The 113,555-nt window shown below is 66.3% G+C and carries 115 protein-coding genes and 2 pseudogenes (2 of these 117 cut by a window edge); 45 read left to right on the top strand and 72 right to left on the bottom strand.

What is annotated here, in order from left to right:
• The 3 genes in view from bphC to ACFULV_RS08330 are tightly spaced (at most 37 nt apart) and all read right to left on the bottom strand, a layout consistent with a single transcriptional unit that may run on beyond the window.
• Nucleotides 1-193, bottom strand: the 5' end (the start) of a protein-coding gene (gene bphC / locus ACFULV_RS08340; RefSeq protein ID WP_378627733.1) for a biphenyl-2,3-diol 1,2-dioxygenase. The gene continues 713 nt to the left of window position 1, outside the view; only the first 193 of its 906 coding nucleotides appear in the window; its start codon is at nt 191-193; its stop codon lies beyond the left edge, outside the window.
• 26 nt (nt 194-219) lie between these two features.
• A complete protein-coding gene (locus ACFULV_RS08335; RefSeq protein WP_056809617.1) occupies nt 220-1,398 on the bottom strand; it encodes an acyl-CoA dehydrogenase family protein in 1,179 nt (392 codons plus the stop codon).
• A 37-nt stretch (nt 1,399-1,435) separates the two neighbouring features.
• Nucleotides 1,436-2,611, bottom strand: a complete 1,176-nt coding sequence (locus tag ACFULV_RS08330; protein WP_378627736.1) for a Rieske 2Fe-2S domain-containing protein — start codon at nt 2,609-2,611, stop codon at nt 1,436-1,438.
• A 203-nt stretch (nt 2,612-2,814) separates the two neighbouring features.
• Here ACFULV_RS08330 and ACFULV_RS08325 point away from each other — a divergent pair, with 203 nt between their 5' ends.
• Complete coding sequence (locus tag ACFULV_RS08325; protein ID WP_378627738.1) at nt 2,815-3,420, top strand: hypothetical protein; 606 nt, start codon at nt 2,815-2,817, stop codon at nt 3,418-3,420.
• 137 nt (nt 3,421-3,557) lie between these two features.
• On the top strand, nt 3,558-4,415 hold the full coding sequence (locus ACFULV_RS08320) for a DNA/RNA non-specific endonuclease (RefSeq protein WP_378654549.1): 858 nt from the start codon (nt 3,558-3,560) through the stop codon (nt 4,413-4,415).
• A 23-nt stretch (nt 4,416-4,438) separates the two neighbouring features.
• Here the strand turns inward: ACFULV_RS08320 and ACFULV_RS08315 are convergent, their stop codons facing one another.
• Together ACFULV_RS08315 and ACFULV_RS08310 are read right to left on the bottom strand one after the other, a co-directional pair.
• Nucleotides 4,439-4,972 carry a VOC family protein gene (locus ACFULV_RS08315; protein WP_378654546.1) on the bottom strand — a complete coding sequence of 178 codons (534 nt, stop codon included), beginning with the start codon at nt 4,970-4,972 and terminating at the stop codon, nt 4,439-4,441.
• A gap of 111 nt (nt 4,973-5,083) precedes the next feature.
• Entirely contained in the window at nt 5,084-5,743 is a 660-nt protein-coding gene (locus ACFULV_RS08310) for a TetR/AcrR family transcriptional regulator (protein WP_378654543.1), read from the bottom strand.
• A 142-nt stretch (nt 5,744-5,885) separates the two neighbouring features.
• Here ACFULV_RS08310 and ACFULV_RS08305 point away from each other — a divergent pair, with 142 nt between their 5' ends.
• Nucleotides 5,886-6,848 (top strand): oxygenase MpaB family protein, encoded by a 963-nt coding sequence (locus ACFULV_RS08305; protein WP_378654540.1) that lies wholly within the window; start codon nt 5,886-5,888, stop codon nt 6,846-6,848.
• Here ACFULV_RS08305 and ACFULV_RS08300 read toward each other — a convergent pair.
• Nucleotides 6,845-7,471 (bottom strand): TetR/AcrR family transcriptional regulator, encoded by a 627-nt coding sequence (locus tag ACFULV_RS08300; RefSeq protein ID WP_378654538.1) that lies wholly within the window; start codon nt 7,469-7,471, stop codon nt 6,845-6,847. The two genes, ACFULV_RS08305 and ACFULV_RS08300, sit on opposite strands and share 4 nt — an antisense overlap.
• A gap of 71 nt (nt 7,472-7,542) precedes the next feature.
• Here ACFULV_RS08300 and ACFULV_RS08295 point away from each other — a divergent pair, with 71 nt between their 5' ends.
• Entirely contained in the window at nt 7,543-8,304 is a 762-nt protein-coding gene (locus ACFULV_RS08295) for a 3-hydroxyacyl-CoA dehydrogenase (protein WP_378654536.1), read from the top strand.
• Nucleotides 8,305-8,446: 142 nt separating this feature from the next.
• Nucleotides 8,447-9,826: a wax ester/triacylglycerol synthase family O-acyltransferase gene (locus ACFULV_RS08290; protein ID WP_378654534.1), complete on the top strand. Its 1,380-nt coding sequence runs from the start codon at nt 8,447-8,449 to the stop codon at nt 9,824-9,826.
• Nucleotides 9,827-9,881: 55 nt separating this feature from the next.
• Here ACFULV_RS08290 and ACFULV_RS08285 read toward each other — a convergent pair whose 3' ends face one another.
• The 14 genes from ACFULV_RS08285 to ACFULV_RS08220 all read right to left on the bottom strand — a co-directional run bounded on the left by ACFULV_RS08285 (nt 9,882) and on the right by ACFULV_RS08220 (nt 23,228).
• A complete protein-coding gene (locus ACFULV_RS08285; protein WP_378654532.1) occupies nt 9,882-10,766 on the bottom strand; it encodes an alpha/beta fold hydrolase in 885 nt (294 codons plus the stop codon).
• Nucleotides 10,767-10,829: 63 nt separating this feature from the next.
• On the bottom strand, nt 10,830-11,558 hold the full coding sequence (locus ACFULV_RS08280; protein ID WP_378654530.1) for an alpha/beta fold hydrolase: 729 nt from the start codon (nt 11,556-11,558) through the stop codon (nt 10,830-10,832).
• Between the two features lie 9 nt (nt 11,559-11,567).
• Nucleotides 11,568-11,846 carry an alpha/beta fold hydrolase gene (locus tag ACFULV_RS08275; RefSeq protein ID WP_378654528.1) on the bottom strand — a complete coding sequence of 93 codons (279 nt, stop codon included), beginning with the start codon at nt 11,844-11,846 and terminating at the stop codon, nt 11,568-11,570.
• 22 nt (nt 11,847-11,868) lie between these two features.
• Complete coding sequence (locus tag ACFULV_RS08270) at nt 11,869-12,369, bottom strand: DinB family protein (protein WP_378654525.1); 501 nt, start codon at nt 12,367-12,369, stop codon at nt 11,869-11,871.
• A 119-nt stretch (nt 12,370-12,488) separates the two neighbouring features.
• Nucleotides 12,489-13,505 carry an ABC transporter substrate-binding protein gene (locus tag ACFULV_RS08265; RefSeq protein WP_378654523.1) on the bottom strand — a complete coding sequence of 339 codons (1,017 nt, stop codon included), beginning with the start codon at nt 13,503-13,505 and terminating at the stop codon, nt 12,489-12,491.
• Between the two features lie 81 nt (nt 13,506-13,586).
• Nucleotides 13,587-14,513, bottom strand: coding sequence for a TAXI family TRAP transporter solute-binding subunit (locus ACFULV_RS08260; RefSeq protein WP_378654520.1), 927 nt, complete (start codon nt 14,511-14,513; stop codon nt 13,587-13,589).
• Nucleotides 14,510-15,958 (bottom strand): sensor histidine kinase, encoded by a 1,449-nt coding sequence (locus ACFULV_RS08255; protein WP_378654518.1) that lies wholly within the window; start codon nt 15,956-15,958, stop codon nt 14,510-14,512. Before ACFULV_RS08255 ends, ACFULV_RS08260 begins: the two co-directional genes overlap by 4 nt.
• Before the next feature lie 16 nt (nt 15,959-15,974).
• On the bottom strand, nt 15,975-16,634 hold the full coding sequence (locus tag ACFULV_RS08250; protein WP_378654516.1) for a response regulator transcription factor: 660 nt from the start codon (nt 16,632-16,634) through the stop codon (nt 15,975-15,977).
• Between the two features lie 46 nt (nt 16,635-16,680).
• Nucleotides 16,681-18,051, bottom strand: a complete 1,371-nt coding sequence (locus ACFULV_RS08245) for an MFS transporter (protein ID WP_378654514.1) — start codon at nt 18,049-18,051, stop codon at nt 16,681-16,683.
• Nucleotides 18,052-18,264: 213 nt separating this feature from the next.
• Complete coding sequence (locus tag ACFULV_RS08240) at nt 18,265-18,453, bottom strand: hypothetical protein (RefSeq protein WP_378654512.1); 189 nt, start codon at nt 18,451-18,453, stop codon at nt 18,265-18,267.
• A gap of 99 nt (nt 18,454-18,552) precedes the next feature.
• On the bottom strand, nt 18,553-19,011 hold the full coding sequence (locus tag ACFULV_RS08235; protein WP_378654509.1) for a DUF1905 domain-containing protein: 459 nt from the start codon (nt 19,009-19,011) through the stop codon (nt 18,553-18,555).
• A 134-nt stretch (nt 19,012-19,145) separates the two neighbouring features.
• Entirely contained in the window at nt 19,146-20,183 is a 1,038-nt protein-coding gene (locus ACFULV_RS08230) for a lipase family protein (RefSeq protein ID WP_378654507.1), read from the bottom strand.
• Nucleotides 20,184-20,280: 97 nt separating this feature from the next.
• Nucleotides 20,281-21,765, bottom strand: coding sequence for a flavin-containing monooxygenase (locus ACFULV_RS08225; RefSeq protein WP_378654504.1), 1,485 nt, complete (start codon nt 21,763-21,765; stop codon nt 20,281-20,283).
• Nucleotides 21,762-23,228 (bottom strand): flavin-containing monooxygenase, encoded by a 1,467-nt coding sequence (locus ACFULV_RS08220; protein ID WP_378654501.1) that lies wholly within the window; start codon nt 23,226-23,228, stop codon nt 21,762-21,764. Before ACFULV_RS08220 ends, ACFULV_RS08225 begins: the two co-directional genes overlap by 4 nt.
• A 152-nt stretch (nt 23,229-23,380) precedes the next feature.
• Here ACFULV_RS08220 and ACFULV_RS08215 point away from each other — a divergent pair, with 152 nt between their 5' ends.
• Nucleotides 23,381-24,001, top strand: a complete 621-nt coding sequence (locus tag ACFULV_RS08215) for a TetR/AcrR family transcriptional regulator (protein ID WP_378654498.1) — start codon at nt 23,381-23,383, stop codon at nt 23,999-24,001.
• 28 nt (nt 24,002-24,029) lie between these two features.
• On the opposite strand, the gene ACFULV_RS08210 is transcribed toward ACFULV_RS08215, so the two are convergent.
• The 3 genes from ACFULV_RS08210 to ACFULV_RS08200 all read right to left on the bottom strand — a co-directional run bounded on the left by ACFULV_RS08210 (nt 24,030) and on the right by ACFULV_RS08200 (nt 27,324).
• Nucleotides 24,030-25,301 (bottom strand): diguanylate cyclase domain-containing protein, encoded by a 1,272-nt coding sequence (locus ACFULV_RS08210; RefSeq protein ID WP_378654494.1) that lies wholly within the window; start codon nt 25,299-25,301, stop codon nt 24,030-24,032.
• A gap of 133 nt (nt 25,302-25,434) precedes the next feature.
• A complete protein-coding gene (locus ACFULV_RS08205; RefSeq protein WP_378654492.1) occupies nt 25,435-26,724 on the bottom strand; it encodes a serine hydrolase domain-containing protein in 1,290 nt (429 codons plus the stop codon).
• A gap of 171 nt (nt 26,725-26,895) precedes the next feature.
• Nucleotides 26,896-27,324: a cupin domain-containing protein gene (locus tag ACFULV_RS08200; RefSeq protein WP_378628349.1), complete on the bottom strand. Its 429-nt coding sequence runs from the start codon at nt 27,322-27,324 to the stop codon at nt 26,896-26,898.
• A 567-nt stretch (nt 27,325-27,891) separates the two neighbouring features.
• Here ACFULV_RS08200 and ACFULV_RS08195 point away from each other — a divergent pair.
• Nucleotides 27,892-29,313 carry a hypothetical protein gene (locus tag ACFULV_RS08195; RefSeq protein WP_378654903.1) on the top strand — a complete coding sequence of 474 codons (1,422 nt, stop codon included), beginning with the start codon at nt 27,892-27,894 and terminating at the stop codon, nt 29,311-29,313.
• A 10-nt stretch (nt 29,314-29,323) separates the two neighbouring features.
• Here the strand turns inward: ACFULV_RS08195 and ACFULV_RS08190 are convergent, their stop codons facing one another.
• Both ACFULV_RS08190 and ACFULV_RS08185 read right to left on the bottom strand, forming a co-directional pair.
• Entirely contained in the window at nt 29,324-30,403 is a 1,080-nt protein-coding gene (locus tag ACFULV_RS08190; protein WP_378654490.1) for an alkaline phosphatase family protein, read from the bottom strand.
• A gap of 84 nt (nt 30,404-30,487) precedes the next feature.
• Complete coding sequence (locus ACFULV_RS08185) at nt 30,488-30,865, bottom strand: DoxX family protein (protein ID WP_378654488.1); 378 nt, start codon at nt 30,863-30,865, stop codon at nt 30,488-30,490.
• Between the two features lie 197 nt (nt 30,866-31,062).
• On the opposite strand from ACFULV_RS08185, the pseudogene ACFULV_RS08180 reads away from it, so the two are divergent.
• Nucleotides 31,063-32,014 (top strand): annotated as a pseudogene (locus ACFULV_RS08180) (TIGR03560 family F420-dependent LLM class oxidoreductase).
• Nucleotides 32,015-32,092: 78 nt separating this feature from the next.
• Here the strand turns inward: ACFULV_RS08180 and ACFULV_RS08175 are convergent.
• Nucleotides 32,093-32,338 carry a hypothetical protein gene (locus ACFULV_RS08175; protein WP_378654486.1) on the bottom strand — a complete coding sequence of 82 codons (246 nt, stop codon included), beginning with the start codon at nt 32,336-32,338 and terminating at the stop codon, nt 32,093-32,095.
• Nucleotides 32,338-33,084: an MspA family porin gene (locus ACFULV_RS08170; protein WP_378654484.1), complete on the bottom strand. Its 747-nt coding sequence runs from the start codon at nt 33,082-33,084 to the stop codon at nt 32,338-32,340. Before ACFULV_RS08170 ends, ACFULV_RS08175 begins: the two co-directional genes overlap by 1 nt.
• Nucleotides 33,085-33,439: 355 nt before the next feature.
• On the opposite strand from ACFULV_RS08170, the gene ACFULV_RS08165 reads away from it, so the two are divergent.
• The gene (locus ACFULV_RS08165) at nt 33,440-34,747 is read left to right on the top strand and encodes a DUF1254 domain-containing protein (RefSeq protein WP_378654482.1); all 1,308 of its coding nucleotides are present in this window, start codon (nt 33,440-33,442) and stop codon (nt 34,745-34,747) included.
• Between the two features lie 33 nt (nt 34,748-34,780).
• Here ACFULV_RS08165 and ACFULV_RS08160 read toward each other — a convergent pair whose 3' ends face one another.
• The 7 genes from ACFULV_RS08160 to ACFULV_RS08130 form a co-directional block, all read right to left on the bottom strand.
• Entirely contained in the window at nt 34,781-34,972 is a 192-nt protein-coding gene (locus ACFULV_RS08160) for a hypothetical protein (RefSeq protein WP_378654480.1), read from the bottom strand.
• A gap of 17 nt (nt 34,973-34,989) precedes the next feature.
• A complete protein-coding gene (locus ACFULV_RS08155; RefSeq protein WP_378654477.1) occupies nt 34,990-35,451 on the bottom strand; it encodes an NUDIX hydrolase in 462 nt (153 codons plus the stop codon).
• 72 nt (nt 35,452-35,523) lie between these two features.
• Complete coding sequence (locus ACFULV_RS08150) at nt 35,524-35,955, bottom strand: hypothetical protein (protein ID WP_378654475.1); 432 nt, start codon at nt 35,953-35,955, stop codon at nt 35,524-35,526.
• A gap of 180 nt (nt 35,956-36,135) precedes the next feature.
• Nucleotides 36,136-36,600, bottom strand: coding sequence for a pyridoxamine 5'-phosphate oxidase family protein (locus tag ACFULV_RS08145; RefSeq protein WP_378654473.1), 465 nt, complete (start codon nt 36,598-36,600; stop codon nt 36,136-36,138).
• A 137-nt stretch (nt 36,601-36,737) separates the two neighbouring features.
• Entirely contained in the window at nt 36,738-37,691 is a 954-nt protein-coding gene (locus ACFULV_RS08140; protein WP_378654471.1) for a hypothetical protein, read from the bottom strand.
• Between the two features lie 903 nt (nt 37,692-38,594).
• The gene (locus tag ACFULV_RS08135; protein WP_378654468.1) at nt 38,595-39,713 is read right to left on the bottom strand and encodes a PucR family transcriptional regulator; all 1,119 of its coding nucleotides are present in this window, start codon (nt 39,711-39,713) and stop codon (nt 38,595-38,597) included.
• A 7-nt stretch (nt 39,714-39,720) separates the two neighbouring features.
• Complete coding sequence (locus ACFULV_RS08130) at nt 39,721-39,981, bottom strand: hypothetical protein (RefSeq protein ID WP_378654465.1); 261 nt, start codon at nt 39,979-39,981, stop codon at nt 39,721-39,723.
• A gap of 379 nt (nt 39,982-40,360) precedes the next feature.
• On the opposite strand from ACFULV_RS08130, the gene ACFULV_RS08125 reads away from it, so the two are divergent.
• Genes ACFULV_RS08125 through ACFULV_RS08100 form a run of 6 tightly spaced genes read left to right on the top strand, consistent with a single transcriptional unit; the run spans nt 40,361 to nt 45,351 of the window.
• Nucleotides 40,361-42,133: an AMP-binding protein gene (locus ACFULV_RS08125; protein ID WP_378654463.1), complete on the top strand. Its 1,773-nt coding sequence runs from the start codon at nt 40,361-40,363 to the stop codon at nt 42,131-42,133.
• Nucleotides 42,028-42,813: a ferritin-like domain-containing protein gene (locus ACFULV_RS08120; RefSeq protein WP_378654460.1), complete on the top strand. Its 786-nt coding sequence runs from the start codon at nt 42,028-42,030 to the stop codon at nt 42,811-42,813. The genes ACFULV_RS08125 and ACFULV_RS08120 overlap by 106 nt, the downstream gene beginning before the upstream one ends.
• A 5-nt stretch (nt 42,814-42,818) precedes the next feature.
• Nucleotides 42,819-43,361, top strand: coding sequence for a PaaI family thioesterase (locus ACFULV_RS08115; protein ID WP_378654457.1), 543 nt, complete (start codon nt 42,819-42,821; stop codon nt 43,359-43,361).
• Complete coding sequence (locus ACFULV_RS08110; RefSeq protein ID WP_378654454.1) at nt 43,358-43,621, top strand: acyl carrier protein; 264 nt, start codon at nt 43,358-43,360, stop codon at nt 43,619-43,621. Before ACFULV_RS08115 ends, ACFULV_RS08110 begins: the two co-directional genes overlap by 4 nt.
• Entirely contained in the window at nt 43,618-44,451 is an 834-nt protein-coding gene (locus ACFULV_RS08105; protein ID WP_378654451.1) for an SAM-dependent methyltransferase, read from the top strand. Before ACFULV_RS08110 ends, ACFULV_RS08105 begins: the two co-directional genes overlap by 4 nt.
• A gap of 15 nt (nt 44,452-44,466) precedes the next feature.
• Nucleotides 44,467-45,351 (top strand): acyl-ACP desaturase, encoded by an 885-nt coding sequence (locus ACFULV_RS08100; RefSeq protein WP_378654448.1) that lies wholly within the window; start codon nt 44,467-44,469, stop codon nt 45,349-45,351.
• On the opposite strand, the gene ACFULV_RS08095 is transcribed toward ACFULV_RS08100, so the two are convergent.
• The 3 genes from ACFULV_RS08095 to ACFULV_RS08085 are packed head-to-tail and all read right to left on the bottom strand — an operon-like array spanning nt 45,323 to nt 49,031.
• Entirely contained in the window at nt 45,323-46,654 is a 1,332-nt protein-coding gene (locus ACFULV_RS08095) for a cytochrome P450 (protein ID WP_378654445.1), read from the bottom strand. The genes ACFULV_RS08100 and ACFULV_RS08095 overlap by 29 nt on opposite strands.
• A 2-nt stretch (nt 46,655-46,656) precedes the next feature.
• Nucleotides 46,657-47,892 carry an aminotransferase class I/II-fold pyridoxal phosphate-dependent enzyme gene (locus tag ACFULV_RS08090; protein WP_378654442.1) on the bottom strand — a complete coding sequence of 412 codons (1,236 nt, stop codon included), beginning with the start codon at nt 47,890-47,892 and terminating at the stop codon, nt 46,657-46,659.
• An 11-nt stretch (nt 47,893-47,903) separates the two neighbouring features.
• Nucleotides 47,904-49,031 carry a sulfotransferase family protein gene (locus ACFULV_RS08085; RefSeq protein WP_378654439.1) on the bottom strand — a complete coding sequence of 376 codons (1,128 nt, stop codon included), beginning with the start codon at nt 49,029-49,031 and terminating at the stop codon, nt 47,904-47,906.
• Between the two features lie 206 nt (nt 49,032-49,237).
• On the opposite strand from ACFULV_RS08085, the gene car reads away from it, so the two are divergent.
• The 3 genes from car (at nt 49,238) to ACFULV_RS08070 (ending at nt 54,094) form a co-directional block, all read left to right on the top strand.
• The gene (gene car, locus ACFULV_RS08080; RefSeq protein ID WP_378654436.1) at nt 49,238-52,726 is read left to right on the top strand and encodes a carboxylic acid reductase; all 3,489 of its coding nucleotides are present in this window, start codon (nt 49,238-49,240) and stop codon (nt 52,724-52,726) included.
• A gap of 294 nt (nt 52,727-53,020) precedes the next feature.
• On the top strand, nt 53,021-53,194 hold the full coding sequence (locus ACFULV_RS08075) for a CsbD family protein (RefSeq protein ID WP_378627806.1): 174 nt from the start codon (nt 53,021-53,023) through the stop codon (nt 53,192-53,194).
• Between the two features lie 273 nt (nt 53,195-53,467).
• The gene (locus tag ACFULV_RS08070) at nt 53,468-54,094 is read left to right on the top strand and encodes a DUF998 domain-containing protein (RefSeq protein WP_378654433.1); all 627 of its coding nucleotides are present in this window, start codon (nt 53,468-53,470) and stop codon (nt 54,092-54,094) included.
• Nucleotides 54,095-54,121: 27 nt separating this feature from the next.
• On the opposite strand, the gene ACFULV_RS08065 is transcribed toward ACFULV_RS08070, so the two are convergent.
• Together ACFULV_RS08065 and ACFULV_RS08060 are read right to left on the bottom strand one after the other, a co-directional pair.
• Nucleotides 54,122-54,412, bottom strand: a complete 291-nt coding sequence (locus tag ACFULV_RS08065; protein ID WP_378654431.1) for a hypothetical protein — start codon at nt 54,410-54,412, stop codon at nt 54,122-54,124.
• A gap of 172 nt (nt 54,413-54,584) precedes the next feature.
• A complete protein-coding gene (locus tag ACFULV_RS08060; RefSeq protein WP_378628350.1) occupies nt 54,585-56,468 on the bottom strand; it encodes a potassium transporter Kup in 1,884 nt (627 codons plus the stop codon).
• Nucleotides 56,469-56,669: 201 nt separating this feature from the next.
• Here ACFULV_RS08060 and ACFULV_RS08055 point away from each other — a divergent pair, with 201 nt between their 5' ends.
• From ACFULV_RS08055 to ACFULV_RS08040, 4 genes are all read left to right on the top strand, one after another.
• Nucleotides 56,670-57,581: a DUF2268 domain-containing protein gene (locus ACFULV_RS08055; RefSeq protein ID WP_378654428.1), complete on the top strand. Its 912-nt coding sequence runs from the start codon at nt 56,670-56,672 to the stop codon at nt 57,579-57,581.
• 29 nt (nt 57,582-57,610) lie between these two features.
• Nucleotides 57,611-58,378, top strand: coding sequence for a MerR family transcriptional regulator (locus ACFULV_RS08050; RefSeq protein WP_378654425.1), 768 nt, complete (start codon nt 57,611-57,613; stop codon nt 58,376-58,378).
• A 370-nt stretch (nt 58,379-58,748) separates the two neighbouring features.
• Nucleotides 58,749-60,014 carry a lipase family protein gene (locus tag ACFULV_RS08045; protein WP_378654423.1) on the top strand — a complete coding sequence of 422 codons (1,266 nt, stop codon included), beginning with the start codon at nt 58,749-58,751 and terminating at the stop codon, nt 60,012-60,014.
• Nucleotides 60,015-60,039: 25 nt separating this feature from the next.
• The gene (locus tag ACFULV_RS08040; RefSeq protein ID WP_378654421.1) at nt 60,040-61,227 is read left to right on the top strand and encodes an alkane 1-monooxygenase; all 1,188 of its coding nucleotides are present in this window, start codon (nt 60,040-60,042) and stop codon (nt 61,225-61,227) included.
• A 77-nt stretch (nt 61,228-61,304) separates the two neighbouring features.
• On the opposite strand, the gene ACFULV_RS08035 is transcribed toward ACFULV_RS08040, so the two are convergent.
• Complete coding sequence (locus ACFULV_RS08035) at nt 61,305-61,760, bottom strand: SgcJ/EcaC family oxidoreductase (RefSeq protein ID WP_378627817.1); 456 nt, start codon at nt 61,758-61,760, stop codon at nt 61,305-61,307.
• 90 nt (nt 61,761-61,850) lie between these two features.
• Between ACFULV_RS08035 and ACFULV_RS08030 the strand changes: the two genes are divergently transcribed.
• From ACFULV_RS08030 to ACFULV_RS08010, 5 genes are all read left to right on the top strand, one after another.
• Nucleotides 61,851-62,312, top strand: a complete 462-nt coding sequence (locus tag ACFULV_RS08030; RefSeq protein WP_378627819.1) for a MarR family winged helix-turn-helix transcriptional regulator — start codon at nt 61,851-61,853, stop codon at nt 62,310-62,312.
• Between the two features lie 289 nt (nt 62,313-62,601).
• Entirely contained in the window at nt 62,602-63,297 is a 696-nt protein-coding gene (locus ACFULV_RS08025; protein WP_378654418.1) for a glycosyltransferase, read from the top strand.
• 62 nt (nt 63,298-63,359) lie between these two features.
• On the top strand, nt 63,360-64,367 hold the full coding sequence (locus tag ACFULV_RS08020; RefSeq protein WP_378654901.1) for an acyl-CoA dehydrogenase: 1,008 nt from the start codon (nt 63,360-63,362) through the stop codon (nt 64,365-64,367).
• Nucleotides 64,349-65,101, top strand: coding sequence for a PIG-L deacetylase family protein (locus tag ACFULV_RS08015; RefSeq protein WP_378654415.1), 753 nt, complete (start codon nt 64,349-64,351; stop codon nt 65,099-65,101). The genes ACFULV_RS08020 and ACFULV_RS08015 overlap by 19 nt, the downstream gene beginning before the upstream one ends.
• Before the next feature lie 11 nt (nt 65,102-65,112).
• A complete protein-coding gene (locus ACFULV_RS08010; protein WP_378654412.1) occupies nt 65,113-65,721 on the top strand; it encodes a class I SAM-dependent DNA methyltransferase in 609 nt (202 codons plus the stop codon).
• A 161-nt stretch (nt 65,722-65,882) separates the two neighbouring features.
• Here the strand turns inward: ACFULV_RS08010 and ACFULV_RS08005 are convergent, their stop codons facing one another.
• The 4 genes from ACFULV_RS08005 to ACFULV_RS07990 all read right to left on the bottom strand — a co-directional run bounded on the left by ACFULV_RS08005 (nt 65,883) and on the right by ACFULV_RS07990 (nt 69,097).
• Nucleotides 65,883-66,215 carry a hypothetical protein gene (locus ACFULV_RS08005; RefSeq protein WP_378627828.1) on the bottom strand — a complete coding sequence of 111 codons (333 nt, stop codon included), beginning with the start codon at nt 66,213-66,215 and terminating at the stop codon, nt 65,883-65,885.
• Between the two features lie 53 nt (nt 66,216-66,268).
• On the bottom strand, nt 66,269-68,065 hold the full coding sequence (locus ACFULV_RS08000) for a thiamine pyrophosphate-requiring protein (RefSeq protein ID WP_378654410.1): 1,797 nt from the start codon (nt 68,063-68,065) through the stop codon (nt 66,269-66,271).
• 120 nt (nt 68,066-68,185) lie between these two features.
• On the bottom strand, nt 68,186-68,365 hold the full coding sequence (locus ACFULV_RS07995) for a hypothetical protein (protein WP_378654407.1): 180 nt from the start codon (nt 68,363-68,365) through the stop codon (nt 68,186-68,188).
• Nucleotides 68,366-68,821: 456 nt separating this feature from the next.
• The gene (locus tag ACFULV_RS07990) at nt 68,822-69,097 is read right to left on the bottom strand and encodes a GlsB/YeaQ/YmgE family stress response membrane protein (RefSeq protein ID WP_378654405.1); all 276 of its coding nucleotides are present in this window, start codon (nt 69,095-69,097) and stop codon (nt 68,822-68,824) included.
• A gap of 205 nt (nt 69,098-69,302) precedes the next feature.
• On the opposite strand from ACFULV_RS07990, the gene ACFULV_RS07985 reads away from it, so the two are divergent.
• Nucleotides 69,303-70,142 carry a glucose 1-dehydrogenase gene (locus ACFULV_RS07985; RefSeq protein ID WP_378654402.1) on the top strand — a complete coding sequence of 280 codons (840 nt, stop codon included), beginning with the start codon at nt 69,303-69,305 and terminating at the stop codon, nt 70,140-70,142.
• A 451-nt stretch (nt 70,143-70,593) separates the two neighbouring features.
• Here the strand turns inward: ACFULV_RS07985 and ACFULV_RS07980 are convergent, their stop codons facing one another.
• Both ACFULV_RS07980 and ACFULV_RS07975 read right to left on the bottom strand, forming a co-directional pair.
• Complete coding sequence (locus ACFULV_RS07980) at nt 70,594-71,394, bottom strand: SigB/SigF/SigG family RNA polymerase sigma factor (RefSeq protein WP_378654399.1); 801 nt, start codon at nt 71,392-71,394, stop codon at nt 70,594-70,596.
• 28 nt (nt 71,395-71,422) lie between these two features.
• Complete coding sequence (locus tag ACFULV_RS07975; protein ID WP_378627841.1) at nt 71,423-71,641, bottom strand: hypothetical protein; 219 nt, start codon at nt 71,639-71,641, stop codon at nt 71,423-71,425.
• Nucleotides 71,642-71,842: 201 nt separating this feature from the next.
• Between ACFULV_RS07975 and ACFULV_RS07970 the strand changes: the two genes are divergently transcribed.
• Genes ACFULV_RS07970 through ACFULV_RS07960 form a run of 3 tightly spaced genes read left to right on the top strand, consistent with a single transcriptional unit; the run spans nt 71,843 to nt 74,342 of the window.
• Entirely contained in the window at nt 71,843-72,682 is an 840-nt protein-coding gene (locus ACFULV_RS07970) for a hypothetical protein (RefSeq protein WP_378654396.1), read from the top strand.
• Nucleotides 72,679-73,758: a hypothetical protein gene (locus ACFULV_RS07965; RefSeq protein WP_378654393.1), complete on the top strand. Its 1,080-nt coding sequence runs from the start codon at nt 72,679-72,681 to the stop codon at nt 73,756-73,758. The genes ACFULV_RS07970 and ACFULV_RS07965 overlap by 4 nt, the downstream gene beginning before the upstream one ends.
• A complete protein-coding gene (locus tag ACFULV_RS07960) occupies nt 73,755-74,342 on the top strand; it encodes a phosphatase PAP2 family protein (protein ID WP_378654390.1) in 588 nt (195 codons plus the stop codon). Before ACFULV_RS07965 ends, ACFULV_RS07960 begins: the two co-directional genes overlap by 4 nt.
• 1 nt (nt 74,343) lies before the next feature.
• On the opposite strand, the gene ACFULV_RS07955 is transcribed toward ACFULV_RS07960, so the two are convergent.
• The gene (locus ACFULV_RS07955; protein ID WP_378654388.1) at nt 74,344-74,886 is read right to left on the bottom strand and encodes a helix-turn-helix domain-containing protein; all 543 of its coding nucleotides are present in this window, start codon (nt 74,884-74,886) and stop codon (nt 74,344-74,346) included.
• A 476-nt stretch (nt 74,887-75,362) separates the two neighbouring features.
• On the opposite strand from ACFULV_RS07955, the gene ACFULV_RS07950 reads away from it, so the two are divergent.
• Nucleotides 75,363-76,133, top strand: a complete 771-nt coding sequence (locus tag ACFULV_RS07950) for an SDR family oxidoreductase (protein WP_378627866.1) — start codon at nt 75,363-75,365, stop codon at nt 76,131-76,133.
• Nucleotides 76,134-76,158: 25 nt separating this feature from the next.
• Here the strand turns inward: ACFULV_RS07950 and ACFULV_RS07945 are convergent, their stop codons facing one another.
• The 8 genes from ACFULV_RS07945 to ACFULV_RS07910 form a co-directional block, all read right to left on the bottom strand.
• Complete coding sequence (locus tag ACFULV_RS07945) at nt 76,159-76,587, bottom strand: HIT family protein (RefSeq protein ID WP_378654386.1); 429 nt, start codon at nt 76,585-76,587, stop codon at nt 76,159-76,161.
• A 129-nt stretch (nt 76,588-76,716) separates the two neighbouring features.
• Complete coding sequence (locus ACFULV_RS07940) at nt 76,717-77,940, bottom strand: MFS transporter (protein ID WP_378654383.1); 1,224 nt, start codon at nt 77,938-77,940, stop codon at nt 76,717-76,719.
• Nucleotides 77,941-77,952: 12 nt separating this feature from the next.
• Nucleotides 77,953-79,470, bottom strand: a complete 1,518-nt coding sequence (locus ACFULV_RS07935; RefSeq protein WP_378654381.1) for an FAD-dependent monooxygenase — start codon at nt 79,468-79,470, stop codon at nt 77,953-77,955.
• On the bottom strand, nt 79,467-80,165 hold the full coding sequence (locus ACFULV_RS07930; RefSeq protein WP_378654378.1) for a hypothetical protein: 699 nt from the start codon (nt 80,163-80,165) through the stop codon (nt 79,467-79,469). Before ACFULV_RS07930 ends, ACFULV_RS07935 begins: the two co-directional genes overlap by 4 nt.
• A 78-nt stretch (nt 80,166-80,243) precedes the next feature.
• Nucleotides 80,244-81,170, bottom strand: a complete 927-nt coding sequence (locus ACFULV_RS07925) for a VOC family protein (RefSeq protein WP_378627874.1) — start codon at nt 81,168-81,170, stop codon at nt 80,244-80,246.
• 8 nt (nt 81,171-81,178) lie between these two features.
• On the bottom strand, nt 81,179-82,051 hold the full coding sequence (locus ACFULV_RS07920; protein WP_378654376.1) for a fumarylacetoacetate hydrolase family protein: 873 nt from the start codon (nt 82,049-82,051) through the stop codon (nt 81,179-81,181).
• A gap of 31 nt (nt 82,052-82,082) precedes the next feature.
• On the bottom strand, nt 82,083-83,654 hold the full coding sequence (locus ACFULV_RS07915) for a bifunctional 3-(3-hydroxy-phenyl)propionate/3-hydroxycinnamic acid hydroxylase (protein WP_378654373.1): 1,572 nt from the start codon (nt 83,652-83,654) through the stop codon (nt 82,083-82,085).
• A 128-nt stretch (nt 83,655-83,782) separates the two neighbouring features.
• Nucleotides 83,783-84,571 carry an IclR family transcriptional regulator gene (locus ACFULV_RS07910; RefSeq protein ID WP_378627880.1) on the bottom strand — a complete coding sequence of 263 codons (789 nt, stop codon included), beginning with the start codon at nt 84,569-84,571 and terminating at the stop codon, nt 83,783-83,785.
• 113 nt (nt 84,572-84,684) lie between these two features.
• On the opposite strand from ACFULV_RS07910, the gene ACFULV_RS07905 reads away from it, so the two are divergent.
• The 9 genes from ACFULV_RS07905 (at nt 84,685) to ACFULV_RS07865 (ending at nt 93,750) form a co-directional block, all read left to right on the top strand.
• Nucleotides 84,685-86,313 carry an FAD-dependent monooxygenase gene (locus ACFULV_RS07905; protein WP_378627883.1) on the top strand — a complete coding sequence of 543 codons (1,629 nt, stop codon included), beginning with the start codon at nt 84,685-84,687 and terminating at the stop codon, nt 86,311-86,313.
• Nucleotides 86,306-87,235 (top strand): VOC family protein, encoded by a 930-nt coding sequence (locus ACFULV_RS07900; RefSeq protein ID WP_378654370.1) that lies wholly within the window; start codon nt 86,306-86,308, stop codon nt 87,233-87,235. Before ACFULV_RS07905 ends, ACFULV_RS07900 begins: the two co-directional genes overlap by 8 nt.
• A 3-nt stretch (nt 87,236-87,238) precedes the next feature.
• Nucleotides 87,239-88,090: a fumarylacetoacetate hydrolase family protein gene (locus ACFULV_RS07895; RefSeq protein ID WP_378654367.1), complete on the top strand. Its 852-nt coding sequence runs from the start codon at nt 87,239-87,241 to the stop codon at nt 88,088-88,090.
• The gene (locus ACFULV_RS07890; RefSeq protein ID WP_378654364.1) at nt 88,087-89,049 is read left to right on the top strand and encodes a TAXI family TRAP transporter solute-binding subunit; all 963 of its coding nucleotides are present in this window, start codon (nt 88,087-88,089) and stop codon (nt 89,047-89,049) included. Before ACFULV_RS07895 ends, ACFULV_RS07890 begins: the two co-directional genes overlap by 4 nt.
• A 37-nt stretch (nt 89,050-89,086) precedes the next feature.
• Nucleotides 89,087-90,073 carry a hypothetical protein gene (locus ACFULV_RS07885; protein WP_378654361.1) on the top strand — a complete coding sequence of 329 codons (987 nt, stop codon included), beginning with the start codon at nt 89,087-89,089 and terminating at the stop codon, nt 90,071-90,073.
• Nucleotides 90,070-91,170 carry an alcohol dehydrogenase catalytic domain-containing protein gene (locus ACFULV_RS07880; RefSeq protein WP_378654358.1) on the top strand — a complete coding sequence of 367 codons (1,101 nt, stop codon included), beginning with the start codon at nt 90,070-90,072 and terminating at the stop codon, nt 91,168-91,170. The genes ACFULV_RS07885 and ACFULV_RS07880 overlap by 4 nt, the downstream gene beginning before the upstream one ends.
• Nucleotides 91,171-91,190: 20 nt before the next feature.
• Entirely contained in the window at nt 91,191-91,841 is a 651-nt protein-coding gene (locus ACFULV_RS07875; protein ID WP_378654355.1) for an MBL fold metallo-hydrolase, read from the top strand.
• Between the two features lie 17 nt (nt 91,842-91,858).
• Nucleotides 91,859-92,566: a class II aldolase/adducin family protein gene (locus ACFULV_RS07870; protein WP_378627897.1), complete on the top strand. Its 708-nt coding sequence runs from the start codon at nt 91,859-91,861 to the stop codon at nt 92,564-92,566.
• Between the two features lie 83 nt (nt 92,567-92,649).
• Nucleotides 92,650-93,750: a methyltransferase gene (locus ACFULV_RS07865; RefSeq protein WP_378654352.1), complete on the top strand. Its 1,101-nt coding sequence runs from the start codon at nt 92,650-92,652 to the stop codon at nt 93,748-93,750.
• A 58-nt stretch (nt 93,751-93,808) separates the two neighbouring features.
• Here the strand turns inward: ACFULV_RS07865 and ACFULV_RS07860 are convergent, their stop codons facing one another.
• The 4 genes and pseudogenes from ACFULV_RS07860 to ACFULV_RS07845 all read right to left on the bottom strand — a co-directional run bounded on the left by ACFULV_RS07860 (nt 93,809) and on the right by ACFULV_RS07845 (nt 97,714).
• Nucleotides 93,809-94,630 (bottom strand): YceI family protein, encoded by an 822-nt coding sequence (locus ACFULV_RS07860; RefSeq protein WP_378654349.1) that lies wholly within the window; start codon nt 94,628-94,630, stop codon nt 93,809-93,811.
• Nucleotides 94,630-95,619, bottom strand: a complete 990-nt coding sequence (locus tag ACFULV_RS07855; RefSeq protein ID WP_378654898.1) for a collagen binding domain-containing protein — start codon at nt 95,617-95,619, stop codon at nt 94,630-94,632. The genes ACFULV_RS07860 and ACFULV_RS07855 overlap by 1 nt, the downstream gene beginning before the upstream one ends.
• Before the next feature lie 48 nt (nt 95,620-95,667).
• Nucleotides 95,668-97,179, bottom strand: a pseudogene (locus ACFULV_RS07850) (MDR family MFS transporter); the annotation flags it as partial.
• 37 nt (nt 97,180-97,216) lie between these two features.
• Entirely contained in the window at nt 97,217-97,714 is a 498-nt protein-coding gene (locus tag ACFULV_RS07845; RefSeq protein ID WP_378654346.1) for a MarR family winged helix-turn-helix transcriptional regulator, read from the bottom strand.
• Between the two features lie 438 nt (nt 97,715-98,152).
• Between ACFULV_RS07845 and ACFULV_RS07840 the strand changes: the two genes are divergently transcribed.
• Both ACFULV_RS07840 and ACFULV_RS07835 read left to right on the top strand, forming a co-directional pair.
• The gene (locus ACFULV_RS07840; RefSeq protein WP_378627907.1) at nt 98,153-99,793 is read left to right on the top strand and encodes a CocE/NonD family hydrolase; all 1,641 of its coding nucleotides are present in this window, start codon (nt 98,153-98,155) and stop codon (nt 99,791-99,793) included.
• 430 nt (nt 99,794-100,223) lie between these two features.
• A complete protein-coding gene (locus ACFULV_RS07835) occupies nt 100,224-100,583 on the top strand; it encodes a nuclear transport factor 2 family protein (protein ID WP_378654343.1) in 360 nt (119 codons plus the stop codon).
• A 15-nt stretch (nt 100,584-100,598) separates the two neighbouring features.
• Here the strand turns inward: ACFULV_RS07835 and ACFULV_RS07830 are convergent, their stop codons facing one another.
• Nucleotides 100,599-101,879, bottom strand: a complete 1,281-nt coding sequence (locus ACFULV_RS07830; RefSeq protein ID WP_378654340.1) for a cytochrome P450 — start codon at nt 101,877-101,879, stop codon at nt 100,599-100,601.
• 95 nt (nt 101,880-101,974) lie between these two features.
• Here ACFULV_RS07830 and ACFULV_RS07825 point away from each other — a divergent pair, with 95 nt between their 5' ends.
• Both ACFULV_RS07825 and ACFULV_RS07820 read left to right on the top strand, forming a co-directional pair.
• Nucleotides 101,975-102,217 (top strand): BTAD domain-containing putative transcriptional regulator, encoded by a 243-nt coding sequence (locus ACFULV_RS07825; protein ID WP_378654895.1) that lies wholly within the window; start codon nt 101,975-101,977, stop codon nt 102,215-102,217.
• A gap of 109 nt (nt 102,218-102,326) precedes the next feature.
• Nucleotides 102,327-103,055, top strand: a complete 729-nt coding sequence (locus ACFULV_RS07820; protein ID WP_378654338.1) for a TetR/AcrR family transcriptional regulator — start codon at nt 102,327-102,329, stop codon at nt 103,053-103,055.
• A gap of 47 nt (nt 103,056-103,102) precedes the next feature.
• Here ACFULV_RS07820 and ACFULV_RS07815 read toward each other — a convergent pair whose 3' ends face one another.
• The 12 genes from ACFULV_RS07815 to ACFULV_RS07760 form a co-directional block, all read right to left on the bottom strand.
• Nucleotides 103,103-103,303 carry a hypothetical protein gene (locus ACFULV_RS07815; RefSeq protein WP_378654335.1) on the bottom strand — a complete coding sequence of 67 codons (201 nt, stop codon included), beginning with the start codon at nt 103,301-103,303 and terminating at the stop codon, nt 103,103-103,105.
• 33 nt (nt 103,304-103,336) lie between these two features.
• Entirely contained in the window at nt 103,337-104,410 is a 1,074-nt protein-coding gene (locus ACFULV_RS07810; RefSeq protein WP_378654332.1) for an oxygenase MpaB family protein, read from the bottom strand.
• 194 nt (nt 104,411-104,604) lie between these two features.
• On the bottom strand, nt 104,605-104,955 hold the full coding sequence (locus tag ACFULV_RS07805; RefSeq protein ID WP_378654330.1) for a hypothetical protein: 351 nt from the start codon (nt 104,953-104,955) through the stop codon (nt 104,605-104,607).
• A 15-nt stretch (nt 104,956-104,970) separates the two neighbouring features.
• A complete protein-coding gene (locus ACFULV_RS07800; protein WP_378654327.1) occupies nt 104,971-105,549 on the bottom strand; it encodes a hypothetical protein in 579 nt (192 codons plus the stop codon).
• A 24-nt stretch (nt 105,550-105,573) separates the two neighbouring features.
• The gene (locus ACFULV_RS07795) at nt 105,574-106,770 is read right to left on the bottom strand and encodes an MCE family protein (RefSeq protein WP_378654324.1); all 1,197 of its coding nucleotides are present in this window, start codon (nt 106,768-106,770) and stop codon (nt 105,574-105,576) included.
• On the bottom strand, nt 106,767-107,846 hold the full coding sequence (locus ACFULV_RS07790; RefSeq protein WP_378654321.1) for an MCE family protein: 1,080 nt from the start codon (nt 107,844-107,846) through the stop codon (nt 106,767-106,769). Before ACFULV_RS07790 ends, ACFULV_RS07795 begins: the two co-directional genes overlap by 4 nt.
• Entirely contained in the window at nt 107,843-108,919 is a 1,077-nt protein-coding gene (locus tag ACFULV_RS07785) for an MCE family protein (protein WP_378654318.1), read from the bottom strand. The genes ACFULV_RS07790 and ACFULV_RS07785 overlap by 4 nt, the downstream gene beginning before the upstream one ends.
• Entirely contained in the window at nt 108,916-109,947 is a 1,032-nt protein-coding gene (locus ACFULV_RS07780) for an MlaD family protein (protein WP_378654315.1), read from the bottom strand. Before ACFULV_RS07780 ends, ACFULV_RS07785 begins: the two co-directional genes overlap by 4 nt.
• Nucleotides 109,944-110,966: an MlaD family protein gene (locus ACFULV_RS07775; protein WP_378654313.1), complete on the bottom strand. Its 1,023-nt coding sequence runs from the start codon at nt 110,964-110,966 to the stop codon at nt 109,944-109,946. Before ACFULV_RS07775 ends, ACFULV_RS07780 begins: the two co-directional genes overlap by 4 nt.
• Before the next feature lies 1 nt (nt 110,967).
• The gene (locus ACFULV_RS07770) at nt 110,968-112,386 is read right to left on the bottom strand and encodes an MCE family protein (protein WP_378654310.1); all 1,419 of its coding nucleotides are present in this window, start codon (nt 112,384-112,386) and stop codon (nt 110,968-110,970) included.
• Between the two features lie 10 nt (nt 112,387-112,396).
• Nucleotides 112,397-113,257: an ABC transporter permease gene (locus ACFULV_RS07765; RefSeq protein ID WP_378654307.1), complete on the bottom strand. Its 861-nt coding sequence runs from the start codon at nt 113,255-113,257 to the stop codon at nt 112,397-112,399.
• Between the two features lies 1 nt (nt 113,258).
• A protein-coding gene (locus tag ACFULV_RS07760) for an MlaE family ABC transporter permease (protein ID WP_378654304.1) crosses the window boundary here: on the bottom strand, nt 113,259-113,555 show its end. Its footprint extends 561 nt past the window's final position; the window shows 297 of its 858 coding nt (coding positions 562-858); the start codon falls outside the window, past its right edge — the gene reads right to left on this strand; it ends in the stop codon at nt 113,259-113,261.

The following is a 113,555-nucleotide window of genomic DNA, read 5'->3' as shown; positions in this document are numbered from 1 at the left end:
TGGTGACGATGGCGTCGCTGTCGCCCGGCACGATCGTGATCCGCGCCGCGCGCTCGTCCATCCGCAGGTACAGCGCGTCCTCGTCGGGCCCGCTGCCCTGGGCGAAGCCGAGCACCTCGAACGCGAACTTGCGCCACCGGTCCATGTCGGCGGTCTGGATCTTGACGTAGCCGAGGCCTTTGATGTCTGTCATTTCCGTTGTCCTTCGTGGTATTCGGGTCAGATCATCGAGCGCAGGTTGTCCGCGGGCTCGAGACCGAGAGAGCTGACGGCCGAGGCGTGGTACACCGTGCTCGGCACGTGGATGGCGTGGGCGAGGCCGACGTGGGCGTCGCGCCAGTAGCGCTGCAGCGGCTTGTCGATCCGCATGGCGTTGCCGCCGGAGCGGGCGAAGATCTGGTCCACGGCGGTGACCGCGCGCCAGGCCGCGCGGACCTGGGTGCGCCGGACCGCGGCCCGTTCGGCGAAGCCGATCTCCTTGCCCGCGTCGACGGCGTCGAAGATCTTGTCGGCGTTGGCGAGGAGTTCCTGGCGGGCGGCGTTGATGTCGGCGGCGGCCTCGCCGATGGCGAACAGCACGTACGGATCGTCCTTGACCGCGGTGCCCTGGGCGCCGACCCGGTCGCGCTGGTAGTCCAGGTGCGCGGCCAGCGCGCCCTCGGCGATGCCGACCACGGCGGAGCTGATGCCCAGCGGGAACATCGTCGACCACGGCATCTTGTACAGCGTCTCGGTGACCCCGTACTCCTTCTGCGCGGTGCCGTCGATGACGTGGTCGCCGTTCATCACTCGGTAGTCGGGCACGAACGCGTCCTTGACGATGATGTCCTTGGACCCGGTGCCCTTGAGGCCCACCACATTCCACGAGTCCTCGACGATCTGATAATCCTGGCGCGGCAGGATCATGTGCAGCATCGTCGGCGGCATGGCCATCTTGCCCTCGGCGTCACCGAGCATGGCGCCCAGGAAGATCCAGTCACAGTGGTCGGTGCCGGAACTGAACTGCCAGCGGCCGTTGAAGATGTAGCCGCCGTCGACCGGACGGGCGATGCCGGTCGGCGCGTAGGGCGAGGCCATCCAGGTGTCGTGGTCGTCGGCCCACACCTCGTCCTGCACCTTCGGATCGGCGAAGGCCAGCTGCCACGGGTGCACCCCGACGATGCCGGCGATCCAGCCGCTGGCCGGGTCGAGTGCGGCGGTGGCCATCACCGTCTCGGCGAACTCGCGCGGGTGCGCCTCGTAGCCGCTGTACTTCTTGGGCTGCAGCAGGCGGATCGGGCCCGCCGTCTTCAGCAGCTGGGCCGTGGCATCGGGCAGCTGCCCGAGACGCTCCGCCTCCGGTGCCTGCTCGCGCAGCTGGTCCGCGATGGCGGCGATATTGTCGAGAACTCTGGTCATCTCCGGTGATGCTTTCTGTTCGTGGTGGGGTGGGGGATCAGGACATGGTGTCGATGACGGCGCCGCGGGCGATGTTGTCGGCCACCTCGGCCTCCCAGCTCGTCACCGCGCGATCGGTATCGATCTCGAACTCGAACCGCTTGGTCATGTCCTCGGTGACGTCGTCGACGTCGACGTAGAACTGCTTGTACCAACGGCGTAGCTGGTACACCGGGCCGTCCTCCTCCGAGAGCAGCGGATTGTCGATGGGCGCCTTGTTCTTCCAGATCTCGACGTCCTGCTCGAAGCCGTACTCCACGCCCTGCGCGAACTGCGCCGCCATCGCGTTGGCGTCCTCGTCGGACATGCCCTCGGGCTTCTTGACCATCGCGCCGTACTGCAGCACGAACGAGTTCTCGTCGACCGGGTAGTGGCAGTTGACGAGCACCGTCTCGATTGTCATCCCGTTCGATTCGCTCCACAGCCAATCGAGCATGTACGACGGACCGAAATACGAGGCGTCCGAACGCAATGCGGAATCCGGGTCGTCGTAGCTGGTGCCGACAGTGACGTCGTGGCGCGGGGTCGAGCGCATGTACTGGGTGGCGACGTGGCCCTCGAAGACGTTCTTGAAGTAGCGCGGGAACGAGTAGTGCACGTAGAAGAAGTGCGCCATGTCGACGACGTTGTCGACGATCTCGCGACAGTGCGAGCCCTCGATCAGAATCGAATTCCAGGTCAGGTCGGTCCACTCCGGCGTGCCGTACCCCTCGATCTCGGGGATGGTCACGTCATCGGTGGGCTTGCTGCCCTGCGGGTCGTGCCAGACGTAGAGCTGGCCGTTGCGCTCCAGCGTCGGCCAGGTGCGGGTCTTGGCCAGCGGCGGTACCCGGCGCGCGTACGGAATGGCCGTGCACTTGCCGTTACCGCCCCAGCGCCAGTCGTGGAACGGGCAGGCGATCGAGTCGCCCTTGATGGTGCCGCGCGCGAGGTTGCCGCCCATGTGGCGGCAGTAGCCGTCGAGCACATGCAACGCGCCGTCGGATTCGGACTGGAACACCACGAGCATGGTGCCGAAGGCCTTCACCTCGTGCGGGTTGCCGTCGCGGAACGACGAGAGCAGGCCGAGGCAGTGCCAGCCGCGGGCGAACCGAGTCGGCGCCGCGGCGGCCTCGATCTGCCGGTAGTCGGCGGTGGTGTCCTGCGATCGGCCGTTCGGCGAGTTCTCCGGCATCGAAACCTCCATGTTCGGACGGAGTGGGGATGAGCTGCGCCGATGGTCGCGCCGCGCGGGGGTCGGCGGGTCGTGGTGTTCCCGGTCAGCGGACATGTTTTCGTCCCGGGCGGCCGCTGTCCCGATGACCGGGAGAGGAACCGATCACAGCGTGCGGACCGCCCTACCGTGACGGCATCGGTTTCGACGAGCAGGAGTGAATCATGGGTAACGTAGCGGTGGTACTGGACACCGATGCCATCCGGCTGTTCGCGCGAGCGGCGCGTTCGGACAACCCGGCCTACCGGCTCGCCGATCGGCCCGTGGTGCCGCCGACCTTCCTGCCCGCCGACGGATCCATCGCAGGGGAGCGGGTCGAGACCGATCACCGGTTCTTCGGTCCGCCGCCGCGCGCGGGTGACCAGCTGACCGCGATCCGCGCGGGTGCCCCCGGCCAACCCGCCGTCGGCGCCGCCGAGTCGCTCACCCGATACTTCGACCGCACGGGTGGTCTGGTCGCCGAGTCGTGGGCGGCGGCAGAATCCTTCGCGGGCGAGCAGGTGTCACCGCAGGCGGCGGCGCTGCTGGCGACCTACGCCACCGACTGGCTCGGGGCCGAGGCGATCCGCCGCTTCCGCACCAGGTCGGTGCGACCACTGCCGCCCGGCGATGTCATGTCGTGTTCGGGGCGGGTGACCCAGAGCTACGTGCAGGACGGCGAATCCCGGGTCGATGTGAGCCTGTGCGGCGCCGACGCCGCGGGCACTGTGGTAGTACGTGCGTGGGCCACCTTCGCCGTGACCGGCGACGGGACACCGGACCCGCGATAGGGGAGCGGACCTCACCTCGGCCCGCGGGCGCGGACAACGGGTAGTCGACTACTCGTGAGGATGTCCGCGGTGGCGACGACGATCGTGTGTACGCAACTGCCGACACACCTTGTCTACCCTTCGGGAAGGGGCCTGCGATGACCGTCCACGTGGATTCTCCGTCGACAACCGGTATCGAGAGCGACGTGCCGCGGACCGGGTACGACCCGGACTTTCTCGGGTCGAGGGTCGAGGTTCCGGAACTGGATGCGGCCGTGCGCGGCGACGCGGTTCGGCTCGACGGCTCCGATGTCATCAGCTACACCCACTTCTCGTTGGCGCTGAGCCGGCCACGGCGGTTCGCGTTCTGGGTGGCCTGGAACATCGACGGCGCCGCGATGCGCAAACTCTCCCGCACCGGCATCGACTTCGTCAAAGACCCACGCCTGCCCGCCGAAGCGCAGGTGGGAAACGAACTCTACCGGCGGAATCGGCTCGATCGCGGGCACCTGGCACGGCGCGCGGATCTGCTGTGGGGCAGTGAAGCCGAAGCCGAGCAGGCCAATGTCGACTCGTTCTTCTACACCAACATCACCCCGCAGATGGACGACTTCAACCAGAGCAGCCGCGCCGGGGTGTGGGGTCAGCTCGAAGACGCGGTCTTCGCCGACGTCGAGGTCGACAACCTGAAGGTGAGCGTGCTCGGCGGGCCCGCCTTCCGCGCGGACGACCAGGTGCATCGTGGCGTGGCCCTGCCTCGGGAGTACTGGAAGGTGATCTGCTTCGTCGAGGGAAATCGACTGCGGTGCAAGGCGTTTCTGCTGACCCAGAACCTCGACGAACTCGAAGCGCTCGCCCTCGACGAGTTCCGTGTGTTCCAGGTCGCCGTGGCCGAGATCGAACAGCGAGTGCACTGCCGGTTCCCGGCCGCGCTCCACATCGCCGACACTTTCGTGACCCAGGAGTCGGTGGCCCAGCGCAGCCCGCTCGAGTCGACGGCCGACATCAGCTGGTAACCGCTAGCCGACACCGGCGCGGGTCACGACGTCGCCGCCCGACGTGCCGCCACGCGCGCCCATACCTGAGGATCGGTGCGTGGGCCGCCCTCGGTGGTCGCGCCGTACCGCCGGATCTGGGCGTCGATGTCGAGTGGCGCGGTCAGTGAGGTGCCGGGAGCGAGCGCGTCCTCCACCTGCTCATCGGGCACCAGCCAGCACACCTCGAACTCGATGCCGTCGGGGTCGCGGGCGTAGAGCGCCTTGGTCGACCCGTGATCGCCGGCACCGGTCAGTGCGCGCGCCGCCGTCAAGCGGTCTCGGACCGCGACGAGCTCGGACAACGTGTTCACTTCCCAGGCGACGTGATAGAGCCCGACCGAGCCGGCCGGGCCCGGCGCGGATGTCCTGGCCTGGAAGAGCCCGAGGTCGTGATCGTTGGCCGAGCCGGGGTAGCGCAGAAACGCGCCGCCGGGGAATCCTTCGGCGAGCCGCTCGAAACCGAGCACGTCCTCGTAGAACGCGATGCTGCGCGGCAGATCCGCGACGAACAGAACGATGTGGTTGATTCCCCGCATCTGGCGGCCTCCTCGATCGGCAGTTCTCGATCTCCGAGCGTCCCACGCCGACCTCCGGCGAGACCACCGGACGACCGGGGAGTGGGAGACTTCGTGCCCGGGCGGCTCGCGCTATTGCGCCGACTTCGTCGTGGTGACGTGCTGCGTGCTGTCGGAGCTGAGCAGCAGCTGGGCGATGAGGTCGGTGAGATGCTCCCGGGTGGTGTCGAATTCGCCGCGCATCCAGGCCGCGACCAACTCCAGTGCGCCGCTGACCACGCTGTAGGCGGTCATATCGGCGTCGAGCGGATCGGCGGGTTCGGCGAGGATCTCGCGACCCACCGCCGACATCGCGCGGGCGATCGCGTGCTGGGTGCTCAGTCGCGCTGCCTGCAGTGCCTCGGTGCTCTGCGCGTTCAGCAGCAAGGCCGATCGGCGGGGGTCGGCGAGCAGGAAGCCCAGCGCGGCATCCGCCGCCGCGCGCACCTGGCTGTGGACGTCGGGGTCGGCGTCGTGGGTGGCGGTGACCACCGCGGCGATGCCGAGGCCGGTGTGCTCCTCGACCAGGGCGGTGAGCAGGGCGTCGCGGTCGGCGAACTGCTCGTAGAAGTAGCGATCGTTGAGGCGGGCTCTCACACAGACGGCCCGTTTGGTGACCGCCGGAGCTCCGCCCTCGGCGAGCAGGTCGAGCGCGGCGTCGAACAGCGCGCCGCGACGGCGGGATCGGCGTTCGTCCGCGGCTACACCGCCGTAGACGCGTGATGTCGCCGCGTCGTCGGTGTCGTTGCGCATGGCCGCCTTTCCTCTTCCCCGGGCGCCAGAATAGTCCACCCGGAACTCTTGACCCTCCCGCAATTGTGGTGCACTCTGACACCAGACTAGTTTGTGGTGTCGTCCAGCACCAGAACTGTCGGCGGAACAAAGGAGTTCACCGATGACCTGTCCTGTGCCACATCAGGAAACCCGCTCGGCCGACGTCGCCCCGGCGTCCTCGCGCGAATCCCGCAGCGCCGTCGCACGATTCGAACGTGTCGGCGGATCGGTTCTGTTCGGCTTGTTCGGGGTCGGCCTGTTCGACCAGCCGATGCTGCCGCCCGTGTCGGCCGCGCTCGAGGCCACCGGGCGGTCGCGATACCAGCCGTGGGGGCGCGCAGTGCGCACCGCGGCGGCCGACCAGCTGATCTATCACGGCGAAGACGCCGACCGGGACGCCGAGTCGCAGCGGCTGATGCTCCTGCATCGCGACGTCAAAGGCGTGGGCCCGGACGGTGAACGCTATTCGGCGCTCAACCCGCACGCCTGGAACTGGATCCTCTACTCGACCTTCTTCGTCCAGCGCGGCGCCTACCTCGCATTGACCGGTGACACCCCGTCACCGGCCGCCGACCAGGCCATCTGGGACCACTACCGCACCAAGACGCGCGGTCTGCACCTGCCGGGCAACTCGCAGCCGATCGCGAACTACGCCGACCTGGCCGTCCACTACGACCATATGATCACCGAACTGCGCGCGACCCCGGCACTGGAAGCGGCCACCACGACGGTTCGCCGTGCACCGCGCCCTGACTTCCTGCCCGCCGTCACCGCCCCGCTGTGGTGGGTGGGCGCGCCCGCGTTCGGCTATATCGCGATGGTTCTGGGCTGCGGCATCATGCACCCCGAGGTGCGAGCCAAGATGCCGATCACCTGGACCGCTCGCCACGACCGGCACTTCCGAGTCCTCACGACCGCCCTGCGCGTCGCCTACACCCGGCTCCCGGCCGCGGTCACCGACTCCCCGATGGCCCGTAATCGGCGCAAGTACGAACAACTGGTCGAGCGATACCGTGAGGTCGGCCTCACCTCGTTCGCACCGGAGACCGGCAAGGCCCGATCGCGGCGGCGCGTGCGAGCCTAGCCACGGTCGAGTGGAGCTCGGTCCGGCGCGGAGCCAGGCAGGTGCGGATCCATCCAGCGCAGCATCCGGTCGACCGAATCCGCGCAGTCGCCCTGCGCGCCGGACTCGGCCCATTCGATCAGCGCGGCGAAGGTGGCGGACTGGTACGCGGTGGCGATGGCCCGGCAGATGGGAGCGGGGGAGCCGGGCAGTCGACCGGCGAGGTAGCCCGACAACGTATCGATCCACGGGCGGTAGACCCGGGGAGCGGTCGCGGCCAGCTCGGGTTCGGAGGAGATCAGCCGCAGCCAGTCCGGCGCCAGCTCCTGGATCTGCGGATCGCGCGATACCGACTCGACGATCGCGGACCGCACGACCACCGCGGGCGGCTCCTCGGGTGCGGCGCCGGCGAGCGCGTCTCGGAGCCGCTCCGTCGCGGGCGCGACGCCGATCCAGGCGATCTCGGATCGGGACGAGAAGTGTCGCAGCAGGGTTCGCGTGCTGATTCCGGTGGCCTCGGCGAGATCGCTCCAGCTGGTGGTGGCGAAACCGCGGTCGGTCCACAAGCGCAGCGCGCCGGCCGACACAGCCCTGGTGTCCAGCACGGAGGGGCGGCCGGGACGGCGGGGAGCTGGCTGGGTCACCGCGAAAGCCAAACAGTTTTGGCGAAGTATGTCAATATTCAGTGAGACCTCACCGAAAACAGGAGAACAGTATGGATTTCGTCAACTCGTCCGCGATCGTCACCGGCGGTGCGTCGGGTCTCGGCTTGGCGACCGTGCAGGAACTGCACGCCAAGGGCGCCAAGGTCGTCATCGTCGACCTCCCCTCGTCCAACGGCGCTGCCATCGCCAAGGAGCTGGGTGAGGGCGCGGCGTTCGCGGCCGCGGACGTGACCGACGAATCGGCGGTGGCCGCGGCACTCGACGCCGCCGAATCGCTGGCGCCGCTGCGGATCGCGGTGAACTGCGCCGGCATCGGCAACGCGATCAAGACGGTTGGCAAGAAGGGCGCGTTCCCGCTCGCCGACTTCACCAAGGTGATCAACGTCAACCTCGTCGGCACGTTCAACGTGATCCGGCTGGCCGCCGAGCGCATGTCGGGCACCGACCCGGTCGGTGAGGAGCGCGGCGTCATCATCAACACCGCCTCCGTCGCCGCTTACGACGGCCAGATCGGCCAGGCCGCCTACGCCGCGTCCAAGGGTGGCATCGTCGGCCTGACCCTGCCGATCGCGCGTGACCTGGCGAGCTTCAAGATCCGCGTCGTCACGATCGCGCCCGGCCTGTTCCGCACGCCGCTGTTCGAGACGCTGCCCGAGGAGGCGCTGCAGTCCCTCGGCGCGCAGGTGCCGCACCCCTCGCGCCTGGGGCAGCCCACCGAGTTCGCCGCGTTGGCCCGCCACATCGTGGAGAACCCGATGCTCAACGGCGAGACCATTCGTCTCGACGGCGCCATCCGGATGGCGCCGCGCTGAGTTGATCTGTGCGAGACCACCTCCGGCCGGGCCGGCTGCCCGGCCGGAGGTGTTTGTCGGCACCGGCGTACCACTTGTGATCGTCGTCAAAGTTCGGCACGGGTGGCAGCAAAACTAGAACGTGTTCTAGTAGGCTTTTGCTATGGAACAACTCACCGGATTGGATGCCAGTTTCCTCTATCTGGAGACCGACACCCAGCATCTCCACGTCTGCGCACTGCTGATCCTCGACCCGGGCGACGGTCACTACTCCTTCGGCAACCTCCGCGACGAGCTCCGCAAGCGGTTGCCCCTCATCCCGCATATGCGCCGCCGAATCCACCCGGTGCCGTTCAACCTCGACCATCCGCTGTGGGTAGACGACGCCGACTTCGACATCGACAACCACATCCGGCGGGTGGAATTGCCGGAGACGGGTGGTCTGGCCGCGCTGATCGGCGCCATCGCAAGTCTCCCGATGGACCGGAATCGGCCGCTGTGGGAGATGTCGGTGGTGGAAGGTCTCGACGACGGCAAGGTAGCCGTCGTCTGTAAGTACCATCACTCGGCCGTCGACGGCATCACCGGCACGAACATGATGATGCACCTGTGCGATCTGGAGCCGGGGACCAGTCGCCCGGAACCCGAGCCGTGGCAACCGGAACCGGTGCCCGGCGATCTGGAACTGGCCGTGCGGGCCGCGGTCCGCCTGCCCGCCAGGGCAGGCATGCTCGGCATGGTCCCCAAGACCCTCGGGATGGTCGCGGGCTTCGCGCGGCGGCGCCGCAACAATCAAGCGGGGATGGAGCTTCCGTTCTCCGCGCCACGTACGCCGTTCAACCAGGCCGTCACCGCGGCGCGGTCGGTCTCGTTCACCAAGACCGACCTCGGCGCGATCAAGGAGATCAAGGCCGCGTTCGGGGTGACGGTCAACGATGTGGTGCTGGCCGTCGTCGGCGGGGTGCTGCGCCGCTACCTGGACGAACGAGGCGAGCTGCCCGACCGCTCCCTGATCGCCTCGGTGCCGGTCTCGGTGCACGAATCCACCCGGCACACCGAGGGGATCAACAAGGTCTCGACGCTGTTCTGCCGTCTCGGCACCGATGTCGCCGATCCGGTCGAGCGGCTGCGGGTGCTGGCCGTCGCGAACCGCGAAGCCAAGGCCGAACACGACATGATCGGCGCCGACTTCCTGCAGGACTGGTCGAAGTACGCCCCGCCCAACACCTTTCGGCTGGCCTCGCGCGTGTACTCGTCGCTGAAGCTGGCCGAACGGCACCCGGTGGTGCACAACCTGGTGGTCTCGAATGTGCCGGGCCCGCCGATGCCGCTGTACTTCCTCGGCGTCCGGGTGGACGGGATGTTTCCGTTCGGTCCGGTCTTCCACGGCGCCGGGCTCACCGTCACCGTGCTGTCGAACTGCGGCGATCTGGATTTCGGCTTCATCGCCTGCCGCGACCTGGTTCCCGATGTCGAAGCGCTGGCCGAGGCGGTGCCCGCCGTGGTCGATGACCTGCTCGCCGCGGCGCGGGCCGAGGGCTGACCACCTGCTCGGGCCGATCGCCCTGTTCGCCACCGGCGTCGAACAGGGTCGTCACCTACAGCCGAGCCGCCACTGCCCGGCACGCGTCGGTCAACGCCGGCACGAACCGGTCCGGCGCGACGGCGCACGCCGCGTGACCCGCCGCGACCGGATGAATACTCGACCCCGGGACCGCAGCCGCGAGTTCGATCTGGCGGTACACCGGGATCGCCCGGTCTCTGGTCGTGATGACCACCGCGGTCGGCATCCGCAGCTCCGATAGCCAGTCGGTGGCATCGAATGTCCCGATCTCGGCCAGCACGGGTGCCAGCGCCCATCCACTGGTACTGCGGAATTCGCCCACCGCCCAGCGGCGCAGCTGTCCCGGCACCAGGGCGGGCGGCAGATCCGGCAGGGTCCGCGTCAACCGCCGGGCGCGGCGATAGGGATATTCTCCCAGGGCTTCGGCGACGGAAGCGAAACCGCGATGGAACGCCCGCTCGCGCCATTTCTCCTGGAAGCGATACGGAGTCGCGCACAACACCAGCCCCGCGACCCGGTCCGGGTGCCGGCGGGCCGTGAGCAGCGACACGATACCGCCGAGCGAATAGCCTACGCAGACAAAGCGGTCCACGTTCAGCGCATCGGCGACCGCGACCACGTCGTCGGCGCAGTCGTCGAGCCGGAACCGCGCCGACTGGATCCCGCGCCCGTGCCAGCGTTGATCGAACAGCACCACGCGATACCGGGCGCTCAGCGACTCCAGCGCGGGAAACCAGTTCAGTGCCGCCGTGCACGCGGTGCCGTGCAGCAGGATCAGCACGGGTGCGCCGGGTGGTCCGGGGAGGTCGACGACATAGGTCCGGCCACGTCCGGGAAGGTCGAGCATCCGCCCACCGGGAATCTCGTCCACGGCGGGCACGACGAACGGCCCTGTCCGCACCGATCGCGCAGCACCCACGGGGCCTCCTCGGGCATTTCTAGAACTCGTTACAGTTCATGATGGCATATCGGCGCGGCAGCGTCAGGCGAGGAAGCGCTGGAGTTCCTCGGTGACGAATCGAGGGTTCTCCTCGACGAGCCAATGTCCGGCGCGCGGCACGTCGACCGCCCGCACGATGTTGCTCAGCCGCGGGGAAACGGTGGCGCGGATCGCCTCGAGCTGCCCCTCGGCGGTCATGAGTAGAGTCGGGACAGGTGTCGGCGCGGTCGCCACAGTGTCGCGGACGTCCTGGTCGAGGGCGCGGTAGAGCTCGAAGCCGCCCGCGAGGGCCTCGGGCTTGCGGTAGGTGCGGGCGAACTCGTCGACCTCGGCGTCGGTGAACGGGGACCGATCCGAGGTGCCGCCGAAGGCCGTGCCGCCGAAGGAGACCTGCGGGTAGAACAGCGCCAAATACTCGCGAACGTCGTCGCCGACAACAGCTTCGGGGACTCGCCGCTGGGAGTGCAACGCGATGTGCCAGCTCAGGGTGCGGTAGATCGCTGCGTCGATCGCGGGCCCGGGCAGCGGGAGATCGAGGTAGCCGAGGCGGTCGGTATCGGCGGGGAACTGGGCGGCGTACGCGAAGGCGACGGCGGCGCCGAAGTCGTGTCCGACCACGCGCGCATCCCGCACGCCGAGCCGGTCGGCGATGAGGGTGTGCACGTACCGCGCCAGCGTGGCCTTGTCGTAGGCGGTCGGTGAACCGGTGCTGTCACCGAGTCCGGGCAGGTCGACGGCGTAGACGGTGTGGTTCTCGGCGAGGGCGGGCATGATCGGCCACTAGCCGTACCAGGTCTGTGGCCAACCGTGGATCAGCACCACCGGTGTGCCGCTGCCGCCGGTCACATAGTGCATCCGGACACCGTCGATGTCGGCGAACTCGTGCCGGAATGTCTTGTCGAACACGGGGTCACCCGCCGTCGCGGCGGCGTGGGGTGCGATGCCGGAGGTGGCCGGGGAACAGGCTGCGGCACACATCGTGAGCAGGAAGGCGAGTACGAAGGCCGCTGCCGCGCGGGCGGATCGACCGGCGCTGTGCGGTCGGGAGGTGGAGATCATCTGTTCCTCGTCCGGGGTGAGATCAGCGGCCGGTGGCGCCGTCGATCAGTTCGCGGAGGATGTCGGCGTGGCCTGCGTGGCGGCCGGTTTCCTCGATCATGTGGGTGAGTGCCCAGCGCACACTGGGAGCGCGGCGGCCCGGTCGCGGTCTAGGCAGCGGCGCACCGAGATCGGTGCAGCTGTCGAGTATCTCGTTCGCTTGCTCGACCGCGGCCCGGTAGCGGGCGACGACGTCGGCCACGGTGGCAGACGCCGGGGCGTGGAATGTCGCTTGCCAGTCGGTCACGGTGTCCCCGAGGAACATCGAGCGTTCGACGAAGGTCAGGTGCTCGAGCAGGCCGAGCAAGTTGGTGCCCGAAGCCACCGCGGCCGTGCGTACTCGAGGTTCGGGCGCGCCGTCCACCTTCGCGACGATCGAAGTCCGCAGATAGTCGAGGAAGCCGCGCAGGACGTCGATCTCCTCGCTTCCCGTCCGCGGGGGCGGGGTGTCTCGGCGGCGGGCGTGACGCGTTGTGCTGGGCACGGTGGTCACCTTCCTTCGTCGCGAACGTCAGGCGCTGCGGTGGATGAGCAGGCGCGCCCAGTTTCGCTGAGGCCACCACGATCTGGCACGCGAAATTGCGGGTTCGGCAAAAAGGTCGGTCAGCGGACTCGCTTCGCGTCCCGGATCGTGGTCGCCAGGCGTTCCAGCAGGGGAGCGGTGGCGGCATGGGAGAAGCGGAAGATCGGCGACCAGGGCGCGACCTGGCCGGCTACCACCGCGGGCAGGCTGCGCCAGACCGGCCGGTCGGCGAGCGCGGGCGGCTGCAGGCCCGAGGACCGGTCGTCGAGCAGGATCAGGTCGGCCGGGTACCGGTCTGCTGTCTCCCAGCTCAGCGATTGGAAGTAGCCGCCGGGGTCCACCTGGTCGGGGACGACGAATTCGACGCCGAGTTCGGTGAAGTAGCTCAGATCGGCCGAGGCGCGCGGGTCGGAGGCGTAGAAGAGTTCCGGGGTCGCCGAGGCGGCGAGCACGCGCAGGCCGGGGCGCGCCGCCACGGCGTCTCGCACCGCCTGGGACGCGGCGGCGAAGCGCTGCTCCGCGGCCGCGACCGCCGGGGTGGCGGTCTCGGCGCCGAGCGCCGCGGCCAGGGCGCGATAGCGCGCGATGATGTCGGGGAGCCGCTGACCGGCGATCCGCACGGCGACCACATTCGGGTTCGCCGACTCGATCTTGGACAGATTGTCGTCGGGGACATACCAGAGTCGACCCGGCACATAGGAATCGGTGACGAGCAGATCGGGCTCGAGCGTCGCGTACTTCTCGATGTCGAACTGCCCCCAGGCGTCACCGACGACGGTCACCGAGTCCGGATCGAGGTCGCCCAACATATCTCGGTCATGCGCTTCGCCGAAAATGCCCACGATGGGCTCGCGCACCCCGTAATCGACCAGCGCGCCCGCCGAACCCGTGAACGCGACCACCCGGCGTGGCGTCCCCTCCGTCCGCACGGTGCCGCCACGACCATCGGGAAACTGCCAGCTCCCGGTGTTGTCTCCTCCGTTGTCGGCGTCGGCCCCGCAGGCTGCAAGACTCGCACTCACCCCGACCGTCCCCGCTACCGCGAAGAATCGGCGCCGGGTGAGGGCGCGGTCCTGTCGGTCCTGGTTCGCGATCACGATTCTCCTCCGCACGTGGCTATCGGTTCGCGATCACTAGACCATATTCACTAAGGCAAGGCAAACCTAACTGGGTCGGATTCAGCCGTGCCAGCGGCGGTACACCTCGGCGGCGCCGGGGTGCAGCGGGACGGTCCCGGTGCCGATCAGGAAGCGGCCGTCGAGGAACTGTGTGCCCGCGGCCTCGGCGGGGACGAGCGCGTCCGCGTGGCGGACCAGCAGGTCGACGATGGCGGCCGCTGTCTCGTCGGGCAGGGTCGCGGCGGCGAGGAGAAGGTTGGCGACGCCGATCGTGTGTACCGCCGGGCTGCCCGGATAGGCATCGGCGGGAATAGCGACCCGGTCGTAGACAGGGCCGTATCGTTCTCGCAGGGGAGCGGCGAGGGCGCCGAGGTCGATCAGTCGCAGGGGATCGGGCACGGCGAGTGCGGCGGTGGGCACGCCACCGGCCCACAGCAACGCGTCGATGGCGCCGTCGGTCAACCGTTGCGCGGCCTCGCGCAGCGGTCGATGCTCGACCACGACGTCGACGCTCGGATCCAGCCCGGCCGTTGTCAGCAGTCGCTGACCGGTGACCGCGGCGCCCGAGCCCGCGGCGCCGAGATTGACCCGGCGTCCACGCAGGTCGGCGACCTCGTTGATCGGATCGCCGGTACGGACCGCCAGCTGGAGATAGTTCTCGTAGACGCGACCGAGCGCCAGCACACGGCCGCCGAAATCGCTCGCCGAATCCGCCAGCGCCAGTGCGGTGTCGACGTCGCCGTCGGCGACCATCCGCAGATTCTGTTGCGACCCAGCGGTTTCCACCGGTTCGATGCGGAGGGTGTCGGTGTCGTCAGCGGCCGCGGCGGCCAGCAGTCGCGCGAACGCGTAGTAGAAGCCCCCGTCCTCGCCCGAGGCCAGCCGCACCGTTGTCCGGTCGTTCGTGCCGCACCCGGCCACGCCCGCCGACACGAGTGCGGCCAAGGCCAGCATCCGGCGACGTGACATCGGCGGTCCACCACTCATCGCGCCACCGCGGGTATCCGAACCGTCACGGCGAGCCCGTGCGGGCGCACCGCCTCGACCGTCAAGCTCGCGCCCCACGCCGTGGCCAGTGCCTGCGCGATCGACAGGCCCAGCCCCGTTCCGCCCGCGGCCGCGGCGGAACCGCGGAAGAATCGCGCCGTGAGTTTGTCGAGTTCGTCCGGCGCGACGCCCGGCCCGTCGTCGGCGACCTGGACCCTCACCCAGCCCGGGTCGTCGCTCACCCCGACGACCGTGTGCGCGCCGGATCCCGCGTACCGGCACGAATTGCTCAGTGCCACATCGAGAATCTGGGCCAGCGCCGCCGAGCTGATCGCCGCCGCGCTGTGGCTGCCGGAATCCTCACCGCCGTCCGGCGGCGCAGCGCTGACCGATCCGCCGGGTCGGCGTGCCGTGGTCAACCGCATCCCCGCGTCGTCGAACGCCGACCCCCATGCGTCGATTCGGTCGGCCACGACCTGGGCCGGATCGCACCGCTCGTCGGTGGATGCCGCGGTGCCGAAGGACGCGGGTGCTTGCGCCACGGCCAGCTCCAGCAGATCGTCGAGAAGCGCGGTCAGCCGTTCCACTTCCGCGGTCGCACCGCGGAAAGTCGCCGACACCTGGCCGGGGACCGCGTACTCCAGCGAGTCGAGACGAATCATCAACGCGGCGAGTGGGTTTCGCATGGCATGCGCGGTATCGGCGACGAGCTGGTGTTGCGCGTCGGCGGAATCGGCGACGGCGGTGGCCATGGCGTCGACGGATTCGGCGAGGTCACGGACCTCCGGTGGGCCACCGTAATTTCTGGTGATCGGGGCGCGGCCGCGTGGTTTCGGCAGTGTCGCGGTGAGTTCGGCGACCGCGTCCGACATCGCGGCCAGCGGGCGCAGCACCCATCGGCTCAGGACCAGTGCCAACAGCACGAAGACCACCATCGCGCCGAGCGCGCCCACCGCGATCACCGCCCACACCCGGGCGATCGTCGCACGCGCCGCGGCGGTCGACGCCTCGATCACGACGGCACCGTTGACCTGCACGCCGGTGCCGACGGGCCGGGCGATGAGCATGACCGGAGCGCTCCACGGCGTCAGCCGATCCACCTGCTGCGGTCGCTGGTTGCGGCGAGCCGCGGCCACCGCGGCCCGGATCCGCGGATCTCTCACCTCGACCCCGGCGTTGACGATCGGTGCCCCGCGAGCATCCACGACCAGCACGTTCTCCCCGTACAGCTCGTGATAGCGGCCGACCTCGTCGGCGAGTGCCCGCACCCCGCCGGCCGACCCCGCCTCGTCGGCGAGGGTCGCGAAGCGGTCGGCGTCACCGGACCGGCCGAGCACCAGCTCCTGGGTTCGGCTGGTGGCGGCGGTCAGCGACAGCGGAATCGCGAAGGCCAGCACCGCGAGCGCCGCGAAGACGGTGAGCGCGATCAGCAGTCTGCGACGCATGCCGGTCCTCGGGCACTCACTCGCCCCACCGATACCCGTAGCCACGAATGGTGGTGATCAGCCCGGGCCGGTTCAGTTTGGCGCGCAGCCCGGTCATGTGGACATCGAGCGAGCGCGAGACCGCGACGAACGCATCGCCCCAGACGCGGTCCATCAGCTGCTGCCTGCTCACCGCGGCGCCCGGCCGTTCCACCAGGACCTCGACGAGCTCGAATTCCTTCTGGGTGAGCGCGATCGGAGCACCGGCCACCTCGACGACCCGCGCACGCAGATCCACTCGGACATCACCGGTGACGACTTCGGTCCTGGCCCGCGTGGCGACGGCCGCGGCCCGGCGCAGTACGGTCTCGAGCCGCGCCATCAGCTCGGCGATCCGCGGGGGCTTGACCACATAGTCGTCCGCTCCGCCGCGCAAGCCGCGCACGATGGAGCGTTCGTCGCTGCGGGCGGTCAGGATCAACACGGGGATCGTGCTGACCTCACGCAGCTGACGCAGGACCTGCAACCCGTCCGCATCGGGCAGCCCGAGGTCGAGGAGCACGGCGTCGAATTCGCGGTGGGCGATGAGCAGGTCGGCGCCACGACGCATGCGCTCGGCCCGGTAGCCGCGCGCGGTGAGCGCCTCTACCAGGGCGTCGCCCACTCCGTCGTCGTCCTCGACCACCGCAAGCCGCACACGCCGATCCTCCCATAGCGGCAGGACCGGCGCGTGTTCCGGACGGTCAGCCACGCACGGCGGCCATCGCCCGTTCCGGCTCGACCGCATCGGCATCGACGACGTCGTCGGCGTCGATGGTCGACTCGGCCGACGTCTCCCGCATGAAGTAGTAGGTGATCAGCGAGATCGCGATACATCCGGCGACGTAGAAGAAGTAGAGCGACTCGAGGCCGGCCTTCTTCAACGCCAGCGCGATCATCTCGGCGGTACCACCGAAGATCGCGACGGTCAGCGCGTACGGCAGCCCGACGCCGAGCGCGCGGATCTTGGTGGGGAACAGCTCGGCCTTCACGATCGAGTTGATCGAGGTGTAGCCGGTGACGATCACCAGCGCGGTCATCATCAGGCCGAAGGCCGCGAGTGCGTTGGAGGTGTGCGCGAGCGTCGTCATGATCGGCACCGTCAGCACGGTGCCGGCGATTCCGAAGAAGATGAGCAGTTTGCGGCGGCCGATCCGGTCGGACAGACCGCCCGCGACCGGCTGGAGCACCACGAAGACCAGTAGCGCGACGAAGTTGATCCAGGCCACGGTGTCCTTGGAGATGCCCGAGGTATTGATCATGAACTTCTGCATGTAGGTCGTGTAGGTGTAGAACGCCACCGTGCCGCCCAGTGTCAGGCCGACTACCAGCAGGCATTCGCGGGGGTACTGCAGCAGGACCCGCAGCGAACCGCGCGAGCTGCTCGCGGCCGCCTCGCCGGACTCGGACGTCTTGTCCATGGCCTTGAACGAGTCGGACTCGTCCATGCCACGTCGCAGCAGCATCACCACGATCGCGCCACCGGAACCGATCAGGAACGGGATGCGCCAGCCCCAGCTGTACATCTGCTCGGACGAGAGCATCTGCTGCAAGATGATCTGCACGCCCAGCGCGACCAGTTGGCCCGCGACCAGTGTCACGTACTGGAAGCTCGAGTAGAACCCGCGCCGGCCCGGGGACGCGACCTCGGACAGATACGTTGCGCTGGTGGCGTATTCGCCGCCGACCGACAGTCCTTGCAGCAGTCGCGCCATGAGCAGCAGGACCGGCGCCGCGATGCCGATGGTCTGGAATCCGGGCGTCACCGCGATCATCAGCGAACCCGCGGCCATCACCGTCACCGACAGGGTGAGGGCGGCGCGTCGGCCGAACCGGTCGGCGTAGCGCCCGAGCGCCCAGCCACCGATCGGGCGCATGATGAACCCGACCGCGAACACCGCCGCCGTCGACAGCAGTTGCGCCGTGGGGTCGCCGTCGGGGAAGAACGCCTTCGCGAAGTACACGCTGAACGCGGCGTAGACGTACCAGTCGTACCACTCGACGAGGTTGCCGATCGAGCCGCGCAGCACGTTGGCCACGACTCGCCGTTCACCACCGGCCTGTGTCGTTGTCACCTTGGACCCTCCTCTATCGGCGCGGCATTGCGCCGTCGGAGACCACTGTGTCGGCGCTCACATGCCGAAAGGAAGCGGCACGGGCGGTTCCTAACCTTCCCTTAGGACGATCCTCGCGACCGCTCTCGCCGGAGCCGGTGCACCGGCCGGGGTGCTGGGCGAGGCGGCGCACACGATCGAGGACGAGACGAACGCGCTGTGGCAGGCGTGGCGTCAGGCGGCGGGAACCGGGACGTCGGGGATGTTGGCGGCTCGGCGCGGATGCGCGAGAAAGGCCGCGACCGGCGCCAGGCAGGTGCCGTAGAGCGCTGCCCACATCAGTCCGGGATCTGTCAGTTCGAAGGGCTCGAGCAGCCCGGCCAACGCGACACCGGCGACGGGGGTATCGGGACGAACGGCCACAGGGCCGAGGATGCTGGCGGATTCTGTTGCAGCGGAACGGGTCCGCGGTCTATCGTGGTCATCCCGCACCACGTTTCCGTTGTGCCAGAACTGAATTCGTTACATCTTGGCGTCGCCGGTGAGCTCGGTGACGATCTTGGCGATCCGGGTGGCGCGGGTGCCGGCACGCTTGGCCTCGGTGACGGACTGCACGCGTTCGCGTTGCTTGCTGTAGGACAGCGCGGCGAATGCCGCTGTCGAGCCGGGACGTTGCTCCAATGCCTGTGCGAGATCGTCGGGAACCTCGACGGTGCGGTCCTCGCGATCGAGTTCGACGGTGACCTCCGCGGTGTCTCCGGCGCTGACACCCGCGGCTTCGCGGTTCGACGCGTTGAGGGGCACCATGAACTCACCGCCGTACACGGCCACCGTGCTTCGGAACGTGTGGGGCCCGATGGTCACGACGACCCTCGGCCGTTTCCCCGCGCCGAGCGCTTCGACGACGTCGGCGGGTACCCGGAATCCGGTAGCGGTCTTTCCGCCGAGTTCGATCTGGGTGGTGAAGTGATGTGACGTCACTGCTGCCTCCGGCTCGACTGTGGACGGCATGTCGGTCGCAGGATGGCCCTGCTGTCCTCATCAGCTCTTCATCGTAGGGGTCGGCACCGGCTGTACTGCGTGGCGCAACGTCGGACGAACTCCGGCGGCATCGCTCAGGAGGCGGTCGGGGTCGCTGTCCGGTCCTGTTCGGCGAAGCAGTCGGCGAGGAAAGCGAAGCCGGCCCGGGCGAATTGCGGTGCCGCGGTGAAATGGCCACCGAATCGGATCCGATGTTCGCTGACCTCGACGCCGAGTTCGCGCCACCGCTGGGTGAGCAGTTCGGTCTGGCGGTAGGGGACCACCCGGTCGCGGGGGCCGTGCCCGACGAGCACCGGCGCTGTCGGCGGTAGGTATCCGAGGCTGACCTCACGCATTCGCTCGATCCACACCGGATCCTCGAACGGGTCGGTGCTCAGATAGACGGTCCGCGACTTCGGGATGACGAACCCGACCGCGGCGAGCGCCAGCGGATGCAGTCGACGAATCACCGGCAGCGTCAACTTGCCCGCGGCGTTGAGATTTCGGCGCAGATCCAGGTTGTCGAAACTGGCTTCCAGCCCCAACGCCGAGTACATCAGCAAGAACAAGCCCGCGGTGCGATCGAGGCTCGCACCCATTTCGGCGAGGTCGGCCGGTGGCGCGCCGATGGCGACACCGGCCAACGGCAGATCTGGAGCGTAGAGCGACTGGATCTGCGCGGCCCAGGCGGCGGTGTTCCCGCCCTCGGAGTAGCCGTAGATCCCGTACTGGCTGATCTGCGCGGATCGGGTGGTGAGCAGATACCGCGCGGCACGCATGACGTCGAGCAACGCGCGGCTGTTGGCCGGACCGATCACATAGGGATGGGTTCCCTCGGTTCCCAGCCCGGGGTAGTCCGTGACCGCCACCGCCCAGCCGCGGGCCAACGCGGCGGCGATGAACACTCCTTCGTATTCCAGCCCGCGCTCGAGCAGCCGCGACACCGCTGCCGAACGCGCCATTCCCTGGGTGCCCGGAGCGAATCCGACCAGTGGCAGCGCTCCCGAGATATCGCGGGGAACCAGAATTGCTCCCGAGACCGTGATCGGCTTTCCGGCAAGGTCGGTGGAACGGTACAACACGCGATACGCGTCGGCCCGCACCGTGATTCCCGGGGCAATCCGTGCGGTCATCGATCTGATTCGCAGGATTTCCCCGGCGGCCGCGCTGCCGACGGTCGATTCCGGGAGGGGCTGATAGAACTGTGTGCGCCGGCACGACATCATCGGATCAACCCCGCGACGTGGGCGCGGCGACACGGTCGAACGTCAGTACGCCGTCGAGGAGTTCGCCTTTGCCGAGTAGGGCGCGATCGCGGTAGTAGTTGTTGACCACCTTCCAGGGGGAGCGCCGCCCCTGTCGCGGCATGACACCGTCGCCGCGCTTGATGTAGCCGGAGGTCAGGTCGCCACCCATCACGGACTCTTCGGCGATGTCGTCGGCACCCGCCCGCACCGAGAATCGGGAGTATCCGCCGTCGCGCATGGCGTTGAGGACCCGGCAGAAATAGGTGGCGGCGAGGTCGGCCTTGAGCGTCCATGACGCGTTGGTGTAGCCGAGGATGATCATGGCATTGGGGACTCCGGAGATCAGGACACCCTTGTAGAGCACCGAACCGTGCGGGTCCACCGGGACACCGTCGACCACGAGTTCGGCGCCGCCGACGATCTGTACGTTCAGACCCGTGGCGGTGACGATGATGTCGGCCTCGAGCTCCTGGCCCGACTCGGTCAGCACGCCCTTTTCGGTGAACTTCGCGATGCGGTCGGTGACGATATCGGCCTTGCCGCTTTTCAGCGCCTTGAACAGGTCACCGTTGGGTACCACGCACAGACGCTGATCCCACGGGTTGTAACCGGGCGTGAAGTGCCGCATGTCGATCTTGTCGCCCACTTGCAGTCTGACCTGGTTCAAGAACAGCTTCTTGGCCAGCTCGGGATTGGTGCGCGAGAGCTGGAAACTGGCGCGCTGCAAGGCGATATTACGGGCACGGCCGATCCGATAAGCGATTTTCTCCGGCACACGCGCTGTGCGCATGGTGATCGCGACGGGATCATTCGAGGGCAGCGTCTGGATGTAGGTGGGCGAGCGCTGCAGCATGGTGATGTGCTCGACGGCGTCGGCCATCGCGGGGATCAGGGTGATCGCGGTGGCGCCCGAACCGATCACCACGACCTTCTTGCCCTGGTAATCGAGGTCCTCGGGCCAATGCTGCGGGTGCACGATCTGGCCGGTGAAGTCTGCGGCGCCGGGGAACGTCGGCTGATAGCCCCTGTCGTAGTCGTAGTAGCCGGTGGCGCCGACGAGGAAATTCGCCGACCAGGTCTCGATCTCGCCGGTGCGCTCGTCGAGGACTTCGCCCGTCCACAGTCCGGTGGTGCTGTCGAAGGAGGCGCGAACTCCCCTGCGGCCGAAGTGGATATGGTCGAGGACGCCGTATTCGCGGGCGGTGTCCTCGATGTAGTTCCGGATGCTCGGCCCGTCGGCCAGGATCTTGGTGCCGATCCACGGGCGGAACCCGAAACCGAAGGTCAGCATGTCCGAGTCGGACCGGATGCCCGGATACTTGAACAGATCCCAGGTGCCGCCGACGTTGTCGCGACGTTCGATGATCGCGAAGCTACGGCCGGTCTGCTCGCGAACGAGCTGACAGGCAGTGCCGATGCCGGAGAGGCCGGCGCCGATGATCAGTACATCGACGTGTCGTGTCGTCATGACAGAGTTCCATCCTGGTGAGTGATCAGGTAGTCGCGGTCGTCGGGTTCGGTGAGCAGGGTGTCCATCGTCTTGCGGTCGAAAGGCCACAGGTCGATGGTGTTTTCCTCGGTGAAGTACCAGGAGTTGCAACCGGTGTTCCACACGGTCGGGCCCATGGCGTCGGCGACGGAGTCGTTGAACCGGACGGTGGCCTCCTCGGTCACCTCCACGGTGTCGAACTCGTTGTCGCGGAAGCGTTTCAGCCACCGCGTGATGTAGCGGGCAGTCAGTTCCGCGGAGTACTGCAGCGAGATCGACCCGGTGGGCGAGTTCGGGCCGAGCACGGTGAACAAGTTCGGGAAACCGGGGATCGCGGTCATCCGGTAGGCGCGTGGCCCCTTCGCCCAGGCCTCGTCGATGCTCAGTCCGTCGCGGCCGCGCAGATTCATCGGGCGCATGTAGTTGTGGGGGTGGAAGCCGGTCGCGAAGACGATCACGTCGAGGTCGTGGTGGGTGCCGTCGGCGGTGCGGATCCCGGTCTCGGTGATCTCGCTGATCGCGTCGCTCACCAACGCCGCGTTGTGGGCGCCGATCGCGCGGTGATAGGTGCCGGAGAGGACCTGCCGTTTGCAGAACGGCTCGTCGTCGGGAGTCAGCGCCGCTCGTAGCCGCCGATCGCGCACCTGGGTGATCAGCGACCACCGGGCGAGCTGCTGCGCGGCGCGGCGCCGCCACGTCGGTTTCAACGCGATATCGGCGAGGATGCCCGAGCTCCACAACAGCGTGGAGTAGAGGCGCTGGTGCGCGGCGGGCGCGGCGGCTAGCAGCTCGGCCAGCAGCCGCGGCTGGGGCAGACCCATCGGAGCCCAGAGCACCCATTGGGGGGTGCGGGCGAACTGGGTCAACTTCGCGGCTCGCGGTTGCAGCGCGGAGACCACCTGAACGCCGGTGGACCCGCTGCCGATCACCGCGATGCGCTTGCCGACGGTCTCGATCGCGTCGTCCCAGCGGGCGGTATGGACCACCGCACCGGTGAACCGGTCGATTCCCGCGATATCGGGGGTGAAGGGGTGGTGCAGCACGCCGGTGGCGGCGATGACGAAGTCCGCCTTGATCTCTCGGCCGCCCGCGAGGGTGACGGTCCACCCGTCGGCGCCGTGAACGGCCTCGGTGACCTCACTGTTCAGCGAGAGATGATCAGTCAGACCGAACTGCTCGACCACATCGCGGTGGTAGCGCTGGATCTCGCCACCGGTGGCCCAGATCTGTGACCAGTCGGGCTTGGGTGCGAAGCCGAACTGATAGATCTGCGACGGAACATCGCAGGTCAGTCCGGGGTAGCGGTTCCAATGCCAGACCCCGCCGACATCGGAGCCCTTCTCCACGATCACGAAGTTCTCGAAGCCGGCCTGCTTGAAGATCACGCCGGCGGTGATCCCGGCGACGCCGGCGCCGATGATGACGATCTTCGGGTCACGCATGACGAACTCCCTTGTTCTGTCTCCACACGCATGGACTGACATGTCATTCTATCTACGGAATGAAGTGTCACTCAACTTTGACGGAGGCTATCATCACAGGCGTGGTCGGACCAGAGGCACTCGGAGACAGACGCGCTCAGCGAGCGGAACGCATGCGCGAGGAAACACGCCGCGACATCATCGACGCCGCCTTCGACTGCTTCGCGACGAGCGGCTACCACGACACCTCGATCGCCGACATCGCCGCGCGACTGGGGATCGGCCACGGCACCTTCTACCGGTATTTCCAGAACAAGCGCGACATCATCGACCACGTCGTGGACGACCTGTTCGGTCGCGTGCTGGAAGCCTTGGCGACCGACAACGCCCCCGCCGCCGCGGAAACCCTCGACGACTACCGCGCCCAGGTCGGCCGCATCGCCGACGGACTGACCGACATCCTGTACTCCGACCCGCGCATTCCCCGGTTCCTGTTCACCGGGACGGTCGGTGTCGACGCCGAATTGAACAAACGAATGTTCAGCGTGCTCGACTCGGCCAACGCGCTCACGGCCGGCTATCTCGAACACGGGATCGAACGCGGGTACCTGCGCGCCGATCTCGATGTCGACCACACGGCGCAGGCTGTGATGGGCATGCTCCTGGCCGGGGTCATCGCCTGCGCCAGGGACGCCGGGGAACGGGCCATCACGGACGGCAGTGGGCCGCCCGAACGGCAACGAGAGCTCAGTATCGCGATACAGCGGCTGATGTTCGACGGAATCGCCCTCTGACTCGCCGCGCGCGGGAGCTGATGGAATCTCAGCGGGGTATCTCGGGCCTGCCCCGCGAATCGGTCGAGTCGGTACCGGATTGCGCGTCGGTGCGCAGGATCCACCGATTCTTGCCCAGCGCTTTGGCCTGATAGAGGCAGTCATCGGCCTCGGCGAGCAGTTCGGGAACGCGTCTGCCGGTCAAGGGCGTCACGACCGCGCCGATGCTGACCGATACCGATATCGGTCCGTCGGGCAGGGCGAACGGATCGACCACCGCGGCGTGGAGCAGATCGATGGTCTTGCGCGCTCGATCGACCGCGGACGGGGGGAGCACGACGATGAACTCATCCCCGCCGAGGCGAGCCAGCAGCTCCTGATCGGTGCTCAAGCATCGCCGCAGGCGTTCGGCGAGCTCGACGAGGATCTGATCGCCCACGGCATGTCCGTAGGTGTCGTTGACCGCTTTGAACCCGTCGACGTCGAGTGCGCACACCGCCGCGCACTGGCCGGGGTGGGCGTCGCCGACGAGCGAGTGCAGCGCGGTGTGCAGGCCACGCCGGTTGGTCAGGCCGGTGAGCGGGTCGTGGTGGGCCTGCCAGTGCAGCCGTTGCGCGGCGGTGTGCTGTTCGGTGAGGTCCTGGCCGAAGCCGAGCAGATAAGCCCGTTCGCCGTCGGCCGAGACGCACTGGGTAATCGTCCAGCCGACCCACCTCGTGGTCCCGTCCGGGCGAGGCTGTTCGCTTTCGAACCGCACGGCGCCCGAGTCGTTGCCGGCGAGTTCGTCGAAAATGCGCCGGCGCTCGACGTCGGCGGTGTCGCCGGCCAGGTCGAAGCCGTCGAGTCCCCGTAGCTGGTCGAGCGGGTACCCCACCAGGCGTTCGAAAGCCGGATTGGCGTCGATGATGCGGCCGCGGGCGTCGCCGATGGACATCGCCACCGACGCGTGGCGGAACGCGATCTCGAAGCCGTCGGCGGCATGCGGGGTCACCGACTCGGAGGTCAGACCGCGCCCGACGCCGAGGCCGAATCGCGAGGCCAGGCTCGTCAGAACCTCGGGTGTCGTTCCGGCGTGCCGGCAGACCTCACACAGGGTCGGCAGCGAGGCATCGATGACAGCGGGGGAGCGGAAACCGAGATCGGCGACGGCGATCCCGAGGTTCTCGCCGATGGTGGGATCCCAAGCGGGGTTGGCCAGCGCGATCAGCACCCGGTCCAGGAGATCTTCGAGGACGTCGACGAGCTCGTCTTCGCCGCGTACCGGAGTGGTCACCGCAGCCAGGTGCGCGGCCCATTGTCGGGCGAATCGTCGAGCGGGCACCGTCGATGACACCTCCGTAGACTCCGATATCTCCTTCGAGCAGTAAAGCAAGGATCACCTCACCACATGCGAACATCGGATCAGCCGGGCGTCATCGTGTGAAGCGGACATCGGTTCGGGTGGCCGGCCCGCGTCACCGGCTGGTGGTGGTCGGTGGAGCAGGGCTGGTGGGCGCGGTCGTCGCGCCGGTGTTCGGCGCGGCCGGGCTGCCCGGCACCGCCTCGCTCCCGTAGAAGGTCGGCAGCATGCCCTTGACCAGCACCAGTGCCGACCCTTCGCCCGACGGCACCGTCGCGAGGTTCGTGGCGACCACGATCGTGAGGTCGGACTCCGGGTCATGGCCCATGAAGGTCATGTACCCCGGAATCTGACCGTCGTGCCCGAACAGATGCAACCCGAATCGGACGATGCCGAGACCGTATCCGGCGACATCGGGGGCGGCCGGATCGATCGGCTGGATGCTGTCCATCCGTACTCGCTGCATCTGCTCGTCCAGCAGGTCGCCCTCGACGAGTGCCCGCACGTACGTGGCCACATCACCGACCGTCGAGATCGCGGCACCCGCGGTCCACGTCCACGACGGGCTCTCGTCGGTCGCGTTGTTGGGTTGCAGCGTGCCCGCGAGCGCGGCGGCCTGCTGCTCGGGCGGCAGGGCGAAGGTGTCGATGGTGGAGACATTGGTGCCGAAGGCGTACCCCTGCGGGTGCGGATCGGGGATCGAGTGGTCCGCCGCCGCGGGCAGCGAGGTGTGCTTCAGGCCGAGTGGTCCGAAGATCCGCTGCTGGAAATTCTCGGCGGCCGACATCTTCGTGATCTTCTCGATGACGAGGCCGAGCAGGATGATGTTGGTATTGCTGTAATCGAATTTCTCCCCCGGTGCGAAATTGACCGGGTGGGAGAAGGCGATAGCGAGCAACTCCTCGGGCGTCCACACCTTGTTCGGGTCACTGTCGAGCATGGCATTGAACTGTGGGTCGAACGTGTAACTGTAGAGCCCACTTCGCATTTCGGAGAGCTGGGCGATGGTGATCTCATCGCCGTTCGGCACATCGGGCCAATATTTGGCAATCGGGTCCTCGAGTGCGAGTTTTCCCTCCTGTACCAACTGCAGAATGACCGTCGACGTCATGGTTTTGGTGTTGCTGGCGATGCGGAAGTAGTCGTCCACCGACATGGGGTCGTCGGCCCCGATGACCCGGGTGCCGAATGTCTCGGTCCAATCCCCCTGCTTCGGCGATTTGACGACCACGACAGCACCGGGAATGACGTTGTCCTTCATGAGCTGGGTGATCACCGGCCTGAGGGTGGTGGCGTAGGCGGGCTCGGCCTGTGAGCCGGCCGATGTGCTGGTGGCATCGCCGCCGGAATCCGACGATGTCGCGCAGCCGGTGGCAATGAACAAACTCGCGGTCGCGACAAACACTGCGAAACTCGTCCGGTGTCCCATGATTCTCCGATCAGCGTGTGCTCGAAGGGGTGATGTCGCGCTGTGTAACGCAACTCTGCTCCCTGCGCGCCGAGGAATCAATCAGCAACCCGGTAACAGTGGAATGGCGAACCGGGAGCTCGCCATTTCCAGCGATCGAGTGTGGGTTCAGCTCCGGAAGTCCTCGAAATCGAAGCCCGGCGCGACGACGCAGCTCACCAGTACTTCCTCGCCACCGCACGGCCGGGCCGCCTGCCAATTGCCCGCCGGCACGAGTTGCTGCACGCGGTGCCCCGATTCGATGGCTGGGCCGAGGATCACGGATTCGGTTGTGGTGGGAGTGTCGCCGTCGCCGCCCAGCACGAGTTCCAGTGGTCCGCCTCGGTGCCACATCCACACTTCGTCGGAGCGCACCGCATGCCAGATCGACTGTTCGTGTTCGGGGAGCAGGAACAGGATTCCGGTCGCCGCGGCGCGTGGGCCCGGATAGTCGGTGGGCGCGAAAGTATGCGCACTGCGCCAAGTTTCGCGAAACCAGCCGCCTTCGGGATGCGGCAGGAGGTCGAGGGTCTCCGCGGTCGGTGGCCGGTGCAGCAGTTCGGTATGGCGGCCTGCCGGGCCGCGCCGGGCCCACCGCACCTTCCCGACGGGCAGGTGTCCCGCGGTCGGCGATGCCTCGCGCGGGGTGACGACGAGGATCTGTGCGGTCGGCGGCAGCGCATCGGCAACCAGGAGCGCCGAATCGTCGTCTGCGGCCCAGGCGGTCCGGTCGTCGTCGACGGGCAGCTGATCACCTCCCGACCGCCAGGCATCGAGCGTGGTAACCAGCATCGGTTCGGTGTCGGTAGCGTCAGGCACGAGGGGTTCCATGGCATCGAGTGTTCACCAAGATCGTGGAATGACGTTGTGCGCGCGGTGCCGGCGTCGCTCGAGTCGGCGGTCGCGGATCAGAGCCGAGGTACCCGCAACCCCCGGAATCATCGGCGCCGACCGGTGCGCCCGAAGGTCGCCGACGGGACCTTGCCGTCGCGACTGTGGTCCCCTAGTCTGCGAGCTGTACGAATATTCGAAAGGCTGAGTTCGAGTATTTGTTTCGAGGCGGGTTCTCTCCGACGAGCGAGCGCGTCGATGGCAGGAATCAGGGAGTCGCCCGTGTTCGCAAGAATGGGTCGCATCGCCGCGACCGCCGCGCTGTGTCTGACCGTATCGCTCATGGTCACCACCGGAACCGCCGCCGCGGAGTTCGGTTCGCTACCGCCCGCGAATCCGCACCTGGGCCCGCCGGGAACCGCGACGATGCACGGGGATGCCGAGTCTTCCGACGCCACGCCTTTCGCGGGTCCCGGAACCGGAAGCATCGACAGCGACTTCCGCGAACTCGCCGCCGCGTGTCCGACCATTCTGCAAGGCGCGGACGGGATTCCGCAGGCGCTGTGTACCAAGATCATCGACCGGGCCCCGAAGGTGTTCCTGCTCGACCCCGGTAGCGGGCAGCCCCTCGCCTCCCTCGACTTGGCCAAGGGCAGCCTCCTCGGTGGTGTGTACGCCTATCTCGACAGCGACGACCGCATGGTCACCGTCGACGGCAGCGGTCAGCTGCTACGGATCGGCCACCGCAAGGACGGCGACGACTGGAAGCTGTTCATCGAGATGAGAACCGATATAGCGCAAGCCGTCACGGGCCATTGCGGTGGTAGCGGCTGCGACGCCGTGAGTTCGGTGATGCCCGACTTCGACGGCCGGGTGTGGTTCGCCACCGACAACGCGGCGGCGGGTTACTCCGATCCGGCGACCGGCGCGGCCCGCTCGATCGTGCTCGGCCCGGGGGAGAAGGTCGCCAACAGCATTTCCACCGCACCCGAGGGCGTCTCGATCGCCACCACCCATGCGCTGTACCTGGTGGATGTCGACGACACCGGCGGTCCCCGCATCGTGTGGCGCCAGGCCTATGACCGCGGTCCGGCCCGCAAGCCCGGTCAGCTCTCCTGGGGGACCGGCGCCACTCCCACCTTCTTCGGCCCCGGTAGCGGCACCGAGTACGTGGCGATCACCGACAATGCCGTGCCGAAGGAAAATCTGCTCGTGTTCGACACTGCCGGCGGCAATCCGGTGTGCTCGGTGCCGACGGTCAAGGGCACCGAGAACTCGCCGATCGGTTCCGGCAACAGCCTTTTCGTCGCCAGCACCTACGGGTACCCGTATCCCGCGGTGCCGGAGGGGGCGGGCGACAGTGACCCGGCGCATGCTTCGTTCACCGGGGGCATGGTCCGCGTAGACGTCAGCGGTTCCGGCTGTCAGGTGAAGTGGACCAATGATGTTCTGTCCGCGGCGGTTCCACGTCTGTCGGTGGCCGACGGCAAGATCTACACCGTCGCGCGCCACAGCATCATTTCGACCGGCAGCGCCGGGCTGACCGATACCTTCCGCTACACCGTGATCGACGCCGCTACCGGACGCGTCGACACGGAGAAGGTCATCGGGGCCACCGCCGTGCACAACACCCTGCAGATGGTCGGCACCATCGCCCCTGACCGCACCCTCTATCAGGGCACGATGAGCGGGCTGTTCCGGATCGCACCCCGCTGAGCGGCGGGGACTATCGCTCGGACGAACCGCTCGCCGATCCACTTCCCAGGATGCACAACGGATTCGCCACCATGGCCGCCTGCGCCGAACCGGACGACGAACCGGTGATCCCGGAGTCGACCGGCGGCGTGTTCGGCGCGGGTAGTGCCGGGTTGCCCGAACCGCCCGTCAATATCGACGCGCCGTCGAGATTCGCGGGAGCCGAGACATCGAGCAGATCCAGCACGGTCGGTGTGATGTCGGCGAGGGTGTAGCCGTTGTTCTCTGTTCCCGCCGCGAACCCCGCTCCCCGCGCGAGCACGAAACTGGCTGTCTCGTGGGCGCTCTGACCGCCGTGCCCCCCGTCCGGCTTGTGTCCGTGGTCGGTGGTGACCAGAATCGTCCACCGCTCGTTCGAATGCGACGCCGCCCGCGCGTCCACCGCAGCGGTGATCTGCCCGACCAGGTTGTCCACGCGGCCGATGGCATCGCGATAGGCCTGCGGCCAGATTCCGCGCAGCGTGTGCCCGACGATGTCCACCTGATCGAGGTGCGTGAACAGCAGATCGGTTCCCTGCTCGGTGATGGCCGAGACAACCTGCGCGGTGGCCTCGGAATCGGCGGTGGTCTCACAGACGCCCGCACCGGTGGGATCGATCTGCGTGACGGCCACCCGATCGGCCTGCGGGCTGCCGGTGCGCGCGATCATGCCGATCTTGTCCCAGGTCCCGATGGAGGCCGTCGACAGCGCCGGCCGCTCCCGCTCCACCTGCGTGAACACCGTCGGATATTGCGCGAAAGGTCCTGCGTTGCAGGTGGATCCATTGTCCTGAATTCCGTGCTTGGTATCCCATACGCCGGTCAACGCCGTTGCCCACGAAACGCACGACATGGTGGTGTGCGGGGCGATGGAGGTGCGTGCCAGGGTGCCCTGCGCGGCCAGGCGGTCGAGGTTGGGGGCATCGGCCGCCGACACCTCACTCCACAGGGTGCCGTCGATGCCGACGACCACGACCTTGTTCACGACCGGAGCCGCGGGGGCCGGCGCTGCCGTGGCGAAGGGGACAGCGGCCAGGGCCGCGGCTACGAGGATGCGGTGAGTGCGAGACATGCGCGGCACCGTAGTTGCCGAGCGCCGACGACAACCAGCGAATTGGACAATTGACCGGTACAGTCCCGCCCACTGGGACCGACGTCAGAACGCGTGCGGGCCGATCCGTTCCACCGCGACGAACACCGCCAATGCCAGCAGCACCACAGTCATCACGACGTTCGACCATTCGCCGCGGCGCCCGTGCGTGACGGCCGCGCCGGCCATGATCACCGCGAGGCCGATGGCGGCCGCGGGCACCAGCCAGGTGGCGATGTCGAACACGCCGGGCAGGATCAGGCCGAGTGCGCCGGCGACTTCGGCCGCGCCGATGAACTTGATCAGGCCTTCCGGAAAGGGCTCGGCCCAGCCCATTTTCGGGTCGGCGACCAGCTGTTCTTTGGATTTGGCGAGTTTCATCGAACCGGCCAGGAGAAACATCGCGGCCAGTAGGCCGGAAATGATCCAGACGACGATATTCATGCCGCGACTCCGGTGTGCGAGGGCAGCGGGGCGCCGACCCAGGCCTCGACCTGATCGAGTATCAGGTTCGCGCACTCATCGTACTGCGGCACGGGGCGGCAATCGGTGAACTTGCGGCCATTACCGTGTGACGCCCGGTTGATTGCCATGGATTATCGCTGCGGTCGACGCGGGAAACGACCGTAGGGTCGTCGAACATGAGCATTCGTCTCGGATACCAGATGCCCTACTTCGGCTACGCGGGGCTCTCCGCGCGAACTGTTCCCGAAGGTCATTGCGCAGGCGCAGGAGGCGGAGGCAGCCGGATTCGATGCCGTGCTCTTCATGGACCACTTCTATCAGGTCTATGGGCAGCCCGAGGATTGGATGCTGGAGGCCTACACCGCCCTGGCCGGGCTGGCCACCGTCACCGAGCGAATCCAGCTGGCCACCCTGATGACCTGCAACACCTACCGCAATCCGGCGCTGCTGGCCAAGATCGTCACGACGCTGGACGTGATCAGCGGCGGCCGCGCGGCCCTCGGCATCGGCGCGGGCTGGTTCGAGCTCGAGCACCGCGGCTACGGCTTCGAATACGGCAGCTTCACCGAGCGGTTCCAGCGGCTGGACGAGGCGCTGCAGATCATCTCGCCGATGCTGCGCGGGCAGCGGCCCACCTTCCAGGGCAAGTGGTACCGCGCCGAGAACGCGATCAACGAGCCGCAGGTACGCGACGACCTGCCGATCCTGCTCGGTGGCGGCGGTGAGAAGAAGACCTTCGGCCTGGCCGCGCGATACGCCGACCACCTGAACATCCTCTGCCACACCAGCGACCTGCCCCAGAAATTGGCCACCCTGCGGCAGCGCTGCGAGGAGGCCGGGCGTGACCCACAGACCCTGGAGACCAGCTTCCGCGCCGTCGTCGTCATCGACGAGAACGGCGACCGAGCCCGCGAACTGGCGCAGGAGTTCATGCAGCGCGATCTCGTGGTGGTGATCTCGGCGGACAGCGTGTTCGCCGGAGCCCCCGACGATGTGGCCGAGCAGATCCAGCGCCGCATCCTGGATCACGGGGTCGACGGCATCATCGTGAACATGGTCGCCAACGGTCACGAGCCGGGCATCCTCGAGCTGGCAGGCAAGGCTCTGGGTCCGCTGGTGCACAATTGAGTCGCGACTGTCCGCGATTGTGGCCGGCTGACTTCGGCGACAGTGAATCACCGGACCGATTTTCGCCGGAATGAAGGACTACGGCTGGTGGTGGATGGGGTCTATCCAATGGACGGCGTCGGGCTTCTCGATCGGCTCGATGTCGAGATTGACGACGACGGCTTCGCTGTCGCTGCGCACCAGCACACAATCCAAGGGTTCGTGAGTGCTGGCGTTGATTTCCTGGTGCGGGACATACGGTGGCACGAAGATGAAGTCGCCGGGCACGGCCTCCGCGACGAATTCCAGCCGCTCGCGTGCATCGCCGCGCGGTGCGGGGCTCACTACAGTGTGGTGGGCTCGCCGAACACCGCTCCGCTGTCGTCGACTTCCGGTGTTTTGGTCAGCACGTAGGTGTATTGGCGGATGGTGGCCGGGCCGATGCAGTTGTCGACTTTGATGTGGAAGTCGCGGGTCACGATCTGCACGGTCTTGCCCGGGATGAGTGGCTTGCCGTCCCCGATGTCGACATTGGTGATGTCGCCGGGTTGCAGGTCCAATTCCAGGAAGAGACCCGGGTCTATCGCGATGGAGGGGAGGATGCCGTTGAACTCCTGCACCTGTCCCGATTCGAACTCTTGTACCTGCCCGGACTCCTGCGTCTGGGACTGCACCGATTCGCCGGAACTCGACTGCTCGGTAGTCTGCGATTGCGCTTGCTCCGTCGCCTGCCGCTGTACCTGCTCCGTCGCGTAGTTCTGCTGCGGCCCCTCGAGCCCGAATTCTGTGGTGGGATCGATGCCGGGAAGCACAGCACCGATCCTGGCCGGACAGCCCACGGAGTATCCGGTCTTGAGCACGCCCTCGGCCTGCCCGTCGAGCCGTCCGTACGCGACCGTGGAGACCAACGCTTCACGGCTGGTGGGGGTGCTGTTCAACGGCGCGATTCGATTGATGACTTCATCGTGGGTGCCGACCGTGAAACTGCCCATACCCGACTCGAAAGTCTTCTCGTGCGGTGGCAGATTGACGACATCGGCGTGCGCGGTCGGCTGCGACAGAATGGCCAGCGCTGAGACGGCGTAACTCACTCTCCGGATGATTCGCAACATGACCCCGGACACTAGTGAATCGGCCGCCGTTTCCCTGTCGTCACGCGGGCGCGTGTCCCGACCGATGCGGCTTCTTGTTCGCTCGTTCATCCGGCGCCACACCGGTTCGTCACTGTATTCACGCTCGAGTAGGGCGACGCAGCGGCCCGAACCCGGCGACACAAGAAGATTTCGATATGGGTCGGATCTTTTCCACCGTGCACCGGCAGGTGCAGGATAGGAATTTGCCAAGCGATGCCATCGGAGTTCTGACTGCTCGCCGGTCCGGACTATTCGCTCTGCGCTGGTGTCCGACAGGCGTTGTCCCGTTGTCGATCGATGCGATGGAGGCGTTGTGAGCGTATTGTCCAGCGATCTGAAAACCTTGAGCTACGAAGCGTATGTCTACCTGTACTCCCTCGTCACGATGGACGTCACTCGCGAGCAGCAAACCAACTCCCCGGCGGACTCGACTCCGGGGTTCGGGCCACCGAACCAGTTCCACCACATCCACGAGTTCCCTGATGTCCATTTTCGGGCAGTGGTTCGCCCGAATTTCGACACGCTCTACTCCTCGGCCTGGCTCGATCTGACCCGCGGTCCTGTGCAGGTCCATGTTCCTGACAGTGGCGACCGCTATTACATGCTCCCGATGCTGGACGCGTGGACTGATGTTTTCGCCAATCCAGGCAAGCGCACCACCGGCACCGGCGAACTGGACTTCGTCGTCGTCGGCCCGGGCTACACCGGTGATCTTCCCGCTGACCTGCCCGTGATCCACGCGCCGACTAACCATGTGTGGATGATCGGCCGCACCCAGACCAACGGGCCCGCCGACTACGTGGCGGTCAACAAATTCCAGGCCGGACTCGAGATCACCGAGTTGGCCGCCCCGGGACCGTTCGAGGCCGATCCGAGCTCGGCGAGCGAGACCGAACCGCTTCGCCAGGTCAACGCGATGTCGGCGACGGAGTTCTTCGTCCGTGCCGCGGCGGCGTTGAAGGTCGACCCGCCACACGGAACCGACTTCTCCCAGCTCGCGCGCATCGCCCGGCTGGGTATCGTTGTCGGCCAGGACTTCGACGCCACCCGATTCGCCACCGACGAGCTCGCCGACATCGAAGCCGGTGTGAAGGCGGCGCGAGCGGCGGTGATGGCGGCACCGAAAGAGCTGGCGCCACCGGTCAACGGGTGGATCAGCGTGCTCGCCAACATCGGGGTGTACGGCAACGACTATTTCCGGCGCTCGGCCATCACGTTGGCGGGCTTGGGCGCCAACCCGCCCGAAGACGCGATCTACCCGTTGCTGGCCGCCGACGCCGACGGCAAGCCGCTCGACGGCGATACCGACTACGTGATCCATTTCGACGCGGGCGAGCTGCCGCCGGTGGCGGCGTTCTGGTCGGTCACCATGTACGACGACGAGGGGTTCCAGGCGCCGAACGAACTCGACCGCTTCGCCATCGGCGACCGCGACGCACTGGTGAAGAATTCCGACGGCTCGCTCGACATCTACATCTCCCACACCAACCCGGGACCAGAGCGCGAATCGAACTGGCTGCCCGCGCCGAGCGGGCCGCTCGGTATCACCATGCGGCTGTATGCCCCTCGTACGGAAGCGCTCAACGGCACCTGGACGCCTCCGCCGGTCCGCAGGGCCTGAACACGAGGACGAGTGGACCTTCACACAGGCTGATCAGCTGGTTCCGTAGAGCTCGATCTGCCACATCTTGGCGATCACCCGCTCGATGCCCTGGGTGAGGTGGCGTCGGTAGGTCGAGAACGGCAGCCCGAGTAGTTCGGCGGCCCGCTCCTGGGTGGGTGCCGGACGCAGGTAGGTGCGGTCGAGGACGCGGTAGAGCTTCTCACCGCGCGAGTCCTCGCGCACCGACTCGACGATCGTGGTCAATCGCGCGCGCGGCCGGTGGCTGGTTTGGTTCGCCGCAGCTCGATTCCGATGTCGACGAGGTCGACTCGGTCCAGGTACTCGATGTCGGTGAGCGGATGCCAGGCGGCGAGGTCGGTCGAGCCGTTGGTTTCGTTGCGGAGTTCGCCTGCCCGGATGTGGCCTTCGTACACGATTCGTAAGCCGTGGAAGTCGGCGAATTCACCATGCGGACGCGGGTATCGGCGGTTGATCGAGTCGATCCCGAGGAGTTCGACGAGTTCGACGGTGTACCCGGTCTCCTCGGTGACCTCGCGGACAGCCGTCGCGATCGGATCCTCGCCGTGTTCCATTCCGCCACCCGGAAGCGTCCACTGCCTGTCACCGTCGGGTGATACCCATCTGGCGAGCAGGATCTCGATCGCTCCGGCCGACTCCTGAACGCACACGGCGTAGGCGGCGACTCGGAGCTCTTTCCTCACTGGGCGAGCCTACTGGCCACCAGCAGTGCGCACGTCATGAATCTCTATGTCAGGGGCGAACTCTCACGCAGATCAGCGGTGTGACGGCGGCGGTAGCGCACGCTCCTGGAGACCACCCAGGAACGCGCCGACGCCCGTTGCCACGCCGACCGCGAAGCCGAGCCCGAGGAATACACCGAGCCATGCCAGGTAGGCCAGGAGTTCGGCCGATGTGAACAGCCAGATCACGAACAGCTCCGCGATGACGACGGCCAGAAATATTTCCCAGCACAGAGGTGACCGCGACCGCAGACCGAGGCCGACGATCAGCGCCACGTAGGGGGTCAGCGCGAGCGCGGGGAGGTAGACGACAAGGCCGACAGCGAGGCCGCCGCCGGCTTCGAGATCGTCGCGCGGGTCAGACGACGCCCCGGACAACAGCCCGAGCATCACCAGACTCCACATCGCGGCGAGGCCGAGACTCGCCAGTCTTCGAAGTCGATGTGCACGGTCACTCGCAGTCACGTACCGACGCTAACCGCCGGCCGACGGCGGGCGCGCACGCTACACCGGATCTCCTGCCGAGCTCCACAGGAACTCCACCGAGCCGTCGGGTGCGGTGCTCAGTGCCACCGCCGGCTCGGGAGTGAGGCGGGCCGCGGCGTCGAGGATCTTGCGGTGCCGCGAAGCCGTCCCAAAAACTCCTCACTCCGAAGGAGACCGCCGCACGCTGGAGAATGGTGTCTGCCAAGCTTCGGGGTCGGCAACAGGAAACCGGCGACCGGTCACCAGGGTGGGTACGAGTCGGATGAAGAAGTTCTTCGCCCCGGGCTGCCACGGAGAGAGGGGCAGATCCACGGTGTCCATCAGGTCACCGATCTCACGGATCCCTTCGGCTCGCCCCTTGATCACCACGCTCCAGGCTTCGTGAGACTCAGGGAGGTAACCGTCGACTTCCAAGGCGACGCGTGCATCGGACAACGCGGCGGACACCTTCGTACCCCGCGCGGATCGAAACACAATGGTTCCGTGATCGACCGCGTAGTTGAGGGGGAAAATATCCGGATGGTCATCCACCCACACGGCGAGGCGGCCTATTTCCTCGGTACGGAGTAGCGCCCAGCTTTCATTGACAGCAAGCTCCTTGACACTCGGGTCATCGCTTCCCATCTCGTTGCCTTCCTGTCGTATTCCTCCAAATCTAAACGCCTGGTACCGGCGGAACCATCATCTGTCCTGATCCTTTTTGGCAGCAGAACCCTCGCTGCTTGCAAAACCCGAGAGGTCAGTTCAGAACTGGCCTCTGGTCAGCAGTTCGGCGGGGCAGGTTCATTCGCGCCACGGAATTCGAATCTGATCGCGCCGGGCGGAGCGGCGGGTAGTGCGATGGCCGCACCGTGGTCAGGGGTCCAGGTGCGGGGGACCAGGACGTAATGATCGCCGATACGGGTCAGCGGGACCAGCCCGTCATATCGGAACCGGTATGCAGCCGGAACCGCCGGATCGGGGTGACAGTCGACAGTGCGGACCTCGGTACGCGAGAGGTGTAGATCCTTTTCGCTGTAGATGACCACTCCGGGCTGGTCGGCCAACTGCGCGGCCCACTGGCGTGCCCGGGTCTGCCCGACGGCCACCGAGTAGTCGGTGGCGATCCAGAACAGGCTCAGCCCGATGATGACGAACAGCACCGACCATTCGGCGGCCGCCGCCGCGAAGGCTCGTGATTGCGCGGCCGCGTCGTCGACTAGCGGGCGCGGCCTGCGGGCGCGGCGTCGCACCACCATCAGCCACACTATGAGCGTTCCGGCGATGATCGACATGGGCGCCACACACAGCCCGCGATTGAACGGTGTCACCACGTAGATGCGGCTGAGGCCGTTGACGAGCACGGCCGCGGCCACCAACACGATGGTGGCCTTCACCCACCGGCCTGGTTCGCGGCTGCGGACCGAGTCCGGCAAGGCCAGATACCCCCATAGCAAGGTCATTCCGACGACCGCGACCACGGTCAACGGGACGAACAAGGCATCGACGGTGCGCATCAGGTATTCGCGGATGCTGGGATCGAGGGTGGTGGAGTCCACCCCGAAGTAGTGGAAGAACCAGTAGACGTGCGCCCACCCGAAATAGAACAGCACCGCCACCAGCAATGTCGCCGGCGCGACGAACTGCCCGATCGTGCGTGCGACTGCCCCGAAACCGTCGAACGGCGAACCGGTCACCGCACGGGTCGAGCCGGACTCATTCGGTGGGTGTGACACCACGGCTACCCTCGGTCGGCGGCGCAGTCAGCGGTGCCGTCGACGGATCGGAAACGGTGGGCTCTGTTGTGCCGGGCTCTGTTGTGGTTGTGCCTGGATCTGTCGGGACGGGATCTGTCGTGGTTGTGCCCCGCTCTGTCGGGCCTGGTTCGGACGGTGTCGTGGCGGGATAGAAGTGCCCGGGGTCTTCATCGCACGGCATCTGGATCGGATCCAGGGTGCCGGTGTAGAGGATGATCTGCGCACCCGGCTCCACGAGGACCGACGGGGTGGCACTCCCGGGGTCGTCAGGATCTGGCTTCCCGCCGGCGTATCCGGAGAGTTGGCAACGACTTCTTGTCGTATCGGTACCCTCACGTACCACCACGGTCGCACAGCCAGGACACACGGCCGCGATATCGGCCTTCACCTTCCGTTCCATCGTGACAATCGACGCGCCGGTGTTGAGGGTGATCGCCGGAATCTTGAACGGTGCCCCCCGCACCTGATCGGCGTCGGTTTTCCCGGGCAGCCCCGGCGGTCCCTGAGGCCCTGCTGCGGCAGTGGTCGAGGGCGCCTCGGCGTCAGCGGTCGAAGGTACCGCTGCGTCAGCGGTCGAGCCGCCACCAGGCTGGGTGGCGTTGTCGTTCCCCTCGGGTATCGAGGTCGCGCAGCCTCCTGCTATCAGGACCGCGGCAGCACAGGCCACTATGCACCGGTCACGGATGACTCTGCTCATGCTCCGATTCTCTGAGGTCGGCCTGGCTGGAGCATGCGTAGTGCACTACCCGAGTTTTCGAGGTTCGCCATCGCCATCCTGACCTTCAGGCTTGTCGTCCCTTGCTCTGCACGACCACTCGGGATGGAGCGGTGCCCACCTTGGTTGGCTGCGTCCGGGGCCCGTCAGGCAGATCGCGAAGCCAGTTACTGGACGACCGTGTCGGAATGTTCCACCGACTGGTAGTCGCGCACGACAAGTGCGGACTGAAGCAACCAAATGAGTTTTGGATCGTGGGCGCTGAGCCCCACGAGGTCGTAGATACGTCGAAGCCTGTAGTCGACGGTGTTCATATGAATATGGGTTTCGCGTGAGGTGAGTCGGCGATTGAGGCCGTTGTTGAGATGTGCGCGCAGCGTGCTGATCAGGTCCGGAAACTCGGCAACCGGGTCGAGAAACGATGCGAGACGATCCCGTCCAGGCCCTGGCCGAGTCAGCTGGTACTCGACAGCGAGGTCTCCGATCTCGTACATGCCCGGCGGGCGATGGAGTCGTGTCGCCACATCCAAGAGTTCGTGCGCCTCCTCGGCGGCCGAGGGAATCCGGTCTCGGTCGGCGGCGATCCCCACCACGGTGAGCGAGGTCAGTCCGACCGTGCTGCGGACCTTCGCGGCGGGAAATGATTCCGGCACCAGAATTGTCGCGCCGAACCGGGACTCCAAACCCGGCACAGGCTGCCCGAAGCTTGTCGACAGCATCGCCCGGAAGTCGCGCGGTGATACCGCGTCGCGCGCGGACCGATCCGCCGCCACCGCGAGCACGATGTACCGCTCATCGGGTGGAGCCCCGTGCTCACGAGTAGCTCTCGCCGTATGCCGGCCCCTGAGCAGAGTGCGCGCCACATACCCACCGCGATCGCCGCTGGGCGGAGCGACCTCCAGATAGATCGTCGATATCGTGGCGGTCACCGAGCTCAACGCATCCATCAGTCGGCGAACTTCGTCGAAGGGCGCGCAGCGGGCTTCGAGATCGTCCATGTGCAGCCGGAACCCTGCGTGAACATGTTGCTGCACAGTGTCGATCGGTACGCCGATGCTCGCCCACCGCGCGACAACCGGTCGAAGACGCGGCATCCCGAGGCCGTGGTGTGTGCGCGCTGTGTCGGACACCAGTACCAGACAGTCGGCGACGATGGCGCTGATCTCCTCGCGCAGAACGTTTCCGCGTCGGCTACGGCGGGGGATGGTTTCGAGGATCTTGTGCGCGATCCGGTCGGTCGCCGGCGAGAGTTGCGCGGGCGACCCGAGTTCGATGTGGCTGGTCATCGGGGGCTCACAGTGTGCCACCGCCACCGATCAACCACGAGTTGAACGCGCAGTTCAGGGCCGTGTGGTTGATGGGATCGAGGGCGATAAGGGAGGGGTTGGCGATTTCGTCGTGGCGCGATGCCACCGCGGTGCAGCCGACGCCGGGAACGGTGTCGCCCTTCAGGCCGGGCTGCGCGCCAACAGATGTCGCGCCGAGTCCGTGCCCGACGGCAACCCCCACGAGGGGTGCGGTGGCCACGGCGGACCAACGCATGTGCTGCTTCATTGCAACCATTTCCTACAGTTCCTATCTGATCGGCCGCGCACCACGGATACAGGTGACTGGAACCACAATCGAGTGATCATGTGATGTAGGTCGCTTCGCAGTGGCGGCAAGCAAAGTCTGTACCCATCGGTATGTGCCGTCACTGCACTGAGGTCCAGAGTCGACAGAGGTGACCTTGTCCTCGGCGCCAAACCCTGATCAGCCGGCGCAGCGCCGTTGTCCGATCGGCTGCTCCGGGCCCGGAACCCGAATTCCCTTTTCAGCCGAGTTATTAGGGAAATTCGCGTTATTGTTATTGTCGGAGCGGACTGTGTTATCACAGCCCTGCATTTAACTGATCGTTCAGGGTTTGGATACCCGGGGCCTTTGTCATACAGCAATGACATCGTCCATTCCGGGCCTGACGCTGCAGGAGCGGCTGGCTGAGGTCGCGACCGCGCAGCCGCAGGTCCGCACCACGTTCTGGTCATTGTCGCAGTCGACGCTCACCTACGCCGAACTCTGGGAACGGTCCGTTGCAGCCGCTACGGCGCTGGTCGCGTGCGGCATCGGGCGCGGCGAGCCGGTCGGCCTGCTGTGCCCGAACGCGCCGGAGTTCCTCATCGGTCTGTTCGCGACCACGACCGCGGGCGGTGCGGCCACCCCGCTGCCGCTGCCCGCCGGGGCCCGCCAATTAGCTTCCTACCCAGCGCGTTTGGCGGGAATCGCCGCCGCTGCCGGTATGCGGACCATTTTGGTGTCGCCGCAGTTCGCCGGCATCGTCGAACCGTTGCGGGCGGCCATGGACGTTGAATTCCTCGATACCGCAACCCTGTTCGCCGCATCGGCGGCGGCGGTGCTGCCCCGGGTCGATCCCGACGATGTCGCGGTCGTGCAGTTCACCTCGGGTAGCACCGCCGCACCGAAGGGCGTGCGTCTCACCCACCGGCAGGTGCTGGCCGGGCTGGCCGCCATCCGTACCGGGATAGACCTCGGTCCGGCTGATCAGGGCGGGTTCTGGCTGCCGCTGTTCCACGATATGGGCCTGATCGGCATGCTGTCGGCGATCCTGCGCGGTATCCCGTCGCATCTGTGGTCGCCGACCGCGTTCGTCAAGGACCCCGAGCGTTGGTTGCGCGAGTTCGCCGCCAGCGGGTCGACCATCTCCGCGATGCCGAACTTCGGCTACGAGGCTCTGCTGGCCGCCGTGCCGCCGGACCGCGCGGCCGATTACGACCTGCGACACTGGCGGATCGCCTTCAACGGCGCGGAACCCATTGCCCACAACGTGGTGCGAGAGTTCTGTGCGCGTTTCCGGCCGGCCGGATTCGACCCAGCGGCCATGTTCGCGGTCTACGGGATGGCCGAGGCTACCCTCGCGGTCACCTTCCCGCCGCTCGGCCGCGAACCTGTCTTCGACTGGGTCGACCGCGTGACGCTGTCGGATTCCGCTAGGGCACAGCGGGTTTCCCCCGAAGCCGAGGGAGCCCGCGCGATCGCGGGCGTGGGCGCGGCGGTCGCCGGCCTGCGGCTACGCGTGGTCGATCCCGACTCGCGCATGACCGTGCCCGACGGTGAGGTCGGCGAGATCCTCATTCGCGGCGAATCGGTGACCGACGGCTATCTCACCGCCGAACCCGAGGCCACCACCGAGCTGTTCAGCGAGGGCTGGTTGCGGACCGGCGATCTGGGCTACCAGCGCGACGGCGAGCTGTACGTGACCGGCCGCAGCAAGGACATGATCACCGTGCGCGGGGTCAACTACTACGCGCACGACGTCGAGGCTGTCGTGCGCGATCTCGACGGCGTCTACAAGGGCCGCTGCACCGCCGCAGCCGACCCCGACGGCGGCGACACCATCGCCGTCATCGCCGAAACCGAACTCACTGACAGCGCCGGCGACGAGCTCACCGCCGCCATAGCCGGACGGATCACCGCCCGGCTCGGCCTGGCTGCTGTGCGGGTGTATCTGGTCGCGCCGCGCAGCATCCCCCGAACCAGCAGCGGCAAACTGCGGCGGCTGGCCGCCAGGGAACTGATCGCCACCGAAACAGATTCGGAGCAACCATGCACAGCTACGACGTCTTCCGCCACTACGAGCGCCAGCACTGGCGGCTGGCCGATCTCGACCTCGACGCCATCGACCCCGCACTGGTCCGGCCCGAGTACGTGACTCTCGCCAAGAGCGCGACGATGGGCGAATCCAATGTCATCGCCGCCGTGCACGGATTCCTCAACGAATTCGACGACTACGACTTCTCCACCTTCGCCGTGGTGTGGGGCTATCAGGAAGTGCAGCACCACTACGCCTTCCGGGCATGGCTGGCCGCGGTCGGCGAGAGCGTCGACGACACGGCGGTCGGGGCGATGCGTCAGCCGTACGCGCCGGGCACGACGCCGTCGGCGACTCTGGCCACCAACATCATCTCCGAGCTCACCGTCAACCACGTCTACCGTGCGGTGTCTCAGTGGGTGGGGGAGCCGGTACTCGAGGGGCTGCTGTTGAACGCGAGCCGCGACGAGGCAGGCCACGCTCGGGAATTCATTCACTACACCACCCAGCGTCTCGCCCAGCGCCCCGAGGAGTTGCCGTCGGTGCTGGAAACGCTCTACGTCTACAGTTCCGAGGCCAAGATCAAGCATCCGGTGAGTACTTTCAAATCCGGCCTCACCGAACTCGGCGAGCACGAGACCATCGATACCGGCTTCGAGCTGTTCTTGGAACAGATCGCCGCCGAAGGCGAGCTCGAGGTACTGCACGACAAGGTTCGGCGCACGTTCGCCGGCATCACCGGACTCGACCTGTCCACCAACGCCCGGGTGCGGCGCGCCCTGGCCGACGCGATCGCCTGAGCTGGATGCGCACCCCTGAGCCTGCTCGCGCGGACGCCCCCGGCCCCGCGGTCCGGCTGCCCTGGGAGGCGGTGCCGGACTACCACTGCTTCGGTTGCTCGCCGCACAACCCGGCGGGTCTCGGGCTGCGCTTCACCGCCCACCCCGGCGGTCTGGGAGCCGGATTCCGGCCGACTCGGTCCTTCGAGTCGTATCCCGGTGTCCTGCACGGTGGTCTGGTCAGCGTGATCTGCGACGAGGTGATGGCCAACGTGATCATGTTCGAGCGTGGCGTGCCGGCATTCACCGTCTCGATGCGCACCCGCTACCTGACGCCGCTGCGGGTCGACCACGACTACCACTGCACCGCGACCATCTCTCGCACGGACGCCGCCGTCATCACGGCGAGCGCGGAGATTCACGACGTGGACGACGAGCTCTGCGCGTCCGCCTCTGCCACCTACCGGCCGTTCGCCCTGGGCGACGTCCGCCACCTGCTCACACTTGACGACGCCGACGTCGCTCGGCTCGAGCACGCCATGTCAACCCAGAACGGAGTTCATCCATGAGCACCCCTGCCGTCGCCGACATCCTGCTCACTGTCACCGAGATTGCCACCGCCGAGATCGGCGTGCCCGCCGCCGAATTGGGGTCCGATGTCGACCTGCGCGGTGTGGCCGGCGTCGACTCGGTCCGCGTGCTGCGCATGGTGGCCCGCATCGAGCGCCTCTACGACATCGAGCTCGACGACCAGGACGTGTTCGGCATGTCCACTCTCGCCGACGTATCGGCCGTGGTGCACAAGGCGTTGGCGGAGGTTCCCTCGTGACCGAGGTCGCCGACACCAACCAGCACTACGATCTCGATCCCGAGGTCTTCGGCGAATTCCTCGACCCGCTACGCAAATACAGTGCCGGCCGGTACTTGACCGATACCGACACCCTCGAACAGGCGCAGCGGCACAAGTTGCGTTTCGTGGCGGGGCGGCTTCGTCTCTCGGGCGGTGAGCGGGTGCTCGACGCCGGCTGTGGTTGGGGGTCGCTGATCCTGTTCATGGCCGAGGAATTCGCCTGCCAGACGGTCGGCGTCAGCCCCGCGCCGCGCCAGCACGAATACATCGCCGGTCAGGCCGCTGCCCGCGGCCTGACCGACCGCGTGCGGACCCAGGTCGCGCACTTCGAGCAGCTGGAACTGCCCGCCCGCACATTCGACGCGGTGACGATGCTCGGGTCGATCGTGCACATGCCCGACCTGGACGCCGCGTTCGCCCGCGCCCGGCACACGCTGCGACGCGGCGGCATGCTCTACGTGTCGGAGAGCTGCTTTCGCAGCGCCCGGGCGCGAACCGCGTTCGACGATCGAACCGGCACCCAGTTCATCCGTTCCGACATCTTCGGATTCGGCGAGCTGCGCCCGCTGTCGGAGCTGGTGGCCGGTGCCGAGAACGCCGGGTTCGCCATCGACTCGATCGACGATCTCACCGACGACTACCGCCGCACCATCGACGACTGGATCGCCAACGTGGACGCGGCCGCCGAGCGAATCGACGCGCACGGGCCGGGACTGGCGGCCCAGCTGCGGCGGTATCTGGAAATCGCCAACGCCGGCTGGGGTTACACCACCAAGCATTACGCCCTGACCTGCCGCAATGCCCGCTGACCGCGAGGAGCCTCCATGTCCGAGAAGCCAGTGCCCGAGCACCTTTCGACCGAACGACCGAGCGTCGGAGCCGAGATGATCCCGGCCGGCGACATCGCCGCCGCCGTCGACGGATTCTTCGCCGCCTCCCCGGCCGCGCGCGTCTGGGACGTGGAAACCGGCTTCGACTGGGCCCGCGCCGACGCGGGCCGACTCACCGAGGGCCAGCGATCGGCCGTGCAGTTCATCACCTATATCGAGGATCACCTGCCCGGGTACTTCGACGTCTATCACCGGTATTTCCCCGTGGACGACTCGGTCGACACCGAGACCTTCGTCCACAATCGCGAGCTGTATCACTTCACCGTGCGCTGGGCGGCAGAGGAGGACACCCACGCGCGGGCGCTCGCGCGCTATCAGGAGGCCGCCGGGATGGCCGACCGCGCGACGCTGCGTACCGATCTCGCGGTCGAGGGTCGCAAGCCGTTCGATCTGCCCTACCGGCATCCGGTGCAGTTCTTCGCCTACGCGCTGGTGCAGGAGAAGGCGACCCAGATCTACTACCAGCAGTTGCGCGATGTGGTCGCCGATCCGGTCCTCGGCGCCGTGCTGACTTGCCTTTCCCGTGACGAGGCCCGGCATTTCACCTTCATGGCCGATGTCGTGAGCCGGTATCTGCGGGTGCACGGCGACGATGTGGTCGAACCGATCCGTGAGGTCATCGAGGGATTCCGGATGCCGTTGGCCGACACCATGCGTGGCTACTGGCGCTGGGCCCTGCGCATCGCCGACGTCGCCGACTACGACCACACCGCCGCCTACGCGCACCTGGTGAAGGTGGTCGACCGCGCGGTCGATGTGCGGTCGGACCGGCTCGACGAACTGGTCGGATTCATCGAGCAGTGCCGCTCGCTCGACTGAACTGTCGCCGGCGCACAGCCACCCGACCGCCTTTCCCCGGAATGTAGGCGATGCCGCGATCGCGCATCCGCTCCCCGGCCGCGGTCGTCGGCAAGAGCTCGAAATCCCGGAGCAGGCTACGGAGAACGACCTTCATCTCGGTATCGGCGAAGTCGGAACCGACACAGCGGCGATTCCCGCCACCGTAGGGAAGCCACGACATGAGATCGGGCCGACTTCCACGAAAGCGGCCGGGATCGAAGACATCAGGGTCGGGATAGACCGCTTCGTCGCCGTGGATGAGGGCCATCGAGACGATGATCCGATGCCCGCGCGGGATCACCCACTCGCCCAACTCCAAGTTCGGTGCCTTCACCTGCCGGGAAACCGTGCCGATCACCGGTCTGACGCGCTGCACCTCCCAGATCGTCTGCTGGAGCACCTCGTCTTTTCCGGCGTCCAGGTCGGCCACCAGCCGGGCCAGCGCGGCCGGGTGTCGGCGCAGGCGTTCCAACGTCCAGGCCAGGGTGTTGGCGGAGGTCTCGTTGCCCGCGGTGAGCAGGGTCGCCAACTCGTCGGCGATGTCACTGTGCGACATGGGTTCTGCGTCTTCGTAGTGGTTGCGCAGCAGCAGCGCGAGGATGTCCTCGCGGTCGGGCAGACACGGATCAGCGAGTGCGCGGCTGATCAGCTTCGCGATCAGCGCATCGTATTCGGCGCGGTGCTCATCGAGTCGAATCCGTGCCGAACGACCACGACCGAACCCGATCCTACGGTTTGTCGCCACCCGCGAGCCGACCTCGCCGAGGGCAGGCATCAGCCGGCGCAATGCGGCGAGCTCCTCGCCCTCCGCGCCGAACACCGCGCGCAGAATGATGTTGAGTGTGATGCGTACGGTCGCGGGTAGGATCGGGAATTCGGTGTTCTCCGACCACGTCGCCGCCTCGGCGGCATACTCCCGTTCGATGAGCGCCTCGTATTCGCGCATCCGTTTGCCGTGAAAGAGCGGGGACAGCAGCCGGCGACGTCGACGGTGGGGATCGTCGTCGAGACTGAACACCGACCCGGGGCCGAGCAACGCACCGAGGTTGGGTTCGGCCTTCCCCGCAACCGAGGGACCGGCCGCGAACACCTGACGAGCCAGCGCCGGGTCGCCGACGAAGACCGACGGTCCGATCACCGGCAGATTCAGCGTGAACACCGGGCCGAACCGGCGGCGTGAGCGCCGCATCATCCGGCGCCGACCGCTGAGGTAAAGAAGACCCTGGACCGAGCGGGGTAGTCGGGAACCCGGCGGCAGCGAGATCGCCGGTGTGGCGGTCATGATCAGAACCTGTGCTTCTCTCGGAGTTCGGCGAGGGTGTCGATGAACCCGTCGAGCTGCTCGTCGGAGATTCGGTTGTTCATCAGTAGGCGGATCACCGCGCGGTCCTTCGGCACCGCCGGGTAGCCGAACATCGGCACCAGATAGCCGCGGTCGATGAACTCCTGTCGCACACGCACGGCGGTGTCGTTCGCGCCCACCAGGATCGAGGTCACGTACGTGGGTGTCGGGTTGATCGTGCAGCCGATCTGGAGCAGCCGCTCCCGCAACCGGTCGACCCGATCGAGATAGTTCTCCATGATCGACGGGTCACGCCGCATCCGGCGCAGCACGTGCACGATGGCGCCGACGGTTGGCGGCTGAATGTTGGTGGTGAAAACTGTTGTGCCGGAAAGGAACCGGAACGCATCCAAGGCGTCCGCCGGTCCGGCGAGCGCGCCGCCGCTGAGCCCGACGCCCTTGCCGAAGGACACCATCAGGAAGGTTGCCCGACGCAGCGCCGCGTACTCGGCGGCGAACCGGTGACCGCCGTTGCCGTAGACCATGAACCCGTTGGCGTCGTCGACGAAGCTGATCGCGCCGAACTCTTCGCACAGATCGAGGATCTCGGCGACCGGGGCGAGCGACCCGTCGGCGGAGTACACGGCCTCGAATCCGACGATGATCTTGCGTCCCGCCAGCTGTTCCAGCTCGCGTCGAAGACCGGCGGTGTCGTTGTGGTCGAACATGATCAGGTTGCGGCCGAACTTGAATCGTTCGGCGGCCTTCCACATGCTCCAGTGGCATTCCCGGTCCAGCACGAGCACGGTGTCGGTGTTGTCGACGCCGTGGTTGTTGTTGAACGAGAACCGGGAACTCATCGCGTTCACGAAACCGAGATTGGCCAGCATTCCGGTGGCGAAGGTGAGCGCTCGCTCCTTGCCGGTGATCTCGGCGACGAGCGCCTCCAGCTCGAGGTGCGGCCGGGAGACGCCTTGGATGATCCGCGAGCCACCGACGACAAGGCCGTAGTCTGTCGCTGTCTCGGCGAAGACCTCGCGCACCTGCGGGTCGTGCTGCCAGCCCAGGATGCCGATGCCGGAGAAGTTGACCAGCTTCTTGCCGTCGATGCTCACGACCGCATCATTGCTGCCGTCGAGCTCGGGCAGCGTGATGAATTCGCCGCTCCCGCGCGCGCTTTCGAGCCAGGTGGAAAAACCCCAGCGATCCAATGCCGAGACCGAGGACTGCGTCGCCATGATCGTTCCCCTCAGATCAGCGTACTGAGTCGGGCGTCGACCTCGTCGGCGGTGATGCCGTAGTCGGTCAGATCGTAGGTGTGCGAGCGAAGGCGGTCGTCCTCGGCGACCACCGCGAGCATCGCGGTGCGGACCTCGTCGGTGATCTCGCGCCCGAGTCGCCGGTAGATGTCGGTGACGACGGCCAGCGGGTCGGCCGTGAACTCGTCGAACTCGACGTCGTGAAAAAGGGCTTGGTCGTATTCGGCCCGGTCCGTGGCGTAGCGCTCGAGCGAGCGAACGGCGAAATCGAGCAGGATGGGGCCGATCGCTTCGCCCTGGAAGCTGGCCGACCGGCCCGCGACCATCTTGTTCACCATGCTGCACGCCGAGCCGAGCACCACGCTGGCGGGCCGACGATGGGTCTGGATCACCAGCGCGTCCGGGAACGTCGCCAGCAGCGCGTCCAGGCAGACGAGATGGCTCGACGACTTGAGCACCCAGCGTTTGCCGGCGTCGGGCATTCCGATCAATTGCAGGTTACGACGGTACCTTTGGTAGGTCTCGGTGAAGTCCTGCTCAGCCAGCCACGCGGAATACGACGGAAGGTTCCCGGTGAACTCGAAATACGCCGAGAGCATCGACTGGCGGGTCAACAGCCAGCATTCCTCGACCTCGTCGGCTCTGCGGTTGTGAATGCCCAGGTAGCCGGGGACCTGTTCGACGAATCCGTCGATGCCCTTCTGCACCATCTGGAAGACCGGGTCGGCCGCCCAGTCCGCGCGCGCCGGCCGGGGCTGTGGTGCGTAGCCGAGCCACATTTGCAAGCCCTGGTGCGCTGGGTCGGCGGTCAACATCCGGTGCAGAGTTGTCGTCCCGGTGCGCGGCATGCCGACGATGAACACCGGCCGCTCGATCGCGACCTCGGCGTATTCGGGGCGCGCCGCCCACTGGGCCTGACTGATCAGGCGGGACGCGAGGATACCGGTCAGCTCGCCCTGAACCGCCTGGATGCCCTGCGGGCTCAGGTCGGCCTCCTCCTGATAGGAGGACAGGAGCACCCCGAGCCCTTCCCGGTACTCCGACGGACCGAAGTCGGTGAGCCCGGTGAGACCGGCGGCCGCCGCCTCCAGTTCCTCCACTGCTCCGAGTTTATTCACGTCAAATCCTTTGATTCGTCCTCTATTAATTCGAAACCTTAAGGAAGAGAGCTGATCTCGTGTGGTCTGGTCGCGTATACGAATCGGTCGATAGGAAAGCGATTTATCGACTTTCACCACCGAATGTGCATCAGTTGATCGCCGTATAGTCCCAATCCCGGGGTCGCGTGTGCGAACACGGAAATTGCTTACGGAGGCTGGCAGTGGTGACGGTTTCGCGCTCGGAGACCAGCGATCTCGACGCTCGGCGAGCACGCCGTATCGCCGAGGCGCACGCCGCCGACCGACAGTTCCGCGATACCGTGCCGAACGCGGCAGTCACCGCGGCGATCCGGAAGCCGGGGCTGTCGCTGGGGCGGGTCGTGGCCACGATCATGGAGGGCTATGCGGATCGGCCCGCCGTAGGAGAACGCGCGCGAGAGACGAGCACCGACCCGGCGACCGGCCGCACGACACTTCGCCTGCTGCCTGCCTTCGAGACCATCAGCTATGGCGAACTGTGGTCGCGGGCAGGCGCTGTGGCGACCGAATGGGAGCACCATCCCGGGGCGCCGTTACGTGCGGGCGAGTTCGTCGCCGTCGTCGGTTTCACCAGTACCGACTACGCCACGATCGAGCTCGCCTGTGTCCGGCTCGGCGCGGTATCGGTGCCGTTACCGGCCGGCGCCGCTGCTGGCCGGCTGACGCCGATCATCGCCGAGACCGGGCCACGCGTGCTGGCCACCAGCCTCGAACAGCTGACCACTGCCGTCGAGTGCGCACTGGCGAGCACGTCGGTGCGCCGCCTCGTGGTCTTCGACTATCAGGCGGCCGTCGATGAGCACCGCGAGCAGATCGAGGCAGCATGCCGACGCCTGGCCGACAGCCCGATCGCGCTCGACACACTGGCCGATGTGCACGCGCGCGGAGCGACGCTGCCGCCGACACCACTGTTCGAGGTCGATCCGGCGAGCGACCGACTGGCCATGCTCATCTACACATCGGGCAGCACCGGGGCACCCAAGGGCGCCATGTACACCGACCGCATGGTCATCCCGGCGTGGCGCGGATTCTGGCCGGGGACAGATGAACTGCCGATTATCGGCGTGCACTGCCTGCCCATGAGCCACGTGTCGGGACGTGCCGCGTTCTCCGGCACCCTCGCGGCAGGCGGCATCGGATACTTCACGGCGAAGAGCGACCTGTCCACGCTGTTCGAGGACATCGCGCTGGCCCGGCCGACGACACTGCGGCTGGTTCCGCGAGTCTGCGACATGCTGTTCCAGCGGTACCACAGCGAACTGGACCGATACGCGAGCGGCGACCGGCTCGCGGCCGCGGCGCGGGTGCGCGAGGAACTGCGGGAACGGTTCCTCGGCGGCCGCGTGGTGTGGGCCGGCACCGGGTCGGCGCCGATGTCGCCGGCGATGGCCGCCTTCGTCGAATCCTGCCTCGACCTTCCGTTACAGGACGGCTTCGGCTCGACCGAAGCGGGTCGAATCATGGTCAACGGGAAGGTGTGCCGACCGCCGGTGCGTGACTACAAGCTGGTCGACGCGCCCGAACTGGGCTATTCGCGTACCGACTCGCCATATCCGCGCGGGGAGTTGCTGGTCAAGACCGATGCCATCATTCCCGGGTACTACAAGCGTCCCGAGGCCACCGCGGAGATCTTCGACCGCGACGGCTACTACAAGACCGGCGACATCATGGCCGAGATCGGACCAGACGAGCTGGTCTACCTCGATCGCCGCACGAACGTGCTCAAGCTGTCCAACGGCGAGTTCGTGGCCATCGCCCGGTTGGAGGCGCTGTTCGTCACCAGCCCGCTGGTCGGGCAGATCTTCGTGTACGGCAACAGCGAGCGCGCCTATCCGCTCGCGGTCGTGGTGCCGACCTCGGCGGCGCTCGACCGCGTCGGCGCGGCTTTTGCGGACCTGAAACCGCTGATCGGCGAGTCGTTGCGGGAAGTGGCGAAGAACGCGGACCTGCCGCGCTACGAGATCCCGCGCGACTTCCTGATCGAGACCGAGCCGTTCAGCACGGCGAACGGCCTGCTCTCCGACGTCCGTAAACCGTTGCGCCCCAGGATGAAAGACCACTACGGCGAGCGCCTGGAGCGGATGTACACCGAGCTGGCGGAACGGGAGATCGATGAGCTGAGCGCACTGCGTCGCGCCGGCCGGAACCAGCCGGTGGCCGACGCCGTCCTGCGGGCCGCTCAGGCGTTGCTGGGTGGTGAGAGCGGCGAATTGCTCGGCGAGGAGCGTTTCACCGACCTGGGCGGCGACTCCCTGTCGGCGCTGTCCTTGGCCGGCCTGCTCGGGGAGATCTTCGATATCGAGGTGCCGGTGAGTGTCGTCCTCAACCCCGCGAACAACCTTCGACAACTGGCGCGACACATCGAGACGGTTTTGGCCGGCGGGCCGCGACAGCCGACGTTCGCGGCAGTGCACGGCACCGGCAGCACCCGAGTCCGGGCCAGTGACCTCACGTTGGACAAGTTCATCGACACCGCAACCCTCGACGCGGCACGGGCCCTACCGCCGCCGAGCGGCGCGACGAACACCGTGCTACTCACCGGCGCGAACGGCTACCTGGGCCGGTTCTTGTGCTTGGAATGGCTGACACGCACGAGCGGCACAGTGATCTGCCTGGTCCGTGGCGAAACGGCCGCCACCGCCCGCCGACGGCTCGATGCGGCGTTCGACAGGGGCGACCCTGAGCTGGTCCGCCGCTTCAACGATCTGGCCTCAGGCCGTCTCGAGGTCCTCGCGGGCGACGTCAGCGCGCCCGGCCTCGGCCTGGACGAGCCGACCTGGCACCGGCTGGCCGACATCGTCGACTTGATCGTCCACCCGGCCGCACTGGTCAACCACGTTCTGCCGTATCCGGAGCTGTTCGGCCCCAATGTCATCGGCACCGTCGAGCTGATCCGGATGGCACTCACCGCGCGGATCAAACGAGTCAGCCACGTGTCGACCATGGGGGTGGTCGCCGCGCGCACACTGTCCGCCGACGAGGACGCCGATATCCGGCTCACCAGCCCGGTTCGCGAACTCGACGGGACCTACGCCAACGGCTACTCGACGAGCAAATGGGCGAGCGAGGTTCTCCTGCGGGCGGCACACGAACAGTGCGGGCTGCCGGTCTCGGTGTTCCGGTCGGACATGATCCTCGCGCACAGCAGATACTCGGGGCAGCTGAACGTGCCCGACGTCTTCACCCGCCTGCTGCTCAGCCTGATCTCCACCGGCATCGCGCCGCGATCGTTCTATCCGACCGAAGGTGCAGGGCGCGCCCACCACGGTGGCCTTCCCGTCGACTTCACCGCCGCGGCCATCGCCGCACTCAGTGAACACTCCATGGCGGGCTATCGCACCTACAACGTCCTCGATCCGCGCAGCGTCTCACTCGACGTGGTCGTCGACTGGCTCATCGATGCAGGCCATCCCATCGCGCGCATCGACGACTACGACGAGTGGTTCACCCGCTTCGAAACCGCCATTCGCGCCATGCCGGAGAGCCGGCGACGACACTCACTGCAGCCTCTGCTCCAGGCGTTCGGCAACACCCGCGAAACCCTCGACCGCCCCGAATTCCCCACCGACCGCTTCCATGCCGCCGTTCAGTCCGCCGAACTCGACATTCCCCACATGTCAGCCGCGCTCATCCGCAAGTACAGCACCGATTTCAGTCAACTGGATCTGATCTGAGCTGTCGCCGATCGTGCCATCGCGGCACGATGCCAGCGTTCTCGATCGTCGCACCTGCGGACTCGCGGTTACGGCCGAGGTCGCCGCCGAACAGGCCGGTCTCGATGCGAACTGGTGATCACCGCTCGTAATCGACCAGCGGTGCACAGCTCTGCCGTAGACATGCACCGTTGACCCCGGCAGTTTCGGGGCGTTGACTTGAAGTCACACAGCGGCCGTCGTCGGCTGTCACGACCCATGATTTCGGATGTGTTGCCCGGTCGTCGGCGACTGAAGGCTCGAGGAAGAAGTGTCATGAGTATCAGCAAGAAGATCGCTCATTCCGCCGAGGCCACCAAGGGCAGAATGAAGAAGGTATTCGGTCGGGTCAGCCGTAACCGGACCCTCGAGATCGAAGGCCGCGCCGGTCAAGCCAAAGGAAACCTGAAACAGTCCGGCGCCAAGGTCAAAGACGCCTTCAAGCGCTAGCTCCCGGGTGCGACCAACCGTCGCGGACCATCCCAACCGGTTCCACCACCAGCGGAGCGACCGCCATGTCTGAAATACCGCGTTCTCGGCGTCATACGACAATTCGGCACACCGGGATGTAGGCGTCCGATGTCATCAGTTCGCCTTCCGTCTCGACTACACGCCGGTTCCATTGCCGGCCGGACGAGAAACAGCTCGGTCCGGTACATCTTGCCGCTGCCGGACTCGGTCGGCCGTACTCGGCACATTTGTGCGGGACTCGCGTGGACCCTGGTGTTCGCCTATCTGCTCGCCGAGCGCGTTACCGCTACCGCATCGAAAACGGCCTATAGTTTCCGCCACGACACCATCAGCGATCTCGGCGTCACCACCTGCACCCCGAACGCGTGTTCACCCCTGCATCTGGTCATGAACGCGACGTTCGTCGCGCTCGGATCGCTGACCGTCGTCGGAGCGATCGGACTGCTCGACTACATCCCCCACGGGCCTCGCCAATGGTCGATCGTGGTCCTCGCCGTCGTTATCGGTGCGAGCACCGCGGCAACCGGGGTGTTTCCCTCCGATGACGGCATTGTCGTGCACGCACTGGCGGTGATGCCGGCCTTCGTATCCCGCCACATCGTGCTGATCTTGCTGACCATCTGGCTGTGGAGAAACTGGCGTATGGCCGCGATCTGGTCGGGGCTCTGCGCGACAGCCGGGTTGACCGGGACGGTGTTGCTGATGATCGGACTTCAGGTCGGCGTGACCGAACGGCTCGTGTTCTACCCACTCCCGGCGTGGATGGCTGTTACCGGGACTGCCATCGTGCTCACGACCGCTCGCACCGCGATGCCGTGGCGACGCACCTTGCGGTGGATCGGTCGTCCTCGATATGAGACTGTTGGCGAAGGCCGATAAAGGCGGCCCCGGGTCGGCCGGTCCGGATCACTCGGATGCGTGACCCGACTTCGTGTCCGGATCGACCTCGTCCGCACGCTCCCATTCCTTGTCCAGGTCGGCTCGCGAATCCGCGGCATCACCGCGATGCACATGTGCCTGCTGGGCAAGCTGCTCGGCCTGCGCGGACTTGGCCTCGGCTTCGGCCTTCGCGGCGCGGCTGCGGGCGGCGATCTCGTCGGCCCGCGCCTCTCGCTGACCGACCTCGAACTCCTGTTCCGTCGCGCGGGCGCGGATGTCCTCGGCCTCGACCCGCTGGCGTGCACGCTGTTTACGCATAACATCAAGGCGCCGGCCACGAGCGCGACAACGACAACGACCGCGACGACGATGATCACAATCACACTGGTGGTACTCATCGTTCTACTCCTCGCACCCCCCTTGATTCTAACGCCACCAGTCCTGAATTCGAGCCGGTGAAGGTCCGTCTCGCGGGCCGATGATCAGAGATTCAGACGTCGATGTGGGAGCCCATGATGACGGTGCGGTCGCGGGGCAGGCCGAAGTAGTCGGCGGCGTCGGCGGTGATGTGGGAGGTGGCGATGAACAGTCGTTTGCGCCACGTCGCCATGGTCGGCTGGTCACCGCGGCGGAGTTCGATCTTGGAGACGAAGTAGGAGGCGCGGTCGAGGTCGAGCCTTCCCTCGGTCGCCGTGGCATCGAGATGCCGCAACGCCGCGGGGATATCGGGACGTTCGGCGTAGCCGTAGCGGGCGGTGACGTGGATGATGCCGTCGTCGCCGTGGCCGAGATGGTCGACGGTGAGCCGTTCCGCGAACGGCACACGGGGCACCGGGTCGGTGGCGATGCTCACGATCGCGACGTGCTGGTGCCGGACGTGGTTGTTCTCGACATTGGCGCGCATGGCCAGCGGAGTCGTTTTCTTGCCCCGATTGAGGAAGATCGCCGTGCCGGGGACCTCGAAGGTTTTCGGTCGCCCTTCGCCGAGTTCGTCGACGAATTCCTGCAGTGGGCCTTCACGCTGTTCGCGCGCCGCGGTGACGATGTCGCGACCGCGTTCCCAGGTGGTCATGACCGTGAACGCGATGACGCCGATCAGCAACGGTAGCCACGCACCGTGCACGATTTTGGTGAGGTTGGCCCCGAGGAACAGCAGATCGATACCGAGCAGCGGCACCGCACCGAGCGCGAGCAGCCAGAACGGGGTACGCCACCGGGCGCGGGCCACGTAGAAGAACAGCAGCGTGGTGATGGTGATGGTGCCCGTGACCGCCATCCCGAACGCGTAGGCGAGGGCGTGGGAGCTGCGGAACGCGAAGACCAAGGTCAGCACCGAGACCATGAGCAGCCAGTTGATCCACGGGACATAGATCTGACCGATAGTGGATTCGGAGGTGTGCACGATCCGTAGTCGCGGCAGGTAGCCGAGCTGAGCGGCTTGGGAGGCGACGGAGAACGCGCCGGTGATCACGGCCTGAGCGGCGATCACCGTCGCGGCGGTGGCCAGCAGCACCATCGGGAGCCGACCCCAGCCGGGGACGAGCAGGAAGAACGGGCTGGTGATATTGGCCGGGTCGGACAGGATCAGCGCGCCCTGGCCCATGTAGCTGAGCATGCAGGCCGGGAACACCAGAAGCAGCCAGCCTCGGGCGATCGGACGTCGCCCGAAGTGACCCATGTCGGCGTAGAGGGCTTCGGCGCCGGTCACCGCGAGGACCACGGCGGCAAGCGCGAAGAACGCGATGTGGAAGTGGCCGAACAGGAATCCCAGCGCGTAGGTCGGTGAGATCGCCTTCAGGATTTCCGGGTTGTCGCTGATGCCCGCGATCCCGGCCACCCCGATCGCGGTGAACCACGCGATCATCACCGGCCCGAATACGCGCCCGACGACCGCGGTTCCCTTGCGCTGCACCAGGAACAGGACCACGATGATCACCGCGGTGATCGGGATGATGAACTCCTCTAGCGACGGCTCGACGATCTTCAATCCCTCGACAGCCGAGAGAACCGAGATCGCCGGGGTGATCATCGAGTCGCCGAAGAACAACGAAGCACCGAAGATCCCCAGTGCCGCAAGGAAAGCCGCCGTCCGTTTGCCGCCCGGCGCGCTCCAGCGCCGCAGCAGCGTGATGAGCGCCATGATGCCGCCCTCGCCGTCGTTGTCGGCGCGCATCGCGAGCGTCACATAGGTGATCGTCACGATCACCGTGACCGACCAGAAGATCAGCGAGACGATCCCGAACACGTTGTCCTGGCTCACCGGCACCGGATGCGGGTCGGCCGGATCGAACACCGTTTGCAGGGTGTAGATCGGGCTGGTGCCGATATCGCCGAACACCACACCCAGGGCCGCGACGATCGCGGCAAGTCGCACGACCTCGCGACCTGTCCCCTGTCCGACCGGGGCCGAGGCGGCGTGTGTGGGTGTTTCGGTCACAGGTTGTCCTTCCGTGGCGAGCACCTGATGGGCGGTGCTGCCGTGACGATATCGCCCGTGACCGTGGTCGGATTGTGCGGACTTTGATCGAGGAATCGGTTGACCTTGACGTAGCGGCAATGTTTATGGTCGCTTGACATGACCATTTCAATGATTGACAGTGCCTCGGGCATGGCCAGAGTCCTGACAGCGGAGGAGAAGGATCGCGCCGACCTCATCCGTGAGATCTGGGCTCCGATGGCGGGGATGTACCACTTCATCCCCGGCGGCGTGGACATGGCCACCGTGCACCAGCAGAACTTCGGCTTCCGTCCGGACTCCGGCGCGATCGAGCAGGTCCGCGAAGGACTGGAGACCCTTGTCGCGGCCGATGCGTGGACCCGCGTCGAGAAGGCTCTCGAGGACGGCGCCACGACGTTGGCGTCTGCCGATCCAGGCGTGACGATCCCGGACCTGAATGTGCTGCTCGTACTGGGTGATCCGACCAGCACGCACTTCGTCGACGAGGTGCAGGGGATCTCGGGGTTCGGCGGTATCAGCGGATACATCGCGATCACTGTCTGGCCGTCCTCTTGTGTCCTCGAGCGCCTGGAGGCGATCGCGGTGCACGAACTGCACCATAACGTGCGCTACTCGCCCGGCGGTGTCGTGTGGAACCCACAGACGGTGACGGTCGGCGAGCACGTGGTTGCCGAAGGACTCGCCGACGTCTTCGCGTCCGAGCTGTACGGCGACGTCGGCTACACCCACTTCGTGCGCGACGAAACCCGCTCCGACGACGAGGTTCTGGCCAAGGTGGCCGGCGGGCTGGGCGTCACCGGTATGGCGGACTTCGCCGCCTGGGTCCTCGGCGACTCCAGTGCACAACTGTTCGGTACCGAGCCTGTCGGCCTGCCGACCGGTGCCGGCTATGCGGCCGGCGTCCGGCTCGTCCGCGCTTACCTCGACGCCACGGGCACCACGGCTGCCCAAAGCATCCACACTCCGGCCGCCGACATCCTGCGCATCGCGCTGCCACGGCTGGGCCTGACGGCGGACGCGGCACACTGAGCAGAACGTCGAACGGCAGGAGCCCGGCAATGGAATGGACGGTGCACGAGCTCGCAGACCGCGCAGGCATCAGCGGCCGCACACTGCGTCACTATCACCGCATCGGGCTGCTCGAACCCGATCGCGTCGGGTCCAACGGCTACCGCTACTACGGTCCCGACGCGGTCGCGCGCCTGCAACGCATCCTCCTGCTCCGCGACACGGGGATGGCACTGGCCGACATCGCCGCTGTCCTCGACGCACCTGGGACACCGGCCGCCGAGATCGAAGCGCTCCTAGCGCACCTGACGCAACTCACTGAGGACCGCCAGGCCCTGGACCGGCGCATCAGCGCGGTCGAGCACACCCTGCAGATGCGTCGACAGGGTCGCGAACCTCGCATGGACGTCATGCTCGAAGGCTTCAACGATCGCTACGAAACCGAGGTCGTGCGACGGTGGGGGCGCGAAGCCTTCGACGCATCGAACCGATGGTGGCACGCCAAATCCATTGAACAGCAACGTGACTGGCAAACCGGCGCGCAGGCCCTGCTCGACAGCTGGGCAGAGATCCACGAAGCGGGCCACATGCCCGGCTCAACCGTTGCCCAACAGCATGCCGCTGTCCATCTGGCGTGGTTCGCCGACATCCCCGGGACGCCCACCCACGCCGGCGATGCCGAACTATCCGCCGCGATGGTGCGAGGCATGGCCGATCTCTACGAGACCGACCCCGACTTCCATCAGACCTTCGGCAGCCCAGAGGCCGCGGAGTTCGCCGCGAACGCCCTGCGTATCCATGTGCAGCACCCGGCTTGACAGTGCGATCGGCCGCCCGGGCGGGTGGGCGCTGCGTGGCGTGGTGATGGGCCGACTGTCGACATCAGGCACGCTCCTATCGAAGATGGCTGCCATCTACGAAGAATTCATAGCTGAAAGCTATATAAAAGCGGCTCTGTGGCGCGCCTGTCGCAGGTGCGGGGCGCTTCGGTGTATGCATCCAGAAATGGGATATTTGGGATGAAATACCAGCTCATCGTGCCTGCGGATACCTGAGATCTCCTGCGCTGAACCCTGTGTGTACGGTCTACCCCATTCAGCAGCAGGGTGTCACACATCACAGGGAGGTTTAGTTTTGAGGAGGCGTGTATGCAAATGGTCGGCGGTTCTGTCAGGAGCGGTCGTCGCGGTGAGTGCCGGGCTGGTATCGGCGCCGGTGGCATCGTCGGTGCCGACCGCTGAGGTAGCCGTCGGCGACTTCTACAGCACGCCGATGCCGCTGCCCGACGTGGCGGCGGGGGCGATCATCCGGACGGAGCCCGCGCATCTGGCCCTGTCTGCGCCGGGGCAGCCGGAAATGATCCCCGCATCGGCGACTCGAATCATGTATCGCAGCAGCGACACCCATGACGAGCCGGCCGCGGTGGTCGGGACGTACATGGAGCCCGCAGCGCCATGGACCGGGCCGGGCGAGCGACCCCTGGTCGCTTTCGCGGGTGGTTCGAAAGGGCAGGGCGACCAGTGCGCTCCGTCGAAATTGCTCGCGAAGCTCGTCGACGTCGAGCCGCCGATGGACGTGATGGTCGAGTTCGACGTGCTGGCGTTGTATGCGCTGCTGGCCCGCGGAATGGCGGTCGTGATGACCGATTACCAAGGCCTCGGCACGCCCGCCGTGCACGATTTCCTCAACCGGAAGTCGCAGGGATATGCCGTGCTCGACGCCGCGCGGGCGGCGTTGGCGCTGCCGGGCAACGGCCTCGGCGCCGGTGCTCCGGTCATGCTGTACGGGTATTCCCAGGGTGGTTCGGCCACGGGTGCTGCCGCGGAACTGCAGCCGTCGTACGCTCCCGAGCTGAACGTGCGCGGCGCGTATGTAGGGGCCCCGGTGGTCGACGTCATGGCCTTCGTCGCGCACAGCGACGGCAAGGCGCATCTGGCACCCGCCTACGCCTGGCTGTTGAACGGTATCGCCGCCGATTACCCCGATGCCCGGGTGGAACTGGACGCCGAACTCAACGACACCGGCAAGGCGATCCTGGCGGAAGCCCAGGGCAAATGCGCTGTGCTCAGCGGGATCGCGCAGAAGTTCCCGAGCACCACGCAGTGGACAACCAGTGGTGAACCACTGCGCGCGGTCATCGAGCGGTTGCCGGTGGTGTCGCAAGCGGTCGCCGAGCAGCAGCTCGGGAACCAGACTCCGGCTGTGCCGATGCTCGTAGCGTCGAGCCGCAACGACGACGTACCGCCGTTCGGCACCGTCCGATCAACCGTGGCGCAGTGGTGCGCCGGTGGTGCGGCCGTCGAACTCGACGCCGACCTCCAAATGCCTGCGATCGCGGGCACCGCGCCTGACCACGTGGTGTCGTTCTTCCCGGCGTTGGACGCGTCGCAGCGGTGGATGACCGACAGGCTCGCGGGTCAGCCCGCACCGACGAACTGCGCGAGGCTGCCTTGACCCCAACGTTTCGATGAGGATGTCGATGCGGGTGCCGCGGCCGCGGCACCTGCTCGATCGCTACTTGGTGCCGACGGCGGATCCGAAGCGATATCTCTGGGCATTCGGACTGGTGGCGCCGGTTTGCGCGTTGCTGCCCTCACAGCTGGTGATGCGTACCGGACTGGCGGTCTTTTGGTGGATCGAGCCGATTATCGTGCTGTTCGTGATTCCGGTGCTGGATCGCCTTGTCGGTGAAGACGGCCACAATCCCAGCGACGAGGATTACGAAGAACTCGGTGCCAACCGCTATTACCGGTGGTGTACCTACCTGTTCCTCCCGGTGCAGGTCGCTGCCCTGGTGATCGCGTGCTACCTGTGGGTCGATCCGCAACTTCGATTCGTCGACAAGCTGGGGTTGGCCGTGACTGTCGGCTTCTTGGCGGGGATCGGGATCAACGCCGCGCACGAACTCGGTCACCGGGTCGAGCGGCTCGAGCGGTGGCTGGCGAAGGCGGCGCTGGCGCAATCCGGGTACGGGCATTTCTACGTCGAGCACAATCGAGGCCATCATGCTCGGGTCGCCACGCCGCAGGACCCGGCCAGCGCGCGATTCGGCGAGTCGTTGTGGAAATTCTTGCCCCGCAGCGTGATCGGGGGATTTCGGTCAGCGCTCGAACTGGAGCGGGACCGGCTGCGACGCCAGCAACGCTCGTGGTGGTGCCCGCGCAACAACATTCTGCAGTCGTGGGCGATGACGGTGGTGTTGTTCGGCGGGCTCGTCGCGACGTTCGGGCCCGGTGTCCTGCCCTATCTCGCCGTTCAGGCGGTGATCGGCGTCTGGCTGCTCGAGACGGTGAACTATGTCGAGCACTACGGCCTGCTGCGACGTCGATTGCCCAACGGTCGCTGGGCGCGCTGCTCGCCGGCCGACAGCTGGAACTCCGACCGCCTCGTCACCAACATCTTCCTGTTTCACCTGCAGCGGCACAGCGATCATCACACCAATCCCGGGCGCCGGTATCAGACCCTGCGCACCGCGTCCGAGGCACCGCAGCTGCCCGCAGGCTATGCCACCATGATCGTCGTTGCGTCGGTGCCGGTGCTGTGGCGGCGCACTATGGATCATCGAGTCCTGGCGCATTACGACGGCGACCTCACCCGCGTCAACACGATGCCCCGCCGAATTCGGCGTGCAGGTCGCAGGTCGAAGCGATTGCGAGGGGAATCATGACTTCGGCACACTCGACTCGACACCCACCTGGAAGTCGTCGACGATCTCACCGTTCGGCGGGCTACAGCTGCACGCTCTTACCGCTGGGCTGCCGGAATCAGGCTGGGAGCGGTTTTGAACGAGATCGCCTCCATGATCGGCTTGCGTTTGGTGTTCTGAAACGCCGCGACGCGCCACTGCCCGGATGGCTCGCGGACCAGCGTGTAGGTCTGCACCTTGGTCAGCTTCTTGGGGCGGTCGCCTTTGTAGGATTCGCCGCGCCCGGTGACCACGGCCGTGTCCGGCCCGAGGAATCGGACGTCGAGGATTTCGTCGGCCAATTGGGTGCCCTTGAGGTACTTGGCGAACAGCGTGCGGTGGCTTTCGATGATGTCGCTGCGCCCGCGGTAGTAGGTGCCGACAAAGGTGATGTATGTGGCGTCCTCGGTGAATGCTGCCCCGTAGGCATCGGCATCGTGACGACGCCAGGCATCGACGAGTCCGGCGATCACCTCGGTAACCGCCTGCTGATCAGCTTGGGTGTTGGTAGCCACGATTTCCTCCGTGTGGATAGTATGTAAGATACCTGCATGTAGTCAGTATCTGCATGCGTGCAACTATCAGAGTAGGAGACATCGAGCACCATGGCAACTACCGCGCAGCAGAATTCCGAAGAGGAGGTCTTTCGCGCCTACCTCGATGCCGTCGGGTTGCACGGCATGGCCGGCGCGGCAGCGGCAGGACTGCAAGCTTCGGAGTGGTACGCGCTCAGTCAGCTCGCATTGGCCGGCACATTGACCTCGGGACAGTTGTCAGAGCGGACGGGCCTGACCACCGGCGCGACCACCCGCCTCATCGACCGGCTGGAACGGGCCGGATACGCCCGTCGAATAGGCGACCCGTCCGACCGCCGCAAGGTAGTCGTTGAACCGGTGACCGAGGCCCTCGCGGGAATCGGCGAGCTGGTAGCGCCGGCCCGCCGCAGAATCGCCCAGGTCCTCGACCGCTACACACCGGAACAGCGTGCGCTGCTCTTCGATTACTTCGCCCATGCCGCACCCGCCTTCCGCGCGGCAACCGAAGAGATCCGGGCAGGTCGGCCATGAGGAGCCGGGTATCCAGCTCGTCACGCAGGTAGGCAGGCGGATACTCGTGAACCGACCCCAACGGTGGGACACGAGGCTCTTCCGTGTCCACACTGACGACGACCAGCGTTCCGGGAAATGTTCTGGCGCAATCGAACTGTGTAGCCGCGGTGAGCTTGTGGGGCACCGCATTCGGTGGCGCGGTGGTGAACCTCCAGGTCGGGAAGGGGTCGTGGCTGTTTGCCCTCTGTAAAGGCGGGTAGGCGTATCTCATGAAATCAGTCGTTGGTCGCGATGTGCAGTGCAGGTCATGATCGGTGAGATCGACAGGGTCGTCGTGGTGGTTCCGGCCCGGAACGAGGAACGGCTACTTCCTCGATGTCTTACGGCTCTGGAACGTGCCGTGAGCCGGATAGACATTCCGGTTCGTGTCCAGCTCGTGCTCGACGCCTGCACCGATGGCTCGGCACGGATTGCGTCGGCGGCCGAGGTGCTGACAGTAAGCGAGCGCAATGTCGGCGCCGCGCGGCGGCGAGGATTCGAGCACGCGGGTGCGGGGTGTGACGGCCGAACCTGGTTTGCGACCACCGATGCCGACTCCGAAGTCGAAGACTCCTGGTTGTCTTCCCAGCTCGAGTACGCGCGGCGAGGTTTCGAGTTGGTGGCGGGCGTAGTGGCGGTGCGGCAGTGGGGCGCGCACTCCGCGCAGGCCCGACGGATCTACGAGCGCGAATACCGCAACCACGGGCCGGACGGTCACGGCCATCTCCACGGCGCTGCGCTCGGCTTCCGGGCCGACGCGTACTGGGGAATCGGCGGCTTCCGCGCGCTTCGCACCGGCGAGGACGTGGACCTGGCCGGGCGCCTGCTCGCCGCAGGGGCCAGGATCGCCTGGGCAGAAGACGTGCGCGTCACCACCTCTGCACGGCGGAGGGGCCGCGCGCCGCACGGATTCGCCGAGCATCTGCGCAGGCTCGGCCGTGACGAGCCGCAGGAGGTCTCGTGACGTCGGTGGACAGCCGCACCGTCGGTCCACCCGCAGCAACCGAGCTGCGGACCTCAGCTGCCATGAAGTCACTGGTGAGCTCGGCGAGGCTGGATCTCCCGTTGCCGGGCTCGGGACGCACACTCGCACGGTGGCGCGCCCTGGCCGAAATAGCGTACGAGGACACAGTTCTCGGCCGCCTGGTGGAGGCACACACAGACGCCGTAGCGATCATGGCCGAGCTCGGTGGTGGTGATCCGGTGCACCGTTCTACCGTCGCCGGCGCCGCTGGTCCGCGATCTGAGACTGAATGTCTCGCGGCAGCGCCCGGCGAGATCTGGGGAGTGTGGGCCGCGGAACCGCCTTCTCCTGTGTTGCGAGCACGCAGGGTCTCCGATGGCTGGGTGCTGGACGGCCGCAAACTGTGGTGCTCAGGTGCGAGCATGTGTACGCACGCACTGGTCACGGCGGTCGCGGATGAGCAGACAGCACTGTTCGCGGTGCAGCTCGACCGTGCTGTCGCCCAGCCGGTGCCCGGGACTTGGCATGCGGTCGGTATGGGCGAATCCGACTCCGGTGCTGTCGATTTCGACAACGCCGCAGCGAGAATGGTCGGTGCCCCCGGTGAGTATCTGAGCCGCCCCGGATTTTGGCACGGTGCCATCGGCGTGGCCGCTTGCTGGTACGGCAGCGCGTGCGCGGTCGCCGCAGCGCTGCATCGCTACGCGGCCGCCGGGCGCGCCGACGACCATGCGCTCGCCCACCTGGGCGCGGTGACCGCAGCGCTGTCCACTGCCCGCGCCAGCCTTTCCACCGCCGCCCACGCGATCGACGACGATCCGCGAGACACCGCCGGGTACGGGCGAATCCGTGCCCGCACCGTCCGTGCGGTTGTCGAAACCGCGGCTACCGAGACTTTGGACCGTGTCGGGCGCGCACTCGGCGCCGGACCGCTGTGCGGCGACAGACCCCATGCCCGCAGGGTCGCGGACCTGACCGTGTACCTGCGCCAGAGCCATGCCGAACGCGATCTGGCCGACCTCGGCCGCGACCAGGCGGAAAAGGAGTTCACGTGGTTGCTCAGCCGCTGATCGATACCGAGGCTCCCGGCGCATGCGAGGGTGTCTGGGCGCAGTGGCGGGCGAGTCGACCCGAACTTCGGATCCAGGATTGGCGCCATCTCGTGGTCGTCGCGCCGCATCCCGATGACGAGGTGCTCGGAGCGGGCGGGCTCATCGCGCTGTTGCGGTCCGCCGATATCCCGGTCACGCTGATCGCGGTCACCGACGGTGAAGCATCGCATCCGGGCTCACCCACCTACGCTCCTGCTGAGCTGGCCGCGCTGCGTATCGAGGAATCGCAGAACGCGGCCTACGAACTCGCTACCGGAGCGCCGATGCGGCTCGGCATGCCTGACGGCGGCATCGCTGGGCAGGAGACCGAGCTCGCCGATCTGCTCGGCTATGTCTTGTCCCGCCTCGGTGGACCAGGAGTGCGATGCGCGGCAACCTGGCGCCACGACGGTCACCCCGACCACGAAGCCGTCGGCCGCGCCGCCGCCACGGCCTGTGGGAACACCGCGACCGAGCTGCTCGAGTACCCGGTATGGATGTGGCATTGGGGCGCTCCGCAGCATCCGCGAGTGGCTTCGGAGAGTGCTTACGCACTGCCACTGCCGCCGTCGGCGGTTGCGGCCAAGGCGCGGGCGATGGCCCAGCATCGCACCCAGATCCGCCCGCTGTCGGATCATCGGGCCGACCGTCCTGTCCTGCCCGCGCATATCCTCCAGCGGTTCACCGCACCGGACGAGGTCTTCTTCCAGTGAACGAAACACCCATGCCACCAGGCTATTTCGATCGGATGTATGCCCACGACGTCGACCCGTGGCGCTTCACCACCCGCTGGTACGAGCGGCGCAAACGCGCGTTGACGATGGCGATGTTGCCCAGGGCGCGTTATCGAAGAGGGTTCGAGCCCGGCTGTTCCATCGGTGTGCTCACCGAAGAGCTCGCCGGACGTTGCGATCATGTGGTGAGTACCGATATCGCTGAGCGCGCGCTCGACGCTGCGCGGTCGCGACTGTCGCGCCCCAACCGCACGCCGGTGGAGTTCAGGCTGTGGGGTCTGGGACAGCCCTGGGAGACAGAGGAATTCGATCTGATCGTCTTCAGTGAAGTCTGCTACTACCTCGACACCGCGAGCCTGCGCGACGTCTTCGAGCAAGCCGTGGCTCACCTCGAGCCGGGGGGCACCCTGCTGTGCGCGCACTGGCGCCACGTCGTGGCGGATTACCCGCTGACCGGCGACGAGGTTCACGCGATCGCCCGACAAACCGCAGGCCTGTCAGCCTCGGCTCATTACGACGACGAGGACGTGCTCATCGACGTGTTCGCGGCGTCGACCGGGATCCCACCCTCGGTGGCCGAGGTCGAGGGCCTCGTCTGATCCAGCCGAAATACCGATGCCGGTCGCGCGAATCGCGGACGCGATCTCATGCGTCGACTGGGGTGGCCGGTGTCATGTCGTAGGCGGTCTGGACGGTTTCGGCGCGGTCGGTCATGTCGGCGCTCTACCCGAACGTGCGACGAGCAAACGGTGCGGCCGACTCAGTGGCCGCGTTGATCGGTGAGCTTCAGCCCTTCCTTCGCTTTCACACGACGATGTTCGAGCAGGAGCCAGGCGACACCGGCACCTGCCAGCACGACCGCCGCGATGCCGGCGATCACCGCCCAGCCGCCGAATCCGTAGCCGGTGGCGGTCAGAAACAGGCCCAGCGCGATGATTCCCATGGCGCACAGGACGATTCCGGGAAAGTTGTATCCGTCCTCGAGGCCTTCGCCCGCGTGACTGCGCGTCGTTCGCGAGTGATCGGGAAATTCACCGCTGGCCTGGTCGGGTTGACGCTGCACGGCACCACGCTGTCGATCCGAATATGCCATTGGATAGCTCCCTTCGAGTGGGTATTGCTGGGCTATACCCACTGCGTCGTGCCTCAATCGGCCCGACCTCGAGGCCGAAGTTCCTGGGCCTTGCTCTTCACACCTTGGACCAGCAGATGCCATGCGCCCGGATCGCCCGCGAGTACGGCGCGACCCATGTCCTTGATCTGCTCGGTGGTGGCGTGGGGTGGAATGGGCGGCACCTCGGGATCGCAGCGGATGTCGAGCAGTATCGGGCGGTCCACGGCCAGCGCGCGATCCCAGGCGGGCCCGATGTCGTCGGAGTTGTCGACGGTGATCGCCTCGATGCCCGTGCACCGAGCGATATCGGCGTAGGAGACATCCGGAAGTGTCTGCGACTCTTCGAATTTCGGTGCGCCACCCATGCCGCGCAACTCCCAGGTGACCTGATTGAGGTCATTGTTGTGGAAGACGCAGACGATCAGTCGCCGATCGGCCCACAGGTGCTGGTAGCGGTGGATCGTGATCAGCTCGTTGAGGCCGTTCATCTGCATCGCGCCGTCGCCGACCAGTGCGATCACCGGGCGGTCGGGGTGCGCGAACTTCGCGCCGATGGCATAGGGCACCGCGGCGCCCATGCTGGCCAGCGTGCCCGACAACGAGCCGCGCATGGTGGCGCGCATGCGTAGGCAGCGGGCGTACCAGTTGGTGGACGAGCCCGAATCCGCGGTGATGACCGCGTTGTCCGGAACGCGCTGCGACAGTTCCCACACCACCCGCATCGGGTTGGCCGGGTCCGCGCCGAGCATGCTTTGGCGTTCCAGTGTCTGCCACCAGTGCCGCACGTTCTGTTCGACAGTTTCGCGCCAGGATCGGTCATCTCGGTGTTCGAGCAGCGGGATCAGTGCACGCAGTGTGGTTTTCGCGTCGCCGACCAGGTTCACCTCGGTGGGGTAGCGCATGCCGATCGACGCGCCGTCCCGGTCGATCTGCACGGCCCGGGCTTGGTCCAGTTCGGGGAGGAACTGGCTGTAGGGGAAGTTCGAGCCGACAATCAGCAGGGTGTCGCAGTCGCGCATCAGCTCATAGCTCGCGCGGGTGCCTAGCAGGCCGATCGAGCCGGTGACGAAGGGTAGGTCATCGGAGAGCACGTCTTTGCCCAGCAGTGCCTTGGCGATGCCCGCCCCGGTCAATTCTGCGACCTCGAGCACCTCCTCGGCCGCACCGCGCGCGCCTTGGCCGATGAGCACAGCGACCTTGGTTCCGGCGTTGATCACCTCCGCCGCCCGCTCGATCTCCGCGCGCGCCGCGACCGAGGTGCTCCATGAAATGCTCGGCGGGCTCGACGGCACCTCTTTGAAGGCATGCGTCGGTGGCTCGTAGGGCTCCTCCTGCAGATCGGCCGGAATGATCAGCGCGGTCGGCGCGCGGCACGTCAGGGCGGTGCGGATCGCCCGATCGAGCGCGTTGGGCAGCTGGTTGGCGACATTGACCTCGACAAGGTAGTCCGAAGCCACGTCCTTGAACAGCGACTGCAGGTCTACCTCCTGCTGGTAGCTGCCGCCCATCGCGCTGCGTGCGGTCTGACCGACGATGGCGACCACCGGCACATGATCGAGCTTGGCGTCGTAGAGGCCGTTGAGCAGGTGAATCGCGCCCGGTCCCGAGGTGGCCATGCACACGCCGACGTTGCCGCTGAACTTCGCGTATCCGGTGGCCTGGAAGGCCGACATCTCTTCGTGCCTGCTCTGCACGAACCGCGGCGAGTTCTCGGCTCGCCCGAATGCGGCCACGAGGCCGTTGATGCCGTCACCGGGGTAGGCGAAGACCTGCCCGACACCCCATTCCCGCAGCCGCGCGAGGACGTAATCCGCTACCTGCATCGACATGGTTCTCCCTTCCGGGCCGAGCTGGTCGGTGGGCCGGGTGTCGGTCCTTCTTCTGCGCCGGGATAATCATTTCTGTGGTCGTACCGCGCACACCTGTTCCTAAACAGCCCGGGCGCGGAATCAGAAACCGATGAGCCCCGACGCCAGATCAACAGTGTTGATGATCTGTGTGACCTGCTGACGTGCGTTGGGGCACTGGTCGCGTGTGACCGCGTCGATCGCGTCGCGATGGCGGGCGACGGCGATATTGATCGCACCGTTTCGCAGCGCCCAGGTGTGTACGACGCCGTTGAATTTCACGCGTGCGATGGCGCTGCCCTGTTGGCGCCAGCCGGCGAGATCGGCCCACATCGTGTCACACAGCTGCGCACCAGCGGCTGGACCGATGGCCGGTGCGTCGGCAGAGGCCGGGCCTCCGCCATGGCCTCGCGATTCGGTAGTCGTCGCGCAGGCGATAACCCCCGCCGAGACGAGAGCACCCAACAATGCGAGGCGGCCTAGGAGGTGGACGTGACGGCGCGTTCGTCTCATGAACAGGGGGTTCTCCTTCGAACGGGAACATGACGGTTTCACTGTTCGAATGCCCGCATCTTCGGAGACGAATCGATTACCGCACTGCGAAACACCGTGCTGTGACGTCGATTACAGGCATGCGCTGGAGAGTTGCGGGGTGCTGGGCACTGTGTGGAGACAGGGGCGGCCCGAAGCCGTGAAGGCTTCGGGCCGTGCACTGCGGTTGTCCCAGTCCGGTGGCGGCTAACGCGATGCGCCGCGACGCCCGGTGACCAACCCGACGAGGAACAAGAGAATGACCGCGCCGGCGATGCAGGTGAAGAAGCTGAACCACAGTCCGCCGCCGTTGACATCGACACCGAACAGTTTGAGCAGGAATCCACCGAGCAGGCCGCCGACGACGCCGACGACGATGTTGAGCAGGATCCCTTGCTGGGCATCGGTCTTCATGATCTTGCTGGCGATCCATCCGGCGAGTCCGCCGATGATGATCCATCCGATTATTCCGAGACCGAGCATGGTCTACTCCCATCATCCGAATGTGCTGGCGAGCTCCCGGTTCAGTCGCTCGGCAGCGGCATACCCCGCCGCTGCGTAAGCAATCAGGCATCGCCGAAATCGACGTGCGGCGCCTTTTCCGGGTCAAGCAAAACCATGCTGTTTGCCGCGCGGGTAACGCGGTAATCACCCGGAGACGGCGATCTGCGAGCGAAGGGATTCGATCATGGGCTTTCCCGAACAGCAGCAAAAGGTACCCGGCATCCAGGCGCAGATGTCGCCTGTCCCCGATTGTGGGGAGAAGTCCTATCGCGGCTCGGGAAAGCTGACCGGAAAGGCAGCGGTGATCACCGGTGCCGACAGCGGGATCGGCAGAGCTGTCGCGATCGCGTTCGCCCGCGAGGGCGCTGACGTGTTGATCTCGTATCTGGACGAGGATCAAGATGCCCAGGACGTCGCCGACTTGGTGATCGAGGCGGGACGGCGGGCGGTTCTGGTTCCCGGTGACCTTTCGGACCCGGCGCACTGTCGTGCGGTCATCGAACGAGCTGTCGCCGAATTCGGCACGATCGATGTGCTGGTGAGCAACGCTGCGTACCAGATGACGCACACGGACCTGGCTGAAATCACCGACGAGGAATTCGCCTATACCTTTGCGTTGAATGTGGGAGCCTATTTCCATCTGGTCCAGGCAGCGGTGCCGCATATGCGGCCGGGTTCTTCGATCATCGGCAGTTCGTCGGTGAACTCCGACATGCCCAATCCGACCTTGGCGCCGTATGCTGCGACCAAGGCAGCGATCTCGAATCTATCGGCGAGCTTGGCTCAGTTGCTGGGCGACAAGGGCATCCGGGTGAACAGTGTGGCGCCCGGCCCGATCTGGACGCCGCTGATTCCTTCCACCATGCCACCGGAGAAGGTCGGCAAGTTCGGCGACGACACCCCTCTGGGCCGGGCGGGACAGCCCGCCGAACTCGCAGCGGCTTATGTCCTGCTCGCCAGCGACGACGGTAGCTACATTTCCGGTGCGAGGCTCGCGGTGACCGGCGGCAGGCCCATTCTCTGAGTTGGTCGCTGGCAGGGCGGGGACGATATGGCCTGCACCGCCCCCTGGACAAAGGGTTGCGCGTCGACGGGTTAGGTCCGCGGATCACCGGCTCGGAATCGCGACCTGGGGCCCTTTCCTCACCGAAATGGGCCGCTACGTCACGATGAACGTGGCTACCGGTCCTCCGTCGCCGAGACGGGCTCGATACTGCGCCGCTTCACCAGCAGCACGATCGCCAGCACTGGGTAGAGGAACGCTCGGTCGCTGATCGATCCGACCAGCGACCGAGCGTTGCCTTCCTCTGAACGGTCGTCGCAGGTTGTGAGCGCTACGGAAACCGACCCTTCACCCAGGAATTCGACGGCCGGACCTATTTGGATGACCCCGCCTGCCCGGTTGGTCGGGCGTCGATCTGAGGAACAGTGCAAGGTGGCTGCGAGCGGGGAGACGACGCAGGCGAGCCAGGAGTTCAGACCGCGAGCGGTACTTGGTCGTCGGTGGTCTGCGCACGCAGATCGCCCAGCAGTCTGGTGAGCTTGCGAGACACGCTCATCTGGGAGACACCGAGGCGTTCGGCGATCTCACCTTGGGTGAGTGTGTCGTAGAACCGCCAGATCAGCAGCTGGCGATCTTCCGGCGGCAGCTGTGCCAGCAAGGGCGCGACGGTGATCGTGTCTTCAGCCAGTTGGTAACGAGGGTCTTCATCGCCGAAGGTGTCGGCGATGGTCATGCTGGGATCGCCGTCGGTATCACGTGCGGGGGTGTCGAGGCTGCGCGTCTGGAACGCGTTGGCCGCCACCAGAGTACGGGCGATATCGGTAACCGGAACATCGAGTTCGGTCGCGAGTTCTTGCGCGGTGGGGGAGCGGTGGAGTCGACGGGTCAACTCGTCGGTCGCCACCCTGACTTTGCCCTGTAGCTCCTTTTCGCGACGTGGCACATGCAGCGGCCAGATGTGGTCGCGAAAGTGTCTGCGCACTTCACCCATGATGGTGGGGACCGCGAAACCCAGGAACGGTGATCCGGTGGTCACGTCGTAGCGGTCGACTGCCATGACCACGCCCAGGCGCGCGGTCTGGAGCAGATCGTCGAACACTTCACCGCGGCCGGCGTATTTGCGGGCGATGTGCTCGGCGAGCGGGAGGCAGACTTCGATGATCTCCTCGCGCAGAGCATCGTGCTCGGGGCTGCGCGGGTCGGTCAGCGCCAGGTGCGCGAACAATGGTTCGGCGTGTTCGTAGGTGGGGCGGGCGGCGGTGGTGGTGGGCATGCGGATCAGCTCCTGGCGTTCGTAATGCTCAACGGGGGGAGGTGATTTGAAGGCCGTTGAGGCCTAGCATTTTGGAGGACATCGTCATCGCCGCACTCAGGCTGAGGGCGCCGAAGAAGGCGATGGTCAGCGACCCTGCCAGGGCGGTCAGACCCAACAGGAAGAACACGCTGGTCGCCAACACGATGGTGGTGCTGGTCAGATCCATGCTCGGCGTACTCGGTACCCGATTACGTGAGGTGGTCATGAGCGGAGGGTTGACCGTGGCGGAGGCGAATAAACCGGAACCGGTCGATGATGTTGATACAGCGACAGTTTCGGACTTCAGGGTTGAGATCTCGTGCGCGGCCATGACGACTCGACCAAATGAAGGCTGAGGGCGTAGATCGGGCTACTTCGCTGCAGGACAGCAAGATGCGGACTAGCTGTCCGGTGCGGCCTCGTACAGGTGGGTGCGGCCATCGACGAGTTCGTCGCGGATCTCGCGCTCGATCTGGCGAAACTCGAAGAGCCTTCGCAGTTCGTCGTGGAAAGGGCTTGGCGGGGTGTTCGTTGCCAACGATGCGGCGGTGAAGGCCTCGCGCCACCAGGGCGCACCGATCTGATCGTGACGAATTCCACAGCACTGCAACCGAATTCAAACCCCGATACTTCACACTGGAGCCGGCTTGCGAACGTGCCTGCACTGGGACGCTGTGTAGTCGAGCCGCGACCGTGGAACCTCTTCGGCGAAGTCGGCTCGGCAATCGTCAACGGCGGCCGGCGATCGGCCAGTCGAAGTCGGGTGTGGTTGGATGATGGCGTGTTCAGCGGTCCGGCGGTCAATTCGGCGGTCGATCGTATCTTCACCATGGCGACGGTGGAGGAGTCCCAGTCATTGGATGGGTTGGTGGAGGCGGTTTCCCGGTTCCGGGGGCGGCCTTTGCAGGTGATCGAGAATTCGGCACTGCCGACCGGGGTGTTCGGGCAGTGGGTTCATTACCGCGATCACGATGAGGTCAGCGTTGCCTCCTGGGTGCAGACTCGAGACCGGACTCTTGCCCACGAACTGGGTCATATCGTGCTGGGGCATCAGGGACGGCCGGTGCTCGAGCTGGCGCAGGCGGTGCTGCCGACAGGGGTACACGAGTTGGCCGCGCTGATGTTGCGTCGAGAGTGCGGCAACGCAGGCGCGGCCGCCGAGGAATTGGCCGCCGAGCAGTTCGCGAGCGTGCTGTTGAACCGCTTGCAGCGCATCGGTCGCAAAGAGCCGCGGTTGCGGTCTCGCTGGGGCGAGGCCCTGGGGTGAACGCCATCGTGTTGGCGCCGCTGATGTGGATCGCTGTGGTGAGCCGGGCGTGGCGGTGGTGGTGGTCGCGCAGCTGGGTGCTGGGCAGCATGGTGGTGGCGTTGGGTGTCGTCGCCGTGCACCTGAGTTTGAACATCCCGGCGGTGGAGACGGTGGTGCAGGCTGTCGTGCCGATTGCCAATTTCTCGACCGGATTGCGCATGGTGCTGTTCAACCTGATGGCGGCCTCCTCGGGTGTGCTGGCCTTGGCTGTCACGACCGATCCGGAGAGAGTGGCGCGCGGGGCTCGGGTACTTGGCCTGATCGCGGTGGTCGGTTCGGTGGTGGCGATGGCGATTTTCGCCTGCGCGCCGACGGTGCCACAGGCGGCAGGTGGGTTCGAGTTCGACATCGCCTACAGCCACCTGCCCGGATATGCCGAGGCAGGCATCGCCGGTGCGCTGTTCCCGGCGTTGCTGTGCCCGGCGCTGATGGTGATGACCGCTCGTGCCGCGGATGTGCGCAGCTTGACCGGCTGGAGTTTGACTCTGCTGTCGGTGGGGCTGGCCGCCGCGACGGTGTGGGCGTGGATTCGGCTGAGCTACTTCGTGGCGGCGCGCTATCTGGGTGCGCCTCAGCTGCCCGTGGTCTTCGAAGTCACCCGGGCGGTGTCCGCAGTGGGTGTGCTGGTGATCTTCGTGGGCATGATGTTGTCGCCGGTCGTGTCGTGGGTGCGTGCCAAGCGGATCCTGTGGGCGATCGGTCCGCTGCATCGAGAGTTGACGGCGCGCTGGCCCGGTGTTCGCCGGGCGTCGCGGCGGGGCAGCAGCACCGATGAGCGAGCCGATGACCGCGTCACCGAATTGCTCGACGCCTTGAGCATGGAAGCCGAGAGCACCACGCAACCTGACGCTTGCGTGGCGGATATGACGGAAGTGGCTGCGGCAGTGGCGGGATGGCTGTTGCGGGGGCTCGCATCGTCGGCGTTCAGCAGTGCCGGTATCCGGTCGGCGGTCCTCGAGGCCGAGCTCGACCGCACGTGGGCATTGACTTTGGCACGGAAGTATCGGGATGAACAGCGAGAGGTTTCGGCGTGACGGAAACGATGGTGCCGCAAGCGCGTGCGGCTCGGGTGATCACTGAGCTCGGGGCTCCCTGGGTGATCAATATCGTGACCGGGACGATCGCCGGGTTCGCTGTGGGTGCGCCAGGGTGGGGGCTTTTCGTCGCCGCGATCACAGGCGGCATTCCGATGGTCATCATCTTGGCAGGTGTGCGACGCGGTATCGCCAGCGATCACCATGTGACCGATATCGACGGTCGGCGCTGGGTGATTCCGGCGATTTTGGGCATCGTTGGCGTGGGCCTGATCGTCGAGATCGTGCAGGGCGCCCCGCGCGCTCTGATCGCGTGGACGGTGGCCGGGCTGGTTGTCCTGTTCGGCATCGGCATCGTGACCGTGATCGGCAAATGGAAGGTGAGTGTCCATACCGCGGTGAGTGCGGGAACAACGGTCCTGCTGGCGCTGATCGCCTCACCATGGTTTCTTGCCGCGCTGCCACTGACCGTCGTCAATGGATGGTCGCGAGTGTGGCTGGGCGATCACACCCGCGGCCAGGTCGTCGTCGGCTCGATCGTGGGAGCGGCGCTCGCGGCCGGCGCCTATCTGCTCGCATCCTGAATCAGTTGTCCGCGTCGCCTTCGTCGCTGCTGCGGCGCAGCTCCCGGAACCCGACTTCGAACACCTCGGCGGGGTTGTAGGTACGGGCGGCGACCTGTTCGGCACCCGAATCACGGATCGTACTGATCCACGCGATGTGGCGCCGGATCTCCGCATAGGACTCCGGCGACCCGAAATAGTCGATCGGGACGCGGAATACGGTGGCGATGTCGGTCACGGTCGGCAACGTGGGTGAACGGCGTTTGCCTGACAACAGCTGCGACATGTAGCCGGTGGTCATCCCGCCCCCGTTGGCTCTGATCATGTCGACCACTTCGGTCTGACTGTAGGGACCACGACCGCGCGGATACACCGTCTCGAAGAGAAACCGCAGGCGATCAGCAAACGTCGGCCCGCCTTCGGATTCTGTTGGCGTGTCCTCATTTTCGAGGTTCGACATGGCCCCGGCCTCCTTCTCCGTCGTCGGTCGGCGCACCCGTCCGGCACAACTTCTAGCTACCTTATCCACCATCACAAAACTTGCTTCTGCAACTTGCACTAGCAAGCTGGCCGTCTTAGGCTCACGATAGCCGTCCTGAGCGGTCGGTTGGGTACGGGCCCGGCCAGTTCGGCGAGTCCCGGTTCGCTCGCGGAGGGGGCAAGCGAACCGCCCGAGGTTCGCAGAGACCGCAGGATGCACAATGGCGTGCGTCCTGCGGTAGCTGCCCCAACGGCCCTGGTTGATCTCTACCGAGAATTCGGACAATCGCGTGATCGGACATCCCGCAGAGCCTTCGCCGGGGCGGCGGCAGGGCGGCGGCAGGGCGGAATCGTGGCCGCATCGACCGCTGTCGGCAGTTGGTCTCGGACGGGGCCCCGCTACTGCGATTGTCCGGTCCAGTGCTGCAACGTGCCGAGATGGAGCCGCTTGTACGTCGTGAACGGCTGGCTAGGTGGTTGATTCCAATGGGTTCGGAGGACTCGAATGCCATGTCCGATTCCAGCCGGACATCGACGGGTCATGTCCGTTGAATAGCTTGCATGAGCGAAACCGAAAACCTCACAACCAAAACAGCTCTGGTAACCGGTGCGAGCCGGGGCATCGGCCGTGCCATCGCTGAGCGGCTGGCCCGAGACGGTGTACTGGTAGCAGTACATTTCGGTCAGAACGACGCCGCGGCCAAGGATGTAGTCGCCGGGATCGAGGCCGACGGTGGCCGAGCTTTCGCAGTTCGTGGCGACCTCGGCTCCACCGACTTCGCCACCTTCCTGGAGGACATGGACGCGGGCTTCGCCGCCCTCGGCGTCCCAGTCGGCCTGGACATCCTGGTCAACAACGCGGGCATGACCGTCATGAAGGGCGTCGACACCATGACTCCCGCCGAATTCGACACCCTCTTCGCTACCAATGTCCGAGCCCCGTTCTTCCTGGTGCAAGGCATTCTCGACCGGCTTCGTGACGGCGGTCGTGTCGTGAATCTGTCCTCGGCCGTCACGCGGATGGCCATCCCCGACATCCTGGCCTACACCATGACGAAAGGCGCTATCGACAGCTTCACCCGCGTCCTGGCCCAAGCTCTCGGCCCGCGCGGCATCACCGTCAACGCTGTCGCCCCCGGCTATGTACTCACGGATATGAACGCCTGGCTCATCGACAATCCCGATGGTCAGCGCGAAGCTGCGTCCAACGTCGCCCTCGGTCGCGTCGGGCGTCCCGCTGACATTGCCGACATCGTCTCTTACCTCGTCAGCGACGACGCCCGATGGATCACCGGCCAAACCCTCGACGCCAGCGGCGGTACCGCCCTCTGAGCGGGTGAGGGCGGCTGTGCCGCTCTCAGTTCGTAAACGCTGCGGCGAGCTCGCTGCACAGTGCATCGAGGGCAGACGCGGGGATTCGAGGCGCGTCGGGAGAATCGGCGCTGTGCCAGGGCACATCTCGTGCGGTACCAGCGGGTCGGGTGAAGATGTGCTGGTGAAGGTGGATGCCGGCGGCGCTCAGGCCGGCCACGAAGGTGAAGATGTGGGCGGGTTCGAGTGCCTGGCGCAGCGCGCCGATCGATGAGCGGACAGCGCGAGCGAATGCGAGGGTTTCGGCGTCGTCGAGCAGGTCGAGAGTCGCTACGTGACGTCGAGGCTCGACGAACAGATACCCCGGCCGGACCCATGGTCCTTGGGAGGGGCGGTGTGTCACCACCACGAGGTCGTCGATATAGATCACGGGGCTCACCAGTGGTCCGGTCCCGTTGTGCTTGTCACAGATCATGCACCCCCGCATACGGGTGACGATACCGTTGCTGCACCGAGTGCTTCAGCGCACGAGCAACTTTCACCTGGTCAGGCAGCCGTATCGCCACTGTGACGATACGGCTGCCTGTTCCTTTGCTCCTGTCCGTCAATCCTGCGGCTGTTCTTCCAGGGGTGTCGATGCGAAGGTTCGGGGGAGCATCGCGACGGCAACCGATCCGATGATCGCGGGAACCATGAAGGCGAAGAACCCCACTCGTGGCGAGGTGAACATGGCCGTGGCCAGCGACAGGTAGCTGGGTCCTGCGATGGCGCCCAGCCTGCCGATTCCCAACCCGTAGCCGAGCGCGGCGCCGCGCAGGTGTTGCGGGTAGAAGGCCGACATGCACGCGATGATCATGTTCTGGCAGCCCAACGCGCCCACTCCCGCCAACGCGGAGGCCACAAGCAGCAGCGGTCGCGGCTGGTTGGTGCTCAGGACCAACAGTGCCAGTGCCGCGAGAAGGAACGTCAGCGAGGTGACGACCTTCAGGTGGCCGCGGTCGGCATAGACCGCCAGCGCAACCCCGCCCACCGCAGCGCCGAAGGTGAAGGCAATAGAGAATTCGAGGGAGGAACTGAGGTTGTAGCCGTTGCGCATCATCACCGTCGGGAGCCAGGCGGTCGTGCTGTAGACGAGAGCCATGCTGGCGAAGGTCGCTGTCCACAGCAGGATCGTGCCGGTACGGCGACCGGGAGCAAGCAGGTGACCGACCTGTTCACGACCGGATTTCGGGACGGCACGCAATCTCGGCGTGGCAGGCAGCGTGCGCCAGATCAACGGTGCCAGCAGAATCGGGAGAGCGCCGATGAGGAAGATCACCTGGAAGTCGTGCTGGGGCAACAGGAATCGTCCGAGGAGTGCCGAGGCGGTACCACCGACACCGATGGATCCCATGGCGACGGCCAGGTGCAGTGTTCGACGACGTGTGGGGGCGTTGTCGCCGACCAGGGCCCCGACGAGTGGTGCGAGGGCGCCGACACCGATGCCGGTGGCGAATCGTGCCGCGCCGAGTAGCGCCATGGTCGGTGCGAAGGCGGCGGCCAGCATGGACACGGAGATCCACATGACCGCGATGGTCAGGGGGCCGCGGCGACCCCATCGGTCGGCGCACCAGCCGGCCAGGATGGACCCGAAGGGCATGCCGACCGCGGTGATGCTGCCGAGGGTGCCCAGCGTTGCCGGGCCGGCATGCCAGGTCGGGTCGTGCAGCAGGCTGGGCCCGATGGTACCGAGGGCGAACAGGTCGTATCCGTCGATGAACAGGATCAGACATGCGAGCACCAGCACGCCCGCACTACGCTGGGTGGGCAGCTTGGTGGTAGTGGCCATGGTGGTTCCTAACTAATTGGTGTGGCCGATTGCCCGGCGCAGGGCTTGTGCTGCGGTTCCGGGTGCTCCGGCGACCCAGGCGACGTGCTGATCCGGTCGAACCAGACTCAACTCGATGGGATGGGACAGCAGTTCCAGTGGGACTGAGGCTGCGGTGGCCGCGGCGGCGAATTCGGTGACGCGAGGATCGGTGAGGTCTCCGACGAGAGTGAAGCCGTGCCCGAGACGGTCGTAGAGCGACTCGCCCGGCGAGAGCCAGCGATGGGTGAGGCGGCCGCCGGAGCCTGCGGCGACGACCGGTGACCCGTCGTAGGTGTAGTCGAGAACCAGTCCGAGGCTGTGGAATTCCCCGTCCTTCGTGCGCTGGATCTGCTCGGCGATGTCGGGCCGGATCGTGTCGAACTGATCATCGACTAGGCGCTGGTCGGCCAGTTGCGACGGCAATGTCGCCATGTTGGTGGCGGCCTCGTCGATGGTGCGTGCGGCGATCGGTCGGCGTTCGCTCTCGTAGCTGGCCAACAGCGACCGTGGCGCCCAGCCGGCGACCACCGCCGCGAGTTTCCAGCCGAGGTTGATCGCGTCGCCGACCCCGGTGTTGAATCCGTGTCCGCCCCAGGGCGGGTTGAGGTGGGCCGCATCACCGGCGAGGAACACCCGCTCGGTGCAATACCGGTCGGCCAGCAGCATTTTCGCTTTCCACGGATCGGTCGCGATGATCTCGGCATCGATGGCCTCACCCACCAGCGCATGCACGAGGGCGCGTGGATCCGCTTCACCGGCCTTCTGATCGACGCCTTGCGCGATGCACCACCAGGTGTCCCGCAAATCGAGTCGCCCCATCACTCCGGGCCGGTCCGGTCGCACGATCCAGTAGTGCACCGCGGGTCCGTGCGGGACGCGGTCGGCGAGATCCGGTGCGCGGAAGACGATGTTGAAATTCGGTCGTTCATCGGCGGATCCGTCGTATCGAGCGCCGATGGCCTCGCGGACGGTGCTGTGGGCACCGTCGGCGCCGACGAGGAAGTCGCAGGTGATCCTGGTGAGGCTTCCGTCGCCATCGATGATCTGAGCGTCGATGCCATCCGTGCGTTCGACGAAGGAATGCAGTGATCGACCGGTCCGCAACCCGGCGTATTCCGAGGTGGCGACCGCAGCCCGCAGCACTTGTTCGACGGCGGGCTGGGGTATCTGCTGCCCCGGTTCGGCCGCGCGATCAGAGCCACCGAGTTCGAGGCCGAAGCATTTGTCGAACCGGGTGATCTCCCTGCCCAGCAACGCTGTGGCGAAGACGGCTTGATCCGACCAGTCGACGGGCAGCCCGGCGCGGTCGCGGATGGTGTCGGCCAGTCCCCAGCGGCGGAACAGTTCCATCGTGCGAGCCGATGTCGTCTTGGCTCGCGGCCGCAGCCACGACACCTCGCTGCGCGGTTCGACGATCACCGAGCGCACCCCGTGATGCGCGAGTTCCAGACTGGTGGCGAGCCCGACGGGTCCGCCACCGCAGATGAGTACGGGAACGTAGTTCGTCATTTCGCCGGACTGGGTGCGGGCTGGTTGATGGTGGTGAAGTACTGGACTGCCGCCATGACCGCGACCGGTGCGGTGATCAACAGCTGACCGGCCACGGTGCCCAGCGCGCCGACCGCGAGGACGCCGCCGATGCAGCCCACGGCAGCCGCGGGAATGAACGGACCGAACAACCCGATGATGGTGGCCGAGGCGATGGTGGCGCCGGCGATCCCGCCGAGCACGCAACCCACTGCGGCCCCGCCGATTCCACCGACGACCGTGCCGACGCTGGCACCGAGGGCGATCGTGCTGGTGAGCCGCGACCATGCGGCTTGTTCGCGCTCGTACTGGGTGCGCCACGGGGCTTGGTCCTCGTACGGGAGGGCGACCGGCTTGTACACGGCGTGAGCCCGATCGAACTGAGGGGTCAGTGTTGCGGTTCGATCGTGGACCTGCGCGGCGATCGGGAAGACGAAATCGTCGACGCGGAAGGACAGTTCGGTGCCTGCCACGACTGTGCCGTTGGCGGCGCGGAGGGTGAAGACGCCGTTGTCGACCGCCATGGAACCGGCATCGGTGCTGATCGTGGTGGAGTGCTCGTCGGTGCGGGCGGTGAATCCGACACCGTTGTCCTCGGGCGCGGCGTGCGCCGATGGAGCGATCACTGTCAGCAACGCGGTGGCCGCGAGTGTGGAGGCGGCGATGGTCTTCCTCATGGGGTTCCTTCGGAGTGGGATGATCGCGGTGCATCATTGCGCCGCAAGGGATCGGACGTTGATAGCTGCCCGCTACGCTCAGGCGCCGGTCGAATGCGCGCCGGTCATGAGTGCGGCCAGGTCATCGGGTTCGAGAAACGATGCCGGTGGCGGTGGGCCCCAGGCGTACAGGCCCTGCAATCCTTCGAGGACCTGGGGCGACCACAGGTCGTCCTCGGGGATGGTGTCCATGTCGGAGTAGTACTCGGAGAAGTTTCCGGCCGGATCACGCAGGTACCAGAAGAAGTTCGCGCCGGCGAAATGGCGTCCGAGTCCCCAGGTGTGCCGTTCCGGATGGTCTTCGAGCATGCGGTGCGCGCCACGGCCGACCTCGTCGACATCGTCGACTTGCCAGCTGGTGTGGTGCATGAAGTTGACCGGCGCGGCCATCACCAGCACGTTGTGGTGTTCGACCGAGCAGCGCAGGAACGCCGCCTTGTCGCCCATGTAGTCACTGATCTTGAACCCGAGGCCTTCGGTGAAGAAGCCGCGGGTGGTGTGCAGATCCGTACTGCCGATGACGATATGTCCGAGCTTGCGCGGTCGAACCCGGCCGCCGCGTTCGAGGAAAGGTGCTCTGCCCCAGCGGTCGATGCGATCCGGGCCGTTGTACGCCGTTCTGGCTACCGCAGGCTCGATGCGGATGCGGGGGCGCACGGAAACGATGACCGGGGTTCCGGTGACAGGTTCGATGGCGCGCACCGATTCGGCGGTTGCCTGATTCGGCACTCCGTGCGCGGTCAAGCGCTGTGCGGTGGCGGCGATGTCGTCAGGATCGTCCGCGGCGACGGTCAGTTCGAGTAGCCGTCTGGTGGGCGCGTGGGAGATACGGAGTTGTTCACCGCCGTTGCGGGTGGCGAATCGGCCGTGGCCGAGGTGTTCCAAACCGAATTCGGTGTAGTAGGAGATGGTTTCGGCGACATTGGGAACGCCGATACTCGCTGCGGCGAGACCGTGCAGTGCCATGGGTGCTCCTACTCCGACGCGCTGTTCTGGAAGAGCTGGTGCAATTCGCCGATGCCTTCGATGCGGCTGTCGAGCCGTTGACCCGGCTGGATGAAGCGCTGCGGATCGCGGCCGACGCCGACTCCGGCCGGGGTGCCGGTGAAGATGACATCGCCGGGGAACAGCGTCACCGTGCGCGACAGGGTCGCGACGAGATCGGAGACGCTGAAGATCAGGTCGCGGGTACGGCCCTTCTGCAGTTCCTCGCCGTCGAGACAGCACTGCAGTTCGAGGTCGTCGGGATTGTCGAACTCGTCGGGGGTCACCAGCCACGGGCCCTGCGGGGAGAACCCGGGGAACGACTTTGCGAGCCCGAATTGCGGTGCGGGGCCGCGCAACTGGGAAACGCGCTCGGAGATGTCCTGTCCGGCGGTGAGGCCCGCGATGTGCTCCCACGCTGCCGCCGCGTCGATGTGGTGGGCCGACCGGCCGATGACGATGACGAGTTCGATCTCCCAGTCGACATTTCCGCCGGCGGGCAGCGTGACGGTGGAGTCGGGGCCGGTGAAGCTCGACGAGTACTTGGTGAACACCGGAGGCAGATCGGTCGGTGCCTCGAACCCGGACTCGGCCGCGTGTGCCCGGTAGTTGAGGCCGACGGCGAAGACCTGACGTGGGCAGGGGGAGGGGGCGCCGAGGTGTTCGCGCTGGACTCCGACCGCGTCGGACGAGAGTTCGACGCGGCCACGCGCCCAGTCGGTGAACGCGTCCCACTGCTCGTAGACGGCCGGAAGGGCGGGGCCGAAGCGGCCCTGGGACGCGGTCGCGATGTCGACGGCCTGCTCGTAGCCTTCGGTGCCGACGATGAGCGCCGCCCGGTTTCGATAATTGGCGATACGCATAAGGGGTGTGTCTCCTCTGTGTTGGGTTCGGTCAGCCGACGTGCGCGGTGACACGCAGGCTCGTGCGGTAGTGCGACACCATCTGTGCGATCTCGTCGAGATCGGTGACGGTGGCGAAGATGTAGTGGTCGGGGCGGGCCAGCACAGCCCTGATGTGGTGATCGGAGAACCATCGGGCCCACCCGCCGTCGAAGTCGCGCAGATCAGCGGTGGCGCCGGCACCGATACTGAAAGCTCGTGTCTCGCTGTCGGCGAGCTGACGCGTCGACTCGGCTCCGAGCAGATCGCGAGCGGAAGCGTCACCGTGAATCAGCAGGACCGCGCCGGAACCGGTGGCGTCATCGAGAAGCTGTGGCAGACAATCGTGTTCGATCGCCAGTTGAGGAAGCAACGTCCCACGCAGTCCCGCGGGATCCAGCGTTTGCGCGATGACTCCGGGACCGAGGATCGGCTGCGCGGTTACCGGCAGTACGACGGCGGGATTCGCGAGGCCGGCGATCATCCGCGCGTCTCGCTCCTCGGCATGGCTCTCATCGAGCACGCAGATCACCTTGCCCAGCTCCACCGACATCGAGATCGCGTGTTGCAGATGGGTTTTGCGTTCGTCTGTGTAGGTGTCGAGCAACGACAGCTCGGAGACACCGCGCAGTACCCGGTCGAGTTTCCAGCTCAGATTGGCCGCGTCGCGGATTCCCGAACACATGCCCTGGCCCGCGAACGGCGGCATCAGGTGGGCGGCGTCGCCGGCGATGAGGACTTGTCCCCGCGACCACCGCTGCGCCCACCTGGCGCTGAAGGTGTAGACGCAGTGGCGTTCGAGTTCGGTGTTCGCCGGTGTGCGGCCCCACGGGCGCAGCAGTCGCCACACGGATTCGGTGGTATCGAGTTGTTCGGTGGGTTCGCCGGGCAACCGCATGAATTCCCACCGTCGTCGGCCGGGCCCACCGGACACGATGGTCGTCGGCCGAGCCGGATCGCACAGCTGCCAGTTCTGCGGTGACCAATCCCGATCGTCGAGTGGCACCGTATCGACGATGAGCCAGTCGAAGTAGAACCCGAGATCGACGACCTCGGTATCGAGATGTTCGCGGACCGTGCTGTTGGCGCCGTCGCAGCCGAGGACGAATCGAGTGGTGATCGACGTCCCGTCGTCGAGGGCGACAGTCGCACCGAAGTCGTGTTGAACGATTTCGAGGACTTCGGCGCCGCGCCGAATCGTGACCTCGTCCATCGTCTCGACCGCGGTGGCGAGGACGTGTTCCAGCTGTGGCTGGGAGAAGAAGTTCGCGACCGGCCATCCGTTGGGACCGAGTCCGGACCAGTCGATGCTCACGAGTACGTCATCGGCGCGGTTGCGCCACTCATAGCAATCGGGTACCGGTTCCGAGATCGCTCGTACGGCGTCGGTGAGCCCCATGGACTGGAACACTCGCCCGATCTCGTCGTCGAAATGGACTGCCCGGGGCAGCGGATACGGCTGTGTCCATCGCTCGATGACCAGCAAGTTGTGGCCGTAGCGGCCGAGCATTCGGGCTGCCGCCAAGCCCACCGGCCCAGCGCCCACAATCACGACGTCGTGGGTGGGCTCTTGATTCGGCCCCATTGCCTGCACCTACTCCCTGACTGAGGTCTGGATCACAGTCACAGTAGGGAGGTGTCCTACATCGCAAAAGCAATGTCCTGTATATCGAGACAGATATCAGGCTGAGCAGGGGGTTTGCTCAGGCGAGGTCAGGCGTCGCGGAGTTCGAGCTGGTGAGAAATCGCCGCGGCCGCGTCGCGGACGGCGGCCTCGACGTTCTTCAATTCCGCGCGGGGGACCCTGGTGGCGAGGGCGGCGATGCTGATCGCCGCGCACACCGAACCGGACGCGTCGCGGATAGGGGCGGCCACGCCGAGGATGTGGTCGTCGAGTTCTCCCTGGGAGATCGCCACGCCGCGCCTGCGGATGTGCACCAGGCGTGCGCGCAGGGCGTCGGGATCGGTCAGGGTCTTGGCGGTGAATCGCTCGAGCGGAGCTTGGTTGAGGACGGAGTTGACCTCGGCGGGATCGGCCCAGGCCAACAGGACCTCCGCGGCAGCGCCGGCGTTGATCGGCAGAACGTGACCGCGTTCGTAGGAAAGCCGCACCGTGTGTTGCGGCTCGACCAGATCGAGGCAGACAACCGAACGTCCGGAGCGCCGCGTCAGCAGCACTGTCTCGTTGACTGTGGCCGCCAGCGCGCGCATCGGCGGCATCGCGACATCGGTGAGCCCGAGACCAGCGCGGGCCAGGCGCGAAAGTTCGAAGATTCGGGGACCGAGGCGGAAGCCGTTGGTCGCTTCCTCGATGAATCCGGTATTGACCAGGCTCTGGATGTAGCGGTAGCCGGTCGAGCGGGCCACGCCCAGTTGCTCGCCGATCTCGGCGCCGGTCCACACCGGCTTGTCGGCGGTGAACAGCAACAAGATGTCCAGCGCGCGGTCGGCCGTGGAATTGCGCTCGCGATATGCGCCCGGGGCGCGGGTTCGTCCAGTCATGAACACACAGTAGAACGCCGATCGAGTCCTGTAAATCAGGACAGTGCTTACGAAAAGCAGGACATCGCTCCTACTGTGGCGAGCATGACATCACCGTCGATGAGGCTCACACGATGACGCCGATCAAGCCGCACTGCGACGTCGAAGTCGTGGTCTGCGGAGCCGGTCCGGTGGGCTTGACCGCCGCTGCGTTGCTTGCGGCTCGCGGTATCGAAGTCGTGGTCCTGGAGCAGAACGCCTCGACCAGTGACGAGCCGAAGGCGATCAGCATCGACGACGAAGCCCTGCGGGTATTCCAGCAGGCGGGCATCGTGGATCAGATCATGCCGGTTCTCGTGCCCGGCACCGGAACCCGCTACTACGACCGCGCGGGCACGCCGCTGTTCCACGCCAAAGGTCCCCAACCCTTCCGGCTGGGCTTTCCCTTCAAGAACCCCTTCGCGCAGCCGGACCTCGAGCGTGTGCTCGCCGATGCCGTGACGCGGGCGCCGAATGTCACGGTGCGCTTCGGGAACCGAGTCAGCGGTTTCGACCAGCATCCCGACCATGTGAGCGTGCACGTCGAGACCGCGACGGGTGCCTCGACCGTCACGGCCCGGTATGTCCTGGGCTGCGATGGCGGACGCTCGGCAACTCGGCTGCTGCAGGACATCGACATGACCGGTCGTAGTCACGACCAGGTGTGGCTGGTCGCCGACACCGTCGAGGATCCGCACACCGAGCGTTTCGCGATGCATCACGGTGACCCGGACCGACCGCACGTGATCGTGCCAGGCCTGCACGGTCGCTGCCGCTACGAGTTCCGCCTGTTCGACGGTGAGGGTGACCCCCAGCAACCGCCCGACTTCGAGCTGATCCGCAAGCTCGTCTCGCGCTATCGGGTCCTCGAACCGCACCAGGTCGAACGGGCGGTCAACTACCGGTTCAACGCCGTGGTCGCCGACGAATGGATGATCGGGCGCAGTTTCTTACTCGGCGACGCCGCCCATATGATGCCGCCGTTCGCCGGGCAGGGCCTGAACTCGGGCATCCGTGACGCAGCCAATCTGTGCTGGAAGATCGCTGATGTCCTCGCCGGGATTCTCGACGCCGACGTTCTCGCCAGCTATCAGCGCGAGCGGTTTCCGCATGCGCTGGCCACGGTTCGGATGTCGGAACGACTGGGCCGTGTCGTCATGACCACCTCGCCGAGCATGGCGGCGCGTCGCGATCGCCGGGTCGCCGCCGCGTTGGCGACCGAGGACGGGCGCGCGTATCTGGAACAGATGCGATACCGCCCGCCCCAGCACTACACCGACGGGCTCGTCGTTCCCGGTGACCTGCCCGCCCACGTCGGTGTTCCTCTCGGTCAACCACTCGTTTTCGATACCGCCACCCACTCGGTGTGCCGATTGGACCGAGCACTCGGTACCGGGTGGTCGCTGATCGGCATCGATGTCGGCGACGAGCACTGGCAGGGCGTGGAAACGATCCTCACTGCCTTCGACGCGACAGCCGCTCAGCTCATGCTGGCAGACCACATGCCCGGGAGCGGACGCCGCGCCCTCATCGATGTCGATCATGCGCTGAACAGTGAGTTCATCGCCTACACAGGCCGATTCGTGCTGTTGCGACCAGATCACTTCGTCGCCGCCGCATGGACGCCCGACCATACCGAAGACGTCATCGACCGGGTCCTGTCCTGGACACCCGGCGCAGTCGTCCACAACACGCCTCGACAAGGAGCAGTCAGCCATGGATAAACCGCAACGGATCGTTCTGCAGGAGCGAGATGCCGCCGGGACGCTGACCCGAACAGCGGTGTCGCACATCGGCTTCGCCGTCCCCGACGTCGCCGCCGCGGCACAGTTCTACGGCAGAGTCCTCGGTCTGGTCGTCCACGACGAGCTGCCAGACGGCGGCCTTCGTCTCGGCTGGGGCACCGGCCACCATGTGCTCGATCTGATAGAAGGCGCGAAAGGTCTGCGCCACTACGGATTCGAGGTCCGCGACGACGGCGGGGTGGATGGCATCGCCGAACGGCTCGCCGCCGCCGGACACACCGTCGGTCTGCTCGACGCATCGTATGTCGATTCCGCGGTCGGTGACTGTCGTGCCATCACGACCACCGATCCGCACGGCACCGAGGTCCACTTCCACGGCGCGGTGCAGCGACAGGGTGAGAACGCCGCGGACACCGGCCGACGGCCGATCAAGTATCAGCACATCACCCTCGGCACCGACAGCGTGGAGGCCATGGTCGCGTTCTTCGTCGATACCGTCGGGTTCCGCATCTCCGATCAGCTCGAGGACGGGCGCTTCGCCTGGCTGCGCTCCGACCGCGATCACCACACCCTCGCGGTGGTCGATGTCGGGCGCGGCGGCGACATCGACCACTACTCCTACGACCTCGCCGAGTGGGAGGACTTCAAAGCCTGGTGCGACCGGCTCACCGACGAGAACGTTGAGGTGACCTGGGGGCCCGGCCGACACGGCCCCGGAAACAACCTGTTCGTCTTCTTCGACGACCCGGCGGGAAACCACATCGAGCTGTCGGCGGAGATGGAGAAATTCCACGACGACCGCGTGACCTATGTACCGCGGCGGTGGCGCCCGATCCCCAACACCGTGAACCTGTGGGGCGGCCAGCTCGCCTCCTGGCGCAAGACCAGCGAAGGGAACTGACCGATGGCCTACACCACCTACGTCCACGACGGCATCGTGCGCGTCGGCGAAATCGAGGGAACCGCCGTCGTGCCGTTGGCCGGGTTCACCGAACTCGGTGCTACCACCACCGTCGACGACCTGCGCGGCGCGGCGCGCGTCACCGAAGCGAAAGTCCCGATCCGCGAGGTACGGCTGCTGCCCGTGGTCCCCAGGCCCGCCAAGGTGTTCTGCGTCGGGCTGAACTACCACGCGCACGTCACCGAGACCCACCGCGAACTACCGACCTATCCGGTCCTGTTTCCCAAATACGCCGACAGCCTGCTCGGTGCCTACGACGACATCGTCTTGCCCCCGGAAGCGACGCAGGTGGACTACGAAGGAGAGCTCGCCGTCGTCATCGGCCGGTCAGGACGCCGGATCCCGGAGAGCCGGGCCCTCGACCATGTCCTCGGCTATACAGTGGCCAACGACATCACTATGCGCGATTACCAGTACAAAACCCATCAGTGGATTCAGGGAAAGGCCTGGGACGCGAGCACGCCGCTCGGCCCCTACCTCGTCACACCCGAGGAAGTCGACATCTCCACCGCGGGGATCCGGACAATCCTCAACGGCGAGACGGTGCAGGAATCGGATCTGTCGAAATTGATCTTCTCGATCCCCCGGCTGATCGCCACGATCTCCACCTTCACCAGGCTCGATCCCGGTGACGTGATCCTCACCGGCACACCGGGCGGTGTCGGCTATCGACGCGACCCCCAGGTATTCCTGCGCGACGGCGACCGGATCAGCGTGGAAATCGACGGCGTCGGCGCCGTGCACAACGTAGTCCGCGATGCCGCGGCCGATTCGAACCAGGAGCAACACCGATGACCACTGCACGGCCCGCGCAACCCTCGATCGCCCGCACCCACACCCTGCGCATGCAAGGCGACTGGGGTGCGGCCAATCTGCACCGGGTCTGCGGGTGGGTAGGCCAGGAACTCACCGCCCGCAGCGGACCGGGAACGCGGTTCGCCATCTGGAACGGACGCGGTTTCGTCGACGGTGTCCATGCGGTGGTACGGGGAGAAGTCGATGTCGCGATGGTGACGCCGGCAGCCTTCGTGACCGCGGCGCTGGACGGACGCGGGGTATACGAGGGCGAGGCGCATCCGCAGTTGCGGGCGCTGGGCACGGTGCCCCAGCGCGACCGGCTGGTTTTCGGCGTACACCGCTCACTCGGGATCACCACCTTCGAACAGTTGCGTGCCGCCGCACCGCAGTTGACCGTGGCGACCGCACCCGATGACGGGGTCAATCACGTGGGCATCGCCGCACACGCGCTACTGGAACGATCCAAGGTCGACATCGTCGGCTGGGGCGGCAGCTTCCTCTACGCCGAACAGCCCTTTCCCGCTTTCGATCATGTGCTGGCAGGTCGGGCGAACGCGATCGTGCAGGAAGCCGTCATGGTCGGGCCGTGGCAAAAGTTCGGCGGCGACTATCACTTCCTCGAGGTGGAACCGGCGGTGCTCGCTTCGCTGGACAACGACCTGGGCTGGCCGTCGGCGACGGTCGAGGAAGGCTGGTTTCCCGGCGCACTGTCGTTCCGCACTCTCGACTTCTCGGATTTCCTGATGGTCACCTCGACCGAGCTGCCCGACGACATCGCCTACGCGATCGCCTGGATCCTGGGTGAGACCCGCGAGGTGATCGAGAGGCAGTACGCCCACCTGGCACCCGAACGCAGCCCCATCACCTACCCCCTCGACCCGGTGGTCATGGGGCGCACACCCATTCCCCTGCACCCCGGCGCGGCGCGCTACTACGACGCGCTGCCGACGAGCTGACCGCACCGTTCCCCACCCCGGAAACCGAGGAGTCCGCATGCATGTCATCGAAGACATCATGATCATGGGCGCAGCACAACCCCTGCGTAGCGTTCGCCGCGACGAACAGCTTCTGCTCGCGCCGCCGCACCCGGCCAAGGTCGCGCTCAAGTTGTGGAGCGAGCATCCTGCGCTGACTGTGGTGCACTTCCCGCAGGAGTACCGAGCACAACCCTTCGCGCCGCCGCGCGCGGTCTACGAAAGCGATCACCTGCGCGTGGAGTGGCAGACGATGGACAACCGTCAGCCCTTCTATCACCGCAACTGCGATGTCGACGAGATCTCCTATCAGGTCGGTGGTGAACGAACCCTGATGACCGAACAGGGCGTCATCGAACACCATCCGGGCGAATTCTCGCGGATTCCGCGCGGCGTCGCCCACGACAATTATGGGCGCCGCGAAAGCCATCTGCTGTTCTATGTCCCGGCCCCGGTGCGGGAACTCACTGCCGGAATCCGGCAGTCGCAACCGCTGTTTCCGCCGTTTCCCGGTTGGTCGCCGAGTCCGTGGAACGAGGCGATCACGCAGTGTATGGGCGCGCGCGGCCACGATGTCACCGTGTTTCCGATCGACGAGCAGCTCCTGCTCGATCGGGTGCACGAGGAAACCGATCGCATGCAGGTCCTTCGAGGATCCGGATCCGGGGTGGACTGGCTCTACGGCAACGATCGGTTCAGGCTCGGGGTCGTTGCCTTCGGCACCGAGGGCGAGACGCGTCGGTACCGGCGCAACCTCGACGCAGACGAGATCCACTACCAGATCAGCGGTACCCGCACTCTCATCTCGCAACGCGGAACGGTCGAGCTGGGGCCAGGCGATTTCGTCAGAATTCCGCTCGGAATCGCGTACACGACGGTCAGCACCGGGGCGGGGGAGTACATCTCGCTGCTGTCGAGCACCGAACTGCCCCAGGTCGCGCAGACCGATCGAACCGCACAACCCCTCACCACCGGACAACCGGCCACCGCGAAGGACCACCGATGACCACCATGCTCGCCGCCCGTGCTCTCGCCGGTGATCGCGGACTCGCGCTCGAACGCATCCCCGTCCCCGAACCCGGGCCCTGGGACGTCGTCGTCGCTGTCGCCGCCGCCGGGCTCGCACCCGGCATGATGCACCTGCTGGCGCGGGGAGCATTCAAGCACCTGCCGACCACCCTCGGCCACGAAGCCGCGGGCACGATCGCTGCCGTCGGATCCTCTGTCAGCACTGTCGCGGTGGGTGACCGAGTGCGGATACACCCGAATCTCAACTGCCGAAACTGTGTGTACTGCCGGACCGATCGCGACATGATGTGCGCCCAGCAGGCCATGATCGGCCATGCCGCCTTCGCCGACGTGCCGATGCCGCTCTACGACGAATACCACGACGGCGGCCTCGCGGAGTTCGTGCGGGTCCCGCACTGGCTGATCGATCCGCTGCCCGACAACGTGAGCTTCGATGTGGGCGCCAAGGTCCACGATCTGGCCAATGCGATGCGGGCCTTGAAATGCGCTGATCTACCGATGGGCGCCACCGTCGTCGTCACCGCGGCGACCGGAACCATGGGCACCGCCACGATCAAACTCGCCGAGCACCAGGGTATTTCGCGACTGATTCTCGTCGGTCGCAGCGCGGAACGGGTCAGCGAGGTGCGCGGGCTCGCCGGCGACGTGCCGACCGAGACTGTCGCACTGGAAGAACTCGACGCGGACTGGGCCGAGACCGGCCAGCTGACCCGTCGGCTACGCGAACTCGCACCCCGGGGAGCCGACGCGGTGATCGACTACATTCCCTCCGGCCCCGCGACCGGACAGGCCATGCTGGCCATGGCCACCGGGGCCAGCCTCGTGCACATGGGCGCCAACCCCGCCCCGCTGCCGTTGAGCCCGGCCGCGATGATGATCAATTGCTGGAAGTTCGTCGGCACCCGTGCCTGCACCCGCAACGACGCACAGCAGGTGCTGTCGCTCCTGGCCGCCGGGCGTCTGGCCGCCGAAGAGTTGATCACCGACCGATTCGCCCTGTCGGACACACTCACCGCGATCGAGGCGATGCAACGCCGCAATCACTCGATGTGGATGAGCGTCGTCAAGCCATGACCAGCCACCAAGGATCTGCTGTGAACATCACCCACTACGGGCACGCCTGCGTCCTGATCGAGATCGCGGGCACGACGCACGACCGCCGCGTGCTCATCGACCCCGGCACCTACTCGAACGGATTCGAAGGACTGCGCGACCTGGACCTGGTCCTGATCACCCACGCGCACCCCGACCATTTCGACATCGCAAGGACCACAGCCCTGCTGGACCGAAACCCCCAGGCGCGCATCGTTGTCGGCGCGGACGCGGCCGAGGCGCTCGATGGCTACGCCGCTGTCCGTGTGATCGCCGAACCCGGAGACGCGTTGACGGTCGGGGGAGTCGAACTTCAGGTAACCGGTGGCGAGCACGCCTGTATCCACCCTGAGCTACCGACCTCACGCAACAACGGCTATCTCGTCGAAGGCGCGGTCTTCCATCCCGGCGACGCGTTCGATCTGCCGCCTGCCCCGGTGGACACCTTGTTCGTGCCCGCCGGAGGCCCGTGGATGAAACTGCAAGAAGGTATCGACTTTCTCAGGGCGGTCGCGCCTCGCGTCGCCGTTCCCATCCATCAGGCGGGACTGGCTCTCGCCCACCAGAACATGCACCACCACCTGCTGGCAACGCTGGCCCCCGTCGACACCGAGGTCGTCGTCCTCGATCCCGCTACCGCCCGCGTCCTGTAGAACCGTCAGGAGATTTCGTGACCGACCCTCGAACACACGTCGTGCAGGCGAGCCGTGTTCTCGCTGTTGCCGGTCTCGGCGACATGGTCTGGGGACACGCGTCGGTGCGTGACCCCGGCGGTCGCGGCGTGTGGATGAAAGCCTCCGGGTGGGGATTCGAGGAGATCGACACCGACAAAGTCGTGTTGGTCTCGCCCGAAGGCGAGGTGCTCGACGGCACCGGTCGACGCCACCTCGAATACCCCATCCACACCGCCATCATGGCGGCACGCCCCGACGTCGGCAGTGTCGTCCACACCCACGCGCCGACGCTGTCGGCGTTCGCCTCACTCAACTGTGAGCTGCGTCCGATCTCCCACGACGGTGTCCTGTTCGCCAATTCGCGGCTGCCACGCTTCACCGAGACCGGCGCGCTCATCGACTCGACTCGACTGGGTCACGCGTTGGCGTGCACGCTCGGTGACGCCGATGCGGTCCTCATCCCCAACCACGGCGCGGTCACCGTCGGCCCCGACGTAGCCACCGCCGTCATGTACGCCGTCCTGCTCGAACGCGCCTGCCGAACCCAACTCATGTCGCTGTCGGCGGGTGGTCCCAAGACCTGGTCCAGTGAGTCCGAGACGGACTTCAAACGCGGCCAGGTCTGGGATCGGACCCAAGTGCTGGCCGGATGGAACTACCTGCTGCGCCGTGCCGAAAATGCCTCGGACCAGACTTCGACCTGACCCCGATTCCTGTATCCCGACGCGGGCGGTTCCCGTAAACTCCCTCGCGTACGTGCAGGTCAACCGGCCGACGATGGAGTCTCATGACGTCCACAGCACTGAAGAAGCCACCACCCACACCGGTTCTGCGAGCCATCGAGCGAGTGCGCGACGCGCTCTCGGCGCTGCATCGCCGACTGGTTCCGGGCCATATCGCGCTACTGGAACTACAGATCGCCGGATTCCTGTCGCAGGCGATCAGCGCCGCGGCCGAGCTGGGTATCGCCGACGAACTGGCCCGTGGGCGGCGCGGGGCGGCTGAGCTGGCCGCGGCGGTGGGCGCCGACGAGGACGGCGTGCGCAGGCTGATGCGTCTGCTGGTGAGTTTCGGGGTGTTCGCCCAGCATCGCGACGGTTCCTATGGGCTCACCAGGATGGGTGAGTCGCTGTGCTCCGACGGCGAGGTGACGCTGCGCGATACGTCCTTGTTCTTCGGTTCGCCATATCACCGCAACCACTGGACCCACCTGACCGACGCGGTACGCACCGGCGAAGCCGTCGGCCCCGCTCTCGACGGTGCGAGCTTCTTCGAGTACGCCGCGACGCACCGCGAGATCGGCGACCTGTTCGACCGCGCGATGACCAGCATCTCCACGCTGTCCATCGAACCACTGCTGGCGGCTTACGATTTCGGCCAGTTCGGCACCTTGGTGGATGTCGGTGGCGGGCGCGGCAGCCTGCTGGTGGAGATCCTCGATCGCTACCCGGACGCGGAGGGCATCGTGTTCGACCTGCCCGACGTCGTCGCGAACTTGGACAGCGAACTCGCGGCGCACGGGCTGGCGGGGCGCTGCGCGGCGCGGGAGGGGTCGTTCTTCGACGAGGTTCCGGCAGGTGGTGACGTCTACCTGCTCAAACACATCCTGCACGACTGGTCCGACGCCAAGGCCGAGCAGATCCTGCGCACGATCCACGCCGCGATGGATCGGTCCGCCCGGCTGCTGGTGATCGAACTGGTGCTGCCCGATCATCAGCGTCCGCACCCGGGCAAGTTCATCGACCTGGAGATGCTGGTCAACACCGACGGCGGCCACGAACGCACCGAGGCACAGTTCCGCGAGCTGCTCGCGCGCGGCGGTTTCACGCTGCTGCGGACGGTGCCCACGGCCGCGCCGGACTGTGTGCTCGATGCCCGCCCGCGCTGATCGCGCCGGACCCGCTTTCTGGCTCGACAATCCGCGGCGACAAGGTGTGAGTGCTCCGCTAGATTGCGGGTAGCTGCTCGCCTTGTACGACTTCGATGTCGAGTTCGATTTTGACGGTGGTGCCGACGGCGGCCACGCCCGTGCGCACGATCGCGTTGTAGTCGATCGCGAAATCGTTGCGGTGCAAGAGTGTTTCGGCGTGGAACGCGGCGCGTACGCCACCCCACGGATCGGGCCCGAACCCGCCGAAGGCCACCTCGAGGTCGACCGAGCGGCGCTGCCCGTGCATGGCCAGCTCACCCGGCATCACCCAGGTGTCACCCCCGGTACGGCGCAGCCCGTGACCGGTGAAAGTGATCAGCGGATACCTGTCGACGTCCAAGAACTCTGGCGAGCGCAGGTGATTGTCACGCATCGAGATTCCGGTATCGATACCCGCTGCCTTGATCTCCGCGTGCCCGGTGGATCGCTCGAACGACTCAGCGATATCGAGTCGCCCACTCACCTCGGCGAATCGGGCTTTGATACCGGCGATTCCCAGATGACGCGCGGTGGCGATCACCGTCGAATGTGCCGGATCGATCGTCCACGGCCCCGGCGGGGGCAACGCTACTGCCCCCACCGCCGGCACCAGCACCACCTCGCCGAGTACGCCTGTCCCCGTGGAAGCGATCTGCGCGATCCGTGCCACCGGCTCGAACCCGACAGCGGTGAGCACCGCGGTGTGGACACCCGCGGGCAGGGGGCCGGTGCTCACCGCTCCGGTTTCGTCGGCTACCGCACGGGCGATCTGGCTGCCCGTCATATCCGTCACCGTCAACACCGCGTCCGCCACCGGCCACCCCTCCGCGGTGCGAACCCGACCGGTCAACCCGCTCATCAACGATCCCCGAGCTCGTAGCCGAGCCGCACGTCGTAGGCGGCTTCGCCACCGGTCACGGTGACCTGCCCGGTCACCGGCGGATAACCACGGGCAACAACGGTGTATTGCCCTTCGGCGAGATCGGTCACGACATAGCGGCCGTTCTCGTCGGTGCGCGCCGATGCGGTTACCTCACCCGCGGCGTCGAGCACCGTGACCAGCACGTCCGGCACCGCCCGATCGCCGTCGGCCCGCGCCGATCCGGCGAGCACCGCCATCGCGGTCAACTCGATGTCGTGACGCATTACGCCACTGTCGGGCACCGTCAATGTGGTTGCGCTGGGACGCATGTGCTCAGCCGCCGCGACCAAGGTGTAGACACCCGACACCACGCCGTGGCACAGGTAGGTGCCGTCACCGCCCGTGACGGCGGCCCCGACCACCTCACCGCGCATATCGGTCAAGGTGATGGTGGCACCCGACAACGGCGAGCCGTGGGCAGCGGTACGGACGACACCCGACAGCTCACCGGAACCGACCAGGGTCAGATCCATCCGCTGGGTGCGCTGACCGACCGCGACATTGACCGCGGCCGGCTGGTGCCCCATCGCCGACACGATCAACACATGACCACCCGGCTCCGGCGCACTGATCGCATAGCCACCATCAGCGGCACTGCACGCCCGCGCGACCTGACGGCCGGTCTGATCGATCAACGTCAACACCGCACCCGGCAACGGCTGACCGTTCTCGCGGCGGACGTGTCCGTCCACCGCTCCACCGCCGATGTCCGAGCCGGACAAGTCGCCGGTGGACGGAGCGGATTGCGACGACGCGTCGACCTGGTAGGCGCGATGTCCGTTCTGATCTACCGGCGCATGCCGTCCGGCCGAAGCAGTCGGCACCAGCTCTGATTCGGACAACACTCGCTCAGCGCCTTCCCAGACCGCGTCTTCTTCCCACCTCGACTCCGCGAGTACGGCCAATTCGGCATCCAGCGCTGCCATTCTGTCGGCATCGGTCGGATTGTCCTGCGAGGCAGACTCTTTCGCGTTCGGGTCGAGGGCCGGATCGATATCGATCGTGCTGCGCAGCGGACGGTTGGGAAGCCACGCGGTCGCCAGGAGGGCGACGACCGCCGCCCCCGTGGCGATGAGGAAGATCCGGCCGGTCGCGTCACCGTAGGCGGCGCGCACGATCGTCGCTATCGGTGCGGGTAGGCCGTGCAGGTTCAGATTGCTGCCGCCGGAGGAACTGGTTGTCACACCGATCTTCGCGAAACCTTCTGTCGACAGCTCGCTCACCCGGGTAGCCAGGACCGATCCCAGCACCGAGACACCGATCGCGCCACCGAACGTGCGGAAGAACGCGACGCTGCTCGATGCGGCGCCGATATTGTGCACGCTCACGGTGTTCTGCACGGCCAGCACCAGGTTCTGCATCATCATGCCGACACCGAGCCCGACAACGGCGATGTAGGTGCCGACCAGCCACAGGTTGGTGGCGTGATCGATCGTCGAGAGCAGCCCGAACCCGACCACCAGCAGCGCACCGCCGGTGACGACGAACGCCTTCCACTTCCCGAACCGGGTGATCAGCTGTCCCGAACCGGTCGAGGCGACGAGCATGCCCGCGACCATCGGGATGGTCAGCACGCCGGCCACCGTCGGTGAGTATCCGCGCGCGGTCTGGAAGTACTGGCCGAGGAAGGTGGTCGCTCCGAACATGCCGATTCCGACCGCGATCGAGGCGATGATCGCCAGACCGGTGGTGCGCTCGGTGACGATCGAGAGCGGGATGATCGGTGACTTGGCTCGGGATTCGACCAGCAGGGTCGCGAGCAGCAGCACTACGCCCACGCCGACGTACAGGGCCGATTCGCGGGAGAACCACGCGTAGTAGTCCGCCTTCCCCGCGAACGACACCCAGATGAGCAGCACCGACACACCGGCCGTCATCAGGGCGGCACCGAGCCAGTCGATCGACACCCCGGCCTTGCGTTCGGTCGGCAGCCGCAGGGTCCGCTGCAGCAGCACCAGGGCGATCACGGCCAGGGGCACACAGACGAAGAAGCACCAGCGCCAGCCGAGCGGACTGTCGACGATGACACCGCCGAGGATGGGTCCACCCGACATTGACACCGCCATCACAGCACCCATGTAGCCGGAATAGCGTCCGCGTTCACGCGGCGAGACGATGGAACCGATGATCGCGACGACGAGCGCGGTCAAGCCGCCCATGCCGATGCCCTGGATGACTCGTGCCGCCAGCAGCATGGGCACAGTGCCCGCGACGCCCGCGATCACCGAACCGATGACGAAGATGACGATGGCCGACTGGACCAACAGCTTCTTGTTGAACAGATCGGCGAACTTTCCCCAGATCGGGGTGGACGCGGCGTTGGCCAGCAGTGCTGTGGTGATGACCCAGGCGTATGCGGTCTGCGACCCCTCCAGGTCGCCGATGATCGTGGGCAGCGCGGTCGCCACGATCGTGGTGCTGAGCAGTGCTGTGAACAGCGCCGCCAGCAGCCCGGTCATGGCTTCCAGGATTTGACGATGGGTCATCGCGACCGGGGCCCGCCGCGTCCCCGCCTCGACTGGATCAGACATCCGCTTCCTGACTTTCTGTCGAAACCGGCCGGCGCGCGCCCACCGCGGTGTGGGGCGCGACCGTGGCCAGTGAATTCCTGAGCTTGCGAACAACCGAGGTGGCCTGTTCGGCTTCGTCCTCGCTCCAATGTGTGAGAGCGGTCTGCAATCCCTGTGCCCGCGATAGTCGGACGCGCCCCAGCAGATCGCGTCCTTCGTCGGTGATCTGGATGAGGGTGGCCCGGCCATCGTCGGGATCGGCGTGGCGGGCAATGTTGCCTGCGCGCACCAGCTCGGCAACGTGCCTGCTCAGTGTCGACGGGCTGATACACAAGTCCACCGCGAGATCCACCTGCCGGCACGGACCCCTGGCCTCGAGCGAGCCCAGCACGCCGATACCGCCTGGAAGCAGGTCGCCTTCGTCGGGATGGGAGAGGGCAGCGCGGATGGTCCGGCCCATGAAATAGAGCTCTCTGATCAGGCTCTGAGCCGTATCGGGTGACACTGCCATGACTACTCCCAGACGAGAATATTTACTTGCAGAATGCAACTATACATTAGATTACTTGTGCTAATCAACTAGCTGGCTCTACGGGCTCTTCTGTGGGAAGTCGGCCGGTGTCGGACGTGAAGGAGACGTCCTCGGATATTCGACGACCGAGGGGGTGATCGCGGTGAGCGCTGTTTGCCGGGAACTTCGAGAGGTCGCGTAGTTCACCCGTATCCGGCCGCTCGACGCCGTGAAGCGTTGGGGCAGAACATGATCAGTCAACGAGTGCCGGGCGGGGAATCCGGATATCAACTGTGGCAACAGAACACGCAGATGATTGATGTCGATGTAGCATAACTGGTGAGCGGGGGGGCTCGGATCTGAACCCGCAGTGGCTCCCTTGCTTGTCGCGAAACTGTTCTGCTGCCGTGAAATACACCAATTCGACAGGAGATCGCCATGCCAGAAGCTCGCCCGGACCGCCTGCGTCTACTCGCCCCCGATCAGGAAGCCGCCGCGTTCGCCGTCGTTGCCGATCTGCTCACCGGGAACGCGGCCGGCGTCCCCGACTACTTGGTCGATGACATCGCCGCCGTCCGCGGGCGGTGCCGGTTCGCTCAGGTCCAGATTCCCGGCTACGACGGCGATCTGCTCGACGCGATGGCCGCCTGGCCGACCAGCGGTGGCCCCCATGCGCTTGTCGTGCTTCCCGCCGGTTTGGACCCGGCGGGCTGGAAAATGTACTCCGGAGCGCTGATCAGGCTGCTCATGCGCGGCTACGCCGTCGTTGCCTATACCGAGCGCGGCTTGCCCGGTTCCGGTGGTGAGCTGACAGTGGCCGGTCCCGAAGACGTCGCGGACGGGTCGCTGGTGATCAGCTGGGCGCTCGATCACCCGGAAATCGAGGTAGACCCGGAGCGTATCGGCATGGCCGGCATCTCCTACGGCTCGGGCATCGGCCAGCTCGTCGCCCAGTCCGATCCGCGCGTGAAAGCGGTTGTCGCCCTGAGCACATGGGCTGACCTCGGCGAAGCGTTGTACGACAACGGGACCCGCCACATCCTCGCCGCTGAAGCGCTGGCTGCGATCAGTGAGAAGCCCAGCGCCGAACTGGTGAAGGTGCTCGAGGACTTCCGGACGAACACCGACATCGAAGGTGTGCTGAAGTACGCGCGACGGCGGTCCCCCGCCCACATGCCGGATCCGCGCCGCCCCGTGCCGACCTTCTTCACCAGCTACTGGCACGAGACCATTTTTCCCCAGAACCAGCTGCTGAGCTACTTCGCCGAGTTCCCCGGCCCCAAGCGCCTGGATCTGGCAATCGGAGATCATGGGGCAGTGGAGATCCCGGGCTTGCTGCTCGGTGTGTACACCCGCACCACCGAGGCCGCGTACGACTGGCTCGACCACTATCTCAACGGTGTCGACAACGGCATCGATGACGACGGTGCCGTGCACACCGAGACTATGCACAGCTTCACCGTCTCCTCCTTCGTCGGTGTGGAAGGCTGGTCGTCCAACCCGATTCGCACCTACTATCTCGCCGCGCCCGCGAGTGGATCCGGCGATGGCGCGCTGGTTCTCGACCCGCCATCGGAGTTCAGTCGGAACATCCGTTCCGGGGACCCGAATGTCCGCGCCGTGAATCAACTGGTCATGGACGGCTTCCGTGAGCGGCTGCTCATGCCCGTGCGGCACAAGCTCGCCGAGGTCGACCGTTCCGCCGCAGCGGTGTGGACGAGCGCTCCGCTCCCGTCGCCGCACCACATCGCGGGCATCCCGCGAATCCGTGTGACGGTGACGCCCACCACCAAGGCCGCCACCGTCGTCGCCTATCTCTTCGACCTGGACGTGGTCACCGGCAACCTGAAGATCATCACCCATGCCGCGACCACGGTGAGCAACGCCGTACCGGAACACCCCACCGCAGTCGAACTGCGCTTGCAGGCAACTGACTATCGAGTCCCCGCCGGCCACCGGCTTGCCGTCATCCTCGCCACCGAGGACCCCCTGTACGCCGGCGAAACCGAACCTGGCACCGTGGTGACGCTGTCCGCATTCCACGGCGCCGCGGGTATCGATATCCCTGTGGCTGACTGATACCACCGGCGACTGATTGCCCTGGACAGCGCGGTCTCCGGCAATCAGTCGCCTACCGTGACTATGTCCGCGAATGGGCTCGGTTTGTGCGGTGCATCCCGCCGTGGCCTCACCCAGGAACAGGCTCTGGTAACCGTGCAAGCCGCGCTCATGGCGATGAATGAAGTCGCCAGGGATCCGCCCTCACCGCAGTCCCGACGCTGAGCGGCCCGGTTTCCATCCTCGCGGCAGCCGGACTCGGCATCTAGCCATAGGGAAGGTCTTTCAGGGTATATCGGCCGGGGTGAAGTCAACGCGAGTGGCCACCCCCTGCGTTCCACGGAACAGACGTGCCACAACACCCTTCGCGCGCCGGTCGGCATCACCTGACAGTCTCAGCCGAACGCGAACATCGTGGCGTGAGTGCGACATCGGCTGGCAGGGTGGGCGCATGGAGAACTTGCGGGACGCTGAGCGGCGGTTGCAGGCCGCGCAACTTGCTGGGGATGTGCAGGCGCTGGATCGTCTGCTGGATGACCGATTGATCTTCACCTTCGGCGCGGACGTCTACACCAAGGCCGATGACCTGGAGGTTCACCGCACCCGGACGCAGGTGGTGACAGCCTTGGTCGAGGAAGAGCTGAGCGTACTCACCGACGGGCGTGCCGGGGTGACCTGGTTTCTCGGGACCGTCGAGGGGACCGTCAACGGCGAGCCTTTCGGGGCCAGGATGCGTTACACGCGTTCCTGGTTGCACGACGATGTGCATGGCTGGCGGATCATCGCAGCACATGCCAGCACGACGGATTGATGGTCGGTGCGCTGTTCAGTTGACCAGAATCGGCGCCCCGTCGGATGGCACATTCGTGATATTGCGGACCCGGCCCCGCGTCGTCGCGGCCGCGGGCAGGGACAGGACGTGGCGGCGCAGGATCTCTTGGAGCACCGCCGCGCCCTCCATCAGCGCGAAACCCGCTCCGATGCACCGGCGCACCCCACCGCCGAACGGCAGCCAGGTATTCGGCGCCACGCTGCCGTCGAGGAAGCGGCCGGGCCGGAACACCGCGTCCGGGAAGGCATCTGGCCGCTTGTGGGCGAGCAGGATCGAAGTCGCGACGACGGTCTCAGCGGGCAGGTCGTAGCCGCCGATCGTCATGTCGCGCGTGAGCTTTCGCACGACCCCTCCGATGACCCAGTGGTAGCGCAGTGCTTCTTTCATCACCGCTTCGAGGTAAACGGTGTCGCCGTCGAGCGCGGCCTGGCGTGCGAGGTCCTGCTGGACGGGGTTGGCGGCCAGCTCGCGTAGCGCCCATGACAGTGCGGCCGAGGTCGTCTCGTGCCCGGCGGCGAGCAGGGTGACCAACTGATCGCGGAGTTCGTCTGGGGTGAGCGGGGTGTCGTTGCCGCTGCCCGCTGCCATCAGCCGCGACAGCACATCTGCGCCCGTGGCGTTGCTGCCGGTGCGGCGCTGCTCGATCTCGGCGTAGAGGTGGGCGTCCAGACTGGCCCGGTCGTGGTGGAACCGCTTCCAGGGTCCGCGTTTTTGCAGGGCCGAGTAGCGGGAACCGAGCAGGGTGAACGGTGCGATGTCGGTAATCCGGCGCATAGGTGGACCGAGTAGGTCGCGGCGGCGCGGATCGGCGACACCGAGCACCACCTCGCCGATGACGTCGAGGGTGATCCCGGTCATCGCGTCCAGGCTGCGGACCGTCGACCCAGCCCGCCAGGTCTCCACGTGGGTGGCGGCGATCTGCTCGATCATCTTGCGATAGCCGGTCATAGCGGGCCCGGTGAAGGCGGGCATCAGCAGGCGGCGGGCACGAGCGTGCTCGGCTTCGTCGGTGATGAGCACCGAGTGATCGCCGAGCAGCGGGCGCAGGATGCCGTTGCTCTCGCCGGCGTGCAGGTCGGTGGGGGAGGCGGCGAAGATCTCGCGGACGTGTTCGGGGCGGGTGAACACGACCAGATGACGGGCGTAGGGCGGCACCAAGCGCAGAGTGAAGGTTTCACCGTAACGGCGAGCGGTGGCGGTCATGAACCGCTCCCGCGCTTGCACATACCGGATCGTCTGCGCGATCGCGGGTAGTCGGGGGCCGGGCGGGTACATGGCGACGGTCCTCTCCTAGACACCTCACTCCACGGTAACCCCGAGCGGTGGCGCCGGTGACATGGACGGTGTGACGATCGCCGGAAGTTGCAGCGATTGATGGCCGCGCATCGGATGCGGGAACGCCTGTACGAGCTGCTGATGCCCTCTATCGATCCGGCCGTCAGTCGGATGCGCTGCACCAGTTCCACCGGACGAAACAACATCTGAGCGATGAATTGGGTGTGATCCCCGGGCGACCGCTGCTACGTCTGTACGAGGATATCTTGGCTCATGATTCGTCCCTTGAATCCGCTGAGTCCGTACTGCGCAGAACCGAATCAGGTATTGCGCGCTGATAATGTCCGGTCCGGGTTGCGATTCGAATTCTCGGCTCACTGATGAACCATTTACGGCGGTGAGCATCGGAGAAATTTTTGCAGGGGATTGCTGACGACCGCTGCCGGAATGGGAGATGATGTAGTGGTGAGTACCGAAAGCATGTCGGCGAACGTTCGCCCCAAGCGCCGCAACGGACCCCGACTACCGCCGGACGAGCGTAGAACGCAGCTGCTCGACGCCGCGCTCCGTGTCGTCGGGGATGCCGGGCTCGCGAACTTGACAATGCAAGCAGTCGCCAAGGAAGCCGGCGTGGCAAAACCGGTGCTCTATGCGATGTATCCCACCGCACCGGAGCTGGTGGCGCACCTGCTGCACCGGGAACATTCACGCGGAATGGGGCAGGTCTTCGCGGCTATGCCGCGTGACCTGCACGAATCTGACCCTGATCGCGAGTACGTCGCGGCGGTGATGGCCTTTCTCGAATCTGTCGCCGCGGCTCCGACCCGCTGGCGTCTGATCCTGCTGCACAGCGACGGTGCGCCGTCCGACTATCGCGAATTGCTCGGCGCTGCCCGCGACAAGCTCCTCGATCAGTGTGTCGAGCTGTTGGCCGCCGGTTTCGCTGTACGCGGCGGCCCGCATGAGGCCGACATCGAACTGATCGCCCACGTCATGCTCGGATTCACCGAAGTGCTGGGACGGATGGTGTTGTCGGATCCGCAACGCTTTCCGCCCGAAAGGTTGCGCCCCACCGTCCGATCCATGGTCCGGACCTTGCCCAACGAGCCGGGCGCCGCAACTGCTGGGATGGAGAGAACGGTGTTCGGCCCAGCGGGGCTGCATATCGACAACTGATGGCACGATCCGCTCACCGCATACGGTGAGCGGATCGTGCCGGTCGCTTACCGGAGATCGATATCGGCAATAATCAACACAGGCCAGGCGATCACCTCGCCGATGGTGGAGAACAACCGGTCGAGTCCGTGCAATTCGCCCAAATGGCTGTCGTGGGTGATCAACCAGATCACACCGATCACAAAATAGGGGACCCCACCGGCGATTGCCAGATACACCATCTGACGGATGCTGATCTTTCGTTCCATGAGCTTTGTCAACATTCTTGCTCTCTATTCTGTTCAGGCGATGTCGCCGAGGATCTGCTGCGACTCGATGAGCCCCTCGTCCGAAGGGGGTAAACCTTCGCCCAAAACGCGGTTGCGTTGTTTCTGGCGGAGTGCGTGATGGGCTTGCGAAGGGATGTCGTATCCATATGTTTTCTGTGCCTGCCGGGGTGTCATCGTCACCGGGTTCTTCGGCACTACTCCGAGCAGCACAGGCGCCGCTACCGGTACCGTGGTGGGGGAGATCAATTGCAGTAGCAGCAATTGCAGCCGGGTGTTCAAGCTGACCAACGTCATCGCCGCGCTCAGCCAGGGGATCACGAGGAGGTCCAGCGCCCGCCCGGTCGGCAACCCGGCCATTTCCCGCATCCAGCGCGGCATCGTGGCCAAAGTTCCGCGCCGAAGGAACGCCGCGACCAATTTGAACAGTGGTCGAAGCACGAGGGGCATCGGTGGCAGCATCACTTCGGCGTCGAGGAGATGATTCATCGCCTTCTTGGCGATATCGGATCCGATGAGTTGTGGCCGCATACGTTCGAAGTACTGCGCGATACCCTCGCGGGTACGGGGAACATCGGCAGGGTCGCAGGTTTGGAGCTCGGCGGCGCGGGCGCATTCGTGCCAGTACTGCGATTCTTCGTCCGGGCTGAGTCGCCCGGGTCCGAACCTCTCGTAGGCGACCAGCAAGGAATGCCACGCGGTGAGGTGGATCCACAGCTGTGACTGCGGATCATTTGCGTCGTAGTACCCGCCGGTCACTGGATCGATTCCCACGGCCTTGGAATGGATCTTGACCAGGATGTCGGCCACGCTCGCCGTCGACCGACTGTCGGCGAACATCACCATCGCGAAGTATCGCAACGTGCGGTCGTAGCGAGTGCGGGGCCGGCTGTAGATCGCACTCGTGGTGTCCACCGCCGCGATCAACGCGGGGTCGAGTTCCTCGATGACGACCGCACGCTGGAAACCGATGGTCAGCCCGGTCGGATAACTCCATACTCGCCACGCGACGGAATCGGGTCCGAAGAACCCGTAGTCCTCGGCGGGCGCCACCTCCGGTAGCGACAACCATGTGCGTAATGCTGCCATGCGCTTCTCCCCAAAATATCTGCTGTCGGGTCGATGTGACGATCCGTGTTGTTAATTACTACGCGTGTGTAGATATTGAGTAAGATATTAGCAGTGCCTATCCGGAACCGCTACGGCTATCGCGGTATTGCGGCCGGAATCCGAACGAAAGAAAATGCCCGATGAATTGCGCGCCCCACTATTCTCGAGGCGTGCTAGGAACGGACAGTGCGTACCGCGCGGGCGAGCAACCACACGCAGGTCGCGAGCCCTACCGCCGCACAGGTCAGTAGGAGCGCGGCAGTTACGGCGTAGGCGGCCCAGACGGGCAGCAGCTGTTCGAGCCCGCGGACCAGAGCCACCAGGGCGAATACTCCACCGAGAGTGGAGGTCACGGCCGCTATGGTCACAGCGAGCCCGGCCGCGACAGCGAGTCGCAGCCGTCCTGCGAGCGCGGTCGCGAGACGGGTGGCCCGGCGTCGGCCTCGGCGCGCGGCGGAGCTGTGCAGCGCGCCGACCAGCAGCGATTCGGAGTTGGTGTGGGGGAACGTAGTCTGGTCGGTCATCGGGCATCCTGCCGATCAGTGGGAAAGTGACGGGGTGCTGACCTCGCTGACCAACCAGCGGTCGGCGTCCTTGCGTAGCGACATGCTCACCGAGAGTTGTCCGGGAGCCGGGGCGCCCTTGGTGCCGAGGCTGGTAATGGTCTGATTGATGACGGCCACCGCCCGTGCGGTGGTCTCGTCGGCTGACTCGATGGCGCAACTGACATTGCCGACGGTGGAGACCACCTGCCCCTGTGTGAGTACGTCGCGTAGATCCCTGCTGGTGGCGTCGAACTCGGTCTTCCATTCACCGGTGGCGCCCGCCAGCACCGCGGCGAAATAGGTGTCCAGATCCTTGGCGTCGTAGCGAGCCAGAGTCGGGGCGTAGGCGCACGCGGCCTGGTGCGCGGCGTCGCGCGCCTGCTCGCGGGACCGGATCCGGTGGTTGTCCACGGCGAGAAGGCTCGCAGTGACCACGGCGATGATGGTGATCACGACCGCCGCTGGAATCGTGATGCGGCGCAGTGGGAGTCGTGTCACCGCGATCGCGGATTCGGCGGTTTCCGTCCTGGCGTCGTCGGATTCGGCGTGCGGGGGTTCGAGTTCGGTGCTCATCGGTGTCTCCTGGGTAGGTTCGAGTTAGTTGGCGGGCAACGGAACTGAGAGCTCGTCGCCGGTGACGCCGGGCGGCGGACCTGATCCGTTGTCTGGACCCGCTGGGCGTGGTCCGTTGGCGGATCCGCGGATCTGAAGCTCCGGATGGCTGGTGACGCAGTAGTTGTAGAGGCGGTTACGGCCGTCGGAGACCTGGGCGGGAGAAACCGGGATGGTCTCGTACTCGCAGGTGGGGCGTGGCCAGATGTCGGCCATGGTGTGGAAGGCGTTGTCGTGGGCGGGAATTCCGAGCGCGACCACCCCTGCGCGCAAGGCCGGAAACAGGGCTGACATGGCCGGAGTCCGCAAACGGGCCGCGCGGGTGATGGCGACGAAATTGGTCACCAGGTTCGTGAGCGGATCGCTGGTCTCGGTGAGTACTCCACCGAGGGTGGCGAGCCGACCCGGTCCGAGGTCGAGAAGTTCACGGACCTCGTGATCGGCAGCGTTCATCTGATCGAACAGCGCGCTCGACCCGCGCACGAGGGTGGTGAGGTCGGGTTGGGCGTGCGAGGTGGTGTCGGCGATGACCCGCAGATTGCGAATCAGCTCTGTGGTCTGCGGGAGCAGCCCGGTGAGTCCGGTCATCGCCTGGCTCAGACCGCTGATCACATTCCGCAGCACCTCGGGGCCGCCGGCGAGGGCACGGTCGAGTTCGTCGACGATCACGGTGAGCCGATCCGGGTTCATGCCGGCGATCAGTGCGCCGGTGTTGTCCAAGAACGAGTTGATCGTCACCGGCGTGCTCACCTGATCGGCGGGCACGGTCGCCCCGGCCGCGAGGTAGGGGCCCTCGTGGCCGGTCGGCCGAAAGTCCAGATACTGCTCGCCCGCGGCGGACAGGCGCCCCACCGCGATCGGCGTGCCGAGGGGGATTCTCGTCGAACTGTCGATCTCGACGTCGGCGAGGATGCCCGTGCTGTTGAGCGTGATGGCGCGAACCTTGCCTACCCGCACGCCGCGTACGGTGACGTTGCTGTGCGGCAGCAACCCGCCGGAGCTGTTCAGCTGGACCTGCACCGTGTAGGTCGTACGCAGTGGTCGTACTCCGACGACGTCGACGGCGATGTAGCCGGCTCCGATGACCAGCATCCCGACCATGCCGAGCATGGCCCCGAGGGTGCGGTGGCCGTACGCCCAGCGTGCCAGCCGGACGATGAGGGTGGCGGCGCGCCCGATCATCGGTGCCCTCCCTGGAGCCGGCCGAGGACCCTGGCCAGCACCTGGGCCAGACTGCCGATGAACGCGGTGGCATCTGTGCCGTCGGGCAATCTGCTGCCCTGCGCATCGGAGAGGGCACCGATATCCAGATACGAGATCCGCGCCGCGACTGCGAGACTCGAGCCCTCCATGGTCGCCCGAACCGTCGGGCTCAAGGTGTTGAGCCGATCCAGGGTGGTGCCCAGATTGTCGCCCATCCGAGTGAATCCGGTCATCAGGCCCTGCACGCTGTCGAAGAGGCTGAGAAACTCGGGACCGGTAGTCGATGTGAAGTCGCCGAGCGCTGCGGTCACAGTGGACACCTTGGTGGTGAGATCGGTGATGGAACGATTGTTTTCGGCGATCACCGCGATCAGATCAGGGAAGGTGTCGGCGGCCTGTCCGAGTTCGGCCTTGCGGGCGCGCAGCGTCGCGGTGAGTCCGTCGAGCCCGTGCAGGACCGAATCTATTTGCCCTGTCCGCTGATTCAATGCGCTGAGGGCCGCGGTGAGTTCGGTCAGCAGGTGCGACAGCTGCGGCCCGCGTCCGCCGACGATCGCGTTCAATTCCGAGGTGATGCGAGCGACTTGGTTCATCGCACCGCCGTCGAGCAGCATCGACATGGCCGTCATGAGCTCCTCCACCGAGGCACCCGCCGAGGTGTGTTCGCGGTCGATGACATCGCCGTCGGCGAGCAGCGGCGTGCCGGGACGGTGCTCGGGCAGAATGATCGCAACGTGAATGTCGCCCAACGGGGTCGGCTGTCGCAGTTCGGTTCGGGTGCCTCGGGGTAGCGAGATATCGCGGCTCACCTCCAGCTCGACATCGGCGAGGAAGTTCGTCGTATCGATACCGGTGACGACCCCGACATCGGTGCCGCCGATCTTGACTCGGGCTCGCTCGGGCAGGTTGAGGGCGTCGTCGAATACCGCGCGCAACCGGTAGGTCGGCCCGTCGACGCCGGGGCGGGGCAGCGGGACATTGTCGACGGTCACCGTGCACGAACTGATGCTGAGCGCGGTCAGTGCGGTGACGGTGAATTGGGTGGTCCGTTTCATTCGGTGAGTCCCAGCAGTGCGGCGGTCAGACCGAAGTCCGGACCGAAGTCCATCAGTTTTCCCGTTCGGCAGCCGTCGGCGCGCAACGCCAGCCGCGAACACAGCAACGACAGAGTTTCGTTGTCGAGCAACGATTTGTCGGTCAGCAGATGCAGTCGTAGGACCCGCTGTTCGGTGTTGACCGCGCGGGCAAAGTTGTCGCCCAGCAGCGGTGTCACGTCGACGATCTCGGTGAGGCCGCGTGCGTTGTCGCGCATCTGGCCGGTAATGGTGACCAGACGGTTCACCGCGTCGGTGAGTGGTGCACGGTTCTCGTCCAGCACCGTGGAGGTGTTGGCGATGAAGTCGTTCACCTGGGTGAGTACCGCGGCCAAGCCTGGAGCCTGTTCGCCGAGCAGGGCGACGAGCTCGGTCAGTCGCCCGCTGAAATCTCGGACGGTTCGGTCGTTTCCGGCGATCATCGTGGTCAGGTCGTTGAGTTCGATGATGGTGCGCGAGATCTGGTCACGATTGGCCAGCGACACCTCGAGCGTGGTAGCGAGCGCGGCGAGTGTCTCGCGAATTCGGTCGCCGTTGCCGTCGAGCATCGGGAACAGCACCCGGCTGGCCATCGGGCCGTTCGCGTTGTCGCCCTTCAACGCTTCACCGAGTTGTTCGAAATTGCGCAGGATGCGATCGAGTTCGACAGGGGTTCTGGTGCGGGCCAGCGGAATGTGAGCGCCGTCGGTGAGGGTTGGCCCCTCTCCGGTGTAGGTGGGGGTCAATTCGACGTGGCGGTTGGTGATGAGCTGCGGGGAGACCAGTGCCGCCATCACGTCGGCCGGCAGTTCGATACCCGGCTCGATGGTCATCATGACCTCGACGAACGCACCCTTGGGTTCGATGGCGTCAACCCGGCCGACCGGGACTCCGAGGACCGCGACGTCGTTGCCGACGAACAGGCCCGCGGCGCCTTCGAAGTCGGCGGAGAGGTGAATGGCATCGGGTCGCAGGGATACCGGGATCGAGGAGCAGCCCGCGCCGATGCCGGTGATGATCACCAGTGCGAAACACTGGAGCAATCTGCGCATCATTTGCACCCTTCTACCGCGTTCGCCAGGCACAGCCAGTTGTCCGGGAACAGCCACGGCATATAGATGTCGCCGTAGGGCCCCTGCGCGAACGAGTTGTTGAATTGGCGCACGGCCACCGGCATCACCTGATACAAGGCGTCGAGGTGTTCGCGGTTCTTCTCGAGACCCTGCGACATCGTGTTCAGGTTCTGGATGAGCGGGCCCAGCCTGCCGCCGTCGTCGATGCCCATGTCCTGCAGGATCTTCGAGGCGGCCGCGATATTGTCGAGCAGTTCCCTGATCAAGTCGCGACGCTTGACGACGGCGTCGCCGATCGCTTCGCCCCTGGTCAGCAGGACCAGCACGCTGTTCTGGTTGTCGGAGATCAATCCCGACACCTGATCCATGCTGCCGAGCAGCTGGTCGACCTCGTCACGCCGGGACGCGATCACTCCGGCCAATGCGCCGACGCTGTCGAGCGCCTGGGCGGTGAGCTGCGGTGAATCACCGAGCTGAGTGCTGACCGCGTCCAGGCTCGCGCGCAGCGCGTTCGGATCGAGCCGTTCGAGGTGCTCGAAGGAATTGCGGTACTTCGGATCGTTGACGACCTTGGCGAGGTTGTAGGGAACAGTGGTGGCCGTCAACGGGATTCGGCTACCAGGCGGCTCGCCGTCGCTGCCGGGATCGAGTTCGACGTGCATCTTGCCGAGGATGGTCGACATCTTGATCGCCGCTTTCGCGTCGTGCCCCACGCTGAGGTCGGGCCGCACACTCATCGTGACCAGGACACGGTCCCGTTCGAGCCGCACCGAGGTGACTGTGCCGACTTCGATCCCGGCCACGTCCACACTGTTGCCGGTTCGCAGTCCTGCCGCCTGGGCGAACTCCGCGTGGATGGTGTCCTCGGCGAGATGTACTCGGGAAAGCACCCCCGATCCGACGACCAGCACCAGCACAGTGACACCTGCCGCGATGCCGAGGGCGAAGTTTCGGTTGCGGAACGCATCGCCCAAAGTCGTGCGGACAAGGGAGAACAGGAACTTGATCATCGGCAGACCTCCGAGTGCGCGTTGCCGCCGACCTGTGAGAACACGTCGCGGGGGAAGATCACGCCCCACAACGAGATGTCCAGGCTGCAGACATAGGTGTTGACGTAGGTGCCGTTGCCGCTGATCCTGGCCAGTCCGGAAAGTATCAGGGGCAGTTCGATCGCTGACCGGTCCAGGCGCTCCCCGTTCGACAGCAACAATTCGACCCCTTGGCCGGCCTGCTGTTGTGCCTGGGCCATTCCCGGCGCGACCTCGGCGATCAGGTCGGTGAGTTTCGTTGTGGACTCGGCGATCCCGGTGACGGCGCCCTGCAGCACCGCGCCCTGTTCGTACAGGCCGCTCACCAGGGCGCGGGACTGGGTGATCAGGGTCTCCAGCTCGCCGCTGCGATGAGCCAAGCTCGCGATGACGTCGCTGAGATTGCTGATCACCGCGCCCAGGATCTCGTCGCGTTCGGAGAAGGTCGTGGCCAGTGCGGCGGCCTGGGTGATCAAGGCCGACAGCGACACACCGTCGCCCTGGAGCGCCTGCACCAGGGTTTCCGACAGCGAATTCACCTCGTCGGGTTGGAGCAGGCTGAACAGCGGCTCGAACCCCGACAGCATCGTCGAGACATCGAACGATGATTCGGTGCGCTCGAGGGGAATCGAACCGCCGGCGGGCAGGGGTTCACCCACCGAGTCACCCAGCGCCAGTGCGACGTAGCGCTGGCCGATCAGATTCTGATACCGGATCAGTGCTTTCGTGGTGGTGCTCAGGTGCTGCCGGGACTGCACAGACAGGGTCACTTCGGCGTGCCGCCGGTCGACCAGTTCGATCGCGTCGACCCGGCCCACGCGCACCCCGGCGATCCGCACGTCGTCTCCTGTGCGCAAGCCGAGTACATCGGTGAAGGTCGCATTGTAGCGGTGAGTGTCACCGGGAACTGAGCGTTGCAGGGTCGACCAGATCGTGTATGTCGCGATCAGGGCGAGCACGACAAAGACTGTGAGGCCGAAATAGACAGTGCGCGAGCGCATCTCAGTTGGCTCCTGTCCGAGCAGGCTCTGCGGTCACGGTTGCGCCGGTGAGTGCGGCGCCGAGCAGCAGCAGCTGGGAGGTGTTCGGGCGGGTGCCCAGGAAGGCCGCCACCGCGGCCGGGCCGGTCAGCGCGATCGGTCCTGCTTGGGGAACAGTCTGTTGCGGAGTGGAACGCGCGGGGAGGGTGATGCCGGGAATGACCAAGCCTGGTAGGGACAGCCCGGGAATATTCGGCAACGACGGAATACCTGGCAGGGCGGGCAGGCCAGGCAGGGTAGGTACGGGACTCGGGCCCGCGGCGGACAACCAGCCGGGTATCAGCTGCGTCGGATACGACTGTGGTGCGGGCGAATCCGGGACGCTGGCGGTGCCGCAGCGTGGACCGGCCTGGCCGCCGTAGTGCGGGCAGTCGGCCGCTGTGTACTGGCGGAACGGAGTGAACGAGACAGTGACATCCCATTGCATCTGTTTGCTGGACCCCCAATTGAAAACGGTGGCAAGGCGACTCAACGATTCGCCGAGCCCGATAACGGTGTCGCTCAGTGCGGAAGGATCTGCCGCGAGCGCACCGAATGTCTCGTCCAGTCCGACCACCAGCTCCTTTCCCGCATCCGGGTTCCGGGCGAAGAGGGCTTGGGTCGCGTCGGTGGCGGTTCCCGCCGAAGTCAGCAGTTCGATCACCTGGGCCCGGCGCTCGGTAATAGTGCGCGCCGTCTGTACTGATCTGCCCAGGGCGTCGGCCAGTTCGGGCGCCGATTGATTGACTGCCGCGGTAGCCGCGCCGAGATCGCCGAGCAGGTCGCCGACCCCTGGTAGTGCGCGGACCTCGGTGATCCATTGGTCCAGGCGTTCGATCGTCGAACCGGGGAGCCGGGCGTCGCCATCGAGCGCCTCGGCCAGGGTGGCCAGCACACGAGCGAGTTTGGCGGGCTGGATGCGGTCGAGAACATCGCGCAGGGTGGTCAGCGTTGTCTGCAAGGCAACGGTGGCGCGGCTGTGATCCTGTTCGATCACCGCGTTCGGCCGCAATGATGTCGCGGCCGAACCGTTGTCCACGAGCTCGATCCCGGTGACACCGAAGATGTTGGCCGGGACGACGCGCGCGGTTACCGACGCCGGAATCGCAGCCGCGGCATCGGGTTTCAGCTCGAGTTCCACGCGCTGGCGCAAGCCCTGCTCGGCGATCTCCACCGCCGAGACCGCACCGACCAGCAGTCCGCGAAAGCGCACATCGGCGCGGGCAGGTAGCCCGTCACCCGTGCTCGTCATGAGCGCGGTCACCGGCACGGTGTCTTCGAAGTGCCCCGCATAACGCAGCCCGAGCAAGGCGACGACGCCTGACAGGCTCATCGTCATGGCCACCCCGGCCAGATTGAGTCGTCCGCGCGACCAGCCGCGCCCACTGGGATCCGGATACATGCCGGCCCTCCTATCCCGATATCCGGATGCCGGAGTCCACGCCCCAGATCGCAAGTGTGAGAAGCAGATTGAGAAAGACGACGACAATGATCGTCATCTTGATAGCTCTACCGGCGGCGACCCCGACACCCTCCGGGCCGCCCGCGGCGATATAGCCGAAATGACACTGGATGAAGGTGGCGACGAGCACGAACGCGACCGCCTTGACTACCGAATAGACGATGTCGCCCGGGTCGAGAAACTGATGGAAATAGTGGTCGTAGGTACCGATTCCGTTGCCACTCAGGAAGAGTGCGGTGATCTTGGTGGACAGGTAGGCACTGGCCATGCCGATGCTGTAGAGCGGCAGAATCGCGACGGCCGCGGCGAGCATGCGGGTGGTGATCAGATAGGGGAGTGGCCGGATCGCCATCGACTCGAGTGCGTCGATCTCCTCGGCGATCCGCATCGATCCGATCTGGGCGGTGAACCGGCATCCGGCCTGCGCCGCGAAGGCGATCGTGGTGAGCAGTGGCGCCAGCTCGCGGGTGGTGGCGAAGCCGGAGATCGCGCCGGTGAGCGGGCTCATCGTGAGCAGATCCAGCGCGGTATGCGATTCCATGCCGACGGTGATGCCGCCGAATCCGCACAGGATCAGCACGACGCCGACGGTGCCGCCGCCGACGATCAGCGCGCCGTTGCCCCAGGTGACATCGACGATCAGCCGGGCCAGCTCTTTGCGGTAGTGCCGCAGAACGAACGGGATCGCCAGCAACGCTTCGATGAAGACGACGCCCTGATGTCCCAGTCTCGCGTTCGCCTCGGTGAGCGGGTCGGTCGCGGCCTTGACGGCGCGAAACGGGCGCAGCACTGGTGGCAGATAGTTCGACATCTCAGACCACCTTGGACGGGAACAGAGTGTTGTAGATCTGGGTCAGCGCGATATTGGCCGCGAACAGCACGATCGCCGAGCTGACCACCGCGGAGTTCACCGAGTTGGCGACGCCGCCCGGGCCGCCTTTGGTGTTCAGGCCGCAGTCGCACGCGATGATCGCGGTGAGCGCGCCGAACACGGCGGCCTTCACCAGCGCGACCACCAGATCGCTCGCGACCGCGAACGAGGCGAAGGTGCTGATGTACGAGCCCGGTGTGCCGTCCTGGACGAAGATGTTGAACATGTAGCCGGTGGC

Origin of the sequence: Nocardia sp. NPDC057272, assembly GCF_042668615.1 — a bacterium.
Classification (GTDB): domain Bacteria; phylum Actinomycetota; class Actinomycetes; order Mycobacteriales; family Mycobacteriaceae; genus Nocardia.
The sequence above is the reverse complement of the archived record's forward strand: the minus strand, read 5'-3'. Positions and strand labels throughout refer to the sequence as shown.

Coding starts and splice junctions, on each gene's coding strand:
- ACFULV_RS08230 (WP_378654507.1), bottom strand. CDS start 20,183: ATGACCGCACGGATTGCCCCGGGAATCACGGTGCGGGCCGACGCGTAT.
- ACFULV_RS08315 (WP_378654546.1), bottom strand. CDS start 4,972: ATGCGGGGAATCAACCACATCGTTCTGTTCGTCGCGGATCTGCCGCGC.
- ACFULV_RS07860 (WP_378654349.1), bottom strand. CDS start 94,630: ATGAGCGGGTTGACCGGTCGGGTTCGCACCGCGGAGGGGTGGCCGGTG.
- ACFULV_RS07985 (WP_378654402.1), top strand. CDS start 69,303: ATGGGCTTTCCCGAACAGCAGCAAAAGGTACCCGGCATCCAGGCGCAG.
- ACFULV_RS08260 (WP_378654520.1), bottom strand. CDS start 14,513: ATGAGTGGTGGACCGCCGATGTCACGTCGCCGGATGCTGGCCTTGGCC.
- ACFULV_RS07805 (WP_378654330.1), bottom strand. CDS start 104,955: ATGACCGACCAGACTACGTTCCCCCACACCAACTCCGAATCGCTGCTG.
- ACFULV_RS08130 (WP_378654465.1), bottom strand. CDS start 39,981: ATGAAGCAGCACATGCGTTGGTCCGCCGTGGCCACCGCACCCCTCGTG.
- ACFULV_RS07915 (WP_378654373.1), bottom strand. CDS start 83,654: ATGGGGCCGAATCAAGAGCCCACCCACGACGTCGTGATTGTGGGCGCT.
- ACFULV_RS08005 (WP_378627828.1), bottom strand. CDS start 66,215: ATGGCATATTCGGATCGACAGCGTGGTGCCGTGCAGCGTCAACCCGAC.
- ACFULV_RS08335 (WP_056809617.1), bottom strand. CDS start 1,398: ATGACCAGAGTTCTCGACAATATCGCCGCCATCGCGGACCAGCTGCGC.
- ACFULV_RS08065 (WP_378654431.1), bottom strand. CDS start 54,412: ATGCGTAAACAGCGTGCACGCCAGCGGGTCGAGGCCGAGGACATCCGC.
- ACFULV_RS07920 (WP_378654376.1), bottom strand. CDS start 82,051: ATGCGTATCGCCAATTATCGAAACCGGGCGGCGCTCATCGTCGGCACC.
- ACFULV_RS07940 (WP_378654383.1), bottom strand. CDS start 77,940: ATGGCCACTACCACCAAGCTGCCCACCCAGCGTAGTGCGGGCGTGCTG.
- ACFULV_RS08330 (WP_378627736.1), bottom strand. CDS start 2,611: ATGCCGGAGAACTCGCCGAACGGCCGATCGCAGGACACCACCGCCGAC.
- ACFULV_RS07770 (WP_378654310.1), bottom strand. CDS start 112,386: ATGTATCCGGATCCCAGTGGGCGCGGCTGGTCGCGCGGACGACTCAAT.
- ACFULV_RS08280 (WP_378654530.1), bottom strand. CDS start 11,558: ATGCCCGCCCTCGCCGAGAACCACACCGTCTACGCCGTCGACCTGCCC.
- ACFULV_RS08030 (WP_378627819.1), top strand. CDS start 61,851: ATGGCAACTACCGCGCAGCAGAATTCCGAAGAGGAGGTCTTTCGCGCC.
- ACFULV_RS07795 (WP_378654324.1), bottom strand. CDS start 106,770: ATGATCGGGCGCGCCGCCACCCTCATCGTCCGGCTGGCACGCTGGGCG.
- ACFULV_RS08055 (WP_378654428.1), top strand. CDS start 56,670: ATGACCATTTCAATGATTGACAGTGCCTCGGGCATGGCCAGAGTCCTG.
- ACFULV_RS08190 (WP_378654490.1), bottom strand. CDS start 30,403: ATGTCTCGCACTCACCGCATCCTCGTAGCCGCGGCCCTGGCCGCTGTC.
- ACFULV_RS08020 (WP_378654901.1), top strand. CDS start 63,360: ATGAAGTCACTGGTGAGCTCGGCGAGGCTGGATCTCCCGTTGCCGGGC.
- ACFULV_RS08110 (WP_378654454.1), top strand. CDS start 43,358: ATGAGCACCCCTGCCGTCGCCGACATCCTGCTCACTGTCACCGAGATT.
- ACFULV_RS07845 (WP_378654346.1), bottom strand. CDS start 97,714: ATGGCAGTGTCACCCGATACGGCTCAGAGCCTGATCAGAGAGCTCTAT.
- ACFULV_RS08125 (WP_378654463.1), top strand. CDS start 40,361: ATGACATCGTCCATTCCGGGCCTGACGCTGCAGGAGCGGCTGGCTGAG.
- ACFULV_RS07855 (WP_378654898.1), bottom strand. CDS start 95,619: ATGGCAGCGCTGGATGCCGAATTGGCCGTACTCGCGGAGTCGAGGTGG.
- ACFULV_RS08295 (WP_378654536.1), top strand. CDS start 7,543: ATGGATTTCGTCAACTCGTCCGCGATCGTCACCGGCGGTGCGTCGGGT.
- ACFULV_RS07865 (WP_378654352.1), top strand. CDS start 92,650: ATGACGTCCACAGCACTGAAGAAGCCACCACCCACACCGGTTCTGCGA.
- ACFULV_RS07945 (WP_378654386.1), bottom strand. CDS start 76,587: ATGATCTGTGACAAGCACAACGGGACCGGACCACTGGTGAGCCCCGTG.
- ACFULV_RS08095 (WP_378654445.1), bottom strand. CDS start 46,654: ATGACCGCCACACCGGCGATCTCGCTGCCGCCGGGTTCCCGACTACCC.
- ACFULV_RS07980 (WP_378654399.1), bottom strand. CDS start 71,394: ATGCCCACCACCACCGCCGCCCGCCCCACCTACGAACACGCCGAACCA.
- ACFULV_RS08255 (WP_378654518.1), bottom strand. CDS start 15,958: ATGCGTCGCAGACTGCTGATCGCGCTCACCGTCTTCGCGGCGCTCGCG.
- ACFULV_RS08290 (WP_378654534.1), top strand. CDS start 8,447: ATGGAACAACTCACCGGATTGGATGCCAGTTTCCTCTATCTGGAGACC.
- ACFULV_RS08195 (WP_378654903.1), top strand. CDS start 27,892: ATGGGTCGCATCGCCGCGACCGCCGCGCTGTGTCTGACCGTATCGCTC.
- ACFULV_RS07785 (WP_378654318.1), bottom strand. CDS start 108,919: ATGATGCGCAGATTGCTCCAGTGTTTCGCACTGGTGATCATCACCGGC.
- ACFULV_RS08320 (WP_378654549.1), top strand. CDS start 3,558: ATGACCGTCCACGTGGATTCTCCGTCGACAACCGGTATCGAGAGCGAC.
- ACFULV_RS08225 (WP_378654504.1), bottom strand. CDS start 21,765: ATGACGACACGACACGTCGATGTACTGATCATCGGCGCCGGCCTCTCC.
- ACFULV_RS07830 (WP_378654340.1), bottom strand. CDS start 101,879: ATGTACCCGCCCGGCCCCCGACTACCCGCGATCGCGCAGACGATCCGG.
- ACFULV_RS08100 (WP_378654448.1), top strand. CDS start 44,467: ATGTCCGAGAAGCCAGTGCCCGAGCACCTTTCGACCGAACGACCGAGC.
- ACFULV_RS08050 (WP_378654425.1), top strand. CDS start 57,611: ATGGAATGGACGGTGCACGAGCTCGCAGACCGCGCAGGCATCAGCGGC.
- ACFULV_RS07990 (WP_378654405.1), bottom strand. CDS start 69,097: ATGCTCGGTCTCGGAATAATCGGATGGATCATCATCGGCGGACTCGCC.
- ACFULV_RS08120 (WP_378654460.1), top strand. CDS start 42,028: ATGCACAGCTACGACGTCTTCCGCCACTACGAGCGCCAGCACTGGCGG.
- ACFULV_RS08135 (WP_378654468.1), bottom strand. CDS start 39,713: ATGACCAGCCACATCGAACTCGGGTCGCCCGCGCAACTCTCGCCGGCG.
- ACFULV_RS07910 (WP_378627880.1), bottom strand. CDS start 84,571: ATGACTGGACGAACCCGCGCCCCGGGCGCATATCGCGAGCGCAATTCC.
- ACFULV_RS07905 (WP_378627883.1), top strand. CDS start 84,685: ATGACGCCGATCAAGCCGCACTGCGACGTCGAAGTCGTGGTCTGCGGA.
- ACFULV_RS07975 (WP_378627841.1), bottom strand. CDS start 71,641: ATGACCACCTCACGTAATCGGGTACCGAGTACGCCGAGCATGGATCTG.
- ACFULV_RS07930 (WP_378654378.1), bottom strand. CDS start 80,165: ATGAGGAAGACCATCGCCGCCTCCACACTCGCGGCCACCGCGTTGCTG.
- ACFULV_RS07810 (WP_378654332.1), bottom strand. CDS start 104,410: ATGGCAGCATTACGCACATGGTTGTCGCTACCGGAGGTGGCGCCCGCC.
- ACFULV_RS08220 (WP_378654501.1), bottom strand. CDS start 23,228: ATGCGTGACCCGAAGATCGTCATCATCGGCGCCGGCGTCGCCGGGATC.
- ACFULV_RS08310 (WP_378654543.1), bottom strand. CDS start 5,743: ATGCGCAACGACACCGACGACGCGGCGACATCACGCGTCTACGGCGGT.
- ACFULV_RS07900 (WP_378654370.1), top strand. CDS start 86,306: ATGGATAAACCGCAACGGATCGTTCTGCAGGAGCGAGATGCCGCCGGG.
- ACFULV_RS08025 (WP_378654418.1), top strand. CDS start 62,602: ATGATCGGTGAGATCGACAGGGTCGTCGTGGTGGTTCCGGCCCGGAAC.
- ACFULV_RS07840 (WP_378627907.1), top strand. CDS start 98,153: ATGCCAGAAGCTCGCCCGGACCGCCTGCGTCTACTCGCCCCCGATCAG.
- ACFULV_RS08185 (WP_378654488.1), bottom strand. CDS start 30,865: ATGAATATCGTCGTCTGGATCATTTCCGGCCTACTGGCCGCGATGTTT.
- ACFULV_RS07820 (WP_378654338.1), top strand. CDS start 102,327: ATGGGAGATGATGTAGTGGTGAGTACCGAAAGCATGTCGGCGAACGTT.
- ACFULV_RS07950 (WP_378627866.1), top strand. CDS start 75,363: ATGAGCGAAACCGAAAACCTCACAACCAAAACAGCTCTGGTAACCGGT.
- ACFULV_RS07885 (WP_378654361.1), top strand. CDS start 89,087: ATGCATGTCATCGAAGACATCATGATCATGGGCGCAGCACAACCCCTG.
- ACFULV_RS08325 (WP_378627738.1), top strand. CDS start 2,815: ATGGGTAACGTAGCGGTGGTACTGGACACCGATGCCATCCGGCTGTTC.
- ACFULV_RS07815 (WP_378654335.1), bottom strand. CDS start 103,303: ATGGAACGAAAGATCAGCATCCGTCAGATGGTGTATCTGGCAATCGCC.
- ACFULV_RS08090 (WP_378654442.1), bottom strand. CDS start 47,892: ATGGCGACGCAGTCCTCGGTCTCGGCATTGGATCGCTGGGGTTTTTCC.
- ACFULV_RS08115 (WP_378654457.1), top strand. CDS start 42,819: ATGCGCACCCCTGAGCCTGCTCGCGCGGACGCCCCCGGCCCCGCGGTC.
- ACFULV_RS07925 (WP_378627874.1), bottom strand. CDS start 81,170: ATGGCACTGCACGGTCTCGCCGCAGCGAGTATCGGCGTTCCCAATGTC.
- ACFULV_RS08000 (WP_378654410.1), bottom strand. CDS start 68,065: ATGTCGATGCAGGTAGCGGATTACGTCCTCGCGCGGCTGCGGGAATGG.
- ACFULV_RS08305 (WP_378654540.1), top strand. CDS start 5,886: ATGACCTGTCCTGTGCCACATCAGGAAACCCGCTCGGCCGACGTCGCC.
- ACFULV_RS07790 (WP_378654321.1), bottom strand. CDS start 107,846: ATGAAACGGACCACCCAATTCACCGTCACCGCACTGACCGCGCTCAGC.
- ACFULV_RS07800 (WP_378654327.1), bottom strand. CDS start 105,549: ATGAGCACCGAACTCGAACCCCCGCACGCCGAATCCGACGACGCCAGG.
- ACFULV_RS07935 (WP_378654381.1), bottom strand. CDS start 79,470: ATGACGAACTACGTTCCCGTACTCATCTGCGGTGGCGGACCCGTCGGG.
- ACFULV_RS07890 (WP_378654364.1), top strand. CDS start 88,087: ATGACCACTGCACGGCCCGCGCAACCCTCGATCGCCCGCACCCACACC.
- ACFULV_RS07895 (WP_378654367.1), top strand. CDS start 87,239: ATGGCCTACACCACCTACGTCCACGACGGCATCGTGCGCGTCGGCGAA.
- ACFULV_RS08215 (WP_378654498.1), top strand. CDS start 23,381: ATGCGCGAGGAAACACGCCGCGACATCATCGACGCCGCCTTCGACTGC.
- ACFULV_RS07765 (WP_378654307.1), bottom strand. CDS start 113,257: ATGTCGAACTATCTGCCACCAGTGCTGCGCCCGTTTCGCGCCGTCAAG.
- ACFULV_RS08010 (WP_378654412.1), top strand. CDS start 65,113: ATGCCACCAGGCTATTTCGATCGGATGTATGCCCACGACGTCGACCCG.
- ACFULV_RS08145 (WP_378654473.1), bottom strand. CDS start 36,600: ATGGGAAGCGATGACCCGAGTGTCAAGGAGCTTGCTGTCAATGAAAGC.
- ACFULV_RS08075 (WP_378627806.1), top strand. CDS start 53,021: ATGAGTATCAGCAAGAAGATCGCTCATTCCGCCGAGGCCACCAAGGGC.
- ACFULV_RS08040 (WP_378654421.1), top strand. CDS start 60,040: ATGCGGGTGCCGCGGCCGCGGCACCTGCTCGATCGCTACTTGGTGCCG.
- ACFULV_RS07775 (WP_378654313.1), bottom strand. CDS start 110,966: ATGCGCTCGCGCACTGTCTATTTCGGCCTCACAGTCTTTGTCGTGCTC.
- ACFULV_RS07835 (WP_378654343.1), top strand. CDS start 100,224: ATGGAGAACTTGCGGGACGCTGAGCGGCGGTTGCAGGCCGCGCAACTT.
- ACFULV_RS08275 (WP_378654528.1), bottom strand. CDS start 11,846: ATGATCTCCACCTCCCGACCGCACAGCGCCGGTCGATCCGCCCGCGCG.
- ACFULV_RS07780 (WP_378654315.1), bottom strand. CDS start 109,947: ATGATCAAGTTCCTGTTCTCCCTTGTCCGCACGACTTTGGGCGATGCG.
- ACFULV_RS07880 (WP_378654358.1), top strand. CDS start 90,070: ATGACCACCATGCTCGCCGCCCGTGCTCTCGCCGGTGATCGCGGACTC.